Source organism: Bordetella muralis (genome assembly GCF_965139205.1).
In the GTDB taxonomy this organism is placed as follows: Bacteria; Pseudomonadota; Gammaproteobacteria; order Burkholderiales; family Burkholderiaceae_B; genus Bordetella_A; species Bordetella_A muralis.
Window position 1 is genome coordinate 25,801 of sequence record NZ_CBCSIU010000016.1, and the last position, 101,307, is coordinate 127,107.

The following is a 101,307-nucleotide window of genomic DNA, read 5'->3' on the forward strand; positions in this document are numbered from 1 at the left end:
TCGCTACGCTCCTTCGGTTTCCCTCGCTCGACGCCGAGGCGCCCCAACGCGGCCACTGCCCCACATCAACTCGCAGCAATTTCAAATCGTACGATCGCTGGGACGGCCTTCTTGCTTGGGCTTCGTGGGACGCCGTTTTTTAGAACGGAAGATCTTGTGGGGCTGCGATTTTTGGTCGCCTACGGGCGCGACCAAAAATCACTATCGCGGGATGTTTCGCGACGATCAACGATTTATGCCGTTGCGCCGGATTGATCCAGCAGGGTCTTCAACTCGCCGTTTTCGTTCATCTCGTTCATGATGTCCGAGCCACCGATGAATTCGCCGCTGACGTACAGCTGCGGGATGGTGGGCCAGTTGGAGTATTCCTTGATGCCCTGGCGGACTTCGTCGTCTTCGAGGACGTTGACGGTGATCAGCTTTTTGACACCACAGCCTTTCAGGATCTGAATGGCGCGGCCGGAAAAACCACATTGGGGAAACTGGGCCGTGCCCTTCATGAACAACACCACGGGGTGCTGGGTCACGGTGTCGCGGATGAATTCTTGTACGTCGCTCATGGTGATCTCACAAACATGTAAAACGGATGGATTGCCCCACGTCCTGAATAATGTGCCGCAAAACGATGTGGCGTGGGCTTTGGCCTCAGGGGACGGCAGGAAAGAAGTGGTACCTCGTCGCAGCCCCTGGTGCCAGCGCGGGGGTTCTCGAAAATTCGGATAAATCCATTATAGAGACCCGCCAGAAATTCGCTCGATTCCCGAAAGGTCGCGCAGACTGGTGACATTCTTGAAGCCGGCATCTATCAGTAATTGCCGCACGGCCTGCGCCTGATCCCAGCCGTGTTCCATCCACAGCTCTCCTCCCGAACGCAAACGGTCGACTGCGCCGTTCACAATGGTGGTCAAATCGCGCAGGCCATTGGCGCCGTCGGTCAATGCGCCACGAGGCTCGAACCGCAGATCGCCCTGCCCCAGATGTTCGTCATCACGTGAAATATAAGGCGGGTTGGATACGATCAGGTCGTAGCGTGCGCGGGGCGGCAAGGCCTCGTACCAACTACCCTGCGCGAAATCCACGCGCGCGTTCAGACGTGCCGCATTGCGTACGGCCATCTGCAACGCGGTCGCGCTGATGTCCGTCGCAGTCACTGTGGCTTGCGGTGCTCCCAGTGCAATGGACACGGCAATCACGCCACTGCCGGTACCTAAATCCAGCACGGCGGACTCGGGACGGTCTGCGAGCCAGGCCAAAGCCGTCTCAACCAGTAATTCCGTTTCCGGCCGCGGAATCAGCACGTCCGGCGTCACCGCGAAATCGTGTCCCATGAATTCGCGATGTCCCACCAGATACGCCATGGGCTCGCCAGCCAGCCGGCGCGTGACCAGGGCCTGGTATTGCTGCGCCTGCCAGGACTCGATCGGATCGGTGTCGTGCGCCAACATCCACGCGCGCGGTTTATGCAGCACGTGCTCGAGCAGCATGCGCACCTCCAGCCGCGGCAAGCGCGCGTCCCGCAACAGGGTTTGCAGGATGGGGCGGCTCACGCTAGACCTCGTCTCCCAGCGCCGCCAACAACTCGGCCTGGTGTTCGGCGATGAGTGTGCCGGTCAATTCTTCCAAATCGCCTTCCATGATTTGCTGCAGCTTGTACAACGTCAGGTTGATGCGGTGATCGGTCACGCGACCTTGTGGGAAATTGTACGTGCGAATGCGCTCGGACCGGTCTCCCGAGCCCACCAGGCTCTTGCGCTCCGCAGCCTCTTTGCTTTGGCGTTCGCGCAATTCGCGGTCTTTCAGGCGCGCGGCCAGTACCTGCATCGCCTTGTCCTTGTTGCGGTGCTGCGAACGGTCGTCCTGGCATTCCACCACCAGGCCCGTCGGCAAGTGCGTGATGCGTACTGCGGAATCGGTCTTGTTGATGTGCTGGCCGCCCGCGCCGCTGGCACGGAATGTGTCGATGCGCAGATCAGAGGGGTTGATGATGATCTCGCCCATCTCGTCGGCCTCCGGCATCACGGCCACGGTGCACGCCGAGGTATGAATGCGGCCCTGGGCCTCGGTGGCGGGCACCCGCTGCACGCGATGCGCTCCCGACTCGAATTTCAGTCGTCCGTAGGCGCCATCGCCGTCGATGCGCGCGATCACTTCCTTGTAGCCGCCCAGCTCCGAGGGACTTTCCGACATCAGTTCGACACGCCAGCCGCGTTGTTCGGCATAGCGTGAATACATGCGCAGCAGATCGCCGGAAAACAGCGCGCTCTCGTCGCCGCCCGTGCCCGCGCGGATTTCCAGGAACAAACTGCGGCCGTCGTTGGGGTCACGCGGCAGCAACAGCAACTGCAGCTCGCCTTCCAGGGCCTCCAGACGATCCTTGGCCGTTTTGATTTCTTCCTCGGCCATGGACTTCAGGTCGGGATCGCTCAGCATGTCCTGCGCGGTCGCCAGATCGTCTTCAGTCCGCGCAAACTGCCCGAATGCCGATGCGACAGGCTCGAGCTCTGCGCGCTCACGCGATAGTTTGCGAAAGCGTTCCATATCGGCAGCGGTTTCGGGTTCGGCCAACAGCGCGTCCACCTCGATGAGGCGGTGAGACAACTGTTCCAGCCGACTGCGCATGGAAGATTTCATATACGGATACCAAAGAGACAAAAGGGGATTAGCGAAACGCGGGCGCCCGAAATGCGAACGCCCGCCGAGCGGCGGGCATTGCGGCAGCAGCGCTAACGGCGCGTATCACGACCCGGGAACAGGCGCGGCATCCAGGCGAGCAATTGCTTGCGCTCGTCGCCTTCGCTGCGGTTCAGTGCCGCCAGCGGGCCGTGCAGGTATTTCTGAGTGAGGCCATGCGCCAATTGCTCCAGCACTGCCTCGGGCGACTCGCCACGCGCCAGCATGCGGCGGGCACGGTCGAGTTCTGCGGCGCGCACGTCCTCGGCGGCCTGATGCAGGTCGCGGATCACGGGCACGACTTCGCGCGACTGCATCCAGTGCATGAAGCCCTGGACACGCGTTTCGATGATGGCCTCGGCTTGTACCACTGCGGCACGGCGTGCATCGGTGCCGCTTTGTACCAGGCGGCCCAGGTCATCAACGGAATACAGATATACGTCATCGAGCCGGCCGACTTCAGGCTCGATATCACGCGGTACTGCCAGATCGATCATCACCATCGGATGGTGGCGACGTTGGCGCGTCGCGCGCTCGACGAGCCCCAGGCCCAATATGGGCAGGGAACTGGCCGTACAGGAAACAATGACGTCGAATTCGGCCAGATGATCCGGCAGATCGGCGAGCTTCATCGTGCTGGCCGAGAATTTTCCGGCCAACGTCTCGGCGCGCTCTGCCGTGCGATTGGCCACCGTCATGCTGCGTGGGCGCTGCGCCGCAAAGTGCGTCGCACAGAGATCGATCATCTCGCCTGCGCCGATAAACAGCGTGCGCGCCTGATCCAGATTGCCGAACACGCGTTCGGCCAATCTCACCGCGGCAGCGGCCATCGATACCGAATGCGCGCCGATCTCGGTCTGTGACCGGACCTCTTTGGCGACGGAGAACGTCCGCTGGAATAGCTGATGCAGCAGCGTACCCAACGAACCAGCCTCGCCGGCGGCACGCACCGCGTCTTTCATCTGCCCCAGGATTTGCGGCTCGCCCAGCACCATGGAATCGAGTCCGCTGGCCACGCGGAACGCATGGCGCACGGCGTCGTCCTGCTGGTGGCGATACAAGTGAGGACTGAGCGCCCCCGCCTCGAGGCGGTTATGGTCAGCCAGCCACACGGGCAAGTGCTCGGCCACGTGCGCATCCGCCGCACAGTAGACCTCGGTGCGATTACAGGTGGACAGAATCGCCGCCTCGCGCACTGCCCCGCCAAATGCTGACCGCAGCCCCTCTAATGCCGGCCGCACCAAATCGACGGGCATAGACACCCGTTCGCGCACCGATACGGGCGCAGACGTGTGATTCAGACCGAACGCAAGAACAGCTACGGACATGGGATACAGAAATAGGCACCGTCAGGCGGAGCACGACGCATTTGTAACATGAGGCAGATGAAAATTATACAGCCAAGGGTTATCCCGTAGTAAAGCTGATTTACATATGTTTTTTTTGCTCGCTTGGGACTTTTTCCCGGCATTCGCCTGCACAAGGTCAAAAAATTGTGTATAGTTGCGGACTTCGTTGGCCTGGTAGCTCAGTCGGTAGAGCAGCGGATTGAAAATCCGCGTGTCGGTGGTTCGATTCCGCCCCAGGCCACCACGAATTCGATGCCCAGCTCTTGTAGCTGGGCATTTTCTTTTGTACGGCCTCTTGCAGAGCCGAAATCAAAGTAGCTTTGACATCTCCAGGATGGGGCAACAACGGCCTACCTGTAGCCTTACCTCAAGGACGTGCTGACCCGGCTGCCGCGTCGATGACTGGGCTCAGAGGGACTCTTGATCCGATGAATCACTCCCGACCGATTCGGTCGCCTGCCCATCCTCTGCGGCCAGACGTTTGCGTATTTTGCGGGCGTCGCTTGAGTCGATCTCGGCAGCCTTTTCCATGCTCTTGGGGGGCCAAGGCTCCCCGGACGCGCGCTGCTTGTTGTGTTCGAGCACGCGGCGGTAGCGCGCGGTGGCGGGGTCCTTCTTACCGTCCTTCGGGGCGGTATCGGCAATGAACTGGCGCACGGCGGTCGTGCGCGGCGTGTCCGGTGCCAGCCGATCGCGTATCCTGCTGGCACTGCCCTGGTCGATCCCGGCGGCCTTTATCATGCTATCGTCGGGCCAGGGCTCCCCGGACGCGCGCTGCTTGTTGTGTTCGAGCAGGCGGCGGTAGCGCTCGCTGGCGGGGTCCTTCTGATCGTCCTTCGGGGCGGTATCGGCAATGAACTGGCGCGCGGCGATCGTGCGCGGCGTGTCCGGCTCTTGCCGCTCGCGTATCCAGATGGCTTGGGACGAGTCGATCCCGGCGGCCTTTATCATGCTCTTGTCGGGCCAGGGCTCCCCGGACGCGCGCTGCTTGTTGTGTTCGAGCAGGCGGCGGTAGCGCTCGCTGGCGGGGTCCTTCTGATCGTCCTTCGGGGCGGTATCGGCAATGAACTCGCGTGCGGCGATCGTGCGCGGCGTGTCCGGTGCCAGCCGATCGCGTATCCTGCTGGCTTGGCCCGAGTCGATCCCCGCGGCCTTTATCATGCTCTTGTTGGGCCAGGGATCCCCGGCCGGGCGACGCTCGTTGGCATCCAGGATTGCCTTGTAGTGCTGAGTCTTGTTGAGGCTCCCTTTGGGGACGGCAGCAGCGATCGCCTGCACCAGCGCCGCATTGCCTGTCACCCCCGAGGCCGCCGGCTCGCTCGACAACGCTTGGCTGCCAACCGAAGCCCCCGACGGCAGTGACGCGCCAGTGAAGTCCTGCGGGTTGTGCCGCTGTATGACCGCGCCAATCAACTCCGCCTGACTGAACTCGGCCGCCAAACGTTGGACCGTGGACGGAGCAGGCGGACCGTTCGAGGACGCAGCCGCATCGCTACCCACCTGCGAACCGCTGCTGGCCTCGCCATACTTGATGTTGGCTCCTGCGTGCGCATGCGTCAATATGCCGGGTACGGGCCCGAATAGTACGGTGAAGGGCACCTCGAAACTCGGCTCCACATCAATGCGCAGCGCACGCCCGTCACGCATGTGCACCATCGCTTCGTACAAATGCGAGCTCTCTTGGCCCATCCCCGCCGCTACGCCATCCTTGACCGCCTCAGCCAGATACTCAGGCGGAGAAATGCCGTACCGCCTACTGACCGAACCGTCCGGATGAGACAGCGACTCCCTCAATACGCAATGCCCCGCAGCAATCGCCGATTGCACGTCTGCCACCATATCTCGTTGCTCGGTCTCCAGCACTGCGTGCTCCTCACCCTCCAGCGTTTTTAGCAGGACAGCCAGTGCCTGTTGCTCAGCATGCACTTCCTCATCGGACCACTGGGACGGCGGCACCTGGCCGCCTCGCGCCAACCCCGCAGGGCTTGCTCGCCGCGGCGCCATCGACGCGGCACCCACCGCAGCCCTGCGGTGCGGCTGTTGCACAGGCAACGACAACGATGACGATGACCCCTGCGTCGAGCCACCAGGCGTCCTTGACGGGCCCGTCGGCTGCGACTGCTGCCTGGCCCCTGGGGCCATATGCCCCGTTCTTCTGATCCGATCCATCGGTCAACAATAACAACCCGTCAGCTCCTGACCTGCGCTACACATGCAGTCATGTCGCAAAATCCGAACTCCCCCGCCCGAGCCACTCAAACGGCTCTATCTTTCCGAGATGGAACGACTAGACGATCACGGTTGGATGAACCCACGACCTCCCCTGACCGTCCTACCCGCTGCCGATCCGGAAACGCCTGCGAAGGTGCTGCAATCTCTCGCCACCTCGGCGATACGGTGCCCCAGGGCAGCATTCGGGTGCTTCAAAAAGCAGCAGGAGTAGCTTACTGATGGCGCTGGCGTCGAGGTCTTGACCAAGTCGAGGGAGCCTGCTTTTATCTCGCTCTTAAAAAGAGCAATCGGAAGGCAGCTGACACCTACGCCGGCAGAGATCAAACCCGCCAGGGCTTGCACGCTGTTTCCGCCATAGATGCGTTCCGGACGCACCCCGGCACTTTCCCAGAGCCGGCTGCACGCGACCGTAATGATCGAATTCTCCGACTGTTCGATCACCGGCTGCGTCGCCAACTCGTGCATGGTGTGCACATTGCCGGACCCAAAGACGCCAGGCGCGGCGAACCAACCGAACTGGACTTCGCCGACACCCACCCTGACCATGGAGTCCGACGTACGGAAATCGGGAAGAATGGCCAAATCCAGCTGCCCCCCTTCCACCTTATCTTCGAGCAAGAGCGACAGGTCGATCTCCGGCTGAACCGTGATGGACGGATAGCGCTGCTTCATATGACGCAGGAAGTCAGCAAACCATGTCAGCGCCACCATTTCGGTGAGGCCGATCCGCAGCAGCCGGACGGGCGGATGACTCAGGCTTTTTAACTGCTCCAGCCCCTGGAGCAAGCCGAGCAGCTTTACACACTCGGCTTCCAGCTCCCTTCCGAATGGGGTCAATTGGCTTTTACGGCCGTCTCTCTCGAACAGCGGCTGAACGGCAATGGCCTGCAGGTCTTGTATCCGTTTAGTGACGGCCGACTGCGTGACATGCAGTCTTTCCGCGGCGCAGCTGAGCGTCCCCAGACGGGCGAGCCAGTAGAACGCCTGCAGTTGTTTGATAGTCGGCATGTCCCGCCCTCAACGTCTGGCCGCGCGACGCTGAGTCGCCATCGCGCTGTCGAAGTTGCAATTGCGCTTCACCAGCTCGGCCACCGTCCGGTGAAAGTCGGTAATCGAGTCTATTCTTATCAGCAGGATGTACGCCATGCTGATTGCGCCAAGGGCAACTGTCACCTCCTGAAGCAGCCCTGACGCCACGGCATCCGAGGCAATTGCGTGTGGGAGGCCGGCTATCCCGAGGCCGGCGGCGCAGATCCCCGACAACGCGGCCAGGCTGTCGCTCTGGATCATGTTCGCGGGCCTTACCCCGCGATCGATCAGCCAGTTCACGATCTGGTTTCCCGAGCTGCCGCCGGTGCCTTGCAGCAGAAGCGTCTCCTGCTCGAATTGCGACAGCTTCAATGTCTTGGGTATGGACCGACTGGCTGCGCAGAACCACCCGAATGCCGCGGAGCCGACGGTAATCCTGGTCATGTTCGCCGAACGCGTGGATTCGGGCACAACCGCGATGTCCAGATGACCATCTCGCATCTGCTCGTACAAGCGGATGGATGAATCCACTTTCAAGTCCAGGCGAATGCGGGGATACCGAGCCCGCAAATCCACAACAAAAGATCCGAGCCATGTCACTGCCGCTAGCTCTGTCACGCCAAGGCGCAGTGTCGAAGCCACGATTTCCGGGCTGGCGAAACGCTCCATGAGGTTGACACGCTGGCGCAGAATTGCCCGCGCTTGCCGCAATACTTCCTGCCCTTCGATCGTGAGTTGCGCCGACCGATGGTTCCGATTGAACAAAGGGTACTTGAACTGCCCTTCTAACTCATTGATCAGGCGCGATATGGCGGACTGCGACGTATCCAGGCTGCGAGCCGCCTTCTCGAAGGACCCCATATCCACCACCGCGACAAAGGCCTCCAGCTCCCGGAAGGTCGTCATGGCACCCGTTCCTGTTCATACCAGTTTGGAATAAGTCTACACCTCCATGGCATGAATCCCTCACGCTGCACCCCGTCGCACGCGCCGAGTTACGGCACCCCTTCCCGGCGATCTGAAAAGCCGCCCTGACGGATCCTGAAGTCCGGTCAAACCCTGGCCCGTGAAATAGAGATCACCTCCGCCCGGACTCCGAAAACTAGCTGCCTGCCGTCTCGCCCACGCCGAGCAGATCGGCCGCCCAGGTCTTTGTCCTGTCGAACGACTCGCGCATGTACTTCACGGTTTCGTCGGGGTCGAGCGGCGCGGAAATGGCGCCGAGCTGCTCGCGCAGCCTGGCTTGCACATCGGGCATCTGAACCACTTCGGCGAGGTGCTTGCTGAGCGTCTGTGCGCGCTGCTTGTCCATCCCTTTCGGCGCGACGATGATGAAGAAGTCATCGACGACCATACCCGCCACTGACTCGTTCACCGTGGGAATATCCGGGAACAGCGGCGACCTCTCTGCGTTGGACACGCCCAGAATTCTGACTTTTCCGGAATCAAGCGTCGCACGGGTACCCGCGAGATTCTCGAACTTTGCGTCGATGAATCCCCCCATCAAGTCCTGGTTCGCGGGCGCCGAGCCCTTGTAATGCACGATGGTGACATCCAGGTTTGCTGCCTTGACCAAGTACGCGGCAGCAAGGTGGCTTGACGAGCCCTGCCCCACGGTTCCTATCGTTACTTTCTTGGGATTCGCGCGGCAATAGTCGATGAACTGGCGCACGTCGGAAACGGGCAGCTGATTGCGTGCCAGGAACAGGTAGGTGTTCACAGACAGCCTGGCCAACGGGGTGAAGTCGGCCACCGGGTCCAGTTTCTGTACCTCGGGATATACGGCGGGTGCTGTGACCAACATGGACGAGCTGAGGTAGAGCACCTTGCCGTCCGGCACCTGGCGTTTTACGTAGTTGCTCGCGATCAGGCCACCGGCCCCGGGACGGGCTTCAACGATGATCGTCTCGTTGATCCTCGCGCCGAGTTTCTCCGCCACAATACGGGCAATCGCATCCGCGCCGCCTCCCGGAGGCCCTGGGATGACGATGCTGACTGGCGCAGAACTGGCCTGTACGCGCCCCAACGAGGCCCCCGCCACGAGTACACCACCGTAGCCCAGTTTCAGAATGCTGCGACGTGAAATCATTGCGCCTTTCCCGGATTGCGTTCATAAGTAGCAGGGCAGTCTATCAGCGCTGCGAACGATAAAAAATTGAATTTTCCCCGCTGAAAATTATTCCGGATTGGTATTCATTTTTCGCGTTTACCCTTAGCCTCACCTCCGCAAAATCCCTCATCGGTATTGCGCTTGTCGTGAAGAGCAACTTTCACGTGTTCGTTGAGTGTCAAGTAACCTTCAACTGTTATCTCCTCAGTGTGAAGACACATACACAGAGGCCGCATGCGCGGGCGGAACGGCAAAGTCCGCCTTCATCCGCCTGACCTCTTCAACTGGGCTGCGCCCGAACAGGCGCTTGAATTCACGGCTGAACTGCGAAGGGCTGTCATAACCGACTTCTGCGCTTGCCGCCGCAGCCGTCATGCCATTGCGCACCATATGCAGGCGGGCCTGGTGCAAGCGTATCGACTTCACATACTGCACGGGCGAAGTCTCGGTTACCGCCTTGAAGTGAGTATGGAAGGTGGGCACGCTCATTCCCGCTTCCCGCGCCAGTTGCTCGACACTGAACTCGGCATTGAACGAGGCATGAATGCGGCGCAGCGCACGGGCGATTTTGCCAAACTGTCCATGCATGGCCAGCGCTGCCCGCATCGAGGCCCCCTGATCCCCAGTGAGCACATGAAAATAGATTTCCCGAACCAACGCCGGGCCGAGTATCGAGGCCTCAAGCGGGTGGTTCATGGCCTGCAGGAAACGTACCAGAGACTCGTATAACCGCGAGTCCATTGGCGTGGACATCAGGCCGCGCGGTTGCGCGGCTTCTATCCCGCCAAGCTGGTCGATCTGCAACATCAAATCCGCGGCCAGTTTGAAATCCAGATGCATGTAGATTGCCAGCAGCGGTTCTTCGGCGCTGGCGTCTGTCTCCATAGTGAACGGCACGGGCACCGAAACCGCCAGATAGTGCTGATCGTCGTACAGGTAGACCTGGTCGCCAAAATACCCGCGTTTCCTGCCTTGGCACACGAACACGATGCCAGGGTCGTAAAGCACCGGTACGGCGGACAAGGGACGATTGGACCGCAAGAACCTGACCTCGGGCAGGGCACTCAGGTTGTATCCCTCGTCAGGGGCCAGGCGTTCCAGCATGGCCGCCAAGCGCCTGTCCGAGGTGCGCTTCCCGTGTGTGACCGCATTGCTTGCTGCACTCATCGCCAAACCCTTCTCAGACCAGGACGGATAGTTTCTGGGCGTTGCATCGAAATTTCATTATTCATAGGATAAGGCAAGAATAACAGACTCAAAGCCATTCATATCCAGTTTACCCATGACTATTATTCAAGCTCTGGGTCGCCGCATTTCGCTCGACCCGAAATAGCAATCAACTGGAGCAGCAAACGTCATGATCAACGTCATCAATCCGGCCGATGGGTCCATCGTCGGGCAAGCCCCCGACATGGGCGTCGCCCAGGTCAAGGCCGCCATAGACCGAACTTGCAGCGCCTTCCCCGCCTGGTCGCGTACCTTGGCGAAGGAGCGCGGCGACATGCTTCGCCGCTGGTTCGAACTGGTACGCGCCGATAAGCAAGTCTTCGCCGAAATCATGGTCAATGAAAACGGCAAGTGCCTCACCGAAGCTCTGGGTGAAATCGACTACGGGCTCGGTTTCATCGAGTGGTATGCCGAAGAAGCGAAACGCGTGTATGGCGACACCATTCCGTCGCACGCCAGCAATGCAGCCATTCTGGTCACGAAAGAGCCTGTCGGCCCCACCGCAGCCATCACGCCCTGGAACTTTCCCTTCATGATGATTACCCGCAAGGTGGCTACGGCACTGGCGGCGGGCTGCACGATGGTGATCAAACCGTCCGAAGAAACGCCGCTGACGGCATACAAACTGCTGGAGTACGCCCGCAAGGCGGGCATTCCCGAGGGCGTATTCGAGATGGTCACGGGTAATCCGCAGGCCATCGGGGAGCTGCTCACGCAGGACGACCGCATCCGCAAGATTTCCTTCACAGGGTCCACCGCGGTAGGCAAGCTGCTGGCGACCGCCAGCGGACGCGCGCTGAAGAAGATGACTCTTGAGTTGGGTGGCAACGCGCCGTTCATTGTCTTCGATGATGCCGACCTGGAACAGGCCGTAGCGGGCCTGGTGGCCGCCAAGCTCAGGAATTCCGGGCAAGTTTGTATTTCGCCCAACCGCATCTATGTGCAAGAGGGCATACATGATCGCTTCGTTGCCGCCCTGGCCGAAAAAGTCGCTCACGTGCGTGTGGACAGCGGAATGCAGCAGGAGTTCGTCGTGGGCCCGCTCATTAACCAGGCGGGATTCGACAAGGTGGCTCGATTGGTAGAAGACACTCAGCAGCATGGTGCCTCGACACTACTGGGAGGCAAGCCTCATGCCAAAGGCGGGTTGTTCTACGAGCCTACTATCCTGACCGGCCTGAATGATGAAATGCCGATAGCCCGAACCGAAATCTTTGGGCCCGTCTTCCCTATCTACCGTTTTGGCCACGAGGATGAAGTGGCCGAAAGAGCCAACAACACCGAGTACGGTCTGGTGGCTTATGCCTATACACGGGATGTCGGAAGGGCATTTCGCGTGTCCCGAGATATCCAGGCGGGCATGGTGATCCTGAACTCCGGATCGGTGGGTACAGCGTCGGTTCCATTCGGCGGCGTCAAGCAATCCGGCTACGGGCGCGAAGGCAGCTTCTACGGGATTGAGGAGTATGTCGAAGTGAAGTATGTGCTGATGGGCGGTTTGGACGCATGACGTGAAGTACGGGACCTCGCTGCTTGCCTATCTCCTGATCAACCGCGCTACGGCCAGGCTTTTACAAAAAGTCAAAGCATAACGACGATAAAGTCGATTGCCCGTCTGGACACCGCTGCCTATCCTGCCTGCCATGACAAGCATGCACGGCCGCCAGTAGCGCCGTGCCGTCCAGGAGCCACTATATGTTCGAGCGCAGCTTGCGCGGTTTGCGGGTAGTCGACTTTTCGCATGTGCTGGCAGGTCCCGTATGCACCATGATGCTGGGCGACATGGGTGCCGATGTGGTCAAGATCGAACCTCCAGGCGGAGAACTGGGACGGCGCCTCGGCCCGCCCTGGATCGCGGGAGAAAGCGCGGTATATCTCAGCGTCAACCGCAACAAGCGCGGCGTGGCGCTCAACCTGAAATCTCCCGACGGCCGGGATGCCGCGCGCCGGCTGATACAGAGCGCGGACGTGGTGGTGGAGAACTTCCGGCCGGGTGTGATGCGCGCCTTCGGCCTGGATTACGCCGCGCTGGCCAGCAGCCACCGCCGACTAGTGTATTGCTCGATTTCCGCTTACGGCCAGGTGGGGTCACTGCGTGACCGCCCGGGCGTGGACGGCATCATCCAGGCCGCCAGCGGCTTGATGAGCACCTTGGGCAGCGCGGACAGCGAACCCATGAAGGTCGCGATTCCCGTCGCAGACATGGTCACTGGCTATCTGGCAACCATCGCCATCCTGGCGGCGCGCAACGCGGCACAGCAGACCGGACAAGGCCAGTATTTGGACATCAGTTTGTACAACGCAACGCTGATGCTGCAGCAGATCGGCTTTGCCTCGTACTTTGCCACCGGGGCGTTGCCGGCACGGACAGGCAGCGCGGCGCCATACGCCGCTCCCAACGAGACCTACCGCACCCGCGACGGCTGGATCATGGTGGCTGCCTACCATCCCCAGCGCTGGCAGGCTCTGTGCGCCGTGTTGGGCGTGCCCGCGCTGGAGCTCGACCCGCGCTACGCGAACAACGCCAGCCGCGTCGCGAACCGCGATGCGCTGCGCGCCACGCTGACGCCACTGTTCCAGCAGCGCACCACGCAGGCATGGATGGACCTACTGATACGGCACGACATTCTGTGCGCACCCGTTGCCAGCTACGAAGACGTCGTCCACTCGCCGGAGTACGCAGCCAGTGGCATCGACAGCTGGATGCAGCATCCAGTGGCCGGAAAGGTCCGCATGCCTGGTTTCGCACCCGGCCCGACTGGCGCACTGACCGGCCAAGGTGCCGCCATGGCCGCACCCACGTTGGGACAGCACAACCGCCAGGTTCTTCGAGAGTGCGGCTACAGCGTGGCCGAGATCGATGCCATGGTCGAAAGCGGCGCGCTGGCCACGGCACCACAACCCACGACATGAAAAAAGGAGACCGCAATGCGTTCTGATGAATCCGAAGCGCCCGAGTTGGTCCGGCAGGACATTGCCGATGGCGTGCTTGTACTAAGCATGAACGACCCCGGCACCGGCAATGCCATGTCGGTGGGCATGGCGCAAGCATTGGCTGACGCGCTGGAGAAGGCGAATACGCTGCCCGATGTGCATTGTGTACTGCTGAGGTCCACTGGCAACCACTTCTGCACGGGTGGCAATGTGAAGGACATGGAGCGCGGGTCCGACTTGATGCAGGGATCGGCGATAGAGGTGCGCGCCCGGCTGAAATCCACGCTGCATCGCATCACCCTGGCCCTGCAGGCATTGCAGGTGCCATCCATCGCGGCAGTCAACGGCGCCGCGGTCGGTGCGGGTTGCGACCTGGCGCTGATGTGCGACCTGCGCGTGGCCAGTCATCGCGCCACCTTCGCTGAGAGCTTTCTACGACTGGGGCTGGTGTCCGGTATCGGCGGCGCCTGGTTCCTGACGCGGCTGGTGGGCAGGGCCAAGGCGCTGGAACTGACGCTGACTAGCGAGTTCATCGATGCCGCGACGGCGTTGCAGCTGGGCATCGTGTCTCGCGTGGTGGAGCCCGATGCTCTGGATGCGACGAGTACCGCGTTGGCAAGCCGGATCGCATCCAACCCGCCCCAGGCTCTGCGCATGGCCAAGCGCCTCGTTCTAGATGCCGCCGAATCGACATTGCCGGTGGCGCTAGAGGCGGCCGCGGCCATGCAGGCCATTCTGCTGTGCGGAGAGGAGCACAAAAACACCGTGCGCGAATTTCTGGCGCGGCGCGCACGTGCCTGAGGAGACAACCATCATGATCCAGACGTTAATACGAAAGGTCCGCCAAGCGACGGCTTTGCTGCTTATCGCCTTCGCTGCCGTCGGGCCGGCGCACGCCGCCGATTATCCGAACAAGCCGATCACGTTCGTGGTGCCGTTCGGCGCTGGCAGCGCCACCGATCTGTTGGCGCGCGCTCTGTCGGCGTCCGTCACCGAACAGGCCGGGCAGGCCGGGCAGGCCGTCGTAGTAGAAAATCGGCCGGGGGCAAGCGGCATGATCGCCGCGCAGCATGTCGCGCGTGCCCGTGGCGATGGCTATACCGTGCTGATTACCACCAACACGACTCAGGCCGCCAACCCCCACCTTTTCAAGAAACTTCCGTACGACCCGGTGGCGGACTTCATACCTCTGACCGGCCTCGGACGCGGCGGCCAGGTACTCGTGGTGCGCGCGGACGCGCCATTCAAAACGGTGCACGACGTGATCCGCGCCGCGAGGCAGGATCCGGGCAAACTGAGCTTCGGCAGCGGCAATTCGTCCAGCCGCATGGCGGGGGAAATGCTCAAGCAACTGACCGGCGCCGATATCGTCTGGGTGGGCTACAACAGCAACCCCAATGCTCTTAATGATTTGCTGGGCGGCCATATCGACATGATGGTCATCGATACCGTCACCGGTTTGTCGCAGATCGAAGCCGGCAAATTGCGCCCTTTGGGTGCATCTACTCACGAACGCCTGCCGCAACTCCCCCAGGTGCCAACCCTGGATGAGGCTGGCATCAAAGGTTACGACATGGGTTATTGGTTTGCCGCCTATGTGCCGCGCGGCACGCCCGCCGCAGTAGCCGATGCCTTGCGACAGTGGCTTGTGACGGCCGTGGACAGCAAGGGCGTCCAGGACTTCTTCCGGCATTCCGCGACACAGGCCTGGACAACGACCGCTGCAGAGCTGGACGACTTCCAGAAGGCTGAATTGCGAAAGTGGGGCGGAGTGGTCAAGGCGGCCGGGATCAAGCCGGAGTAAAGGAGCGATGCCGACAGCACAGGCGCCCGCACGGCAAAGCCATGCGCCGCGCCGAGCGACAATTCGGCCAGCGAGAGAATACCCGCCGCTATCGACGCGAGCCCCGTGACGCCGAATGCCTGCTGGGTGTTGAGCTGGAATAGTTCGATCGCCGGAATACTCGAGACAGCCCTGCGTCGTTTTGTCTTTCGGGATACGGGTCGGCCCAGTTCGAACACACCGTGGCTGTCACCGGAAACGGCGTGAGGGTTCTGACCCTGCGCCCAGGCGAAAGAAAGCCGTCTTGACCTAGCTAGGGATCGCCCTGCGTTCCAGGGACGGGTCAGACAATGAGCCATCCAGTGAACTTCGCCTCACGCGTACGCACTCAAGCGCTTCTCCGCCTTTGCCGCTCGCTGACGCTCTCGGCAGCGAGTGGTCTGGTGTTGCTGCGCGGCAAACAGTCAACTCCCCTCAACATCAGAGCCAAACTGCGGCGCATCCGCAATATGCGCCAACAACCCAGTCAAACCAGGTGCCACATGATCAGCCAGCACATGGCAATCGGGATAGTCGCCGCCATTCTGGGGGCGAAAAGGGATCGGCTCATCATCGAATAGTCGTTCCAGTCGACGCTTCCAGGCGGCTGTTGCCTCTGCCATGCGGCCAGGCTCAATACCGGCACTACCGTACACCGCAAAGGTCGGCAACACCTGCATGCCGGGGAAAAACAAAGTGCCATGCGTGATGGGAAAAAGCAGTTGCTCCAACGGCCCGTTGATTCCACGCGGCGAGTAGTCTTTCTCCGGTCCGCCAACAGATACGGCCAATAGCGCACGCTTGCCTGCGAAGCCGCCCTCTCCATAGCGATAAGCATTCCCCGCACCTCGGTAACCATAGGCCAATCCAAATGCCCACACCCGATCAATCCATCCTTTCATGATCGCTGGCATGCTGTACCACCACAACGGAAACACCAGTATCACAGCATCCGCAGCCTGAAGTTTTCGTTGCTCGCCCTCGACGTCGGTGGTTTGGCAACCGTTTGCAAACGCATGTCCTGATTCCTCGATAAACGACAGACGATCCTCATTAGTGCGTTCGGGAAAATCCTGGCCGTCAAACACGGCTTTCCACCCCATACCGTATAAATCTGACTCCATGACATGGTGGCCCTGAGCCGCCAACACCTCAGACGCAGTATCAACCAGATGACGGGTCACAGAGGTCGGTTCCGGATGTGCATGAACAAGTAAAACATTCATCGCATGAAGCTCCATAAATCATTCAATGCGACAAGGTAAACTTGCTCCAGGTATTCTTGAAATGAATTTTTAGAATAATAGGTATTGCCTTGAATAATTCCTTGCGCCGCGTCGACCTCAATCTGCTGGTGACGCTCGATACGCTACTGGACGAGCGCAATGTGACGCGCGCAGCGCAACGCCTGCATCTATCGCAGCCCACCGTGAGCGTGCAGCTTGGCAAACTGCGCGACATCTTTAACGACCCGCTGCTGCTGCCCGGTCCGCGCGGTATGCGTCCTACGGCACGCGCCGATGAATTACGAGAGCCGTTGCGTCAAGCACTGGAATCGCTGGAATATGCTGTCGCCCCGTCCAGTCCTTTCGATCCCGCCCAGGCTCGACAGATCTGGCGTATCGCGGCGTCAGACTATGGTGAGTCCACGATCGTATTACCGGCGTTGCCCGGGTTGCGCATGGCAGCACCGGGCACGCGATTGGCGATTCTGAGCCTTTCCCCGACGACGCTGGCGCGCCAGGCGGAGCAAGGCGATATTGATCTCGCCTTTCACATCAGCGAAGAAGCGCCGCCGGGCTTGCGGCGCCGCTCGATGTTCACAGAGCGCTATGTGCTGGCCGGCCGCAGAGGCCACCCGCGTTTGAAACGCCGCCCTACCCTCGCTCAGTTCTGCAAACTGGATCATGTGATCGTGTCGCCGGTTGGCGGAGGGTTTCAGGGACCAACGGACGCGGTACTCGCGCAGCGCGGCATGACGCGCAATGTGGCGCTGTCAGTGCCGCATTTTTTGTTTCTCGACTCCGTGCTGGCGAACACGGATCTTGTGGCGATGGTGCCGTCTCGTCTGGTGCGTAATAGCCGGACGCTGCAGACGGTCGAACCGCCGTTCGAGGCACCCGGTTTCGAGATGTTGATGCTATGGCACGAGCGCGTACATCGAAACCCCGCTCACCAGTGGTTGCGAGAGCACATGGCCAAGTCGATATGAATCGTCTGGGGACTATCAGGGACGTGACTGACCAAAACGATCAACGATGCCCCGTAAGGTGTGCCGATTGGATCCCGTCGGCATCGCAAGGCGGCCGGACTCTCAGAGCATCCGATGCGATTGACCAGTTTGCATGAGAGACCCTGGCGCGGCTGATTCGCTGCACAAGATCCGAAACCAATTCAAAAAATCGGGTTGACACCCTCGGCGATACGAGGACGCTCTCGAGCAGCGTCCTCAAATCAACGGGCAGCCGTAGCACTGAGTGTTGTTCACCATCGACAGTGTGATCACGCGACCACAATGTCACCATCAGCGAGCCCCCGTCCAATATCGGCACGACAGTAGAACGCATGGGCCGCCGCTGCACCTGAACACCAGCGAAGCGGGAAGTCTGATTGACAGACGCTTGCATGCCTTCGCTGAGAAATAATGATTCTGATAGTGCACGAATAGTCGAAACGATATAGATAGGTGGCGCAGGCTCTTCGTCACTGCCCCAGTTTATAGAGAACTCGTGCTCAAGCAGGTCCCATGGCTGATATCCAATGGCGCTCGAGGCAGGGAATGCCTGGATAGACATTCCATTCTGCAGACTCGACGTGCTCGTTGCAGCCATGTCAGCCATCACTGTCTCATTCACGATGGGAGGGCGTAATGAAGCGAACCGAATACTGACCGATGGGTTGAAAGAAAGTCTTCCATACGTCATGAGCTCCACCAGATCGTAGAAACTTATAGGCTTACAAATGCGTTGGTCTTGATCGAGACTGGGGCTGACATGAATACTCACTAGGCAACCTTCCTAAGGCAAAGGAATAACTTCGGGTATGCTGAATGATCTTAGTCAAAACCAGCCTGAAGCGTATTACGCTTGCCTTACCATTTAGTCATGGAAGAAGGCTGATATCGGGTGCCAACGTCGTTGCTGGCCCAATCAGTACGGATCGCGGTGACAGACGAAGGCAGTCGGAAAATAGCATGGGGAACAACTATGTGGCAGTGTCTTATTATTGAGGACGATCGAGAAAACGCTCGTTATCTCGCCAATGGCCTGACGGAACTCGGGCACATGGTCAGCGTCAGCAGAGACGGCGTGAGTGGCCTTGAAAATGCCATGAAGGAAAAATGGGACATCATCATTTTGGACCGCATTTTGCCCAATCATGTCGATGGCCTTTCCATATTATCCACCCTGAGGTCGTTGGGGAAAAAGACGCCGGTGTTGGTGCTGAGCGCGCTGTCGGCGGTTGACGATCGGGTTGATGGTTTAAGAGCAGGAGGCGATGACTATCTGGTCAAGCCATTCTCCTTTTCTGAACTGGTCGCCCGAATGGATGCATTAGTCAGGCGAACGCGGCCCGACCATCTGGAAGTCAAACAACTTCGCGTTGCAGATTTGACGGTGAATGTCGCCACACAGAAAGTGCAACGTGCTGGCCAATCCATTTCCTTGCAACCGCAGGAATTCCGTTTGTTGGTCTATCTCATGCTTAATATGCACAGGATCGTGACACGAACGATGTTGCTTGAAACGATTTGGGGATACAGCTTTGATCCTCAGTCGAATGTCATTGATGTTCAGGTCAGCAGGCTGCGCCGCAAGATAGATTCCAATTCCGCCACCCCGCTGATTCACACCATACGCGGCGCGGGGTACACGATCTCTGACAAACAGAATCCCCACGATATAAAGCTCGCAGAAGAATGACGCATTTTTTTCGACGCCTGTGGAACTCCATTTCCTTTCGCCTGACGTTGAATTATGGGTTGCTGGCGATTTTGACGACGTTGATACTGATCGTATTCATATACGTTCAGTTTATTGGAGCATTGCGCACTGAATATGCGCGACAAATCACAGCGACCGCACAACGCCTGGTCGTGACTTATGAAGAGGGTGGCCGTGAGGATCTGATATCGGCTATTGAACTGACGCTGTCGGATCGGATCGACTCGCCCCGAGAAATCTATTTGCTGCTTGATAAAGATGGTCGAAAGCTCGCCGGAAATCTGGCGGATATCCCACCATCCAACGCAACATCTACCGAAGTCTTTGACGCAGAGGTGGTTCAAAATGGCGTTCCTGCGCGTGGCCACCTAAAAGTCCAAACCCTGGCCAACGGAGAAACGCTAGTCGTAGGGCAGGATCTGAGCGAGATTAGCGACATTACGGCATTGATTGGCCGGGCCACAGCGGCAGCCATTTTTTTGGCTGTACTGCTGGTGCTGCTGGGAACGTACCTATTCAGAAGAGAATTGGCGTATCGCGTTAGTCACATTCGCCGAACCACGCAGCAAATCGGTGCGGGCCAACTCTCAAAACGTATCTCCGCCCCCACAGGCGAAGACGAGTTCACGCTGCTGAATCGCGACATCAACACGATGCTGGACAGGATAGAACTCTTGATGAAGAGCGCCAGGCACATCTCGGACACCATTGCACATAATCTTCGCACTCCTCTGACTCGCATTGTTGGTCGATTGCGTGCAGCGCAACAGCCGGACGTGTCCATGGCTGAAGTCCTGGAGGCCAATCAACACGCCATAGAAGACATCGAGAGCCTAAATGTCTTGCTGGAAAAGCTCTTGCAAATTGCCGAGATGGAAGCAGGCATACAACGCCGTTCGTTTAAGCCTTGCCAGCTGGACGTCATTGTCACTGACGTGATGGAGATGCACGAGGCGTTAGCAGAAGAAAAAGGTATTGCATTACACCGCAGCAACCTGGATAACGTCACCCTTTCCGGCGATGTCAATTTGCTCGCCAGTGCGCTCGCGAATCTGCTCCACAATGCGATCAAGTATGGCACCAGCCGGGTAGAGATCAACGTAGTGAAGCAAGGGAATACTGGGCTCGTTACGATCGAGGACGATGGGCCTGGGCTGCCCGCTACCGAGTATGAGCACCTGGGCAAACACTTTTACCGAGCAGATCCCTCCTCGGAAGGCCATGGCCTGGGCCTGACCAGCGTGATGAATATTGTCGGTTTGCACGGTGGGCAACTCTCTTTTGCGGATGCCCAGCCAGGGCTGCGGGTCATCTTGTCATTGCCGCTGGATTCACGCACAGGACACCATGAAGGCCCCAAGAAAGCGCTGATCTTCGAATAGAGGCAGTGACTCACACAACTGCGGTTGCTCAGTGCTCGCCAGGTGCGCAACAGCACCTGGCGACGCTTACGTCAAGCGGCTTCCGGGCTTGAGCTGGAGATCGCCACGGTCGACCGCTGGCGCAGGCTGCTCCACACACCCCACACCAGCAAGGCTGCCGTCAAGATCAGCACCCACATGCTGATCGGGCGCTCGATAAAGGTCTGCATGCTGCCTCGTGAGAGCAGCATGGCGCGCCGGAAGTTTTCCTCCAGCATCGGACCCAATACGTAGCCCAGCAACAAAGGAGCAGGCTGAAAATCGAGCACGCGCAGTATGTAGCCGGCAATACCGAACACCAAAACCGCATAGACATCGAAGACGTTGTTGTTCACCGCGTAGGTGCCGATACAGATGAACATCACGATCGCTGGATACAGGATGTGATAGGGAATCGTCAACACGCGGACCCACAGACCAATCATCGGCACATTCAAGACCACCAGAACAATGTTGCCGATCCAGAAGCTCATCACCAGGCCCCAGAACATCGCGGGCTGCTCATTGAGCATATTGGGTCCGGGCTGGATGCCGTGGATCATCAACGCCCCGATGATCAACGCCATCGTCACACTGCCGGGGATGCCGAGCGTCAGCGTCGGAATGAAGGACGCCTGGTCTGACGCGTTGTTGGCTGACTCTGGGCCCATGATGCCTTCGATCGCCCCACGGCCGAAGCGCTCAGGCGTTTTCGAGGTCCGTTTCTCGAGCGCATAGGCCATGAAGGCGGCCACGGTGGGGCCCACGCCGGGTAACACACCGAAGAACGATCCCAAGCCCGACCCACGGGCCATGGGCCCCCAAGAGCGCTTGACCTCGTCACGCGTTGGCAGCATAGCCTTCATCGATACGTCGATCTTGCGGTCGGCCGCTTTCACATGGTTGATGCTGGCAATAATCTCGGTGATGCCAAACAAACCCATCGCCAACGCAACGATGGCCACGCCATCCTGTAACTCCGGAAAGCCGAGATCGAAGCGCGACACGCCGGAATTGACGTCAGTACCCACCAAGCCCAGCAGCACGCCACCTACAACCATGGTGATGCCTTTGATCGCCGAACCGGACGACACTACAGAAGCTGCCACCAAGCCCAGCACCATCATCGAAAAGTACTCGGCAGGACCGAACTTGAACGCGATATCGGCGACAAGCGGAGAGAACAGCATCATCATGAGAATGCCAACGCTGGCCCCAAAGAACGAAGCGACAGTCGTCATTAGCAGCGCAACGCCAGCCCTTCCCTGCTTGGCCATCGGAAACCCGTCCAGGCAAGTCACGGCGTTGGCGGGTGTCCCCGGCAGATTCAGCAGAATCGAGGCTGTAGACCCCCCATAGGTACTGCCATACCAGATGCCGGCCAGCATGATCAGCGCAGCAGTAGGCTCCAGGTGGTAAGTGACCGGAAACAATAGCGACATCGTCGCCAGGGTCCCGACACCCGGGATCACGCCGATCAACGTGCCGAGAGATACGCCAATGATGCACCAGAGAAGATTGTCCCAGGCGAGCGCGGTCGACAGACCGAGCGTGATGTTGTCAAACAATTCCATTTTTATGTTCTCCTACCAGGGCCATGCGAAGACCGGCAGGATTATCCCCAGACCTATTTTGAAAACCAGAACCGCTCCGACGGAGAGGCCGACAGCGAGGATCAGCGAGCCCTTCCAAGACAGTTTGCGATCGGAAATACCGGCGATGACGCTCTGCGCAATGATCGCGAGCACCAGACCGAACGGCCTGAGCAGCAACGCAAACGCAAGCACCGAAAGGCTGATCCAGAACAATGGTCTGAATTCGATGGTTGGCATGGGTCCCGCACGCAGCAATGCAGGGATCATGATCATGACCCCACACAGCATCAACAGGCCGCCGACGAGAGCGGGAAAGTACCCTGGCCCCATTCGGTCGAGCGTGCCGAGCGTGAATGTGGTCAAGGAATGGTACATCGCCCCGGCGCCGGCAAGCGTAATCAATACGCCGCCAATCAAGTCCCGGTAGTCGACTCGACGCATGCAGTTGTCTCCTTGGAATTTATCGAGATCAGCTCCGCTCCAGCGTGCGAAACCGCGACCTGAATTATCTGTTTGGGCAACCCCTACGCGTCAAATGAGCTTTTCCTTACTTTTTGGTCATGTATTGGTTCTTCTGGATGCCAAGGATCGATGAACGTTATGCACGATGAGCTTGCCGATGGACGCAACATCCACGGCAAAGAACATCCATATACGAAAATGACGCGCTTTTCGACAGCTGGCACACGTCTCAGATGAAGAATTGGGCGGTAGGTGACGATCAGTGAATTATTCGTGGTGATACGCTGCCCGGCATACTGCTCGCACGGCTGCTCACGTAGCGGCCGCCGACGGGTCGCTCAGCGCGTATCGCCGCCCAGGGCCTGGTACAGGTTCACCTGGTTAAGCAGCCGGTCCAGTGTGTTCTGGTCCAGTTCGATCTCGGCGGTACGGCGTTTTTCCTGCGCGTCGAGCCAGAAACGCAGCGACACTGCCCCGCTGCGGTAGCGCACTTCGTACAGGTCTTCCGCCTGGCGCGCTGCGGCAAGCGATTGCTGCAGCAGGTCGGCCCGCGCGGCGAGTTGGGTGCGGCCGGACAGGGCGTTTTCGACGTCCGCCATCGCCTGGTACAGGGCTTGCCGGAATTCCACCACGCGCAACTCGTATTCGGTTTCGGACACGCGGATATTGAGCCGCATCTGGTTCCAGTTCAGGAATGGCAGCGTCAGCCCTGCGCCCAACGTGCCCACTGGATTCTGCAACAGGTTGCTCAGTACCGTACTGCTGCTGCCCAGTGAGCCAGTAAGCACCAGCGGCGGATAGAAGCTGGCGCGCGTGGCGTCCGTCTGTGCCAGCGCTTCGCGCAAGCGCAGTTCGGCGGCGCGCAGGTCGGGGCGCCGCGCCAGCAGGTCGGCCGGCACGCCGGCCGGAACCGGCGGCAAGGTGGTGGGAGGCAGGCGCAACGGGTCGGCCATGATGCGATCGGGCGGGCCGTCGAACAAGATGGCCATCGCGTTGAGGTCTTCCACGCGTTGTTGCGCCAATTCTGTACGGGCCGCCTGCTGGCTGGCCAGGTTCTGGCGCGCTTCTGCCACTTCGAGCGCCGAGGCGCCTCCGGCGTCGTATTGCGACTGCACCAATTCCAGCGTGCGCTGCGCGTAGGCAATACTGTCGGCAGCGCTGGCCAGGCGCTGGTTGAGGAAGGCCGTTTGCCAATAGAGCGTGGCCGTGGTGCCGACTAGCGACAGCGCGGCGCTGGCGCGGTCCTGCTCGGTGGCAGCGGCTTCCCATTCGGCAGCGTCGCGCTGGGCCTGCAAGCGGTCCCACAGATCCAGCTCGTAGCTCACGGACAGGTTGGCGCGGTTGCTGCGCAGTATCTGGCGGTCACCGCGCAGGTTGCGCTGGCGGCTGAGGTCGATCTCGCCATCTAGCGTGGGAAATTGGTCCGAACGCGCCAAGCCCGCCTGCAGTCGAGCCTGCTGCACGCGCAGAGCGGCAGCGGCCAGGTCGTTGTTCCGCTCGAGCGCCTGGTCGATCAGGCGCTCGAGCGTGGGATCGTTGAAGTTGCGCCACCAGACGCCGCCTGCGGCCGCCACGTCCCGCGCAGTATCGTACGTCCAGGTAGCGGGGCTTTGTACGGCCGGACGCTCGTAGTCCGTGCGCATCAGGCCGCAGCCGCCGAGCGCCAACGGTACGGCTAACAGGCAGGCAAGCACGGGGCGGGGCACGCTCGGAAACAGGGGACTCATTCTCTGGCCAGGGATTCGACAGGGTTGAGCCGGGCGGCGTTGCGCGCCGGCAGGTAACCGAAGCCCACGCCGATCAGCGTGGAACACACGAAGGCGGCCACCATCGAGGCGCCGGAATAGATGAGGCGGAAGCTGCCGCCGGACACCTGCGCGACCAGCACGCCCAGGCCCAGCGACAGCAGGATGCCCAGCATCCCGCCGATCAGGCAGACCAGCACGGCTTCGATCAGGAACTGTTGCATGATGTCGCCGCGGCGCGCGCCCACGGCCATGCGCACACCGATCTCGCGCGTACGCTCGGTGACCGACACCAGCATGATGTTCATCACGCCGATGCCGCCCACCACCAGTGAGATGACGGCAATCGCCGACACCAGTAGTGTCATGGTGGTGGTGGTGCGCTCGATGGTCTGGCGGATGGTGTCGGTATTGAAGACGAAGAAATCCTTGGCGCCATGGCGCTGCATCATCAGCCGCGTGATGGCCTGTTCGGCGAGCTTGGTGGGCATGGCGTCGCTGACCCGTACGGTGATGCTGCGCAGGTGTTGCTGGCCTAACAAGCGGCTGAGCGCCGTGGTGTAGGGAATCCAGACGCTGAGCGTCTGGCTGTCGCCGAACAGGCTCTCCTTGCGGACGGTCACGCCGACGACGCGCGCCGGTACCGTGCCCAGGAAAATCACCTGCCCGATCGGGTCGGTATGGTTACCGAACAGCGCCTTGCGGGTGTTCTCGTCAATCACCACTTCCTGAGCGCGGCGCGTCACCGCCTCGGCATCGAAAAACTGCCCCTGGGCCAGTTTCAGGCCGCGCACGCGGAAGAACTGCTCGCCCACCCCCTGGATCGAGCCATTGACCGATACATTCCGGTAGCGCAACGAGGCCGTCGTCGCGGCCTCGGGCGTGACACTGTCGACGTACGTCTGGCGTGCCAGGGCGTCCGCGTCGGCAGGCACCAGGGTGCGGATGGTGCTGGCCTTTTCATCACCGAAGTCCTTGCCCGGATAAATGCCGACCGTGTTGGTGCCGATCTCGCTAATGTCGGCCAGGATTTTCTGTCGCGAGCCTTCGCCCAGCGCCACCACAGTGACCACCGCGGCAATGCCGATCACGATGCCCAGCATGGTCAGGAAAGTGCGCAGCCGGTGCGCATTCATGGCCAGCAGCGCCATGTGCAGTGACTCGTTGATGCGTTCCAGCGCCGCCTGCCAGGGGCGGGCGCGCTCACTCGGCGGCTCGGCGCGGACCGGGTCGCTGGGCGCCACAGCAGGTGCCGGCAGCGTCTCGGCATTACGGCGGTCGGCCACGATGCGGCCGTCGCTGATTTCAATGATGCGCCGCGCGTGCCGGGCCACGCTCATATCGTGCGTGACGATCACCACGGTATGTCCCGCCGCGTTCAACTCTTCGAGAATGCGCAGCACCTCCTGGCCCGTATGGGAGTCCAGCGCGCCCGTAGGTTCGTCGGCCAGGATGATGCGGCCGCCGTTCATCAAGGCGCGCGCGATGCTCACGCGTTGTTGCTGGCCGCCCGACAATTGCCCGGGCCGGTAGTCCAGGCGTTGGTCCAACCCCAGGCGGCGCAGCAGAGCCTGGGCACGCGTGTGCCGCGCTGCGCGCGGCGTGGCGGCATAGATGGCCGGCATTTCTACGTTGCCTTGCGCGGTCAGATCGGACAGCAGGTGATAGCGCTGGAAGATGAAGCCGAAGTGCTCGCGGCGCAACTCGGCCAATTCGTCGGGGTCCATGGTATCGGTGGCGCGGCCGTCGACCTGGTATACCCCGCGGCTGGGCTGGTCCAGGCAGCCCAGGATGTTCATCAGGGTGGACTTGCCCGACCCCGAGGCGCCCACAATAGCCACCATTTCGCCGGCTTCGATCCGCAGATTTACCTCGCGCAGCACGGCGACGGTCTGGTCGCCGGCGGCGAATTCGCGCCACACATCGCGCAGGCTGATCAGTGGATGTTCGCCTGAGAGCGGCGGCATGGCCTGCTCCGTCATAGCGGCGTCGCAGGAGCGGCAGCCTCAGCCGAAACTACCTTGTCGCCAGCCGCCAGGCCTTCCAGTACCTGGGCGTTGACATTGTTGTTCATGCCCACTTTGATCTGGCGTTCGACTGGTTTGTCGTCCGGACCGATCACCCGCACGGTATAGAGGCCGTCCTCGCCGCGCTTGCCCAATGCCGATGACGGTATGACCAGTGTCTGCTTCGCTTCGCCCAGCACGATGAAGACTTGCGCCGTCATCGAGATACGCAGCGTTTCGTCGGGATTGGGTACGTCGAACAAGCCGTTGTAGTACACCGCCGCGCTGGTGCCACTGGCGCTCGAGGCCGCGCCGGTGAGGGCACTGGTGCTTTCGTCGCGCTGGATCGAGTCGGGCGCCGGTTCGATGGCCCGCAGCGTGCCATAGTGGCGTTTGTCCGGCTCGCCCAGGATCGTGAAGTACACCTTCTGGCCCGGCCGCACGCGCGTGACGTCGGCTTCCGAGATCTGCGCCTTCACCGTCATGGTGTCGACCTGCGCCACCTTGATGATGGTGGGCGCGATCTGGATCGAGTTCACCGTCTGGCCTTCCTTAGTGACGATGGCGACCACCTTGCCGTCCATGGGCGAAGAGATACGAGTGTAGCCAAGGTTGACCCGCGCCGTGTCAACCTCGATCTCGGCCTGAGCGATTTGCGCGTCCAGGGCCGCGATGTCGGCGCGCGTCACTTTCAGAGTGGCTTCGGCCTGCTCGAAATCTTCGCGGGAACTGGCATCGCGGGCGAGCATCTGGCGCTGGCGTTTATAGGCGAGTTCAGCCTGTTTCAGGGTGGCGAGCTTGGCCTGGCGTTCGGCCTTGCGAGTTGCCAGCGCGGCCTGCGCGTTGCGCAGATCGTTCTGCTGAGTCATGTCGTCGATCTCGGCGACGAGCTGGCCCTGTTGGACTTCGTCGCCCAGTTGCACCTTGAGCGATTTGAGCTGGCCCGATACCTGGGCACCCACGCTGACTTGTCGCACTGCTTCCAGGGTGCCGGAAGCGAGCACGCTGTCTTCCATGTCGGCCACCTTGACTTCGGCGGTGGCGTAATCGGGCTTGGGCGGCGCGCCGAAGAACAAGATCTTGCCCAGCAACAGCATCACTGCCACGGCCACCGCGATCCATATATAACGTTTTCTCTTGCTTTTACCCAAAGGCTTCGTCGTCGAGTGGGGCATGCGATGCGGCAGTCTTGAGACAGATGGAAACAGGTAGCTCTGAGATGGGACGGCCGGAGATTGGCCACCAACGCGCTAATAGTACTCGATCAATGATTCAGGCCATCGCGCGAGTCGCCGCACTTGAGCAGATCGTTGAGTCCCTGCCTTCCCCGGACGTCAGCCGGGATCTGTCTTGTCATTTCCGGCTTTTAGCCAAAAAAAATGCGCTTCCGTCATTAAAGGCGAGCCCTTAGCGCAGCTCAAAACACACTGCGAATACTTGAAAAAAACGGTCTTGACAACAACTGCATCACTCGCTGAGAATGACAAAGGATCACAATGCATTTCCGTGTTGTGACCATTATTTACGGAGTCATTATGGATCTCGTCAACAACTTGTTGGGTACTGTTCTCGGCCTCGTCAACAATCTGCTGAACGGCCTGCTGGGCGGCGGCCTGCTAGGCTGATCTCGTCCCAGGTGTGAAGGACTGTGATCTCCCTTCACACGATTGCGGAACAGAACCAACCACCCGTGGAGCGTTCACGAGTGGCTGGTTCTTAGTCAATACTGAGGCTTCCCCACGTTTTTCATGGGAGCACCGTTCCTGTGACGCGGTCTGGGGCAGCGTTTGCAGATGGCGGCGCAAATGGCTCGCCCATCGGGCGCATGCGCATTCCCGGCGCCAAGCGCGTCCAGGGCAAGTCAGCACTGTCGGCCTTCATGGGGCCAGGCGCTTTCGCTACCAAGATATCCTGAGCGATAGGCTGGAAATCGGCGCGGAAATGCACCGAGCTTTTCACCACCAGAATTTTCATCTGTTCCGGTTGCACATTACCCGTACGGAATAGATTCCGGTCCAGCATTTGTGATTTGCCAGAACTGACCACCACGCGGATTCCACCCAGGCGCAAGCAGGCGACCGGCCCTACGTCGGCTTGGACGCCGTGCATCATGGGACCGTCGAAACGACATTTGCCGTCGCCAATGTATTCGACGTCGAACTCCGCATTCACCGGCTCGTCTCCAGGTATGCGCGACTTGCCGCCCAGAGACAGGGTGACCCGGTTGCCTACTCCTGCCTGCACTGCCTGCTGTACGGCTTGCGGATCCCACAGCAGGCCCAGCGCAGCACCTTGCGCATCGGCTTCGATCAGCGCGCGCAGCATGCCTGTGGTGTTCGAGTCGCCTCCTGCACCCGGATTGTCCTGCGTGTCGGCGATGACTACCGGCCGGTCCGCATCCCGCGCCAAGGCCTGGGCTTGGCGTACGGCCTCCGACGGCTCGAGAAACGGAACGGCCCATAGCGGTTCGGCCTGCAGCACGGCGTCATACAGTGCTTGCACGGCCTGCTCTACCGCCTCGGGATCTCGACCATGTCCCCACACGACTGGCCCGCATTCGGGAAAGTCCGCCGCTGGAAAACCTGGAGAGAATGACAGGGATGCCAGACCGAATCGGTCTTCCAGCGATGCCAACGTAGCGTAGATGGATTTTGCGGGCTCCAGCATGGAGCACATTCCGTTGATCGGGATCAAGAATGGCAAGCGCATTGAGCGCGTGTGCAACGCGCCGTCCGACTTCAGCAAGTCTTCGAGCAGTTGATAAGCGCGAGCGCCCGTGTCGGCCATGTCCACGTGCGGATAGGTGCGAAAGGCGGTCATGCCATTCGCGTGACGCAACATTGCCGTTGTCACGTTGGCGTGCAGGTCCAGGCTGGTCACGATCGGCACGTCCTTGCCGACGCGGGCGCGCAGCCGCGACAGAAGCTCTCCCTCGCCGTCATCGGCGTCTACCGTGACCATGGCGCCGTGCAGGTCCAGGTAGATCGCGTCATACTTGCGCTGCTCTGCGGCATCGATGATCTCGGCCGCGATGCGTTCAAAGGCTGCCCGCGTGACGTGGGCCGCGGGGCTGGCGCCGGCCCAGATGACTGGCTCGATCTGATGTCCAGCTGCCTGCGCTGCGCGGATGAAGCCTCCGGCTGGTATGTTGATATCGGCGAAGGCCAGCAGATCCACGCCCCGCGTCATGGCGGGAAAACCTTCGCCACGCTCGAAGTTTGCGTAGTCGGTCTGCGTGGGTGCAAAAGTATTGGTCTCATGTTGGAAACCGGCGACCAGAATTTTCATGGCAGTGCTCATCCTTGTATGCGAGCGTGGCGAGTAAACAGTATGGGTAGGACACCGACCACGAGTAGTGCGGCGATGACGTACAGGCCGGCGTTCAGTGACTGGGTCGACGTTTTGATCCAGCCTATCAATGAGGGACTGACAAAGCCGCCCAGCAGGCCTATGCTGTTGATCAGCGCAATGCCGCCGGCTGCGGCCGGGCCTTTCAAGTGTTGCGACGGGATAGCCCAGAATACGGTGTAGGCAGCCCACATCAAGGCTGTAGCCAACGCCAGCATCGCCATCGACAATAGAAAATAATCGGGTACGGACAGGGCGCCGACCAGAAGGACGCCGGCGAGAATGGCTGGTGCAGTCACGTGCCAACGCCGCTCGTGCCGCCGGTCCGAGTGGCGCGACAGGACGAACATCGCCACGATCGCGGCGATGTAGGGGATTGCCGACCAGATGCCAATCTGCATGGTGTCGCGCAGGCCCGATTGCTGCAACAAAGTCGGCAGCCAGAAACTGACAGCGTACAGACCGCTGATGAGGCAGAAATACGGGATAGCCAGCGCATAAATGCCGGGATCTTTCAGTACGTCCTTGAATGCATGGGTCGCGTGTGCGGCCTGCCGCGTCTGCAGATCGGCCGCCAGCAATTCACGTTCTTGCGGCGACAGCCAGCGGGCTTTTTCCGGTTTGTCAGCCAGGAATATGAAAGCCACGATACCCAACAGCACGCAGGGCAGCCCCTCCAGCAGGAACATCCATTGCCAGCCGTCCAGCCCGTGCGCGCCGCTAAAGCGGGTCATGATCCAGGCCGACACCGGTCCGCCCAGCATGCCGCCGATGGGGCCGGCACACATCACTACTGCCATGACGCCCGCCATACGGCGGGTGGAGTACCAGTAGGTCAGGAAAAAGATCATGCCGGGAGCAAAGCCCGCCTCGAATATGCCCAGCAGAAAGCGCAGCGCGTAAAAGCTGTACTCGCCCTGCACGAACAGCATGCTGGCCGAGGTCAGGCCCCACAGAATCATGATGCGGCAGATCGTCTTGCGTGCGCCGATACGTACCAGCAGCAGATTGCTGGGCACTTCAAACAGGACGTATCCCAGAAAGAAGATGCCTGCCCCCAATCCGTAGACCGCATCGGAAATGCCGACGTCGGCCTGCATCTGCAGCTTGGCAAAGCCGATATTGACGCGATCCAGATAGGCAAAGGTGTAGCAGAGAACGAGTAGTGGCAGCAGGCGCCAATTGATCTTGCGATAGATGGAGGACAGGTCCGCAGACGCGTATACGTCGCGGGTTCCTGGCAAGGTAGCGCCATGGTTCATGCGAGTTTCCCTATGTGTTGTGGTAGTGGTTATGCAAGTTCCAGGCGCGATCTTCGCAGACCGGAGTGTTGTGGACAATGCACGGGTTATCACTTATCGTTCGCTTTAAGGCAACACTCATGCTGTGCCGGAGGCTGGCAGCACACACACGCATCAGACGTCGACAGGCGAGCGCAATGAACGAATTGAATCAGGCGCGTTTGCGCTACATGCACGAAGTCATCGTCTGCGGATCAATACGCGGCGCCGCTGAGAAGCTGGACATGTCACCGTCCGTGATCAGCAGACAGATCCAATTGCTGGAGAAAGAAGTCGGCCTGCCGCTGTTCGAGCGCCGAGCGCGTGGATTGGCGCCAACCGAAGCTGCCGAGATGCTAGAAGAATTCCTGAGAGGCTATCGTGCCCAGCACGAGCACTTGGAAGACAGGCTGCATGCCCTGCGAGGCATGCGGCGCGGGCGTATCGAGATCAGCCTCAGTGAAGGCATGATAGAAGCGTTGATGACGCATGCGCTGGCCCCCTATTGTCAGGAGTTCCCGGATATACGCATCGGCATCAATACCGCATCGGTCGACGAGGTGGTGCAAGCCGTGCGCAGCGACCGTGTGCACATCGGCCTGGCGTTCAATCCCCCTCAGCATCCCGAAGTGCGAGTGCGCGCAAAGCAGCGTATCCCCGTGGGCGCGTTGGTACGTGCCGATCATCCGCTGGCGCGGCGTCGCAGGGCGATCTCGATCACGGAACTGCTGCAGCATCCCTTGGCGCTGATGACGGCGCCTTACGGGCTGCGGCGCATGGTCGACATGCTGGAGTTCACCGAGAAGATTCATATATCGCCCGCCTTGACGACGAACTCGCTAGGCGTGCTGCGGCACTATGCCTTGAGCGGCGCGGGCGTCGTGCTAATGGCCGACCTGGGCGTCACACATGACATGGCCAATGGGTCATTGGTATTGGTGCCCGTCGATCACCCCGTGCTGCATCAGGCTGAGATGCAACTGATGGTGCGATTGGGCCGGNCGCTGTCGACAGCGGCCGCCGAATTGCTGCGTCGTATCGAGTCACGACTGCCGCTCTTTACCGGGCAAATTTAAAAGCGCTATCGGACCTAAAAAGCGAAGGAAATACTATTTTTGCCAGTATCAAACTATCGGTTGGCTTTTCGCCTGACGCGCGGCGGCTTTTCATATCCCACAATGCCGCGTTCCCGTGCCCAGACGATCGCAGCACTGCGCCGGTGCACCTGGAGCTTGCTGTACAGCGACGCAACATGATTGCGCACCGTGTGACGAGACACGCTCAGATGCTGTGCAATATCGGGATCACTCAAACCTTGGCACATCAGGCCAAGTATCTCGCGTTCACGCGGCGTAAGGTCGGCCAGTTGGGCATCGGCCTTGGGGGCACCCTGCGGCTGGCGGATTTGGGCCAGTTTCTCGATCACCGTCTGACTGAACCAGGAAGTATCCTGCATGACAGCTTGGATAGCAGCCATCAGCTCGGTCTCGCTGCGCTTGCGCTCAGTAATATCCTGGATCACGCTCAGAATGCAGGGTTGGTCCTGGATAACAACAGGTTCGGCTGACACCAGACAATCCAGCACTTGTCCGTCTTGCGTGCTTAGTTTGAACTCCAGGTTTCGAATCCCTGCCCCCTCCTCTAATCTGGCCATTGTCTCGTCATAGGAAGCAGCTTCAGCACATAGATCGGCCAATGCCTTTTTTTCGCCCAGCGCGTTTAACGCGTAGCCTGTCGTCTCGACGAATGCGTCGTTGACCTCCAACACATCGCCTTCAGGCGTGCTCAACACCATAGGCACGGGTGCTAACCGGAATGCTTTCGAAAACCGCTCCTCGCTATAGCGCAGTGCATTTTCCGCTTTGCGCCGCGGCTCCAGATCGTTGAAAGTAAAGAGCATGCATTGAGCATCGCCGATCTCTATCGGTTGGCCGGCTACGATCACCAGTTTGTCGGTGCCGTCCGGCAACGGTATGCAGGTTTCCATTTGTGAGATGGTCCGCCCCTCCGTCAGCCGTTCCTCGGCGATCTTTCGCTGCGGCGAATTACCCAGTATGTCGATCTCATCAAAGTGATGATCCAGGACGTTATGACGCTCGTAACCCGTCATCTGCAGAAAGCCCTGGTTGACCTTGACGTAATGCATGTCCTCTAGTGAACAGATGACTGCCGGAGCGGGATTAGTGTTGAAGGTCTTCTCGAAGCGCTCTTCGGCGCTGTAGCGCTCGGTGACGTCCAGAAGGACCAGCACAATGCCCTCGGGCTTGCCTTGTGCATCGCTGAGCACCAAATTCCTGGCCTGATGGACTCGATAGAAATCCGAATCGCGCGTGCAGGTGACTTCCACGACGATATCGTTGAAAGACTCTCCGGCCAATGCGCGGTGCATGGGATATTGGCCGGCCAGCAATTTGCGCTGATTACGATATCGAAGCGTATAGCGCTTGCGATAACCGGAAGCCGTGCCGCCGAGATCGGAAAGATCGGCGACGCCATGCATAGACAAGGCGGTGTCATTGGCCCAGGCGATATGCCGGTTCATATCCATCAGGATGATGCCTTCTACCAATCCATCGATAATTTCCAGGAGATGACGGCGTTCGGTGGTGAAGACGGTGGACAACTGTTTCATCTCGCTCCTTTTATGCAATTGATAGTCGAATGCCGGCCGGACGAGTGAGCCAAAATTACTAGAAAAATCAGTATGACGCGATCTGTCGAGCTTGTTGTTTGATATTTAGGATGTTGATGCAGCGTCATGCTGCTTTCTACAATCCAACGGAGATATCCATGAATGTGAGTCAGCAAAGCGTAGATCAAAACGGCCAGCCCAGCGGCCCGGATTCAGACCGTCCGAATCAGGTCCCTGGCGATCTCCCAAGGAAAAATGCCCCCGGACGTCAGCAGCCTGCTCCCGGCGACGCTCCCGATCCATTTCGACACGAACCAAAGCGCCCTGTCCGTCCGAATGAGCCTGGCAAGGCGCCTCAACCCGAGGCTTGACTGGGTTAGGAACGATCCCAGTGGCAGCGGTAGTGCCTGATCGATTTCGATTAGGCACTACGAAAAGGCACCCGCTGGCCGATCCCGCTACAGATCAAACGCGGCCTGGATATCTTCCTTGCCCGTTTTTCCCTGCTGCAGCAGCAACATCAGCAGAATGCGCGATTTTTGTGGAGTCAGGTCGCCCGCCATGATGGCGCCTGCATCGGCCAGCGTCTTGCCGCCACCCTCGAAACCATAGTTCGCCATGACTCGGCCGTTATGTACCCGGGTCGAAATGACCACCGGCACCCCTTTGGATAGCGCATATTTGATCCCCTCGAACATGGGCATGTTGACGTTGCCCATGCCCAGGGCCTGCACCACGATCCCCTTGGCACCCTGATCGACTGCACTGCGTAGCATGCGGTCATCGGCGCCCCCGTACATGGCGACGATATCCACCCGAGGCATTTCCGTGGCAACAATCGGAATGTGCTGGCGACGTAGCGGTGCGCGGTCGATGACGACCTTGTCCGCATAGACTTCACCGATCAAGCCATAGCTGCCCGACTGAAAGGTCTCTACATTGGCCGTATGCGTCTTTGTGACATAACGCGCGGCGTTGATCTGGTTATTCATGGCCAGCATGGCGCCCTTGCCTTTCGCTTGTTCGTCGACCGCGATGCGTACCGCGTTGAGCAGGTTACGCGGGCCATCAAAGTCCGATGACGAAGCATTGCGCTGGGCGCCGATCAAGATCACGGGCTTGTCCGACTTGACGGTCGTATCCAGCCAGAAGGCGGTTTCCTCGAGCGTGTCCGTGCCGTGTGAGACCACTACACCTGCTACTTCGGGGCGTTTCAGCGTTTCTTCAACCGCCTTGGTCAAGGCCGTCCAGCGCACCGGGTCCATGTAGTCGGAGGGGACGTTGGATAGGTTATTGACTTCGACTTTGGCGTACTTTGCGACGTCGGGGACGGTGGCCATCAAATCATCGCCGGAGATCGCGGGCACCGGCGCCTTCTTGACCGGATCGATCTTCATCGCGATCGTGCCGCCTGTGGCGATCAACTGGACCGTGGGCTTGTCCTGCGCATACGCTTGTGCCGCCATCGCCATTACTCCCGCTATCAAGAATGGTAGTTTCTTCAAAACCGTCTCCCGGGTTGTTGCTATAGGAAGGACTACATATACCCGGGTGTCAGACAGATGGGATCGGGACATGACCTGATTGACAACCATTGCCCAAAGAGGCTTTAAGACCCGCATCAGGCGGATACAGACCTCCGAATATCTTGCTCAAGAACGGGTCGATAAAAATAAAAGCCGTTGATGGCCCACAACTGCGGGATGAACAAATCGCTGATCCGAGTCAGTGTGACCACTGGCAGTTGCGCCGAGTCGTGGACCTTAGGCCTAGCAGCCTGAACCGAAAGCGCCATCGCCTGGGGCTGTGAAGTTCGCAACACTGCGACCAACCCAGCAGCATCGCGTTGCGCCAACGCCCAATGACATAGAACGAGAAAATCGCTTGAATCGTCGTCTACGGGGTCGTCCTTCGGGTCAATCCGGCGCACCCGCTGCAATATACGGTGCAGTTGCTGGCGCGAAGCAACCTCGCTGCGCCCCGTCAGTGCGCCAAGTTCGGCGTGAGTGTAATCAAACACCTCATACAGAAGAACCATCGCGACCTCGCCTGCCGGCAAGACGCGAACCAGATGCCGCAAAGCCTGTTCTACACGCTGTGCCTGTTCGACTATTCGTTCGGGAGAGTCCACGCCAAACGCCTGTGAACCATCCTCCACAAGCCGATCCTTGATGACCCGTAGCCGCTCCTGACGCCGCCAGGCATCGATGCAAAGGTTGCGCAGCACGGTGATCATCCAGGCTTCGCGGCTCTTGGCGTCGGACGGCGGCGTGCCATTCAGGGCGCGCTCCCATGTGTCCTGCGCCAGTTCCTCTGCCTCCTCGCCGACGGACAACCAATGGCGAGCCAGCCGGACTAGGCGGCGGTGCAGTGCTTCATCATCGGTTGAAAAAGCAGAGTCGTCTGGATATGTCACGCAAACACCTGTTCGTTCGTCTACTAAATGAATCAACACCAAGGAACAATAGTATATGTTTGCACAACAGATAGATACGCAACCGGGACCTTCGTCACCGCGCGACAGCACCTTTCTGGAAGAAAAGGCATTTCGCTCCAGGATGGTCCTGGTATTCGGTACCGTTACGGACACACTTGCGTCCGAAACGGTGCGCAAACTGCTGGCGTTGGATGCCGACTCGGACGCACCAATTACCGTTATCGTCTCATCCCCGGGAGGACATCTAGAATCAGGGGATGCGATCCATGATGTGGTGCGCTTTATTTCGGCGCCGGTCAACATGGTCGGCACCGGATGGGTTGGCAGCGCGGCTACTCACCTTTTTTTAGGAGCACCCCGCGAGCGCCGCTACTGCCTGCCGCAAACCCGCTTTCTCATTCACCAACCCAGTGGCGGAGCAGGCGGTTCTGCCAGCGACATGGCGCTACAGGCGAAAGAGATTATCAAGGCGCGCGAACGTATCGCGCAGGTCATCGCGCGCGAAACCGGCCAACCTATCGAACGGGTGCGCGTGGACATCGAACGCGACCTGTGGATGCCCGCTGAAGACGCCGTCGCCTATGGCCTGGTGTCGAGCATCATCCAACACAAACGTGAGCTGGACCTAAGATAAAACGCTCAGTTTATATATAGGTATATTAACTATACTAATGAAAATCTATGCACGGACTCGTTGAACGCCTATGGTACGTCGCAAGCTCGATCCATACCGATGCGCTGTGGAGATCACAGTCGACATCGCAGGCGGTAAATGGAAGCCATTAATCATTCACACCTACTAAGCGGGACCAAGCGTTTCAGGTGACGCTGTTGAACCAACAGACTGCCCCACAGGAATGCTCTACCTAACCCTGCCAAGCCAGTCCGACCTGCCTGCCCTGCATAATGAAACTTGATTCATCCTCATCGTCTTCCTCTATCGGCATGACCCGCGCAGCGCTCGAGCTGTGTGGTGCGCTCTGGCGCTATGCCGAAGGCAAGCGTCGGCACCTGATCGGCGCAATCACCCTGCTGTCCGGTGCGCAGTTGATCAAGCTGACCTTGCCCTGGTTGGCCGGCCATGCCATCAATGCCCTACAGCAAAACGATATGCCGACGGCCGGACTGTGGATCATGTTCCTGGTCAGTTGCTATGCGATGCATTGGGTATTTCATGGTCCCGGACGCGTACTGGAAGGTCAGGTAGGCGTGCGTGCACGCGAACAACTGGCCGACGAGCTCTACGCCCGTATCGCTGCCGCGCCGCTGACCTGGCGCGATGGCCGTCACTCCGGCGACTTGCAGCACCGCGTGCTGCAATCCAGCCGTGCCTTGTCGACATTCGCACGGGGCATGTATGGCTATTTGCACAGTGCCTTGAACTTCGTTGGCCCGCTGGTAGCGTTGTTCCTGCTGTCTCAGGCCAGCGGCAGCATTGCCGTTGGCGGCTACCTGGTGATTGCACTCATCACCTTGCGTTTCGACCTCGTGCTGATGCGGTTGGCGCGTTCCGAGAACGATGAGGAACGCCGTTATGTTGCGGCGCTGCTCGATTTTGTCAGCAATGCAGGGACGGTAATCGGTCTGCGGCTGCAAGCTGCTTCGCGCAAAATCCTGGGCCGTCGCCTGGAAACAGTGATGGTACCGCTGCGCCGGGCGCTCTGGGTCAACGAGGTCAAGTGGTGCGTGGTAGACCTGATGGGCATGGGCCTGACCTGGATACTCGTGGTCCACTACGTGCTGCAACATCGCGAACCCGGACAAGCCGTGCTGCTGGGCACGATCTTCATGATCTATCAGTATGCCCAGCAAGTCGCCTCGGTCGTCAGCGCCATTGCCTCGAATTTCCAGAGTTTCTCAAGAATCCACACTGACTTCAGCAGTGCCGAACCCATCTGGCAGGCGCCGGGCAATCCGCAGGCCGCCGTGCCCGCCATCGTGCCCGATGCGCCATGGCAAACCTTGGCACTGCGCGGCCTCACGTGGAGCTATTCCGCCGATGGGCGCGGCGGGTTGCATGACGTCGATCTGGTATTGCGTCGAGGGTCGCGCATCGCGCTGATCGGTCCCAGCGGCGGCGGCAAGAGCACTCTGCTGCGCACGCTGGCCGGTCTCTATCCGCCGCAGCAAGGCGACCTGTTGCGCGACGGCAAATCAGTAGACTGGAGTGAACTGCGCACATTGGCGACACTCATCCCGCAAGAAGCCGAGGTGTTCGAAGCCAGCGTGCAAGAGAACCTGACCTTTGGCGAACCCGCCACGTCAGCAGCATTGCAGTCCGCCGTACATACTGGCGTGTTCGACGAAGTGCTGCAGCGCATGCCCGACGGCCTGGCCAGCCCGGTCAACGAACGCGGCAGCAATCTGTCGGGCGGACAGCGGCAGCGCCTGGCCCTGTCACGGGGGGCATTGGCGGCGCAAGGCAGTTCCTTGCTGCTGCTGGATGAGCCCACCAGCGCGCTGGACCCGCAAGCCGAGGGGCAGGTATTCGATCGCATGTACGCGGCGTTTCCCTCGGCGTGTATCGTGGCATCCGTGCATCGGCCCAGCTTGCTCAGCCGTTTTGACACGATCGTCGTCATGGAAGCGGGACGCGTGGTGGATGCAGGCCCGCGTGATGAAGTATTGGCTCGGCGTGCGCATTGATCTATCGTGCTGACGGGCGGTCGAGGCCAATCCGCGTATCGGTCCTCACTCCAGCTTGATATTGGCCCTTTTGACCACCTGCCGCCACTTTTCGTTTTCAAGCCGAACCCGTTCTGCAAAAGTGGCCGGATCACTGGCGATGATCTGAAAGCCCGATTCATTGAAAATGCGGCGGCGCGCAGGTTCGGTCATTACTTTGCGACTATCTTCGGCAATTTTTTGAACGATTTCGGTCGGTGTATTTTGTGGTGCAAACAACGCAAACCAAACGTTCGTCTCGAACCCGGAATATCCCAGTTCGGCTACCGTGGGCACATCGGGCAAGAGAGGCTGTCGTTGTGCACTGGTCACCGCCAATGCGCGTAAACGCCCTGCCTGGATGTGTGGAAGACTGGTCATAATGACGTCGAACATCGAATCCAAACGGCCTGCCAGCAAGTCATTCATCGACAGAGCGGACCCCTTGTAAGGGATGCCTAGTAACTGTATACCGGCCTGGGACATGAACAGTTCCATTGCCATGTGAGTGGTGGCCCCCACGCCGCCGCCAAAGGTCAATTCGCCTGGATGGCCTTTCGCATACGTCACGAATTCTGCCAGGGAACGAAAGGGAGACGACGGAGGCACCGACAACACCTGCGCAATGGAGACCAGCTCTGTTATCGGAACAAAAGCGCGCTCCGCGTCGTAGGACATCTGCGACACAATGTGGGGCAACACGGATTGCGTGGTCTGTGTGCCGAACAGCAAGGTGTATCCATCGGGCTGGGACTCAGCGACCACCCGCGATCCGATCAAACCGCTCGCCCCGTCGCGATTTTCGATGACCACAGGTTGCTGCCAGAGTTTGCTCAAACCTTCGGCCAGGGAACGGGCGATCTGGTCAGTCGAGCCTCCGGCCGAGAACGGAACGACTATCCTGACCGGACGAGCCGGATAGTCCGTCTGAGCCATCGACGGGCTCGTTGTCATCAAGATAAACCCAATGCCTGCAACGAACCGTGCCGCACATCGCGAGACGACTGAACAGATCTTTTTCATTTTCATCCCCTTGAGACGTGATTATTGAAAAGCCAAAGCCTTGTTAGTCAGTTCCTCACCATACAGTTGGCGCGCGGCGTCTGTAGAGACCAAACCGTCCAATAGGTCCGCGGCCAGGGCTTGGTATGACCGTAATGCGGGATCGCCAAATCCGGCTCCCCCCGGGGTCTGAATGCGAACAGTCTCATCTTTTGCCAGGACGAGATGCCTCACCTTGGACGACAGGATTTCTTCCTTATCCCGCCCAGGGTTGCGCAGCAGTCTGCCACGTCCGCCCTCACCGCCGCCCTCTGCCCCTGCAGCCCCTTGAACATGACTGTCCGAGCGTGCCGAGAAAATCGTGTCATCCTGCAGTGCTCGAACTTCACGCACGATTCCCAAGCCACCGCGATGACGCCCTGCACCGCCAGAGTCAACGGCGAATCCGTAATATTCGACGCGCAGGGGAAATTCATGCTCGAGTATCTCCGTCGGCAAATTGCGGGAGTTGGTGATATGGACATGAATACCGTCCATGCCGTCGGCAATATCGCTGGCCCCCGATCCGCCGCCGAGGGTCTCACCGCAGAGATAAATGCCGCCGCTATCGGGATGAACGCCTGAGAACGAAATCGTCGGCATGGTATCCATGCTTGAAGCAATCGTTCTTTCGCGCGGCACAAGCCCTCGAAATGCGCCGATGATGGCGCCGGCGAGGCGTTGACACGTAATCGTGCGCGCACCGCACGCTGCGGGCGATCGGGGATTGACGATGGACCCTTCGGGTGCTCGGATGACGATGGCATCGGCCATTCCCCGGTTCGCCATGAGATCAGGATCCAGCATCGCCTTGACGCAGTAGTACACCGTCGCACGCAGCGCACTTTCCGATACATTGAGGCCTCCGCGCGATTGTGCGCCGCTGCCCGCCAGATCAACCACCAGCTGATTACCCTCTTTGTAGACCGTAGCGGTCAACGGCACACGGCCGCCTTGGCCAGTGCCGTCATCATCGAGCCAGGTGGTAAAGGCCATGCTGCCTTGTGGAAGCGCGGCGATGCGATACTCGGTCCGGCGCAAGGTGTAGAGCAGTAAATCATCCACGGCGCGCTGGAAACAGGCGGCGCCTCCCATACGGCCGATCAACGTCTGAGCGGCAATCGCGCCTTTCTCGTTGGTAGCGATCTGAACACGCAGATCGAGCGCACGCTCCTCGGGCAACCGGGAATTCAGCGCGATCATCCCGATAAGGTCATCGTCGATCTGATGAGCCCGCGCGGCACGAATAATGGGAATCCGCAGCCCTTCTTCGTAGATACTGCGTGCACTCGCGGACGTCGATCCAGGCACGACACCTCCCACATCGGAGTGGTGCCCGATATTGGCAGCAAAAGCCGCGAGCAAGCCATCGACAAAAACAGGCGTAATAATGGAAATATCGGGCAGATGTGTTCCCCCTGCGGCGTATGGGTCGTTGCACACATACACGTCGCCTTCGTGGATTTCGGTTACGGGCCACCTGGCCAGCACGGCCTCGACGGATCCCATCAGTGATCCCAGATGCACAGGAATATGCGTGCCCTGCGCGATCAAGCGCCCGAACTGGTCGAACATCCCGACGGAAAAATCTCTACGCTCCTTGATCTGTGGCGAGAACGAAGCCCGCATGATGTTGCTCGCCATCGACTCAGTGATGGCAAGAAGACGATTGGTGAATACCTCGACAGCAATGGGATCGAAGTCCCGCTCCGGCAAAGCATGTTGTTGGCTCATGAATATGCTCGCTATGACGTTTTAGATTCGAATGAGGATATTTCCAAGCAGGTCAATCACGGCAGACTGACCAGGGAGCACGATAGTGGTGGAGCTCATTTCCTCAATGATGACGGGGCCCGCCAATTCCATTCCCGCGGGCAACGAATCACGTCGATAAACAGTAGTCATCAACCAGCCCGTGTCGCGACCAAAATATACTCGCCGCTGATCCCATGAAGGCACCGTCGCCGTCTGTGTAGCAATCGATAGACTGTTCTTGGGAACCAGACCAACAGCTTGTACGCGACAGTTGACGATCTCGATAACTCGCCCCGGGTTGTCGTGACCGTGCTGAGCACGATGCGCCTGATGAAATGCCTCGACAAATCCTTGCATATCGCCGTCACGCTCGGCGTCCACCAAGACTCGGATATCGTGAGTTTGGCCGCGGTAACGGCCGTCTATATGGAAATGGAATCGACGATTGGCCTGCGGAACATCTTCCTGTGCCAACCACCTGTCGCCCTCCTGCTGCATGTCCTGCAGAACACGTCCCACAGTACGCCAGGTATCTTCGTTCAAAGGAAGCAACTGCGTACGCACAAAATCGCGGCTGACGTCAGCCAGCAGGATTCCACGCGCACACAGCGTACCCGGTTCTTTCGGTACTAGCACACGGCCGATCCCACACTCCTGTGCCACGTCCACAGCATGGAGGGGACCTGCACCGCCAAATGCGAACAACGTGAAATCTGCCGGATCGTAGCCGTGTTCCGTCGAAACGGCACGAATGGCCCGGCTCATATTCGCCGTCGCTATTTTCAAGATTCCATGAGCGGCTTCTTCTACACTCAAACCCAAGGGCCGTGCAATCCGCGCGTCAATAACGGCCACCGCCCGGTCTCGGTCTACCGTCATACGCCCATCAAGCAACTTCTCTGCGTTGAGCCGGCCCAGGACGATATTCGCATCCGTGAGCGTGACCTCCTCTCCGCCTTTCCCGAACGCGACGGGTCCGGGTACCGCACCGGCACTCGTTGGGCCGACTTTCAGTGCCCCCACATCGTCCAGCTTGGCAATGCTGCCGCCTCCGGCACCCACGACGTGAATATCCACCATGGGCATTTTTACGGGATGTCCTGCGACCAATCGATCCGAAGTGAAACTGGGATGGCCGCCCGTAATGAGCGACACATCAGTACTCGTGCCCCCCACGTCAAACGTAATGATCTCTGAGATTCCCGCTGCCGCTCCAATCACCGCCGAGCCGACGATGCCTGCTGCAGGGCCTGACAGGCACGTGAGAACCGGCAGATTTTCCACCGTTTTCAATGGCATCAAACCGCCGTTGGAATGGAATGTCAGAGGTTCAACGCCCACGCCGACGTCGTTAAGTCGAGTGCGTAAACGATCCAGGTAGGTTTGCATGCGAGGTGCGACGTAGGCGTTGAGCACCGTCGTCGAGGTGCGCTCAAATTCCCGGAATTCAGGCAACACTTCATAAGAGATGCTGACGTGCAGCTGCGGTGCCATTTGCTGGATTACGCGACGCGCCTGCTCTTCATGAGAGGGATTGCGGTAGGAATGAAGGAATGCCACCGCGATGGATTTCACACCATCGGCTACCAGCTTTTTGACCTGTTCAGCCAGTGATTCCTCATCCAGCTCTCGCAACACATCACCGCTGGCGACAAGGCGCTCGTCTACCTCCACACGATGACGCCGCTGAACGAGTGGTTCGGGTTTATGAATCGCATGATCGTATAGCGCGGGGCGAGTCTGGCGCCCGATTGCTAGGACATCGCGAAAGCCTTTGGTTGTCACCAACCCGGTTGTGACGCCCCGGCGTTCAATCACCATATTGGTCGCAACCGTAGTGCCATGCCCGAAGTACGCGACGTCGCGTGGTTCGACCGAGAAACGCTCCAGCATTTCGCGCGCCCCTTGCGCAATCGCTATCGACGGATCCGCAGGAGACGATGGCACTTTGAAATAACACAACGCCCCCGTCTCGCTATCGGCCATCACGAAATCCGTGAACGTGCCACCCACATCAATACCTATCCGAACCATGCCTTTTCCGATTCAATGAACGTCGATGTGTGCATCTTGGCGCGCCAGCCCCTCATAAACAACTACACAAATTATTGGACGCACATAATTGAATGTTATGCTTTCCAAGCAATCGCCTCGTTCGTGGCGTCCGTTCAAAGCGCTCTCCTCTCCTTTAGATACCGGTGGTCTATTCACCATGTCACTCAATCCAAGACAGCTCGAAGCCTTCCGTAAAGTCATGTCGACAGGCAGCATGACGCTGGCGGCGGAACTGCTGGAAATCAGCCAACCCGCTGTCAGCCGATTGATCAGGGACCTGGAAACAGCGCTATCTATCCGGCTATTCCGGCGCGAAGGCAACCGCCTCATCCCCGGAGCAGAAGCCAGGCGGCTTTTCCGAGAGGTAGAGCGTTTTTATCAGGGCATGGAGTCGATCGAACGCGTTGCGCTTGATCTCAAAGCGGCGCGGGTCGGCAACCTGCGCGTCGCCACCATCAGCGCATTGGGATTGGGATTTATGAGCGAGGGTATTCAGGCGTTTTCGCAAGCCCATCCCAAAGTGTCCGTCTCCATGGACGTCTGTCCATCACAGGACGTACTGGAATTAGTGACAGCGAATCAAGTCGACGTTGGCTATATCGGCTTCATGGGCACGGAGTACCCAGGCGTCGATGCATTCCAGCAAGCCTCGGTCGCAGCAGTCTGCGTACTTCCCCGAGGCCATGTGCTTGCTCGAAGAAAAGCCGTGCGCATCACGGATTTGCACGACCAGCCGTTGATCTCGCTGCATTCGAACAGCCCCCTTCGCCTACGTGTCGACATGGCGATGGCCTCGGCAGGGGTACGATGCCGGCACGTCATGGAAACGACGTTCGCGCACTCGGCCTGCAGTCTCGTCGCGTCAGGGCTAGGGATTACCATCTCAGATCCCTTCACCGCCACCCAGCTGCGGGATCCGCGTATCGTCTGTCGGCCACTCGTTCCGGATATTTACTATACGTTCTCGATGGTCTTGCCATCACATCAACCACGGTCCAAAGTGGTCAACGATTTCATCGGCGCGATGAAGGTGCTTTTCGACAAAAACTTTCCTGCCTCGGACAGTTGACTGCCGTTCATAGGGGGTTACGCGATACGGAGGCATCCATTGATTAACACCGGCGTAGTCAGGCCGTTGAAAGAAAATCTCTGTACTATTCGCTGCGGTGCAAAAAAGTCCGCGACTCGCATACTTTTCCGTCATCGTTGGCGCCGCCACATTCCGGCGTTTGCCTTGTAATCATTTATTCATAATGGTTTCCGCGATTTTGTCATTCGAAATCGCACAGGCATAGTTCGTTCTCGGTCGCGCCAATGAGGAGCATGTTGCTCCCCATTTTTGTGCAGCACACCAGGATACGTCCTTTAAATGTTTCCCACCCTGTCGTTGTTGATCTGGGTGCCCATCGTGGCCGGCGCGCTTGTCATGGCGTTTGGTAACGACCGGCACCCCAATGCTGTTCGCTGGTTGTCACTCATTGCCGCTTGCGTCAGCGCGCTCCCTGCCATCCCTCTCGTACTAGGTTTCCAGCGGTCGGCCGCCGGTTTGCAGTTCGTGGAATATGCGCGCTGGATCCCGTCATTCAACGCCGCGTGGCACGTGGGGGTAGACGGGATCTCGCTGTGGATGATCACACTCACGGCCCTGACGACGATCGTGGTAGTGCTGGCATCATGGCGCACGATCAACTCACGCATGGGTGCCTATTACGGCAGTTTCCTGGTGCTCTCGGGCCTGATGCAAGGCGTATTCTCGGCACAGGACGGGTTGCTGTTCTTCGTGTTCTTCGAGGCCACACTGCTGCCGCTATACCTGCTGATTGGCGTGTATGGACGTCAAAACCGCAATCACGCCGCGATCAAGTTTTTCTTTTTTTCGTTCACCGGCTCATTGATGATGCTGGTGTCGGTGCTTTATTTTTACTTCGAAGCAAAGAGCTTCGATCTGGCGAGTTGGCATGCATTGCAATTGCCGTTTGGCGTACAGATCGCGCTGTTCATCGGTTTTCTCGGTGCGTTTTCCGTAAAGGTGCCCATGTGGCCGGTGCATACCTGGCTGCCCAACGTTCACCTCGACGGTCCAACCGGCGCCGCCGTCATGCTCGGCATGCTCAAAATGGGCGGCTATGGCCTGATGCGTTTTAACCTGCCCCTGCTGCCCGATGCCAGCCATTATCTGGCGCCGATGATGATCGTGCTCTCGCTGATCGCCGTGGTCTACGCCAGCATCGTCGCGCTCATGCAGACCGATCTGCGCAGGCTGTTGGCCTATTCGACGGTATCCCACATGGGCCTGGTCACGCTGGGCCTGTTCATGTTCTCGGATATGGGCACGGCGGGCGCCGTCATGCAAATGATCTCGTACGGGATTGTCTCGGGCGCCATGTTGCTGTGCACGGGCATGCTCTACGATCGCACCCACAGCGCGACGATCGACGCCTATGGCGGTGTCGTGCAGACCATGCCGAAGTTCGCCGTGTTCGCAATGCTGTTCGCGATGGCCAACATCGGTATGCCGGGCACATCGGGTTTTGTCGGCGAGTTCCTGGTGCTGATGGCGGCGATTAAAGCCAATTTCTGGATCGGCGCCATCGCGGCCCTGACCCTGATCCTGAGCGCAGCCTATACGCTCTGGATGTACAAGCGCGTGATCTTCGGCATGGTGACCAATCCTCGCGTTGCAGCACTCAAGGACCTGAGCCGTCGCGAATTCGCATTGCTCAGCGTGATGGCCCTGCTCGTGCTCGGTATCGGCATCGATCCCAAGCCCATTACCGACGATATTGATGTTTCGACACAGTACCTTGTACAAAGTATGGAAGAACATCGCATCGCCCACGTCGAAGACACGTGGATTCATGGGCCGCATATTGTTCCCCGCAGTATTGCGAAGCGCCCTGGTGCGACGGGTTAAAGTTTGAACGACGACTCATAGAGCCACTACACTAACGCTCTATGACTCAGCCATCTACACCCCCTACACCGAACCGCAAAAAACGCATAGGCTTTGTCGCTTATGCATGCTTTGCGATCAGCCTCGTGTTCGTTGTCCTGGGCATAGGCATGATCCGGGATGGGGCCGAAGCGGGCATCCCTGTCACGCTGTTCTTCGGGATGTGCGCCGCGATTTTTGTCTTGCAGATGTGCCCAGGACTGCTGCAGCGTGACACGCGGACTGCCGCCTCGCTGCTGGCCCGCTATCCGGGCCCTGTCGTGCTCAGAACCACCACCATCAAGCTGCTCGTGTGCTCGCTGCTATCGGCGATCTTTGGTGGGGTGATCCTGTGGATGCTGCTGAACGACACGCTGGCTCTGATAAAACAATTGATCCTCTGGCCTGGCGCCGCATTTTTTCTGTTCGGTTCGGTCATGCTGCTCGTGCGTGCCGCCAGTGGTGGCACCACGTTGCATTTGAACCGTGACGGTTTCGAAATGAAGTCCATCTGGAACACCAAGAAAGTGCACTGGCAAGACAGCAGCGAGTTCACGGTGACCAGCATAAATCACAAACTGACCAAGCTTGTCGCGTTCGATGATACGGCGGTTGCCAGTACCGGCATGGCCCGGCTCAACCGGCACATCATCGGCCACCATGCCGGTCTGACCGAGACATATGGACTGACCCACGAGGACTTGGCCGAGCTGCTCAATGCGTGGCGCGCCCGAGCGTTAGCTCAAGACGCGATTTTTACGCGCTGGCCCGAGAACAAAATGCCTCGCGATCACGAGCCTTTTTAACCTCAGAACCGATACATCACCTTGAGTTGTCCGGCATGGCTAGTGGTCTTGCTGGACACTTCGCCGTCATACTGCAACCGGAAATCCAGCCCCGACTGGTTGTTGACCTGCAGCCCCACGCCAAAACGTCCGATCACATTGTCGCCAGGCAGTGAGGTCGTAAACCCGTCGCTGCCTGCCGGAGCGCCTTTGAAACGCGCCTGGGCATCCCATGAGTCATCGCTGAGGAATGACGCGCCTGCGTAGGCATAGGGCCGCATGGTGGCGCCCTGTGGCAGGTCCACTCGTCCGCCGATTTCCAGCATCGGCGACAGTCCCACGACAAACTGATCGCTGCTATCCACATGCAGACTCAAGGGCCCTCCCGATTCGGTGTAGCTGGGCATACGTGCGTAAAGCGCATCCAGGTCCACATAGGGCTTCAGATAAAAGCGCTCGGAAACGCCGATGTGGCGCGACACGCGCAGGCGCATGCCAGCACTGTAGACGTCGGGGCTGCTGCTGGCTTGGCGGTCGTAACCGTCGATGCCGATGGTGCGATCCAGATCGTACGACCCATAACCGCCGCTGATGGAGGCCGCATACACCCACGGTCCGTCCTGGTGCTTCAGCACGACGCCTGCATAACCCGCATCGCCGCTGCCGCCCATGCGGCCATTGTCTGCACGCAGGCTGTTGTTCTGATAGGCCACAGATCCGCCGATGAACCAGTCCGGGCGGAATTCATGTTGCCCGCCGACTTGGTAGGTATTGCTGTCGAACGAGTACCCCGATGTGCCGTCGGCCTCATCCTGGTCTGAGGTACGCCGTGAGACCTGACCCCAGAAACAATCCTGTTCGCGCCCGTCAGTGCCTGTGCGCTCCATATCGCGGCACGACATCATTGCACTGGCGAAGTTCGACATGCCCGCCATCATCTGCACAGCTGGCGCCAAGGCCACACCCGGCGACAAACCATCCAGTTGGTCCCGATAGGTCCCTGCCCCTTGACTCGATGCGGTGTTCAACGCAGCAAACAGTGGCGCCATCTCTACATTGCCGCCACGATCCCAGATGTCTTGCAGGTGACCGGCAACCGCACGCTGATTGCGTGCCAGCCCCTGGCTGGCAGCATTGAAGTCAGCGCCCTTGACCGAGACGCGCTGCTGCGAGCCCACTTGACGCATATCGAAATCAAAAATGGGCGTGTCACTGGCTTGCAACGTGCCGGCCGACGTGCCTTGCACATCAAGCAGTGTCAGCTCGCGTCCGGGCAGCAGACTGGCGGCACTGAGTTCTACCTTTCCATCCAATACTGCATTGCCTTGCACTGTCATGCTCGTGGCTCGCATGTTGGCAAAATCGACCGAGGACACCAACACACCCGAACTGGCTTGCGTGTAATTGCCCGCCACGATCAGGCGGCCGAACGAACCGGCTTGCGTGCCGTTGTCAGCCATGGCCAAGCGGGCAGACGATTCGGCAGGCGGGTTCACGATCAATTGACCTGCGTTCGTCACGTTGGCTTGATAGACCGCCGCAGCCGACATTTTGCCGGCCGGTGCGTTGGCGACATCACACGCGCCCGCCGAGCTGCAATACACGCTGCCCAACAACAGGCCGCTGTTCTGGATGGCCAGACCTGCCTCGCCGTCATAACGCACCGCCGTGCCTGATAGCGCGGACACCTGGCCCGCATTGTTGATGATCAGGGAGCTGCGGTCGGTGGCGTTGCTGCTGATCCAGACACCGGCGCCATTGCCCGAGCCGCCTGCGACGCTCCCGTCGACAGTGACCGCGACCGTACCGCCTTGCCGGTATGCACCTTGGCTCTGGGCAAAAACACCCGAGCTGCCATCACCACTCGCGCCGACCGTACCGCTGACGTTCACGGTCACTTCGCTGGCCCGATTATCGGCATTGTCCATCGCCGCGCTCACGCTGCCGGCAAAGCCGCCTTGCGCGGAACCGGCCAATCCGCCGCCGCCACCGATGGATTGGGCAACGACTCCATGGGCGTTGTTGCCGTTCGTAAAGATCCGGTTCTGCACCGACACGCCGACCTTGCCGCCGCTGCCTGTCACGTTGGCTCCGCTGCCTGCCCAGGCCGCACCGTCCAGCGGCGATATGGCCCGCCCCAGGTCTCCGCCGATGCCGCCGCCCCCGCCGACCGATTGCGCCACGACACCGTGTGCGCCCGTGCCATGGGTGTTGATTTCGCCACCGGACAACGTCACCGATATCTCGCCGCCGTCGCCCCAGGTGCCTTCGCCCCCACCCAGGCGTACCTGGCCTGGATCGGCAGCCTGGCTGACACTGGCAATGCCTCCACCTCCACCCACGGATTGCGCTATGACGCCGACCGAGCCACGGCCATACGTTTCGATAGTAGCGCCCGTGTCCAGCGTAACGTCGCCTCCACCGCCACCCGTAGGAGCGCCTGTGGCGCTGCCATCGGCGCCCAGTACGAGTGACCGTTCAATGAATAGATCGCTGGGTGGCAGCGTATCACTATTGATCACACTGCCCGCCATGCCACCGCCGCCACCGACCGACTGCGCCACCATGGCATGCGAGCCGTCTCCCCAGGTCTGGATCGTGCCATTGGCCGACAGATTCACAGTGCCGCCGTCCCCCCCTGCGCCATCAGCCAGACTGCCCAGCGAAGCCCGCACGCCGATTCCGGCTTCGCCTTCTTCATACGTGGACTGCAACGTGCCGAACGGGTCGGTCACCGCAGCCATGCCGCCCCCACCACCGATTGACTGCGCCGCGATACCGTGCGAGAAAGCGCCGCCGGTCACGATGTTGTAGTCACCCTGGATCGCGACGGCACCACCATTGCCACCGTCGCCCCCCGCACCACCCAGCGTCAGGCCGAGATCGAGCTTGAGAGAGTGAGGGTTCCCTGCATCTGGATCGCCCATCGAGCCAATGCCGCCACCGCCGCCCACCGACTGCGCCACCAGGCCAGTCGCCATGTCGCCGCCGGTCAGAATGTTGACAACGGAACAGTCGTTGCCCGTGCAGGCATTTACCGTTCCTCCATCGCCGCCGTTGCCGCCCATGCCACCGACCGACAACGTGAGGACGAGCGATTCGCGCAATGGCGTACCGCCGGAGCCCATGGTCAGCCCGCCCGCCCCGCCGCCACCGCCTATCGATTGCAAAGCCACACCATGTGCGGTGTCGCCGTAGGTCTGGATCCAGTTGCTGCTTGTCGAGCTAAAGCCCACATCGCCGCCGTTATTACCGTCGCCGCCACCGCCGCCCACACCGGCACCGATGATGATCCGCCCCTTTGTTGCCAGTGTGCCGGTGCCGCCCTGGCCGCCCCCACCACCGATCGACTGCGCCAGCACCCCATAGGCACCGTAGCCCTGCGTGCCGATGTCCGCATTGCCGCCCAACGCCACCAGGGCCTGGCCGCCCTGGCCGCCTATGCCACCCTGACCGCCCACGGAAATATTCACGTCCAGCCAGTTCTCGTAAGTCGAAGCAATGCTGGCCCCGCCGATACCGCCGCCCCCGCCTATGGATTGCACCACAAGGCCGTCCGCATAATCACCTGACGTATAGACGCCGCCATCTTGATACAGGCTGGATACCGCGCCATCGCCACCCTTGCCGCCCGTGCCGCCAACCTTCACGGCAAGCGTGCCATTGGCGACCACGATGTCGTGATCCTGGTGGGCCTTGTATACATTGAACAGGGCGTCCAGGATGTCGCCGTCATCGGCCCCCAGCGATCCGCCNACACCNCCNCCGCCGCCGATGGATTGCAGCAGCACGCCGTCACTGTCGCGGCCGTTCGTGTAAATATCGCCCATATTGCTCACGGTGACCGCCGCCCCCTGGCCGCCTTCGCCACCGCTCATGCCAACGCCCACATCGAGGGCCACGCCGCCGGGCAACTCTTCGGTCAATTGACCATCCACGCTCAGATAGACGTCGGTGCCCTGACCCGTACCGCCACCGCCGCCCACGCTCTGCGCGACGATGCCACGCGCGCCGGAGCCATCGGTGGCAATCAGCACGCTGTCATCCGTGTTCACGTAGACCGCGCCGGCGTCGCCGCCTGTTCCTCCTTTCCCTCCGACTGAGATCAACGAGTTGACGCTAAAGGCCACCCCCGTCTCCTTATCGAAGGAGTACGCATTGGCCGAGCCGCCATCACCGCCGCCGCCGCCGATCGACTGCGCCAGCACACCGTTCGAGTAGTCCCCGGCGGTCTGCACGACGGTTTGGCCAACGCCATCCCAATCCCCCAGATTGACGCTCACGTCCTTGCCTTCACCGCCCACGCACGTCTCGTTGGCATCGCGGCATTGGCCGCCAACAACCGCTTCTGCCTGGATATTGATGCTTTGCAGACCGATAACGGGATTGAATGAAAAAGCGTGCGCCGATCCGCCGTCGCCACCGCCCCCGCCGATCGATTGCGCCAGGATGGCGTTCGAAAATTCGCCCTGGGTGCTGACTGCGGAATCCCAGACGTCCACGGCAACGTCGCCGCCGTCGCCGCCCTTGCCACCGTGTCCTCCCACCATGATCAGGTTTTCCCAGCTCACGGCGGTGCCGATCTCTGTGAAAATGATGCCGATCACCACACTGTGATCCGTCACACTGCCGCCTGAGCCGCCACCGCCGCCGATCGATTGCACGGAGATCGCCGTGGAGTCGGCGACCTTGTTGCCATCTGCCTCATCGCCCGGGCCACGCGTTGTGATGGAAGAGTTGCCTATTCGAGCCGCGACTTTGCCGCCATCGCCACCGTCCCCACCATTGCCACCCACACCGATGACGAGTTGCCCCTCGATGGCGAAGTTGGCGCTGCGGATCCCACCGCCCGTGCCGCCACCGCCGCCGATGGACTGCAGCGCCACGCCGCGTGCAGCGCTGCCGGACGTATCCACGGCGAGGTTTTCCCAGGAAAAGCCGATATCGCCCGCGTCCCCGCCGTCACCCGCGCGCCCGCCTACCAAAAGAGAGAAGAAATCGAATCCTTCGTGCACGATGTCGCCGCCGGCGCCACCACCACCGCCGATGGACTGCGCGAGGATGCCGTGCGCATTCTCGCCCGACGTTGTGATCGACGCCGGACTTGTGCCGGAAAAATTGATCGTGCCGCCATCGCCGCCTGAATCGCCTGCGCCACCGACCCCCAGTGAACCGGTGACCCCGAAATTCAAGCTGCTGCCGCCGTTGCCGCCGCCGCCGCCGATCGACTGCGCGATCACGCCATAAGAAAAATTACCCTCTGTCCAGATCGTTCCCAACTGCCCTGTCGAACCCGATTCGCCGCCATCGACATGGACGTCACCGCCGTCGCCGCCCGCCTCGCCAACGCCACCGATGGTGATGATGCCAACCTCGCCGCTGGCATTGCCGCCACCGCCGCCTATCGATTGCCCGCTCATGCCTGGCGCAGCATCGCCCAGCGTAATGATCGACCCGGCGTTCGACAGGTACACCGTACCCCCATTTGCATCGTCGGAGCTCTCTCCGGGGCTGCCCCCGACCGACACCAATCCGAACGACACGCCGGCATTACCGCCGCCGCCCCCGATGGCTTGTGCGCTGACCCCAATGGAGCCATAACCCGTCGTGGTGATGCCACCGGCATTACTGGTCACAACTGTGCCCGCCTGACCGCCCACACCGCCATCGCCGCCGACACTGGCAATGATGCCTGTGCTGATGCCGCCCGCACCGCCGCCGCCTGCGTTCGATTGCGCATCGATACCAAAGGCCCAGTCACCGTCCGTGCGAATGTTCCCGGCGTTGTAGACGCCCACGTCTCCAGAAAGGCCGCCATCACCGCCCTTGCCGCCGGAGCCGCCCAGAATGGCGTAGAAATCGCCCCCCGTGCCGCCCCCGCCGCCAACAGACCAGGCCGCGACACCCGTGCCGTGGGTACCTGTCGTTTCGATCGAGGCCGCCGAGTCGATGTTCACCGTCACGCGGCCGGCATCGCCGCCGAACCCGGCGCCGCCAGGCTTGCCCGCCAATGCGAGAGAGTCTTCTCCATCGCCACCGAAGCCGCCTTTGGACTGGGCTTGTATGCCGACCATGCCGTCGGCCGTGGTACGCAAAACGTAAGGCGCCGCACCTGGCGCCAACGTCACCGTCACGTCGCCTGCATCGCCGCCCTCGCCACCGCTATGATCCTTCTTCGGCGCCTCGCCACCCTTGCCGCCCTCGGATACCGCCTGCACGATGGCGCCCGATGCGATGGGCACGTCGATGCCGATATCGCTGGCGACTGTGACATCGACCCGGCCACCGTCACCCCCCGAACCGCCCTGGTTCGAGTTGTCTTCCGAGCCATAGCCCTCGGCGCCTTCGGAGGTGGCACGGATGCCATATATCGACACGTTGTCGCCGGTCGTACCGTCAAGCGACAGCACACCAGCCTGGTGGTCAACGCTCACGTTGCCGCCATCGCCCGCCTTGCCGTTGCCATAGCCGCCGTCGCCGCCTTTTGATTCGGCGCGCAGGATCGCGACCTGGACACCATCGTGAACGGTCAGTTTCTCGCCGACACTGCCTGCCAGGGCTGCACCGGAAAAATAGAACGAGCCCCGGTTAGTGATGCTGACCTCTCCGCCATCGCCGCCGGTACCGCCATACTGGTCGCCGAACACCGACGAATTCTGGTCCCCGCCGTCGCCTCCCTCGCTAGTGGCGTAGATGCCGTACATATGGCTGCGAATCTCGCCCGCCACACTATATTCGCTCCCGTCGTACGTGTGCACTTCGGCGCGGCTTCCCATGCCGCCATCGCCGCCATAGGTGTTGTTATTGTTATTGCCGCCATCGTCATCGGTATCGTGCTTTTCGCCATCGCCGTGGCCGCCCAGGCTGGCGGCAAACAGCACGGCATCGACCTGGCCCAGCCCGTCGTTGCTGTCACCCACCACCATCTGCACTCTGCCGGCGCTTTCCAGCCGCACGGTATTACCATGCCCGCCATCGCCCTCGTCGTGCCCGTCGCCGCCTTGCGAGATGAGATACATGGCGCCCGGGACGTTGGACAGCGCGGTTCCGCCGACCACGGGATCCAGGTTGAAATTGGCGCCATGGTCCAGCAGTTCCAGCCTGGCTCCGTTCTTGCCGGATCTGTCGCCATCATGCGAGCCATCATCACCCCGATAGGCGAGACCCTCTTTGTCGTCATAAACGGCGCCCTGATCCAGTTCGAGGCATGCCGCATCGGGGCTGCACACCATATCGTCGGCACGCGCCGTCAACGGACCGAAGGCCATGCTCAGGCTCATGGTCAGTAACGTCTTGCGCATCAATCGATGACCTTTGCGGGCGTGTATGGACAACATGTCGGACTCCGGGCATAGTGGGTCCGGCAGAACCTAACAAGAAACCTCACGGTGAACCATTTTTTTTCGACGAAACCGCTGATTGGCTCGACGAATCCGCTTGCGGCCACCCACAGACGGCACGTCCCCACACCAATCAATGCGCATGCGTGACGTCCTGATAGCGGCGTACGGACGCAGCGCCTCGAGAGCCACAAGGTAGAATCGATACGTGTTCCACCTTGACGGGCCACCCTGCCCGTACCCTCATTAATGACCCTCGGCCAGAATCTCTTGCTGTTGTTGGGGCTGCTGATCGCGGCGGCATTTTTCTCTATTGCCGAAATCGCCATCGCCGCATCGCGCCGCCTGCGCCTGCGGCAGCTCGCCGAAGACGGCGATGCCCGGGCCGAAGAAGTCCTGCGCGTACAGCAGCAGCCTGGCCATTACTTCACGGCCATCCAGATTGGCGTCAATGCCCTGGCCATCCTGGGCGGTATCGTGGGCGAGGGCATTTTCAGCCCGACTTTCTCGCAATTTCTGAGCCAATGGCTGTCGCCCGACATGTCGGCATCGCTGGGCTTTGTCGGCTCGTTCGTATTGGTGACCTCACTGTTCATCATCCTGACGGACCTTATCCCGAAGCAGGCGGGCATGGCTGAGCCGGAACGGTTCGCCTTGCGCGTGATCGGGCCCATGCGCGTGCTGGTGCGCATTTTTTCGCCTCTGGTCTGGGTATATTCACGCAGTGCGGAATTGCTCATGCGCATGCTGCGATTGCCGACGCGCCGTGACGAACGCGTTACCTCGGACGACATTCTGGCCCTGGCCGAAGCAGGTACACGTTCGGGGGTCCTGGCGCGCGGAGAGCAACGCATCATCGAAAATATCTTCGAGCTCGATACGCGCACCGTCTCCAGCGCCATGACACAGCGTGACCGCATCGCCTGGTTCCCACAAGATGCCCCCGAAGACATCATCCGGGCGCGCATCGCCGAAGAGCCTTTTTCTACGTATCCCGTCTGCCGCGGCGATATCGATCATGTCGTGGGCTATGTGAATACCCGCGACCTGTACCAGCGGCTATTGAATAATCAATCGATCGCACTGACCGACAGCAAACTCATTCACAAAGCCCTGGTGGTGCCTGACAGGCTCACGCTGGCAGAAGTGCTGGAGCAGTTTCGTCAAGTGGGCGAAGATTTCGCCATGATCGTCAATGAATACAGTCTGGTGGTGGGTCTGGTCACGCTCAACGATGTCATGAGCACCGTCATGGGCGAACTCGTATCGCCGTGGGACGAAGACTTCATCATTCAACGCGATGACAATTCATGGCTGATCGACGGCGCTACGCCCATCCAGGACGTAGGCCGAGTGCTGGGTATCGAAGAGCACCTCAATGGCGACGAATACGAGACGCTGGCGGGCTTTCTGATGGATGTGCTGCGCCGCGTGCCACGCCGCACCGACGTGGTGTCCCTGGGAGGCTACAAGTTCGAGGTCATGGACGTGGACACTTACCGCGTGGATCAGGTGTTGGTGACCCGTGTCGCAGCACCAGCACAGTCCGGGGCAAGTGCCGCAGGGCAATTGCCTGACTGACCTTTGACTTAAAAGCGATGGCGGATACCCACGCTGGCCTGTCTCCGCTCGTTATCTTCGCTCGTATTCAAATTGCGTGTCTCGCTATGGTTATAAAAAACGTACAGGTCGGTGCGTTTGGACAAATCATACTGATAGCCCACCGCATAACCCTTGATCTTCGAGTTTGTCGTCTGCTGCCATGACGCCAATAGTGCCCCTGGCCCCACGGGCACACGCACACCCGCCGTCCAGGCGACATCTTTGTCCACGTTTCTGGCGGGGCCCTTATTGGCGTCACTGATACGGCCTGCTCCCGCGTAGATGCGTACGACCTCGAAATCGTAGGAAGCGCCCAATTGCCAGTTGCTGGCGTTGCGAGCGGATCGACGTTGATCCGCATACGAATGCTCATAGGTCAACGCGGCACGCAACGGTCCGCGGCCGTATCGCACACCTGCTGTGACCATGCGATCGTTGTTGCCGGTGCCGAACTCTTCGTCACCGTTGATCGCGAAGCTATACCCCACGGCAGCCTCGAATCCGCTCACTTTGGGCGAGCGCCACATCACCATGTTGTCGGCAATGCCACTAGCGCCAAAATCGCCATCGTTGTAGCCAAACGTGGTGCCCAATCCCGATCGCGACCAGGCGATCGAGAACGGCGTCGCCACGCCGCCCCATTCCCGGCCCAGCACCCATTGACGGCCCAAACGTATCTCGCCCAATGTGTTGCTTGCCAAACCAACGTAAGCCCAGCGACCAAACAAACGACCGGACTGCGCCGCCATACCGGTGTCGGCATCGAAACCGCTTTCCAGCTGAAAAATAGCCTTCAAGCCATTACCGAGATCCTCTTCTCCCTTGAGGCCCCAACGCGAGCCAGATTCATTACCGCTGTTGATGCTCTGCGCCGATCCCTTGCTCTCATCGTAGTCGTACATATACCCCAGGTCGATCAGGCCATATAGCGTCACACTGCTTTCGGCCTGTGCCGCAGCTGCCAAGCCGGCGGTGCCAAATACCATTGCTTGCACGATCTTTATCGCAGTTATTTTCATCGTCTTCTCCTCCGTTTAAAAATCTCGGGCCGTGCGCGTGCACAGCCCCGCCCCGGCCGGGCTGGCCAGGACAATATCTCCTATGAATACAGCGCTAGTGCTTGGTGCAGCCGGTCACGCGGGCGGCAGCGGCAGCTGCCATCTCATCATTGCTATGTCCCGCATCAGCGACATGCTCCAACCGCCAGGCAAACGTCGTATTGCGCTGCTTCGCCAGTTGCTGTGCGTGCGCGTAAAAGCGCTCGCCACGAACCTTGCGATTCTGGCCCTGTTCCTGCGCGCCGTCAGTCTTGCGCATCACCCCTGCCTTGTGCACGTCGGCATCACCCAGCATGAGCATCAACGGCGCGGCCAGATAGGCGTCGGTCTGCTTGTCGGCCACATCGGGAACGTCGCGCAGGCCATAGGGCCAATCGGCGGTGGTGTCGGGATACGTATACCAGCCGGAATTGGCAGCGATGATGCGACAGGCCAGGCTGTTCGGCCGGAACAAGGCATAACGGTGCGCAAACTGTGCACCGGCGCCATGACCATATAGTGTGTAGCCGTCTTGGGCCGTGGATTCGCGCCGCGCAAAATCAGTAAATACCGCATCGGGCAGGGAGAAACTCCATTTCGCCGGAAGATTACGTTCGACGGGTTTTGCCTTGCCAGTGATTTCCTGGTGCGATACCGCGTGAAACACGTTGCCCAGGTTGTAGCCATTGGCGCCCGGATAGGCCTCACGAGTAAAGAGCGGGGCCAGGACCATCAGGTTGTGCCGACGTGCGATGTCGACCCAACCGTCGCGATAAGTTTGCGCGTTGCGCTTGATACCATGCAGCAGCAACACCACCGGCGTGTTGGCGGTATAGCCGTCCGGCTTGAAGTAATACACCTGTACCGATTGTCCGGTATCGGCATTACGGAATTCATACTCACCCGCCCCTGCAGCGAGCTCAGCGCGCGCGACGCCTGCCGTGCATAGCGCAATCAATACCGCGATGATCGATCGTTTCAAGTTTGTCTCCTATAGCCACTGCGCAGCGCGGCTGCCGCACGTTTTTCTTATGGATGTCTCCGAGGTCTTCTGGCATCCTATCGCTGTTGAATAAACCGATTATTCGAATTAAGTGATGATGTCTTCGAAATAGTGAAACATCCATCCCCCTCCGACCTACGCCATGAATCTGAAATCGCTGCGTCTGTTTCGGCTGATCGTGCTGCACGGCTCTCTAGCCTCGGCAGCCGAGCGCCTGCACCTGAGCCAATCCGCCGCCAGCCGCCTGATTTCCTTGTTGGAGGACGAAATCCACCTGAAGCTGTTCACGCGCGCGCGCCGCCGCCTGCTCTTGACTCCGGAAGGCGAATTGTTCTTCCAAGAGGCCGAGCAAATCCTGATGGGAGTGGATGAAATACCTCGCATCGCAGAGGATATACGCAGCAAAAATCGCGAAAAATTCACGCTGGTCACCTCTGTTCCCCTGGGAACCTGCCTGGTATCGCCCGCGATCAGCGACATGCGGCGCCAGGATCCCGATTTTGATTGCCGTATTCACATCGAGGGCCGCTTCGAGATCGAAAACAAAGTGGCGCGGCGACGTTACAACCTTGGGCTGATCTCATTGCCCATCAGCAACGCCATCGTCGAACTGCACGTCGAACCCGTATTGCAAGTGCGGATGGAGGCCCTGTTGCCACGCCAGCACGCCTTGGCCTCGCGTGAAGCCATCCGCGCCGAAGACCTGCTCGACCAGCCTATCGTATCGCTGCAGCCCCACCAACTATGGCGCCGCCGGCTGGACGACATCTACGCCACGGCCGGCGCCAAACCGCGCATATCCATCGAGACGACCTCTACACTCATGGTGCAACAACTGGTGCGCGACAATAACGGCATATCGATCATGGACCGCACCTGCGCGCGTCTGTTGCCGACCGACAGTGTCGTATTCCGCCCCATTACGCCCGAACGCTGGGTCACGTACGCCTGCATATTTCCGCCGTCGGGCCGGCCACCATTGGTCGATCTCTTTCTCGATTGCCTGAGAGCCTATGTGCGCCGGCTCTGCCGCGAGGACGCCGAAGCGGCGCCCAGTTTTCGCTTGCTCAAACCCGAGGAATCAACCTAGCGACGCGATCTACGCTACGCGCGGTGCGATATCCGTGGCCAGGTTGCGCGCCAACGCTGCCGCCCGTAAAGCAATGTCCCGACTGTTGCCCGTGTAGCGCGCGGGATCGAGTGCCGCCGTGATCTGCTCCCGCGTATAGTGAGCGGCGATGTCAGGTTGGCCCATCAACACATCCGCCAGCGAACTGCCATCGCGCCTCGCCTCGCGAATCGCCGCATGCACGCGATCATGCGCATGCTGACGGCCCAATGTCGTCGCCAACACCATCATCAAATGCTCGGAAGCAATCACATCGGCCGAACGTGCCAGATTCTCACGCATACGGACAGCGTCGAAGCGAATCAACGCCAATAGATCGTCCAGCCTGACCGCCACGTCATAGGCCAATGGGCAAGCCTCGTCAATAAGGCCATACAACTGTTGATTGGTGGCAGAGTCGCCTTCGTGGCTGGGTTGACCCGCCTCAAGAGCCGGAGCAGCCAGGGCACGCAACTTCGCCGCCCGCGCAATCAGGCTGACCACATGCTTGGGGTTGTCTTTATGCGGCATGGTGCTGCTGCCCACCACACCTTCAGGCAAGGCCTCGGCGATCTCGCCGATCTCGTCAGTCATCAGCGTGTAAAGCTCGTTACCGATGCGCGAGCAAGTCATTGCAAACAGCGACAGCACCAGCACGTACTCGCAAAACGGATCCAACATGGCGCGCGAGTGCACCAATGGGCTGCCCAACTCGAGACGCTCGGCCATGGCGTTGGCCAATTGCACGCCATCGGGTCCGAACGTGTGCATCGCGCCGATGGCGCCGCCAAACACCAGCGAGAACGTGCGAGGTTCAACTTGACGCAGCCGTTGCACACAACGGACCAACTCCTCGATCCAGCTGGCGACCTTGAATCCGAAGGTGATGGGTAACGCGTGCTTGCGATTGGTGCGGCCCGCCATCACCACGTCGGCACCGGTCTCGGCCAGCGCCGCCAACGTTTCCAGGCTACGGCCTATGCGTGCCAGCAACAGGCGATGCACACGGCGCATCTGCAGCACTCGCCCACCCAGAATGATATTCTGCGTGGTTCCACCCCAATGCACGTAACCGCCGGCCTCATCACCGCAGGCATGCGCCAGGGCATGCACAACTGACAACACCGGTGCCATCGTACGCTGTATGTCGGCGCGCAGGGCGGGCAGGTCCAAGTGCGCCAACGTGGCGTGTGCGGCGATATGTTGCGCATGCTGCGCAGGAATCAACCCCAGACTGGCCTGCGACAGCGCCAACGCAGCCTCGATGTCCAGCCACGTTTGCCAGATCTGTTCGGTAGAGAACAGATCCATGACAGAGCTCGGCAACGTTTCGCCATGACTTACAGCGTGATTTTTTTGTTGTGGCGCGGCATCTGCTTCAGACGAAGCACCGCCATCGTAAGAACCCGCGGCAGGTATCGCGCTCATGCCACTGCCTCCGTGAATGCGCGTTCCAGCGATGGCACTGAGTCCAGCAGCAGCGCCGTGTACTCGTGCGCGGGCCGCGTCAATACAGTGCTCGCCAGCCCCTCTTCTACAATGCGGCCGCCGCGCATGACGACAACCCGGTCGGCGATCTGACGCACCACGCCAATATCATGAGTAATAAACAACATGGACAATCCAAACTCCTCTTGCAGATCCTGCAACAGATTGAGTATTTGCGCTTGAACAGACACATCCAGCGCCGACGTAGGCTCATCACATAGCAACAGTTGCGGCCGCAGAATAAGCGCGCGCGCAATTGCCACGCGCTGACGCTGGCCGCCCGACAGTTGTCCGGGAAAGCTGTTGATCACACGTTTCGGCAAACCTACCCGCTCCAGCATCCGTACGACCTGTGCGCGTCGTTCGGCGGCTGGCACGGCGCCATGCAATGCGAGCGGACGAGCGACGATGTCGCCTACCGGTCGGCGTGGATTCAACGAGGAATAGGGGTCCTGAAATACGGGTTGCACCAGCCTCGCACGCGACTGTGGCGACAGTGTCCCTATCTCCTGCCCTCCCAACCTGATGCGCCCTTGATCGGGCTCGTCCAGGCCAAGCAGAATGCGAGCCAGCGTGCTCTTGCCCGACCCGGACTCTCCCACCACAGCCAACGTCTCGCCCCGCCCTACCTCCAACGATGCATGATCGACGGCTCGTACGGTGAACGGCTGGCCGAACAGGCCTTTGCGTTGGGTAAACGTGCGCACGACATCGCGTGCCACCAACACTGAGTCTGATTGAACATCAGCCGCAACAGAGATACCAGCCTCCACAGGTGCCATATGCCCATCACGAGACATCACGTTCTTTTCGACCGGGTGCAAGCAGCGGTACCAATCGTCATCGATCCCGCGTTGTGTGGCCGCGATGTCTTCGCTGCGGCATTGCGCATCGGCCCACGCGCAACGCGGCGCAAAAATACACCCTCGCTGTGGCCCGATCAACGATGGAACGATACCCGGAATGGCGTTCAGACGGCTGCCGCGAGCACTTTTCCCGGGCGCGCAGCCCAACAAGCCATGTGTATAAGGATGACGCGGATCACTCAGCACAGTACGAGTCGCACCAGACTCCAGCGGCTGTCCGCCGTACATGACCATCACGCGATCCACGGCATTGGCCACCACCGCAAGATCGTGCGTAATCAGGATCATCGCCATGCCGAGGTCTTGACGTAATTCGGCCAACAGATCCAGTATCTGCGCCTGCACGGTCACGTCCAGTGCCGTCGTCGGCTCGTCGGCGATCAGCAACTGCGGCTCGGTCATCAGTGCCATGGCGATCATCACGCGCTGACGCTGCCCACCGGATAATTGATGTGGATAGCTGCGCAAGCGCTGCACAGGATCGGGTACCTTCACGCGGTCCAACAGATACAACGCACGCTCGCGAGCCTGCCGAGGACTGCTGCCATCGCGAATCATCAGCTCGGTCATCTGCCGTTCGATCGTATAAACCGGGTTGAGCGAGGTCATGGGTTCTTGGAAAATCATCGCAATACGGCGGCCCGCGATCTGCGCAGCAAAACCCGCATCAGACAATGCCCCAAGGTCTTCGCCCTGATAGCGAATGGCGCGGGCAGACAGTTCTGCGCCATCGGGCAACAGGCGCATCAACGCCAACGCCGTCATCGACTTGCCCGAACCGGATTCGCCCACGATGCCCAATGCCTCCCCGCGCTCCAGCGCGAGACTCATGCCGCGTACCGCATGCAGCGGCCCGCCAGACGTGGGCAGCGCGACATTGAGCCCCTCAATCTGCAATAACGAATTGGTAGACATATTTGGATAGTTCCCCAGAATGGCATTGCGCCTAGTTGCGCTTGTCCGGCGAGGTCACATCGCGCAACCCGTCGCCCAGCAGGTTGGCGCCTATTACCAGCAGAAACAGTGCCATGCCCGGCAATACCACCAACCAGGGACGATGAAAGATCGCCATCTTTCCCTCGGAGATCATCAATCCCCATGAAGACGTGGGTGGCTGGATGCCCACGCCCAGAAACGACAACGCTGCCTCGGCCAGCACCGCGATGCCAATCTCGAATGTGAACACCACGATGATCTGGTTGAGCAGATTGGGGAGAATCTCGTGGAACAGGATCTGCCGGCGATTACTGCCGACGGCCCGCGCGGCAGCCACGAAATCCAGTTGTCTCAAGCGCAGTGTGCTGGTACGCGTCACCACCAGGTAATAGGTCCAGTGCAGTCCACCGATGATGCCGATCACGACCCACAACGACGGCCCGATGATGAATACCAGCGCCATTGCCAGCAACAAGCCAGGCAGCGCCAATTGGCACGTCAGCAAGAAACTGACCAGAGAATCGACCCGGCCGCCGAAGTACCCTGCACACACGCCCAACGTCACACCGATCAGACAGCCGACGCTGGCTGCACCAAAGCCGACAATCAGCGAAATGCGCGTACCGTAGATCAAGCGGCTGAGATAATCGCGACCCACCTGATCCGTGCCAAGTACGTAGTCCCAGGAACCACCAGTCTGCCAGACTGGCGGCAGCAGACGATGTGCCAGCGATTGCGCGTAAGGGTCATGCGGCGCCAACCACGGCGCGCCGATCGCCACCACCATCAAGGCCAACAGAATCAAGGCCCCCATCTGCAAACCGCGATGCCCGCGCACACGCCTCCAGAATGCCTGACGACGTTGCGCGTCGAGATCATCGGCGTCAACTGCCTCAGTCGCCGGCATGTACACCGCATCTGCCAGTGAAATTTGTTCTCGATTCATGCTCGTTACCCCATACGTATACGCGGATCGAGCAGCGCGTTGAGCACATCCGCCAGAAAATTCATCACAATGAAGACGAGCGCGAAAATGAAGATCAACATCTGCACCGTCGGAATATCGCTGCCCAGAATCGATTGCAGCGTCAACCGGCCCAGGCCGTTGATGGCAAAGATGGATTCGACAATCACCGAGCCGCCGAACTTCTGACCCAACTGCACTGCCAGCACGCTGACGATGGGCAGCATGGCATTGCGCATGGCATGCCGCATCAATAGCGACACGCCGCGATAGCCTTTCGCGCGCGCAGTACGCACGTAATCGGAGCCCATGACTTCAATCAACCCCGCACGGGTCAACCTCATCACCGCAGGGACCGAGCTGGTCCCCAGCACAAAGGCCGGCAATACGTAATGCAACCAGGTCGAATCGCCCGAGACGGGAAATATCGGCACCATCACGCTCAACAAGATGACGAGGATCAGGCCCAACCAGAAATTCGGAATGGCCTGTGCCGACACGGCCACACCCAGCGAAAAACGATCAAGCGCGGAATTCGGTCGCAACGCCGCCGCGACCCCCAGAGGGATGGCCAAGAGCACTGTCACGATGATCGACATCAAAGCAAGGCGAATCGTCGGTGGCGCATGCTTGGCGACGAGTTGGCCTACCGAATCATGCCAGTAGTAACTACGGCCGAAATCGCCTTGCACGGCATCCGACAGCCAGTTCCCATAGCGTTCGAGAAAAGGTCTGTCAAAGCCGTACTCGTGGCGGATTTGCTCGACCAGCTCCGGCTCGGCATTCTCGCCCGCGATGGCTTGGGCGGGATCGGTCGCCAGGTTCAGCAAAAGGAACGTGGCAAACGATACGACCAGCGCGACCAGCACCGCCAACCCAAGGCGTTTTAGCGCAAAGCGCAACATGGATAATCTCCGTCGAGAAAAACAGGGCGCGCCCGGCGGTGCGGCGCGCAAAACGATTGCTTAGGATCGTTTCCAACGCGCTTCGTACAAACGCGGCAAACCGTCCGGTGGAATAGGAAAGTCCAGCGCCGGCGACATCAGATAATTCACGGAATAGGTGTACAGCGGAATCCAATACGCCTGATCGGCAATGATCTGCAATGCCTGATGGTAAAGATCAGCACGGCGCGTTTTGTCATTAGTGCGCTCGGCATCCGTGACCAACTGCGCCACCTGCGAATTACGCGACAGATTGCGGTCGGTATCGCCGAAATGAACGCGTGCGATCATGGCCGTGTCCGCCGTCCCGCCGTTAGCCCATGAACCGATATACGCACGAATCTTGCCGTCTGCCCGCGCACGATCCAATGACGCCAATTGCCCATAACGCAGCTTGACATTCACGCCGGCGGCGGAAAGATCTGCAGCCACTGCCTCCGCGACGGCACGGTCGCGATAAGCCCATAGTTCCAGAGAGTCCGTCTTCTTGTATCCGGCCTCGTCCAGCAATGCCTTGGCCTTTTTCAGGTCGTAGGCATAGTGGGGCACATCCTGCGAACATCCGAACTGCGTGGGATGGCATGCCGTAAACAATGGCTGCGCCACCCCGCCCACCAGAAACTCGGCAATCGCCTTGCGATTGACCGCGTAGTTCAGCGCGCGCCGCACTTTCACATCGGTCAACGGACTCGGCCCGCTCACCCCCGCCGCATCCAGCACAACGAAGCTGACACGCAGACTGGGACCAGCCTCCTGCACCGCACGCCCGGTGGCCGCCATACTCTGCGCGACGTCCAGCGGCATATCGTATGCCCAGTCCACCCCGCCACTCATCAACTCGGCCTGCTGCGTCCCCCAGTCGGGAATCGTGCGTGCGACGATGCGGCCGATTGCGGCCCGCCCCTTTGGACTGCCGGCATAATAATCATCGAATCGCACCAACACGGCGCGCTGTCCAGGTTCGAAGGACTCAACGCGATACGGTCCCAACCCATCGGGGTGCAGCGCCTGGGCACCGCGATCAGGCTTGCCATCGACCTCATAGACGCCATTGCGACGTATCGGTATGCGCCGCGCCATATCGCGCAACGCTAGCGGGTACACATCCTTCAGATGAAAACGCACTTGGTATGGGCCGAGCTTCTCGACGCTCTTGAGCCAACGGCTCACCGTGCCCGAAGCGCGCGTGCCGCTGTCTGGCGACAGTACCCAGTTGTACGTGTAGACCACGTCATCGGCCGAAAACGGCGCGCCGCTATGAAAATGCGCCCCCTCGCGCAATGTCACATCGATCGTGGTGTCGTCCACATATTGATACGAGGTCGCCAGCATGGGCGAGATCTCGTTGGTCTGTGTATCGACATCAAACAGACGGTCATCCGTGAGATCCGACAGAATCACGTGCTCTTGAGACGTGGTGTACAGATAATCCAGGTTCACCACTTCCCGCTGAAAAGCCACCACGAGCGTATCGTTATCAGGCCCGGCCCAGGCGGCCGTAGTCGCCATCGCACTACTCAAAGCAAGAGCGCCCGCCCAGCGCCGACAGTATCGCAACAGCATGTCGTCTCCCTAGAATTATCAGAATTTCAGGCATGCTACCGTGGCCGTTATCTGCGTAACTTCGAATTATCGGCACAAAACATCGAATTATTAGAATTATCGGGTCGATCAACGCCACGCATTTGGCAAAGCGGCCGGTCCCCGCCCCGGGCGCCCCATGGCAGGGCCGCATTTCCCCTCAGGATATGATGGCGCCTGTCATCCTATTGCGGCCAGATCTCCCTCCATGCCCCGGCGCCTCGCTCTGCTGATTTCCACGCTCATCGCTCTGCTATTGAGCGTCAATGCCTATGCGCAATATTCCGTCGAGTCGCTTCCGAATCCTAAAGACCGCGGACAGAGCCATTACGTCAGTGATCCGGATAGCAATCTGCAAACCGACACCGTGGTTGAACTCGATGCCATCAGCGCTGCCATCGAACAGCAGAACGGCAGCGAGTTCGCTATCGTGGTCGTCAATGACTACCTGGGCGACAGCGATTTTCAATTTGCCCTGGATCTGTTCAATCATTGGGGCATAGGCAAACAGGGCGCCAATAACGGCTTGCTGCTATTTCTGGCAATGGACCGGCACGAATATCGCTTCATCAGCGGTTACGGTGTCGAGGGCATATTCCCCGATGCGCTGTTAAAACAGATCGGGGAAAAATATCTCGTTCCCTATTTGAAATCCGGTAACACCGATATGGCGGTCTTGGCTGCCGCCAAGGCCGTGGAAACGGTGTTCCTCTCACCCGATCACGCCCTGGAGCTCGAGGGCTTGAAAGCCTATGAGCCCACGTTCTGGAACCGGCATGGCGAAGCGATCGATCAATCCGGATTTGCGGTCGCTCTGTTTGCCGTCGCTATGCTGTGGATGAGCTTGGCGCGCAAACACGTACTGACGAGATTTTCCATAAAGAGCACCAAGTACGAAGGCCACCCTTTCTGGTTTGGACTGTTCACCTTCGTGTTCCTGCTCTTTATGAGCCTGTTTGTTTTTCTTTTGACAGAAACGATCGAACAGGTCTATCAGTTCAAGAACCTGCCCTACTTTGTCGCGACGTTTTGTGCGTTGATATTGAGTTTTCATTACCACGCATGCTCCACCCTGCTTGCACGCAGCACCAAGGATAAAAAGACAGCCTTGGACATGCGCACCTCATTCACGCGCTGGAGTCTATTGCCGCTCGTACTCGCGCCATTTGCTTATCTGGCCTACGTCGGAGTCGTGAAAAACGGCAGACTGGCGCGCCTGCGGGCGACGCCACCCGACAACTCGGGAGACTGGTCGCGTCAGAGCCGGGACAAACTCACGCCCAAGGACTTGATGCGCTATCTCACCGGCGAACAGCAATGCGAAGAGAAAATTGAGTCCAAATCATATGAGATCTGGGTAAACCAGAAAACAGGTGCCAAGCAGCTCTGCGATTTTGCGGGAACACAGGCCAAGTCGTTCAGCGTCTGCCCGCAGTGCCATGCACAGACGCTGAAAAAGCCTGCGATCAAAGTCATAGAACCCTCGACCTATTCCGAGGAAGGAAAGGGCGAACGCATCCAGACGTGCGCGTACTGCGACTATAAAAAATCACTGGGCTTCATCGCGCTCGCTGTGCTGAGCGACAACGACTCTAGTTCCGGCGGCTCCAGCAGTAGTAGTGGCGGAGGCAGTAGCAGCTCATCAAGCGGGAGTTTTGGCGGTGGCTCCAGCGGCGGTGGCGGCGCTGGAGGACGGTGGTAGCCGATATTGCAGGCACATTAACCGTCGTGGCATTACTCCCGATAATTCACGTATTTGGACAGGAAGCCAATACCGGGGTTAAAGCAGTTGCACGGGTCCAGCTTCTTATAAAAAGCCTGCAACTGCAGCTTGGCCTGATATAGATGGCCCACATTGTGCTCGGCGGGATACTCGGCGCCCCTGGCATCCAGCAGCTCCAGCATCTGGTGCTCGATCGCCATGCAATCGTGCCCCTTGCGGATGATGTAGTCCTGATGAAAAACGTGGCACAAAAAATGCCCGTAGTACAGCTTCATCTCGATCGCATCATCGAACTTGGCCGGCAGACGCTCGAACCAATCGCGATCGTCCCGTCGCAAAGCAATATCCAATGCCACGATGTCCTCCACCGTCGAGCCATGCACGGCCCGATAGCGGACCGCTGCACTGGCTGCAGCAAAGCGATGCAGAAATGCCTTTTTTCCCTCTTCTTCGGTGCACTCGAAATAGCCGCCCCGGCCTTGCGCAAAATACTCGGATAAGAATGCCTGTGCTTCGGCAACGCCTTCGGCCGGGATCTTGAGCATCAAGTGATGCTCGTACTCATTGCGATAAGCCAACAGCCGGGCCGGCAGATGATTGGGCAGCAGCCGGCTGAAAAATTGCATCAGGCGATCACTGAGATTGGCCTGAAAAAACCCGAGCCGCTCAAAGAATGCGTCGCAGCGATTTTTCAGATTGAAGAACGCCGGCAACCGGTCTGTACCGAAGTGCTCGATGATCCAAAAGAGGTCTTTGCCATAACGCGCCGCCACATCAAAAGCATCGCGATGCACGTACTCGCCGGCAATGGGCAGATGCTCGAACGTGCCTAATGCATGACGGCGAATGTCGGTCAGCACATTGGTGTCGTTCGTACCGATATAGAACACCTTGGCGCCACGTGCGGCGGGAAAGGTATCGAGCCTGACCGCAAAGACCATGACCTTGCCTGCAGAGCCCGAGGCCTCGCGCAAACGCAGCGGGTCGGCGTTGTAGCGAGCGGGAGTGGAGGCATCGATATCACGGACGTGTTTGGCGTAGCCATGATCCGAGGCAGCGCCAGCGTCTCGCACTACATCCTGGTCCGTGAACCCGCGATTCTCCAGCGTCGCCAGGATCGTTTCCGGATCGGCTCCAAGCTCGATACCCAGGTGATTGACCAGATGCAGCTTTCCCTCTGCATCGACAGCACCGTATAGCGCCATCTCGGTATAGGCTGGCCCACGATTGACCAGGGAACCGCCCGAGTTATTGCACACGCCGCCGATGACTGACGCCCCGATGCATGATGATCCAATGACCGAGTGCGGCTCACGTCCCAACGGCTTGAGCAAACGCTCTAACTGATCCAGTGTCGAACCTGGCAGGCACACGACCTGGCGGCCATCTTCGATCACGTGCACTTTCTTGATGCGGCTGGTGCTGATGATGACGATATCGCGATCGTAGTCCTCGCCATGCGGCGTAGAACCGCCGGTCAGGCCTGTATTCGACGCCTGAGCGATGATGGCCACACCTGCCGCCACGCATTGCTCCAGGACTTTCCATTGTTCGACCAGCGAGCCTGGGCGCACGACCGCCAGGGCCTTGCCGCGGCCGAAACGAAAACCGGTGCAATAGCGGCGCATCGCCCGGTCGTCCGTAAGCACCTGCGAAGCGCCCACGATAGTGGACAGCGAGGTCAGCAATCGCTGGCGCATTTCAGGCGTTTGCGCCGAGGTAACCGTCGGCAGGATGACATCAGACATGAATCCTCTCTCTACATTTGGCACGTCGTTCTTTTTATGCACTGGACAGGGCCAGTTTGGCGTTGGATCGCTCACGCGCGAGAACGCCATCTATTTGACACCAAATGATAGGGGCGACGCCAACGTAGCGCCTATCCTGAAAATTGAGGGGCTTTGATGGGCAACAGTCAGGACTTATCCGCATAACGCGGACGAGACCAATGTACCGTCGCCTGCAATCCTATTTCTGCCCGGTTGCTCAACGTTACGGTAGCGCCATCGTTGGCAGCCAAGGTGCGGGCGATGGTCAGCCCCAGACCTACGCCACCCGTCTCGCGAGAACGCGAGGTCTCTAGCCTGACAAAGGGCTGGAACACTGCCTCGAACATATCTGCAGGCATACCTGGCCCGGCATCGCACACATCAACAGCCACCCCATTTTCGTTGGCGCGGGCAGAGACTCGAACCTGATGCCCATACTTCAGGGCATTGTCCACAAGATTCGAAAAAAGCCGCTGCATGGCCAACGGCCGCAGCATCAACACTGCGCCACAGCCCTGTTCGAAAACCGCGTCATGGCCTGTCTCTGCCGCATCCTCAATGATGCTTTCCAGCAGAGAGTCCAGGTCCAGCGCAACGGGCGCCTCTGACGTGGCGGCGCTGCGAGCAAGATCCAGGCCCTCTCGGACCAGCGCCCGCATCGCCCCTAAATCGGCAATCAAGCGCTCGCGCAACGCCTCATCGGCGACGTCCTCGAAACGCAGGCGCAAACGTGTCATGGGCGTTTGCAGATCGTGCGTGATAGCGGCCAACATATGCGTGCGTTCTTCCAGGTGTCGTTGCAGACGGCGCTGCATGGCATTGAACGCATCGGCTGCACGGCGGACTTCCAGCGGACCGCGCAATACCAACGGTGGCCGCTCCAGATTTTGACCCAGTTCGTCGGCCGCATCCGCGAGCTGACGCAGAGGCCGGCTGGCCAGACGCGCCACCGTAAATGCCAGCAATCCGATACATAGGGTGAGCAGCGAGATATAAACGGGGTCTGCCGCTAGCGCCTTGACGTGCATAATGGGCGGGCCGCCCATGGCCAACACGAGGGGTGTGCCGTCCTGCAGTTGGATGTGGACAATGCGGCACGTCGGCTCTGGCATGTCGGGATCGAAATTGTCATCTTGCTCGGACTGTGGCAAGAAATCACGCAGCCTGGGCCGGCATGCCTCCTCGTCGGCCGTCTGCACACGAGCCTGGGCAAAACGCGCGTACTGCGACGCCAATACGTGGGCGAACGTCGTGTCCAATTCCTCTGCCTGGACATCAGAGGGCGCCCGATGGATACCGGGTCCGCCCAACTCGATCAACCGCTGCCGCAGTTCCGCCGGGCTGTTGTCCAGCATGTTGACGTAACCATGCAAGCGATCGGCTGCCCGCACCATGTTCTGGTGCTCTTCGTCTTGTTGGCGGCGGGTTTCGGCCAGGACGGTCGCCAGCAATGCTGCGGCTGACATCCCCAACAGCAAGATCAGAAACAGCCGGCCGGCCATCGTGCCGAAGAACCGGCGCAGGCGTTTCATTCCAGGGTAACCGCTGCGGCCAGGACGTAGCCTTCGTTGCGCACGGTCTTGATCGGGCCGATACTGCCTCCAGCCGTGCCGAATTTATGGCGCAAGCGGCTGACCTGCAGATCGATGGCGCGCTCCTGCCCCTCGTATTCACGGCGCGCGGTCAGCGAAGCCAGTTGTTCGCGCGACAGGATCTTGTTGGCATGCCCGACAAATACGCGCAGCAAGCGGAATTCCGCCCCCGACAGCATGATCACGCGTCCACTGGGATCCACCAGGTGGCGGCGCTCCAGGTCGAACATCCAGCCCACGAAATGAGCTCGGCGGATTGCGAGCGGCTCGAGATTGACGGGCAGCGCCTCGGTGCGGCGCAACACGTTACGGATGCGCGCCAACAATTCACGCGGCTCGAAAGGTTTGGCCAGATAATCATCGGCCCCCATCTCCAGGCCCAGCACCCGGTCGATGGCTTCGCCGCGTGCCGTCAGCATGATGACGGGCGTTCTGGATTTGGCCCGCAGATCCCGGCATAGGGTCAACCCATCCTCGCCGGGCAGGCTCAAGTCCAACACAATCAGATCGATGTGTTCACGGTCCAGGATAGAGCGCATTTCAGTGCCCTGGCTGGCGGTAACCACCCGATAGCCCGCGCGGCCTAGTTGTTCGGCCAGCAGAGTTCGGATGTCCACATCGTCATCGACGATGAGTAAGCGGTGCACGCAGAGGTCCTCGTTCATAAGAAAGAGAGGATCCATTTTATGCTTCTGATTTGCACGCGGTTTTTTTTGTCGCAACATAGCGGGTCCGCTATGCGGTTGACATGTTATGACACCGTCTCGGGCCGCATTGACAAAGAACGACATATTTCGAGCGTTGCGGCGCCCCGTTGGCATCGCTGTGCTGTCGCGGAGGGAAATAAACGAAAAAAGGCAGCCGTGGCTGCCTTTTTTGCGATCCGGATTCGCATCTGACGCGATATGCGCCAGAGATGCGATCCGTCGTGCTTAGTGCGTACTGCGGGTCTGGCGCAATTTGCGTGCTGCCACGGCCTGGGCTGCCAGCATGGCCAGCTCGGCTTCGACAACGGCGATATCGGCCTTGTCCTTGGCGTTGCGCAGGGCTTCTTCGGCCTTGGCACGCGCCTCGACGGCGCGGGCCTCGTCCAGATCGGCAGCGCGGATGGCCGTATCGGCCAACACCGTCACCGAACCCGGCTGCACTTCCAAGATGCCCCCGGCGACGAAGATGTTTTCCTCGGCGCCATCGGGACGGACAATTTTGACCGTACCAGGGCGTATGCGCGAAATCAGCGGGGTGTGGCCGGGCAAGATGCCCAGTTCACCCGCCTCGCCAGGCAGGGCCACGAACTTTGCCTCACCGGCAAAGATCGCTTCTTCTGCGCTGACGACATCCACATGCAGGGTAGCCATATCAGATCCTTATTGCAGTTTCTTGGCCTTCTCGAAGGCCTCGTCGATGGTACCGACCATGTAGAAAGCCTGCTCGGGCAGCGAATCGCACTCGCCGTCGACGATCATCTTGAAACCACGGATGGTTTCGGCCAGCGGCACGTATTTACCAGGCGAACCGGTGAAGACTTCGGCCACGTGGAACGGCTGCGACAGGAAACGCTGGATCTTACGCGCACGGGCCACGGCTTGTTTGTCGTCGGGCGACAGTTCGTCCATACCCAGAATCGCGATGATGTCACGCAGTTCTTTGTAGCGTTGCAGGGTTTGCTGCACGCCACGGGCCACGGCGTAGTGCTCTTCGCCCACGACTTGCGGGTCGAGCTGGCGGCTGGACGAGTCCAGCGGATCCACGGCGGGGTAGATACCCAGCGCAGCGATGTCACGCGACAACACGACGGTGGAATCCAAATGCTGGAAGGTCGTGGCAGGCGACGGATCGGTCAAGTCATCCGCAGGCACGTACACGGCCTGGATCGAGGTGATCGAGCCGGTCTTGGTCGAGGTGATGCGCTCTTGCAGCACGCCCATTTCTTCGGCCAGCGTCGGTTGGTAACCCACGGCGGAAGGCATACGGCCCAGCAGTGCGGACACTTCGGTACCGGCCAGGGTGTAACGGTAGATGTTGTCAACGAAGAACAGGATGTCACGGCCTTCGTCGCGGAACTTCTCGGCCATGGTCAGGCCGGTCAGCGCCACGCGCAGACGGTTGCCCGGGGGCTCGTTCATCTGACCGAACACCATGGCGACCTTGTCCAACACGTTGGACTCTTCCATTTCGTGGTAGAAGTCGTTGCCTTCGCGGGTACGCTCGCCCACACCGGCAAACACCGACAAACCGCTGTGCTGCTTGGCGATGTTGTTGATCAGTTCCATCATGTTGACGGTCTTGCCCACACCGGCGCCGCCGAACAGACCGACCTTACCGCCCTTGGCGAACGGGCAGACCAAGTCAATCACCTTGATGCCGGTTTCGAGCAGTTCGACCGAAGGCGACAGCTCGTCGAAACGCGGCGCAGGCTGGTGAATGGCGCGTTTTTCTTCCGAAGCGATGGGGCCGGCTTCGTCGATGGGACGACCCAGCACGTCCATGATGCGACCCAGGGTGCCGTGACCCACGGGCACCGAGATCGGTGCGCCGGTGCCGACGACGGTCATGCCGCGGCGCAGGCCGTCGCTGGAGCCCAGGGCGATGGTACGTACCACGCCGTCGCCCAGCTGTTGTTGGACTTCCAGGGTGAGACCCTTTTCAGCGAACGGCGACGAGTCGTCGGTCAGCGTGAGGGCTTCGTAAATCTTGGGCATGTGATCGCGGGGGAACTGAATATCCACCACGGCGCCGATGCACTGAACGATGGTTCCGTTGCTCATGTCGATTCCTTGCTTGATAGCTTTTTGACGGGATGCAGCCTGCTTACACAGCGGCCGCGCCCCCTACGATTTCCGAAATTTCCTTGGTGATCGCCGCCTGACGGGTCTTGTTGTAGACCAGTTGCAGTTCGCCGATAACCTTCTTAGCGTTGTCCGATGCGGCCTTCATCGCGACCATCCGCGCCGACTGCTCCGAAGCCATGTTTTCCGCCACGGCTTGGTACAGCAGGCCTTCGACGTAACGCTGCAACAGATCGTCGATCACACCCTTGGCATCGGGTTCGTAGATGTAGTCCCAGCTGTAGTTCGATTTGACTTCGGAGATGCTGCTCAAAGTCTCGGCGCCCGTCTGGAAGGGATCATCCAAACCGCTAGATAGCGGCAGCAAACGCAGGAACACCGGCTCTTGCTTCATGGTGTTCACAAAGCGGGTGGCCGCGACATACAACGCGTCGATCTCGCCATTGAGGTAAGCATCGAGCTGAATCTTGATCGCGCCCAGCAAACGGTCGAGATCGGGCTTGTCACCCAGTTGAACTTCGTGCGAAACCAGTTTGGCGCCGATACGAGTCAACAGACCCAGGCCCTTGTTGCCGAAAGCCGTCGTCTGCACAGCAATGCCGCGCTGTTCGAATTCTCTCAGCTTGGCCAACGCGACTCGGCTGATGTTGGTGTTCAAGCCGCCGCACAGTCCCTTGTCGGTGGTGACCAGCACCACGCCTACCGCTTTGACTTCGCGCTCGATCAGGTACGGATGGCTGTATTCGGGGTTGGCCTGCATCAAGTGCGCAGCAATTTCGCGCACCTTGTTGGCGTACGGACGGCCCGCGCGCATCCGTTCCTGCGCCTTGCGCATTTTGGATGCAGCGACCATTTCCATGGCCTTGGTGATCTTGCGCGTGTTTTGCACGCTCTTGATCTTGGTTCGGATTTCCTTGATTCCGGGCATTGCGCTTTCCTGTTGTAACGGCTTGGCGGGATGCGGCCGGGGCTCGTCCCCGCCCTACCGTAGGGCGGGGACGAACCCCGCCGCTACGCCAGACATTGCCTTAAAAAGCACCGTGCTTCTTGAAATCCTGGATGGCGGCAGCCAATTCGGCTTCGTCGTCCTTGGACAGTTCCTTGGTGTCTTCGACACGCTGGATCAGGCCGGCATGCTTGGCCTTGAGCTGATCCTTGAGCGCTTTTTCGAAAGGCAGAACCTGTGCCACGTCCACGTCATCCAGGTAACCGTTGTTGACGGTGTACAACGTCACGGCCAATTCCCACACTTGCAGCGGCTGGTATTGCGGCTGCTTGAGCAGTTCGACCACGCGCTTGCCGCGTTCGAGCTGACGGCGGGTTGCGTCGTCGAGGTCGGAGGCGAATTGCGCGAAGGCGGCCAGTTCACGATACTGTGCCAAGTCGGTACGGATACCACCGGACAACTTCTTGACGACCTTGGTCTGAGCAGCACCACCCACACGCGACACCGAGATACCGGCGTTGATAGCGGGACGGACGCCGGCGTTGAACAGGTCGGTTTCCAGGAAGATCTGACCGTCGGTAATCGAGATCACGTTGGTCGGCACGAAAGCCGACACGTCGCCTGCCTGGGTTTCGATGATCGGCAGCGCGGTGAGCGAGCCGGTCTTGCCCTTGACGGCGCCGTTGGTGAATTTTTCGACGTACTCTTCGTTGACGCGAGCAGCACGCTCGAGCAGACGCGAGTGCAGGTAGAACACGTCACCGGGGTAGGCTTCACGGCCGGGAGGACGACGCAGCAGCAGCGAGACTTGGCGATAGGCCCAGGCTTGCTTGGTCAGGTCATCATAAATGATCAGGGCGTCTTCGCCACGATCACGGAAGTATTCGCCCATCGTGCAACCGGCGTAGGCAGCCAGGTATTGCATAGCGGCCGAATCCGAAGCGGTAGCGACCACAACGATGGTGTATTCCATGGCGCCGTGCTCTTCGAGCTTGCGCACCACGTTGTTGATGGTCGATGCCTTTTGGCCAATGGCGACGTACACGCAGGTAACGCCCTTGCCCTTTTGGCTGATGATGGTATCGACAGCAACAGCGGTCTTGCCGGTCTGACGGTCACCGATGATCAGTTCGCGCTGGCCGCGGCCGATAGGCACCATCGAATCGATAGCCTTGATACCGGTTTGCAGCGGTTGCGACACCGAGCGGCGGGCGATCACGCCCGGAGCCACTTTTTCGATGATGTCGGTTTCTTTGGTGTTGATCGGGCCTTTGCCGTCGATCGCGACGCCCAGCGTATTGACCACGCGGCCTTTGAGTTCGGGGCCCACGGGGACTTCGAGAATGCGGCCGGTCGTTTTGACCTGGTCGCCTTCGGACACACCGGTGTAGTCGCCCAGAATCACGGCGCCGACGGAATCACGCTCGAGGTTGAGCGCCACGCCGAAGACGTTGTTGGGAAACTCGAGCATTTCGCCCTGCATCACGTCGGACAGACCATGAATACGGGTAATACCGTCGGTTACGGACACGACGGTGCCCTGGGTACGAATGTCAGCCGAAGCGCCCAGGCCCTCGATGCGGCTCTTGAGCAGTTCGCTGATCTCGGAGGGATTGAGTTGCATATTGACTCCTGGAATCCTGTTTATCTGGCCGTGCGCGCGTCAAGCGGCCAGCGTATCCCGCAAGCGGGCCAATTGGGCTTGTACGGAAGTATCGAGCACCTGGTCACCGACCGCCACCCGCACGCCGCCGATGAGCGACTTGTCGACGGTGACGCTGGGACTGAGCTTGAGACCGAATTTGATTTCGAGCGCATCGACCAGTTCTTTGACCTGGGCATCGCTGAGTTCGAACGCGCTGGTGATTTCCGCCTGCGCCGTGCCTTCGTGGCGATTTTTCAGCGCGACGAATTGCTTGGCGATGATGGGCAGCAACAGCAGACGATCGTTCGCTACCAGCAGTTCGACGAAATTGCGAACCGCTTGAGGCAGCTGGGTTTTGATCAAGCCGGTAAACAGCTCGACGCGCTGCGCGTCTTCCAATCGAGGATCGGACATTGCTTCGCGCACGTCGGCGTTGTCGGCCACTTGGGCCAGCTCGCCGATGAGATCGGCCCAGGCCGGCAAGCCGGCCTTGTCGTCGCGTGCTGCGCTGAATAGCGCTTCGGCGTACGGCCTGGCGACAGTGGAAAGTTCAGCCATGGCGTTCCCGGATTAAAGCTGCGCCTTGAGCTGGGTCAGCAGCTCGGCGTGAGCGCGGGCGTCAACCTCGCGCTTGAGGATCTGTTCAGCACCTTTGACTGCCAGCGCGGCAACATCGTCGCGCAGCACATCACGAGCACGCTGGACTTCCTGCGCGGCATCCTGCGCCGCTTGGGCGATGATGCGGGCGCGTTCAGCTTCGGCTTCGCGGCGAGCTTGCTCGATCAACGCAGCAGCCTGCTTTTCAGCCTCGATGATGCGGGCATGGTTTTCGGACTTGGCAGAGGCCTCGATCAGACTGACGCGCGCTTGGGCTTGGGCCAGATCGGCCTTACCCTTCTCGGCGGCGGCCAGGCCGTCGGCGATTTTTTGGCGGCGCTCGTCCATCGCCTTCGTCAGGGGGGGCCACACGAATTTCATCGTGAACCAACCCAGAACGAAGAACACGAGCATCTGGAAAAAGATCGTCGCGTTCAGATTCACGGTCGTTCCCTTTAACACCTTACGGCCCCGGGCGCACTATAGGCGTCGCGGAGCACTCGATACTTTGCCGACCTGCAGCGGAGGATTCCGCATACCGCCGGCGTCATGCCCGTCACCGCAGCGACGGGCGTTGCCATGAGCCGTGGGGCTTAGCCTACGAACGGGTTGGCGAAAGCGAACAGCATGGCGATACCCACACCGATCAGGAACGCCGCGTCGATCAGGCCTGCCAACAGGAACATCTTGGTTTGCAGGGCGTTCATCAGTTCAGGCTGACGAGCCGAAGCTTCCAGGTATTTGCCGCCCATCAATGCGATGCCGATGCAAGCGCCGATAGCACCCAAACCGATGATAAGACCGCAAGCGAGAGCAACGAAAGCGACGTTGGTCATGACAACTCCTTGGTTAGAAATCTGAAGTCAAATTGTAAGAAAACGGATACTGCTTGGAATGCAAGAAAACCTTGCGCCCCGGCACGGACAAGGCTGCCCGTGCCGGGAAAAAGGGGTCAATGCCCTTCGTGAGCCTGGCCGAGGTAAACCAGCGTCAGCATCATGAAGATGAAAGCCTGCAACAGCACGATCATGATGTGGAAGATGGCCCACACCGAACCGGCCAGCACATGGCCAATACCGAAACCAACGCTGGCAGCGTTCAGGCCCGTCCAGGCACCGCCCAACAGAGCGATGAGCATGAACACGAGTTCGCCGGCGAACATGTTGCCGAACAACCGCATTCCCAGCGACACCGATTTCGCGGCGTATTCGATCAGGTTGAGCAGGAAGTTGGCAGGCGCCAGCAGCACCGCACCAATGCCATGCGCATGGAAAGGTGCAGTGAAGAGTTCTTTGAAGAAACCGCCCGGGTGCTTGATCTTGATGCCGTAGTAGAACATCAGCAGCAGCACGCCCAGCGCCATGCCCATGGGCACGTTCAGGTCGGCGGTAGGAAGAATACGGTGGTAGTAGATGGGATCGCCGTGATGCGCACCCAGCCCCGTCCAGCGCATGATGGAAGGCAGGAGGTCAACGGGGATCAAGTCGAGCGCGTTCATCAGGACGATCCAGATGAAGACGGTCAGCGCCAACGGGGCGATGAACAAACGGCTCTTGGCGTTATGGACGATGCCCTTGGCCTGCTCGTCGACCATGTCGACGATCATTTCGACAAAAGCCTGGAAACGGCCGGGTACACCGGAGGTCGCACGACGGGCAGCAGCCCAGAGGAACAGAACGGCAGCCAGCCCCATCAGCACGGACCAGAATATCGAGTCGTAGTTGATGACGTCGAACTGGGCGATAACGGATTGTTTTTCGCCAATATTGTTCAGATGCACCAGATGGTGCTGTATATACGCGGACTGAGGCGATACGTCGCTGGCGGCTGCCATTTGAACCCTACCCTGTTTGCTGTGTGGCCGATTCTCGCGAACCGACCGTTTGCATGATTTCTAAGCAACTACGACAACTTGCGGAACATCAACAGCAGAAGATAGCCCTTGAGCGTGAAAGCCAGACCCAGCAGCACCGACGGCCAAACCAGCCAGTCATGCGCAACTCGAGCCAGCAGCCACAACAGCAATGCCGTCATGAGCAGCTTGAGCATCTCACCGAGGAAAAAGGTAACAGGACTCGCCCGGCCCGATTTGAGCACGTTCACGAGCAACCGCAACGCAAATAATGCGTTGGGTACAAAATACGCCCCTGCTCCCGCCAGCGCTGACCAACCAGCCGCCGTCCCCGCAATGATCCCCGCAATTGCCGCTGCTGCGAGCCCCATGGCCCCCTGCGCCGCCAATACCCTCAAGAGCCCCCGGCAAGCCTGAGCATCAAGTGCCGCGCGATCGGCATCAGTAAGCACCGGATTTTGTTCTACCAGGCTTTGTTGCATCAGGATTCCCCGCTCTTGCGCTAAAGACGTGCGCGGTGGTTCACCACACGTGTTATCCCGCAAGCGTCAAACCCGTAAAGTATAGCGGGTTTTTCCCTAGTCGAGCAAATCAAAAGATAGCCGGCGGCCAAGGAATCGGTGTCGGACGCAACGATACAACACCCTTGCGTCCGCGGCGCTCAATCGCGCTCTACAGGCGGAGGCGCCCACTCGCCGTCCAAGGCCAGATCGTCAGGCCAGTACAGACGCATACTGAGACTGAAATGTCCCTGGGCCGGCGTCGGCAACCAGTTCGCCGTCTTGCCCGATCCCGGGTCATCTGGCGAAATGTAGATATCCAGCGATCCATCCGCGTTATATCTCAACGGATCCGTACTGCGTACCGTATATCGGCCCGCACGATTGGGCGCCAGGTTATTGCTCTCGTTATATAAGGTCAGCGACCACGAGGCGTTGACCGGCGGCAATTGTCCCTTGTCAAAGTGGAGAATGTAATCATCGTCGCTGCGCAGCCGCCTGCCGTCGTCATCGACGGCTGTGACCGGATACAGCGCCTCGCTCGGCGTGGTTGCGCCCAGCCCGGCATAGGCAATGGCCGCGCGGCGGACATAGTCGGTGCCATACGTACCGATACCTGACAACACGGTATTCCAGCCATTCAGAGGCGTGCCCAATCGGGTCACCGTATCGGCGATACGGCGGCCCGCCACGGCTCGAGCTTCCTCCAGCGCCTGCTTCACGGCGGGATCGAGCCGGTCGTAAGAAAAGGGCTGCGGCCCCACCAGGCCGATGCGTTGCATGCGGGTCAGAATGGCGTTGTCGTTATCGTGCGGCGGATTCGTGCGCAACAACTCGGCAAACAGAGTGAAGAACGTGGCAGGAGACATCGACGCGACTTGCTGCCCGGCAGACCCTTGGGGCTCCCATGTCACATAGGACGTGGATGTCATGGAGGGCGACGCGGAGCCCGTCAATGTATGGCCCGTGCCAGGGATTTGCTGTTGCGGCCATGTCGCGGGCTTGGCTGCGCCGCGCCTGTACGGCGTCACCAGGTTCGGGGTGGGCGCTGCAGCCGCTACAGGTGTCGCTGTCATGCTCGCCTGAAATTGATTCACTGCCCCGTACTCGGCTGGACCTCCGGTCTGGATGCGCGCGATCAGCCAACCGGTGCCGGTAGGACTGCGCACGACATCGGTGCCAAACGGCGCGTGGCCCTGCCAGTTCGGGCCGACGATCATGAAGGCCTGCTCGCCATTGCCGGTCACGCGGGTGCCCCGTGACGCATATTCATCCGACCACATGTCCAGCAGCGACAGCGCGTAGTAACGGCCGCCCGAGGCGGGCACTCGAATGAGCAGAGGTTGATAGCTGACGTCGTACCACAGGTTGGAATACAACATATCGGCGCTCGGCCAACCGACATCGGTGGCGCCGGGCTCCGGGAATGTGGTGCGATGGCCGAACTGGTTCATCGGCGCCCTGCCCGCCAGCGGATTCTGCACTTGCGTCGAGGCACGTCGCGTTGCCTCCATCAAAACCATCGGATAGGCGTAGAGATAGGCGTCAACGGCGATTTCATGCAGCTCTTGGGCCGACACGACGGGACTGACAACCGGAGTCTGAGACACCATTCGCATCGACGGCTGCGGCGACTGCGCCCATGCGGCGCAAGCAAAACCGGCGCTCAGTGCAACGGCGAGTATGGCTTTGGACCGGTGTGTAGACCGGGAGGCACGGCAGTAAGGCATGGAGGGCTCCTTGTTCGTTATAGGAAAACGAGCCGGCCATCCCGTCTCCAGGATGGCCTCTTCGGCATCACGCTTTAACAGAATAGGCCCGGACGCGATCATCCGGGGTAACACAAAGGTTACAGGCCGCAACTCCCGTGAGGCGCCATCAGCGATGCTTGAAGATGGGCGGACGCTTTTCCACGAAGGCAGCCATGCCTTCTTTTTGGTCTTCGGTACCAAACAGCGAATGGAATACACGGCGCTCGAACAAGAGACCCTCGTTCAGCGAGGATTCGAACGCACGATTGACGCATTCCTTGGCCATCATGACCGAGGGCAATGACATCGAGGCGATCACCGTCGCCGCCTCGATCGCCTCGTCCAGCAGTTTGTCCGCCGGCACAATGCGAGACACCAGCCCCGCGCGCTCGGCCTCCTCGGCACCCATCATGCGGGCCGTCAGCGCCAGATCCATGGCTTTGGCCTTGCCCACGGCGCGCGGCAGACGCTGCGTCCCGCCAGCTCCGGGAATGACGCCCAGCTTGATTTCCGGCTGGCCGAATTTCGCCGTATCGGAGGCAATAAGGATGTCGCACATCATGGCCAGCTCGCAACCGCCACCCAGGGCGTAGCCCGAGACTGCGGCAATGACGGGTTTGCGGATACGTTTGAGGGTTTCCCAATTGCGGGTAATGTATTCGCTGCCGTAGACATCCATGTACGACCAGTCTTTCATTGCGCCGATGTCCGCACCGGCGGCAAACGCCTTTTCGCTGCCGGTGATGACGATTGCACCTATGCCCTCGTCGGCCTCGAACGCCAGCAGGGCGGCGCCCAGCTCATTCATCAATTGGTCGTTGAGTGCGTTGAGCGCCTTGGGGCGGTTCAACGTCAACAAGCCCACCCGGCCACGGGTCTCTACCAACACAAACGACTCGCTCATCAACTGTCTCCTGAATAAGTGCAAGTAAGATAATGCAATGGACACATCCGTAATTTACCGCCTCGAGCCCCACGACCCCGCCGGCCATCGTTACCGGATTACCCTGACGATACCGGAGCCCGATCCGGCCGGCCAGCGCCTGGCCCTGCCGGCCTGGATCCCGGGCAGCTATCTGATCCGCGATTTTTCGCGCCAGATCGAAACCCTGCGCGCCCGCGCCGGCGGCCGGCCGGTCGCGGTGACCAAATCGGACAACCATACTTGGCAAGTCGCTCCGTGTACGGGGCCGCTGCAAGTGGACTACATTGTCTATGCCTGGGATTTGTCCGTGCGCGGCGCGCATCTGGATGAAACCCATGGCTTTTTCAATGGGACGAGTGTTTTTCTGCGCGTAGAAGGCCAGGATCACAAGCCCTGCCTGCTGGATCTGGCGCCGCCCCGCGGCATCGACGGCTGGAAGGTCTATACCAGCCTGCCTGAGGCGCGCGGCCATCGCGGTGCAGCGCGGCGACACGGATTCGGCCTGTACCATGCCCCCGATTACGATGCCCTGATTGACCATCCAGTGGAAATGGGCACACCCCAGGTTGCCCGCTTTACCGCCCACGGCGCCGAGCACGAATTGGTCTTTACGGGCGTGATCCCGAAGCTGGACTTGGCGCGCATCACCGAGGACGCCCGCCGCATCTGCGAAACGCAAATCGCGTTTTTCGAGCCCCGCACCAAGCGCGCGCCATTCCTGGACAGCAGCGATCGCTATGTATTCATGACCATGGTCGTCGGCGATGGCTACGGCGGCCTGGAACATCGCGCCAGCACGGCGTTGATGGCCTCGCGCAAGGATCTGCCCGTCATCGGCCAGCAAGGCCAGGGCGAGGGCTATCGTACGTTTCTAGGCTTGGTCAGCCACGAATATTTCCACACCTGGAATGTCAAACGGATCAAACCGGCCGCCTTTGTGCCATACGGTTTGCAGCAACCGGACCTGACCAGGCTGTTGTGGGTATTCGAAGGTTTTACCTCGTATTACGACGACCTGATGCTGCTGCGCTCGGGAACGATAGGTTTGCCCGATTATCTGCGCCTGCTGGGCAAGACCATCACCGGCGTGGCGCGCTCGCCAGGGCGGCACAAACAATCCGTGGCGGAGAGCTCGTTCGACGCCTGGACCCGCTATTACAAGCAGGACGAGAACTCGCCGAACGCGCTGGTCAGCTATTACACCAAGGGCTCTTTGGTCGCACTGGGCCTGGATCTGCTGATCCGCCGCGACAGCGCCGGGACGCACTCGCTGGATGATGTCATGCGGCTGTTGTGGCAACGTTACGGCCGGGCCTTTTATCAAGGCCAGGCTCAAGGTCTGGGCGAAGAAGACCTGCCCGCCCTGATCCGCGAAGCCACGGGCGTCGATACCCGCCGCTTTATCACGCGCTATGCCTACGGCACCGCCGACGTGCCGCTGGCCGAGCTGCTCGAACCTCACGGCATTGCCATGAATTGGAAAGCCACGCTCAACATTCCGTCGCTGGACGTGCGCACGCGCAAGCAAGGCGACACGTTGACGCTGGCAACGGTGCTGGAGGGCGGGGCTGGCCATAAAGGCGGCTTGTCCGCAGGCGATGTGCTGGTTGCGGTTGACGGCCTGCGTGTCGACGCACCTGCGGGACTGGATCAGTTGCTCGCCCAATACCGGCCCGGGGAACGCGTGACTGTTCACGTGTTCCGGCGCGACGAATTGCGCGCATTTCAGATCAGGCTGGCCGCGCCCGAACCGCTGGATTGTGTATTGACGACGGCGCAGTAAAGCCTCGCCAGAGGGCAGTAGAAACAGGCGCCGTGCAGACTTAGCCTGAACTCGGAACGGAGCGCTGCTCCTGCCCGATTTCTACTGCGGCACGTAAAAAGGGCGCCAGCGCCCGCCGCCCGCCCTGCCTGTGGGTCACGGCATAGACCATGCCGTTGACCACATTGGCGGGCAATACGCACGCCGCAATACGATCACCAAACTGCTGGCAGGCTGAACGCGGCACCAGGGCCACACCCAGGCCCGCTTCGACCAGCGCCAATTGCGCCGGCACCTCGGCAACCGTCTGGGCCACCCGACGCGCCACCCCTGCCTGGGCGCAAGCCTGCGCCAACGCACGAGCGAATCCCGAGGTCTCCTGGCGCAACATCACAAACGTCTCATCCGCCAGCTCCACGAGCTTCAGGCGGCGACGGTTTGACAAGGCATGCCCGCGCGGCAGTGCCGCCATCACCGGATCTGACCACAAGGGCACGGACTGCAACACCTCATCATCGACTTTGGTCCGAGAGATGCTGACGTCGATGCGATGGCCTCGCAAGGCCTCAAGCTGGGTGGCCGGATTCATCTCGTTCAGCAACACCGAAACCTGAGGATGCCTTTGCGTGTAACGCGCAATCAATGCCGGCACGGGCCCCATGAAATGGGAACCAGACAGGCCGATCTCGATGCGGCCTGCCAACCCCTGATCCACATCGCGCGCCCGCAGCGTCGCATCGGCAAGACGGCCTAGCGTGAGACGCACATCATTCAGGAAGGCAGCGCCCGCCTCGGTCAAAGCCACCCGCCGATTGTTCCGGTCAAACAGACGCACATCCAGCTCTCGTTCCAGCTGCGCAATCTGCAGGCTCAATGGCGGCTGCGAAATATGCAACCGCGCGGCGGCCCGGGTGAAGTTCAGCTCTTCTGCCAATACGGCGAAGTAACGGAGTTGGCGTAGTTCCATGAGATGAGCCGTCAAGGAAGTGATATCAAACAAGATGGCCGCGGCGAACGTACCATGCGATCACGCGGAATAATTTGCCAAAGATATCAAATAAGACAAAAACGATATTGGAAACTATTGTTCCACGGGTTCAAAATGAACCTGAACCTTTCCTGCAAGACGCAGAAAACTATTACGAGACACTCATGCAGAAGCTATTTGCGGGCACCATCCTCGTGGCGATGACCCTCACAGCCCAGGCGGCGGACGATTTCCCTGCCCGCTCTGTGACAATGGTCGTTCCCAACCCTCCCGGCGGGCTCGTCGATACTTCGGCACGCATTGTCGCGGAACCTCTGAGCACCGCGTTAGGCCAATCCGTGGTCGTGGAAAACAAGGATGGTGGCAGCGGCAATATCGCCTATCAAGCCGTGGCAAGATCCCAGCCCGATGGCTATACGCTGCTGGTCTCGTATTCCGCCTATCACGTGGGCAACCCTAACCTGAGCAACAACCTGCCCTGGGCGCCGAAAGATTTTGTGCCGGTGGGTCTCATCACGATTTCCAGCAACGTGATCGCGGTCAACCCTTCCAAAATCAAGGCCGCCACGCTGACGGACTTTATCAACGAGGTGAAACAGTCACCGGGGGCGATCAACTACGCCTCGCAGGGTGTAGGCTCGGTATCGCACCTGGGCACCGAGGTGTTCAAGCAACAGACCGGGGCCGACATGACGCACGTTCCCTATCGCGGCTCTGGCGCTGCGATCAAGGATGTATTGGCGGGCAATGTCCAGGTTTTCATCACAACGCCCCCCTCCGTCATGGGTCACGTGCAAACCGGCAAACTACGAGCACTGGCCGTCACCAGCGACAAGCGCCACCCCATGTTGCCCGACGTACCGACAACGGCCGAAGCCGGCTTGCCCGGCTATCAGTTGGAGTCGTGGGTCGCATTGTTCGCGCCAGCCGGCACGCCACAGCCGGTCATCGACAAGCTGGCGGCCAGCGTCGAGGCCGCGCTCAAACAAGCCTCTACTCAGCAGAACGCGCAAGCGGCCGGTATCGAGGCCCGTTTCGAAGGGCCGGCGATACTGCAAAAACGCGTCGATACCGAGCTGGCCTATTGGAAACGTACCGTGGCAGAGGCAGGCATTACCGCTGAATAACGCACTGGCGGCCTGCCCCTTTCCGCCGTTCTGACATCACAACTTCTATGTCCCGCCCTGCTGGGCGGCAGGGCGCCTTGCGCCTTTTTTCTGGAGATTTCATATGACCTCATCGCCCCGTACCATTCGGATCGGCCAAATCGTTCCGAGCTCCAATACAACCATGGAAACGGAAATCCCGGCAATGCTGCGGCGACGCGAAGCATTTGCCCCCGAGCGCTATACCTTTCATTCCAGCCGCATGCGGATGAAGCAAGTCACGGCCGCCGAACTGGCCTCGATGGACAAAGAGTCTGACCGCTGCGCACAAGAGCTGTCTGATGCGCGTGTCGATGTGCTGGGCTATGCCTGCCTGGTGGCCATCATGAGCCAAGGCCTGGGCTATCACCGGGTCTCCCAGGAACGTCTACACCAGGCGACCGTGGACAATGGTGGTCCTGCCCCGGTCATTTCCAGCGCAGGCGCGCTGGTCGAAGGCCTGCATGCCATCGGCGCGCGCAAGGTCGCGATTTTGACCCCCTATATGAAGCCCCTGACCAAATTGGTCGTGGACTACATCGAAAATGAAGGCATCGAGGTGCACGACAGCGTATCGCTGGAAATTCCCGACAATCTGCAGGTCGGCGCACAAAACCCGTTGGCGCCAGCCGAACACGTCAACCGTCTGAACACCCATGGCGTGGACGCTGTGGTCCTTTCAGCCTGCGTACAGATGCCCTCGCTGGCATCGATTCAGCCGGTGCAGGACCGGCTGGGCCTGCCCGTGATCACGGCTGCAGCCGCGACGGTCTATCGCATGCTGCAAGTACTGCAGCTGGAAACCCGCGTTCCGGACGCGGGTGAACTGCTGACAGGCAAATACTGAAACACGGAGCTGGCCTCCCCGGGGGCCAGACACATCGTCCCCGATGAACGAGTAGAGAGCCTCAGCGACCCGCCTCATCGCTGCGTATCGCGCTCCCAACGGCGTTGAATCGCCTTGGCGGCGACCACGCCGTCGGCCATCGAGGTCACGACGCAGGGATGCATGCGGTTGGCGACTTCTCCGATGGCGTAGGTGTCGGGCACGGTGGTCTCGGCCGTAGCACTGTGGGTCTGGATATAGCCACGCTCGCCGTATTGCAAAGCCAGCCCTTCGGCGAACGCCGCCTGCGGCTCCCAGCCGTAAAAGACGAGGATGAGATCATAGGCGCGCCCGTCGACCGTACGCGCTACGGGATCGACTTGATAGGGGCCCACGCGCACGCCGTCCTCGCCTGCGCGGGCCACCCACTGCTGCTGCGCGCGCACGCTGCGCGCATACAGATGCACGTCGCGCGCCCCCCGGTTGCGCACATAGACAAAGTTCTCGTAGGCGTTGTCGCCCCCGCCCAGCACAGCGACGGACAGGCCCGTGTAGTCTTGCGCCACGATGGATGAGCCCGGGCCGATAAATACGCCGGGCCAACGGGCGCCGGCCGGATGTCCGGGCAAGCCACGCGCACGCACGCCAGAGGCAATCACCAAGGATCGGCCGGACACGGTTTCCATGCCCCTGCCTGCCATACCAAAGTCCACCTCGAAACCGCTCTCGACGCGGCGAGCTTGCTGCGCACGAGCCGTCAAACGCACAGGCACCTGAGCTGCCCGCACGCTTTCGGCGATATTGGCCGCCGTCTGTTGGCCGGTCACCCCTGGCAATACCGCGATCCAATCGTCGGCAAAGGGGTTATCGTTACCCAAGCCTCCCAGGCGTGAACTCGCCTCGATCAGCATGGGGGACAAACCCAGGCGAGCCAGCCAAATCGCGCACGAGGCGCCGGCCGGACCGCCGCCCACGATGATCGCGTCATATTGCTGCATGGTTGTCGTATTCCGTGTGTGGCTATCCCGCACCCTCCCAAGGAAACCGAGGGGCGTATAGGCGGAATTGTAGCGATAGGCGCCGGTCGCCTTACAATTCCGATTCTCTCTACCAGGTAGACATCATGCCTACACGCCGCATTTTTCTTTCCGGGCTGGCCCTGGATGCCCGCATTGGCATTCTGGAACACGAACGCCGGGCCACACAGCCGCTGCACATCGATGCGGAATTCGACGTCGATATCACCCGTGATGTCGATGATCATGACATCCACAGCGTGCTGGATTACCGCCGCCTGCGCGAAGCCATCGTCGAGGAATGCACCCAGGCTCATGTCAACCTGATCGAAACCCTGTCCGAACAAGTCGCCCACCGGCTGCTGCGCGACTTTGCCGAGGTACGCGCCGTGAAACTGCGCATCAGCAAACCGATGGCGTTTTCGGACTGCGCCGCCGTCGGCGTAGAAATTCAGATCAATCGTTAAGCCGCTGTGACGGCGTAACTCTCATGCAAGCTATCAGCGATACCCCGGCGGCCTTCCGCACACGTGCAGAAGAAAAAATCCGCCACGAAGGCAACAAGCTCACCAAGCGCCTGGCGCGCGAAACGACGCGCGCGCTCAGTGACTACAACATGATCGAAGCGGGCGACCGCGTCATGGTGTGCCTGTCCGGTGGCAAAGACTCCTACGCACTGCTCGACATTCTGATCAGCCTGCGTAAACGCGCGCCTTTTCCGTTCGACATCGTCGCGGTCAACCTGGATCAGAAACAGCCGGGCTTTCCGCCCGACGTGCTGCCCACCTATTTGACCTCGCTCGGCGTGCCCTTTCATATCGAGACACAGGACACGTATTCGATCGTGACCCGGGTCATTCCCGAAGGCAAGACCATGTGTTCGCTGTGCTCGCGTCTGCGGCGCGGCATTCTGTATCGCGTAGCCGACGAACTGGGCGCGACCAAAATCGCGCTGGGCCACCATCGCGACGATATTCTCGCCACGTTCTTCCTGAATCTGTTCTACGGCGGCAAGGCCAAAGCCATGCCGCCGAAACTCGTCTCGGACGACGGCCGCCATACCGTCATCCGGCCGTTGGCCTATGTGCCCGAAAGCGATCTGATCGCGTACGCAAAGCTCAAGCAGTTCCCCATCATTCCGTGCAATCTCTGCGGCTCGCAGGAAAACCTGAAACGCCAGGAAGTTTCGCGCATGATCCGCGATTGGGATCGCCAGCATCCGGGCCGCTCGTGGAACGTGTTTAGCGCGCTGTCCAGCGTCGTGCCATCGCACTTGATGGATCGTGACTTGTTTGATTTCGTGGGACTGAAACCCACAGGCGTGCCGGACGTCAATGGCGATACCGCGTTTGACACAGTAGACCCCGCCAATGATGCCGCGTCGAACACGGATCAGGGCTGTCATGACGAGGCTGGCGATGGCGACACCACGCGCAACCATCGCTCGGCAGACGAGCCGATGGCCGAGCAAAAAATCGTGTTCACGCGCAGGTAAAAATGCTGGCAGGGGAACCGGGCACGAGCGGCACGCATCCACGTGCCCATGCTCGGCGATTCATAAGACATCGACGGCGTCCGGCGCGGCAGCCTGAGCCTCAGGAATTGGCCTCGCCGGGCCCTGCCCTGTCCCGTCCTGCCGAATCCAAGGACTGACCGACATCGGGCGTCGGGAACGCCTCACTCAAGCGTTCAACACGCGTACCGGCTTGCCTGCCAGCCACGCCTGCACCGACTCGGCCGCACTGCGATAGAACGCGGTGAAGTTTTCGGGACTGACATATCCCAGGTGCGGGGTCAGGATGACGTTATCCAACGCACGCAAGGCATCGGTGGGCGGCAACGGCTCTTCTTCGAAGACATCCAGGCCGGCACCTGCGATACGCCCTTTACGCAACGCATCCAGCAATGCCTCCTGGTCCACCAGCCCGGCACGAGAGGTGTTGACCAGGAATGCCGAAGGCTTCATTGCCGACAATGCGGCCGCGTCCACCACGTGGCGCGTACGATCGCTCAGGATCAAATGCAGACTGATCACGTCAGCTTCGGCAAACAAGGTTTGCTTGGACGCGTACTCGACACCCGCCTGCTCCGCCCGCTCAGGCGTGAGGTTCGGGCTCCAGGCTTGCACGCTCATTCCGAACGCTTTGCCCACCTGGGCCACTGCGGTACCGAGTTTGCCCAGGCCGACCACGCCGAGCCGCTTGCCCGCGATAGGCCTCGGCATCCCGGTTTGCCACAGGCCGCGGCGCATATTGGCGTCCTCGATAGTCAGGTTCTTGAACAAGGCGAGAATATGCGTCCAGGCCAGTTCCGAGGTCGCGGTATTGGCATCCGGACTGCCCGGCGCACCGCACACAACGATGCCACGACGCGTGCAGGCGTCGAGATCAATCGCCAGATTACGCATCCCGGTGGTGACCAAGAGCCGCAGCTTGGGCAACGATTCGATCAGCGCCGCCGGAAACGGCGTGCGCTCGCGCATTGCCACGATCACATCAAAAGACTGCAAGGCTGCGACGCGATCCCCCTCGGGCAAATAATCGCGAAACGCCTGGACGCGCACATTCGGTCCCAACGTCGTCCAGTCGGCGTAACGCTCGGCCACGCCATGATAGTCATCGAGTAACGCAATGCTGATCGTATCCGCACTCACGGTAAGTCTCCGGTTATTTGCCCAAATGGCTCCGAACCATCTCTAACGGCGCGGCGCCATTAACCCGGCTGCCGTCCTGGAAAAATATCGCGGGCGTGCCGCGCACCATCAGTTTCTGGCCCAAGGCCAGGACCTGCTGAATCGGAGCATCGCACTCGGCGGTCGGCGGCTTTTTGCCGTCGAGCATCCAATCCTGCCAAGTTTTGGCCGGGTCTTTGGCGCACCACACATCACGCGATTTGATGGTCGAATCCGGCGCCAGAATGGGATACAGGAACGTATAAATCGTGACGTTGTCTTCGTCTTTCAGCGTCTTGTGCAGTTGCTTGCAATAGCCGCAGTTCGGATCCTCGAAAATCGCCATTTTGCGAGCCCCGTTGCCGCGCACCTGCTTGACGGCCAAGTCCAGCGGCAATTGATCGAACGACACAGAGCCCAGCTTTTCCAGGCTCTCGCGCGTCACGTCACGACGCGTGGCGGCATCGATGAGCGGGCCTTCCATGACCCACGTGACCTTTTCGTCGGTGTAGATCAGATCGCTACCGACCTGCACCTCGTAAATCCCGTACGGCGTACGACGCACTGCAGTGACTTCCAAGTCGGTAAACAACTCGCCAAAACGTTTGGCGACCGCCTGGGCGGCGGGATCCGACGCGGAGGTGTCACTCTTGGCCGACTGTCCGGCCGGGGCCACATCTGCCGGTGCCGACGATCCAGCCTGTGCCCAGGCGCCCACTGACCATACGAGCCCGGCGGCACACAATACCTTGGCCAGGCAAGACGAAAAACGGAAACTCATTCATGCTCCTTCGGGCGTCTCAATTACGCGAGGCGCCATCGATCAAATAACGTTTCACCAGCGGCGCCGCATCCACCCAACGCATTCCCGCGTTGCGCAGCCATGCCAGCGGCGCATTGCGTGCGCCAAACAAACGATGCAGGCCGTCGGTGGCCACGCGCATCGCCAATACTGATTCCGCACGGGCACGCTGATAACGGCGCAACACGCGCTCATCGCCTGCCTGGCGATAAGGCTCGCGCTCGGCCACGACACGAGCCAATGCCTCGACGTCGCCCAAGCCCAGATTCAGGCCTTGTCCGGCCAGCGGATGCACACGATGCGCCGCGTCGCCCGCCAAGGCAATTCCGGGCGCCGTCATGCGCCCTTGATCCAGGGTCAGCGGGAACCCGTGCAGTTTGCTGCGCACCTGCAGCCGGCCCAGACGGCCATGGGTCGCATGCAAGAGCATTTGCTCCAACTGCGCTGCCTGCGCATCGGGGTCCAAGGCCTGCAGGGTTGCGGCCTGCGCGTCATGCATGGACCACACCATCGATACCTGAGGCCCATCGGCCGTATCGGGCAAGGGCAGCAACGCCAACACGCCGTCGTCGCGAAACCATTGAAATGCCGTGCCGTGATGCGGCCGCTCGGCATTCAGATGCACCACCAGACCCGTGTCGTTATACGGCACCGACGTGTGCTGCATGCCTGCAGCGGTACGCAGCGGCGACGAGGCGCCGTCGGCGCCCACGAACAACTCGGCTTTGATCCAATCGCCAGCGCTGGTTTGTACAGCCCCCTGGCGGTAATCGACGCAACGCTCTGTCAACCAGGCGATCCCGAACATGCGCACAGCCTGCAGCAACACACGCTCGATTTCACCAGACTCGACAATCCACGCCAACTGCGGCTGGGCCGCCTGCCACGCGTTCAACTCTACCCGCCCATCTGCGTCGCCATGAATTTCCATCGCCTCTACCGGCGTGATGCGCGAGGCAGGCATGGCGTCCCAGACGCCCAGCTCGGCCAGAAAGCGCTGGCTGGCCGGAGAAATCGCATAGACCCGCGGGTGGTAGACATCGGCGCTGGCAGCGGGCACCGTTGCGGGCGGCGCCAACAGCGTCACGCGCTGACCACGCCGGGCCAACGCCAAGGCGCTGGCCAGACCCACGATCCCCGCACCGCAAATCACAATCGGGCTAGTCATCGTGCGGAGGGCTCCCCGGCCTGCTTCGGCCACAGCACCCACATCTGGCCACGCTGTTTCATGCGGCCAGCCTGGGCGCCGGCCTCATCGCCGAACCCCCAGTAAAAGTCGGCGCGCGCTGCCCCCTTGATCGCAGCCCCCGTGTCCTGGGCAAATACCAGCCCCTGCAACGGGCGATCCGACGCCGGCCAGGTGGTCGCGAGATACACCGGCGTGCCCAGTGGCACGAAACTGGTATCCACCGCAATGGAACGATGCGCCGCGAGGGCGATGCCGTAAGCTCCCTTGGGCCCGAGCTCGGGGTCGACCACCGCCTCTTCGCGGAAAAACACCACGGCAGGGTTGGCGTTCAACATTTCCTGAACACGTGCGGGATTACGCTGCGCCCAGGCGCGGATATTCTGCATCGACGCCTCATTGGCGCGCAGCTCGCCCTTGTCGATCAGCCAACGGCCAATCGACGCATACGGTTGACCGTTGTGATCCGCATACGCGACACGTATCGTCGTCCCCGCGTCGGGGCCGTCTTTGAGCAGAACACGGCCGGAGCCCTGCACTTGCAAGAAGAAGTTATCGACCGGATCGTCCACCCAGACAATCACCGGAGGACGGTTGCCCGAGGATGCGATCGCCGCGCGCGTGTCATAAGGCACCACGCGCTTGCCCACCAGTTTGCCGCGCACCCGTTTGCCGGCCAGATCGGGATACACCGCCCCCAGATCAATGGTTAGCAAATCGTCTGGCACCGCGTACAACGGCCATTGATACGGACCGCCTTGCGTGCGCGAGCCAGTCACGAGAGGCTCGTAATATCCGGTCACTGTGTTGGACGCAGGCCGATTATCGGCGCCATTCAAGCGCCAGGGCTGCAACTGGGTCTGCAAGAACTGGCGCACCGTCACCGCATCCGGGGCCGTCTTGCCGAGACTGACGGCAGCCGCGCACACCGGCTGCCATGCACGCGGCGTCGCACGCGCCGGGGCAGCCAGATTGCCAGTCGTCTGCCGCATCAGGCCCTGGCAATTGCGCAGAAACAGCGGCCAGAAACGCGACAGATCGTCATTGCTCCATCCCGGCAGCTCGGCCCAGGCGGCGCGTTGAAAGCGGCCGGCCAACGTCCGCGCGGGCGTATCCCGCAAGGCGTTCAACGGCGGCACCACCAAGGGCCCCGTATCAGACACATTAACCGAGCCGGGCTGGCCAGGCTCGCCGCTTGCGGAAGGCGGTGGCGTAGTGCAGGACGCCAATGCCGCCAACAGGGGCGACAGGCACAACAATTTCAGAAGACGATTCATGGGCAATCTAGTGGGACGGTCAATCCGTCAATGCAAGGTACGCGGCATGGCCAGCAGGAATTCGGCAATCGGCACCTCAAACGGGATGCCGTTTTCGCCCACGCAGTGGTAAGTCCCTCGCATGGTACCGACAGGCGTAGGCAGCGGACAGCCGCTGGTGTATTCAAAAGTTTCGCCAGGAGCCAGCAAGGGCTGTTGGCCCACCACGCCCAACCCGCGGACTTCTTCGACGTGCTGGTTACCGTCGGTGATGATCCAGTGACGGCTGATGACCTGCGCGGGATGCTCGCCGGTGTTGGTGATACGGATGGTATAGGCGAACACATACTGCTGTTCGGCGGGATCAGATTGCTCGGGCACGAATCGCGGAGCAACGGAGACGGTCAGGTCGTACGGTTTCACGGGCCTTTTCCGAGGAGCACAAAGGCGGTTAGACAACGCGCCGAGCGACAAATTGCCCTGTCAGGCGACCGTCGCGCGCGGCAAATTACAATAATGGCACATTATGCCCGTGGAAACCTGATCATCATGCCCGCCTCATCCTCGGCCCTCACCCGTATCGCCCCCAGCATCCTGTCCGCAGACTTCGCCCGCCTGGGCGAGGAAGTCCGCAACGTCGTCGCCGCCGGCGCCGACTGGATCCATTTCGACGTGATGGACAACCATTACGTTCCCAACCTGACCATCGGGCCCATGGTGTGCGCCGCCATCCGGCCGCACGTCCAGGTGCCGATCGACGTGCACCTGATGGTCGAGCCCGTGGACGAACTGATCCCTCAGTTCGCCAAAGCCGGCGCCAACATCATCACCTTTCATCCCGAAGCCTCGCGCCATGTGCACCGGACCCTGTCATTGATCCGCGACCACGGCTGTCAGGCCGGCCTGGTGTTCAACCCGGCCAGCTCGCTCGACGCCATGGACCACGTGATGGACTTGCTGGACGTCGTCCTGCTGATGTCGGTCAATCCCGGTTTTGGGGGACAGAGCTTCATTCCCTCCACGCTGGACAAACTGCGCGACGCCCGCCAGCGCATCGACCGCTGGGTCCAGGACGGCGGACAGCCCATCCTGCTGGAGGTGGACGGCGGCGTCAAAGTCGACAACATCGCGCAAATCCGCGCCGCTGGCGCGGACACCTTTGTCGCCGGCTCGGCCATTTTTGGCAAACCGGATTACACCAAAGTCATCCAGGACCTGCGCGACGAAATCGCCAAAGCCGGAACACTGACGGTTTAAGCCCCGTACCTTTGAGCGAAAAAAAACCGTGCCACCCCATCAGCGTGCCTCTGACGCGAGTTTGTCCCAGCCGGTGAGCAGTGGCGGGCGGGCCTGTCGGAGGCTGCCGAGCCCGCATCCCATCGGCGGGGGAAGTCCGAGGACCATGTTTGAGCGAAGCGAGTTTGGCCCCCGGCCCGCCGATGAGATGCAGACGAAGGCCGAGTCCCCGTTGAGGGGACGAGTCAGCCGACCAGGCCCGCCCGCCACTGCTCACCGGCTGGGACAAACGCCTCAAGAACCCCGCCTGTGGCCTCTTTTGAACCGCTAAACCTCATTACGACGACGGACCCCTCTCATGACCACCTTCCAAGCCGTCCTGCTAGACCTAGATGGCACCCTGCTGGATTCCATCCCCGATCTAGCCCACGCCGCCAACGCCATGCGCATCGAGCTGGGCATGCCCGCCTTGCACGAAGACATCGTGGCGACCTTCGTCGGTAAAGGCGTCGACAACCTGGTGCGCCGCGCCCTGGCCGGATCCCTGCACGCAGCCGACCCCGAGCCCGCCGAATTCGAACGCGCCCGCGAATCGTTCTATCGCCACTATCACCTGGTCAACGGCGACAAGGCCACCATTTTCAACGGCGTCATCGAGGGCTTGAAAGCCATGCGCGAGCAGGGTCTCAAGCTGGCTGTTGTCACCAACAAGCCGACCGAATTCACCATCCCGCTACTGCAACGCACGGGCCTGGCCGGCTTTTTCCAGGAGATCGTCTGCGGCGACACCTGCGAGCGCCGCAAACCCGATCCTGACCAGATGTTCTACGCCTGCGAACGCCTGGGCGTCACCCCTGACCAGGCACTCGCCATCGGCGACTCGGTCAACGACGCCCAAGCCGGCCGTGCCGCCGGCATCCAGGTGCTGGCAGTACCGTACGGCTACAACGAAGGCCAGGACGTGCACGGATTGGATGTCGATGGTATAGTTGCCAGCATTGCTGAAGCGGCCGAGTGGATCGCCCGCAAAAACGCCGAACAGCAACAAGCTTGATTTTTACCTAGACCCGATTCATATGAACGCTCGTCTCTCGAACCAAATGCGCAACGCCTCGTGGCGTTGGTGGCGTTTGTCTTCCGGGTGGCGATAGTTCCTTCCCGGCCCTGGACGCGTCAGCATCCCAGCGCCGCAGCTGCATAAAAACAGCGCCAAAGCCCGGACCCACACACTGGACCGGGCTTTTTTGTTGATGTGCCCGGTCACCAACGAGAAATCTGAAATGACCGAAATCGAATTCAAAGCTCTGGCGGCCCAGGGATACAACCGAATCCCTCTCATCTCGGAAACCTACGCCGATCTGGACACCCCGCTGGCCATTTACCTGAAGCTCGCCCATAGCGGCCCGCAAAACGGCCACATGAGCTGCCTGATGGAATCCGTCGTAGGCGGCGAGCGTTTTGGGCGTTATTCATTCATCGGCCTGCCTGCCCATACGGTGATCCGCGCCAGCGGCACAACCACCGAGGTTTTGCACGACCGTCAGGTCGTCGAAACCCACGAGGGCGACCCGCTGGCCTTCATCGAACAGTACCAGGCACGTTTCAAAGTCGCCCTGCCCCCCGGCATGCCACGTTTCTGCGGCGGCCTGGCCGGCTATTTCGGCTACGACACCGTCCGTCACATCGAGCCGCGCCTCGGACCCGCCGTCAAGCCATTTCCCGACGGCATGGATGGTGGCACCCCCGACATCATGTTGATGCACGTCGACGAACTGGTCATCGTCGACAACCTGGCGGGTCGCACCTATCTGATGGTGTACGCCGACCCACGTCAGCCCGAAGCCTACAGCCGCGCCCAACGCCGCCTGCTCGATTTGCGCACCCGCCTGCGCCGCCCCGTCGACATTCCGTACAGTCACCCCAGCATGCTGACCGACGAGCAGCGTGATTTCAAAAAAGAAGACTATCTCGCCGCCGTACATCGCGCCAAGGAATACATCGCCGCTGGCGATCTCATGCAGGTACAGATCGGTCAGGTCATCTCCAAACCATTTCGCGACTCGCCGCTCTCGCTCTATCGCGCCCTGCGTTCGTTGAACCCGTCGCCCTACATGTACTACTGGAATTTCGGCGACTTTCAGGTGGTCGGGTCATCCCCCGAAATCCTGGTGCGCCAAGAGCAAATCCAGGACAACGGCGTCGCCAAATCCCAAGTCACCATCCGCCCGCTAGCCGGCACCCGCAAACGCGGCGCCACGCCCGAGCAGGATCTGGCACTGGCCGCCGAACTGCAGGCTGACCCCAAGGAAATTGCAGAACACGTCATGCTGATCGACCTGGCCCGCAATGACGTGGGCCGCGTCGCCGAAGTCGGCTCCGTCAAGCTCACCGACACCATGACCATCGAACGCTATTCGCATGTGATGCATCTCGTGTCGAACGTGACCGGCAATCTGAACCCCGGCATGAGCAGCATGGATGTGTTGCGCGCAGCGTTCCCCGCCGGCACCTTGACCGGCGCTCCCAAAGTCCGCGCCATGGAAATCATCGACGAGCTCGAACCGGTGCGCCGCGGCATTTATGGCGGCGCAGCCGGCTACTTGAGCTACGGCGGCGAAATGGACGTCGCCATCGCCATCCGCACCGGCGTCATCAAGAACGGCATGCTGTACGTCCAGGCTGCCGCCGGCATCGTCGCCGATTCCAACCCCGAACTGGAATGGGCCGAAACGGAAGCCAAGGCACGCGCGGTATTGCGGGCGGCTGAACAAGTGCAACACGGATTGGACGAACCGATCTAAGGACAGTCACTACCGATATCGGACCAAATACGCAGCGGCCGACGGCCACCCTTGAACAACACGTCCAAGGCCGCCTCTTAAAGAACAATGCACGGATTCCAAGCGACCGCGCCATTCATCCTCGCAGGTGCCCCATGCTGTTGATGCTAGACAACTACGATTCCTTTACCTACAACCTCGTGCAGTACTTCGGCGAACTCGGCGAAGACGTTCAGGTTGTCCGCAATGACCAGATCACGCTCGACGAAATCGCGGCCATGAAACCCGATCGCATCTGCGTATCGCCCGGCCCTTGCTCACCGGCCGAAGCCGGCGTCTCCGTCCCGCTCATCCAACGCTTTGCCGGACAAGTCCCGATCCTGGGCGTATGCCTGGGCCATCAAGCCATCGGCGCGGCCTACGGCGGCGATATTGTGCGAGCGCAGCAAATCATGCATGGCAAAACGATACAGGTCTCGCATACCGGCACCGACATATTCGCCGGCCTGCCGACGCCGTATACCGTGATCCGCTACAACTCGCTGACCATCGACCCCAAGACCCTGCCAGACTGCCTCGAAGTCACCGCCACCGCCCCCGACGGCGACATCATGGGAGTCCGCCACAAAACGCTGCCGCTGTACGGAGTACAGTTCCATCCTGAATCGGTATTGAGCGAGCACGGGCATGACATGCTGCGCAATTTTTTGAACATCTAATAACGAGGGGACAAATATCATGACCATCACCTGCACCGAAGCACTGACCCGATGCATCGAACACCGTGAGATTTTCCACGACGAAATGCTGCATCTGATGCGGATGCTGATGCGTGGCGACATGTCGCCCCAAATCGCCAGTGCGCTCATCATGGGCCTGCGCGTCAAGAAAGAAACCGTAGGAGAAATCACCGCAGCGGCGCAGGTCATGCGCGAATTCGCCACGCCGGTCGTCACCCCTAACCCGGAAGACCTGCTGGACATGTGCGGCACAGGCGGCGACGGCAGCCACACGTTCAACATTTCGACCACAGCCATGTTTGTCGCCGCTGCCGCTGGCGTACCCATCGCCAAGCACGGTGGCCGCAGTGCGTCATCGTCCTCGGGCAGCGCCGACGTGCTGGAGGCCCTGGGCGCCAATCTGGTCCTCAGCCCCGAACAAGTCGCCGAATGCCTGCAGGCGACCGGCATCGGTTTCATGTTCGCTCCCGCGCACCACAGCGCCATGAAAAACGTCGCCCCCATCCGCAAAGAGCTGGGCGTACGCACGATTTTCAACATCCTGGGGCCGCTGACCAACCCCGCCGGAGCCGCCAACCAACTGATGGGTGTATTCCACCCCGACCTGGTCGGCATCCAGGTACGCGTCTTGCAGCGCCTGGGCTCTCGGCATGTCCTGATCGTGCACGGCAGAGACGGCATGGACGAGGCCTCACTTGGCGGCGCCACACTGGTCGGCGAACTCAAAGACGGGCAAATCCGCGAATACGAGATCCATCCAGAAGACTATGGGCTGGCAATGGTGTCTAATCGAGGAATCAAAGTGACCAACCGCGAGGAATCTCGCGAGCTCGTCATCCAGGCCCTAGACAATGTCGAAGGCGTTGCCCGCGACATCGTCGCCCTGAACGCAGGGCTGGCGATCTACGCCGGCAACAAAGCCGATACCATCGGCCAGGCACTATCGATGGCCTTTGAAACACTTGCCAACGGCTCGGCCCGCGCCAAGCTGGAAGAATTCTGCGCCTATACCCGGAAATTTCAAAAATGAACGACATTCTTGCGAAGATCCTTGCCGTAAAGGCAGAGGAGATCGCCACGGCACGCCAGTTGCGCAGCGAAGCGGAGCTCTTGCGCGAAGCGCAGGCTCGCCAGGACGTACGCGGCTTTGCCCAGGCCATCGAAGACAAAATCGCACAAGGCCATGCCGGCGTCATTGCCGAGGTGAAAAAGGCGTCGCCCTCCAAAGGCGTCTTGCGCGAAAACTTCGACCCTGCCGCGATCGCCGCAACCTATGCCGTGCACGGCGCCGCCTGCCTGTCCGTACTGACAGACGTGCAATTTTTCCAGGGCTCGCACGACAACCTGCGCCGCGCCCGCGCGGCCTGCCCGCTGCCCGTGCTGCGCAAGGATTTCGTCATTGATCCCTATCAGATCATCTCGGCCCGCGCCATGGGCGCCGACTGCGTCCTGCTGATCGTAGCTGCCCTGGCACCGAACCAGCTACGCGATCTGGAAACATTGGCGATGGAGCTGGGCATGGACGTCCTGGTCGAAGTACACGATGCCAAAGAACTGGACATCGCCCTCAGCCTCAAAACCACCCTGCTGGGCATCAACAACCGCAACCTGCGCACCTTCGAAACCAGCCTGCAAAACACCTTGGATCTGCTGCCGCACATCCCGGCCGGCAAACGCGTCGTCACCGAGAGCGGCATCCTGACGCCCGACGACGTCAAGCTCATGCGCAGCCACAAAGTCGACGCCTTCCTCGTAGGCGAAGCCTTCATGCGCGCCGAAGACCCCGGCGCCGAATTGGCGCGCCTGATGCGCTAACCCCTAGATTTGCGGTGGCAGACCACTGTGCACCGCAACTCCCGGAGACCCGCCATGAAATCCTCTCGTGCCACCGTGCCAGCCCTGCGCACCACCCTCGCGCTGATCGCCCTCACCGCACTCCTCACCGGCTGCGCATCGCTCGACAACCCAGGTCCTCCACACCCCGGCGCAGTCAACCCTTACAGCAACGGCGGCTTCCATGACGCCGGCCCCAATTACCCCAATACCGGCATCTAAACGCCCGAGCACGAGGTATTGATCGGCTCTCGCCGTGGAACGCCAAAGTACGCCATCCGATACGGACGCCTGGTCACACGGTGCCCCAACCCAACATCGGTGTCTGATCGAAGCCACGACGGCCGTACTCAGCATCAGCCCGTGTCCACTCGAGACACACGGCCCCCCAAAACAAATCCGCACAACCTCGACATGCCGCCACTGTGAGTCCCTACCCTGAACAACCTCGGCATGCCGCCACTGTGAGTCCCTGCCCTGAACAACCTCGGCATGCCACCACTGTGAGTCCCTGCCCTGAACAACCTCGGCATGCCACCACTGTGAGTCCCTGCCGGGGGCGTGGGCGCCGTGCCGGCCCGTAGAGCCCGCCGAACCTGCCTTGTCAGGCGGGGGGCAGTCGGCTGGGCATGTTTGAGCGNAGCGAGTTTGGCC

General features: G+C 60.3%; 80 protein-coding genes, 1 tRNA gene and 2 pseudogenes. 31 read left to right on the forward strand and 52 right to left on the reverse strand.

The features are described 5' to 3' along the window. Positions 1-233 precede the first annotated feature (233 nt). The 4 genes from grxD to hemA all read right to left on the reverse strand — a co-directional run bounded on the left by grxD (position 234) and on the right by hemA (position 3,998). Positions 234-560, reverse strand: coding sequence for a Grx4 family monothiol glutaredoxin (grxD, locus tag ACNA0I_RS19785; RefSeq protein ID WP_415807751.1), 327 nt, complete (start codon positions 558-560; stop codon positions 234-236). A 168-nt stretch (positions 561-728) separates the two neighbouring features. Then, positions 729-1,547 carry a peptide chain release factor N(5)-glutamine methyltransferase gene (gene prmC, locus ACNA0I_RS19790; RefSeq protein WP_415807752.1) on the reverse strand — a complete coding sequence of 273 codons (819 nt, stop codon included), beginning with the start codon at positions 1,545-1,547 and terminating at the stop codon, positions 729-731. Between the two features lies 1 nt (position 1,548). After that, complete coding sequence (prfA, locus tag ACNA0I_RS19795; RefSeq protein WP_415807753.1) at positions 1,549-2,631, reverse strand: peptide chain release factor 1; 1,083 nt, start codon at positions 2,629-2,631, stop codon at positions 1,549-1,551. 92 nt (positions 2,632-2,723) lie between these two features. Then, positions 2,724-3,998, reverse strand: coding sequence for a glutamyl-tRNA reductase (gene hemA / locus ACNA0I_RS19800; protein ID WP_415807754.1), 1,275 nt, complete (start codon positions 3,996-3,998; stop codon positions 2,724-2,726). Positions 3,999-4,187: 189 nt separating this feature from the next. On the opposite strand from hemA, the gene ACNA0I_RS19805 reads away from it, so the two are divergent. Next, positions 4,188-4,263: transfer RNA gene (locus tag ACNA0I_RS19805), tRNA-Phe, on the forward strand. A 164-nt stretch (positions 4,264-4,427) separates the two neighbouring features. Here ACNA0I_RS19805 and ACNA0I_RS19810 read toward each other — a convergent pair. From ACNA0I_RS19810 to ACNA0I_RS19830, 5 genes are all read right to left on the reverse strand, one after another. Continuing rightward, the gene (locus ACNA0I_RS19810) at positions 4,428-6,065 is read right to left on the reverse strand and encodes a hypothetical protein (protein WP_415807755.1); all 1,638 of its coding nucleotides are present in this window, start codon (positions 6,063-6,065) and stop codon (positions 4,428-4,430) included. 249 nt (positions 6,066-6,314) lie between these two features. After that, entirely contained in the window at positions 6,315-7,259 is a 945-nt protein-coding gene (locus ACNA0I_RS19815) for a LysR family transcriptional regulator (protein ID WP_415807756.1), read from the reverse strand. 9 nt (positions 7,260-7,268) lie between these two features. Then, a complete protein-coding gene (locus tag ACNA0I_RS19820; protein ID WP_415807757.1) occupies positions 7,269-8,186 on the reverse strand; it encodes a LysR family transcriptional regulator in 918 nt (305 codons plus the stop codon). A gap of 196 nt (positions 8,187-8,382) precedes the next feature. Continuing rightward, positions 8,383-9,369, reverse strand: a complete 987-nt coding sequence (locus ACNA0I_RS19825; protein WP_415807758.1) for a Bug family tripartite tricarboxylate transporter substrate binding protein — start codon at positions 9,367-9,369, stop codon at positions 8,383-8,385. A 225-nt stretch (positions 9,370-9,594) separates the two neighbouring features. After that, positions 9,595-10,557, reverse strand: a complete 963-nt coding sequence (locus ACNA0I_RS19830; RefSeq protein WP_415807759.1) for an AraC family transcriptional regulator — start codon at positions 10,555-10,557, stop codon at positions 9,595-9,597. Positions 10,558-10,747: 190 nt separating this feature from the next. Between ACNA0I_RS19830 and ACNA0I_RS19835 the strand changes: the two genes are divergently transcribed. The 5 genes and pseudogenes from ACNA0I_RS19835 to ACNA0I_RS19855 all read left to right on the forward strand — a co-directional run. Continuing rightward, a complete protein-coding gene (locus ACNA0I_RS19835; protein WP_415807760.1) occupies positions 10,748-12,127 on the forward strand; it encodes an NAD-dependent succinate-semialdehyde dehydrogenase in 1,380 nt (459 codons plus the stop codon). 185 nt (positions 12,128-12,312) lie between these two features. Then, complete coding sequence (locus ACNA0I_RS19840) at positions 12,313-13,530, forward strand: CaiB/BaiF CoA transferase family protein (protein WP_415807761.1); 1,218 nt, start codon at positions 12,313-12,315, stop codon at positions 13,528-13,530. Between the two features lie 15 nt (positions 13,531-13,545). Continuing rightward, positions 13,546-14,352 carry an enoyl-CoA hydratase-related protein gene (locus ACNA0I_RS19845; RefSeq protein ID WP_415807762.1) on the forward strand — a complete coding sequence of 269 codons (807 nt, stop codon included), beginning with the start codon at positions 13,546-13,548 and terminating at the stop codon, positions 14,350-14,352. Between the two features lie 13 nt (positions 14,353-14,365). Next, on the forward strand, positions 14,366-15,355 hold the full coding sequence (locus tag ACNA0I_RS19850) for a Bug family tripartite tricarboxylate transporter substrate binding protein (RefSeq protein ID WP_415807763.1): 990 nt from the start codon (positions 14,366-14,368) through the stop codon (positions 15,353-15,355). Positions 15,356-15,546: 191 nt separating this feature from the next. Continuing rightward, positions 15,547-15,642: pseudogene (locus ACNA0I_RS19855) on the forward strand (type I methionyl aminopeptidase); the annotation flags it as partial. Positions 15,643-15,798: 156 nt separating this feature from the next. Here ACNA0I_RS19855 and ACNA0I_RS19860 read toward each other — a convergent pair. Continuing rightward, complete coding sequence (locus ACNA0I_RS19860) at positions 15,799-16,599, reverse strand: NAD(P)H-dependent oxidoreductase (protein ID WP_415807764.1); 801 nt, start codon at positions 16,597-16,599, stop codon at positions 15,799-15,801. Positions 16,600-16,673: 74 nt separating this feature from the next. On the opposite strand from ACNA0I_RS19860, the gene ACNA0I_RS19865 reads away from it, so the two are divergent. From ACNA0I_RS19865 to ACNA0I_RS19875, 3 genes are all read left to right on the forward strand, one after another. After that, positions 16,674-17,585 carry a LysR family transcriptional regulator gene (locus ACNA0I_RS19865; RefSeq protein ID WP_415807826.1) on the forward strand — a complete coding sequence of 304 codons (912 nt, stop codon included), beginning with the start codon at positions 16,674-16,676 and terminating at the stop codon, positions 17,583-17,585. 994 nt (positions 17,586-18,579) lie between these two features. After that, a complete protein-coding gene (locus tag ACNA0I_RS19870; RefSeq protein WP_415807765.1) occupies positions 18,580-19,296 on the forward strand; it encodes a response regulator transcription factor in 717 nt (238 codons plus the stop codon). A 59-nt stretch (positions 19,297-19,355) separates the two neighbouring features. Further along, the gene (locus tag ACNA0I_RS19875) at positions 19,356-20,699 is read left to right on the forward strand and encodes a sensor histidine kinase (protein WP_415807766.1); all 1,344 of its coding nucleotides are present in this window, start codon (positions 19,356-19,358) and stop codon (positions 20,697-20,699) included. Positions 20,700-20,770: 71 nt separating this feature from the next. Here the strand turns inward: ACNA0I_RS19875 and ACNA0I_RS19880 are convergent, their stop codons facing one another. The 7 genes from ACNA0I_RS19880 to ACNA0I_RS19910 form a co-directional block, all read right to left on the reverse strand. Next, positions 20,771-22,291, reverse strand: a complete 1,521-nt coding sequence (locus tag ACNA0I_RS19880) for a tripartite tricarboxylate transporter permease (protein ID WP_415807767.1) — start codon at positions 22,289-22,291, stop codon at positions 20,771-20,773. Between the two features lie 12 nt (positions 22,292-22,303). Then, positions 22,304-22,753 (reverse strand): tripartite tricarboxylate transporter TctB family protein, encoded by a 450-nt coding sequence (locus tag ACNA0I_RS19885; RefSeq protein WP_415807768.1) that lies wholly within the window; start codon positions 22,751-22,753, stop codon positions 22,304-22,306. 359 nt (positions 22,754-23,112) lie between these two features. Further along, complete coding sequence (locus tag ACNA0I_RS19890; protein ID WP_415807769.1) at positions 23,113-24,501, reverse strand: efflux transporter outer membrane subunit; 1,389 nt, start codon at positions 24,499-24,501, stop codon at positions 23,113-23,115. After that, positions 24,498-26,486 carry a MacB family efflux pump subunit gene (locus tag ACNA0I_RS19895; RefSeq protein ID WP_415807770.1) on the reverse strand — a complete coding sequence of 663 codons (1,989 nt, stop codon included), beginning with the start codon at positions 26,484-26,486 and terminating at the stop codon, positions 24,498-24,500. Before ACNA0I_RS19895 ends, ACNA0I_RS19890 begins: the two co-directional genes overlap by 4 nt. Positions 26,487-26,497: 11 nt before the next feature. Beyond that, on the reverse strand, positions 26,498-27,700 hold the full coding sequence (gene macA / locus ACNA0I_RS19900) for a macrolide transporter subunit MacA (RefSeq protein WP_415807771.1): 1,203 nt from the start codon (positions 27,698-27,700) through the stop codon (positions 26,498-26,500). A gap of 571 nt (positions 27,701-28,271) precedes the next feature. Beyond that, positions 28,272-29,813, reverse strand: coding sequence for a M81 family metallopeptidase (locus ACNA0I_RS19905; RefSeq protein ID WP_415807772.1), 1,542 nt, complete (start codon positions 29,811-29,813; stop codon positions 28,272-28,274). Between the two features lie 8 nt (positions 29,814-29,821). Continuing rightward, the gene (locus tag ACNA0I_RS19910) at positions 29,822-31,135 is read right to left on the reverse strand and encodes an MFS transporter (RefSeq protein ID WP_415807773.1); all 1,314 of its coding nucleotides are present in this window, start codon (positions 31,133-31,135) and stop codon (positions 29,822-29,824) included. A gap of 176 nt (positions 31,136-31,311) precedes the next feature. On the opposite strand from ACNA0I_RS19910, the gene ACNA0I_RS19915 reads away from it, so the two are divergent. Beyond that, positions 31,312-32,154, forward strand: an 843-nt coding sequence (locus tag ACNA0I_RS19915) for a LysR family transcriptional regulator (protein WP_415807774.1), incomplete at its 3' end; no start/stop codon positions are given. 1 nt (position 32,155) lies between these two features. Further along, positions 32,156-32,229: pseudogene (locus ACNA0I_RS19920) on the forward strand (hypothetical protein); the annotation flags it as partial. A gap of 53 nt (positions 32,230-32,282) precedes the next feature. Here ACNA0I_RS19920 and ACNA0I_RS19925 read toward each other — a convergent pair. The 3 genes from ACNA0I_RS19925 to ACNA0I_RS19935 form a co-directional block, all read right to left on the reverse strand. After that, on the reverse strand, positions 32,283-33,785 hold the full coding sequence (locus tag ACNA0I_RS19925; protein WP_415807775.1) for a PAS domain S-box protein: 1,503 nt from the start codon (positions 33,783-33,785) through the stop codon (positions 32,283-32,285). Between the two features lie 458 nt (positions 33,786-34,243). Beyond that, the gene (locus ACNA0I_RS19930) at positions 34,244-35,257 is read right to left on the reverse strand and encodes an asparaginase (protein ID WP_415807827.1); all 1,014 of its coding nucleotides are present in this window, start codon (positions 35,255-35,257) and stop codon (positions 34,244-34,246) included. Positions 35,258-35,406: 149 nt separating this feature from the next. After that, positions 35,407-36,201, reverse strand: a complete 795-nt coding sequence (locus tag ACNA0I_RS19935) for an RNA polymerase sigma factor (RefSeq protein ID WP_415807776.1) — start codon at positions 36,199-36,201, stop codon at positions 35,407-35,409. A 55-nt stretch (positions 36,202-36,256) separates the two neighbouring features. Here ACNA0I_RS19935 and ACNA0I_RS19940 point away from each other — a divergent pair, with 55 nt between their 5' ends. Continuing rightward, positions 36,257-36,856: an ATP-dependent Clp protease proteolytic subunit gene (locus ACNA0I_RS19940; protein ID WP_415807777.1), complete on the forward strand. Its 600-nt coding sequence runs from the start codon at positions 36,257-36,259 to the stop codon at positions 36,854-36,856. Between the two features lie 272 nt (positions 36,857-37,128). Further along, on the forward strand, positions 37,129-38,868 hold the full coding sequence (locus ACNA0I_RS19945; protein WP_415807778.1) for an ABC transporter ATP-binding protein: 1,740 nt from the start codon (positions 37,129-37,131) through the stop codon (positions 38,866-38,868). 45 nt (positions 38,869-38,913) lie between these two features. Here the strand turns inward: ACNA0I_RS19945 and ACNA0I_RS19950 are convergent, their stop codons facing one another. The 3 genes from ACNA0I_RS19950 to ACNA0I_RS19960 all read right to left on the reverse strand — a co-directional run bounded on the left by ACNA0I_RS19950 (position 38,914) and on the right by ACNA0I_RS19960 (position 43,716). Then, positions 38,914-39,822 carry a Bug family tripartite tricarboxylate transporter substrate binding protein gene (locus ACNA0I_RS19950; protein ID WP_415807779.1) on the reverse strand — a complete coding sequence of 303 codons (909 nt, stop codon included), beginning with the start codon at positions 39,820-39,822 and terminating at the stop codon, positions 38,914-38,916. Positions 39,823-39,930: 108 nt separating this feature from the next. Continuing rightward, entirely contained in the window at positions 39,931-41,661 is a 1,731-nt protein-coding gene (locus ACNA0I_RS19955; RefSeq protein ID WP_415807780.1) for a hydantoinase B/oxoprolinase family protein, read from the reverse strand. A 21-nt stretch (positions 41,662-41,682) separates the two neighbouring features. After that, positions 41,683-43,716, reverse strand: a complete 2,034-nt coding sequence (locus ACNA0I_RS19960) for a hydantoinase/oxoprolinase family protein (RefSeq protein WP_415807781.1) — start codon at positions 43,714-43,716, stop codon at positions 41,683-41,685. A 178-nt stretch (positions 43,717-43,894) separates the two neighbouring features. Between ACNA0I_RS19960 and ACNA0I_RS19965 the strand changes: the two genes are divergently transcribed. The 3 genes from ACNA0I_RS19965 to ACNA0I_RS19975 all read left to right on the forward strand — a co-directional run bounded on the left by ACNA0I_RS19965 (position 43,895) and on the right by ACNA0I_RS19975 (position 47,475). Continuing rightward, positions 43,895-44,806: a LysR substrate-binding domain-containing protein gene (locus tag ACNA0I_RS19965; protein ID WP_415807782.1), complete on the forward strand. Its 912-nt coding sequence runs from the start codon at positions 43,895-43,897 to the stop codon at positions 44,804-44,806. A 300-nt stretch (positions 44,807-45,106) separates the two neighbouring features. Beyond that, positions 45,107-46,651, forward strand: a complete 1,545-nt coding sequence (locus ACNA0I_RS19970) for a complex I subunit 4 family protein (RefSeq protein WP_415807783.1) — start codon at positions 45,107-45,109, stop codon at positions 46,649-46,651. 41 nt (positions 46,652-46,692) lie between these two features. Beyond that, complete coding sequence (locus ACNA0I_RS19975) at positions 46,693-47,475, forward strand: hypothetical protein (protein WP_415807784.1); 783 nt, start codon at positions 46,693-46,695, stop codon at positions 47,473-47,475. A 2-nt stretch (positions 47,476-47,477) separates the two neighbouring features. Here the strand turns inward: ACNA0I_RS19975 and ACNA0I_RS19980 are convergent. Next, the coding region (locus tag ACNA0I_RS19980; RefSeq protein WP_415807785.1) for an autotransporter outer membrane beta-barrel domain-containing protein at positions 47,478-51,209 on the reverse strand (3,732 nt) is incomplete at its 5' end. A 3,834-nt stretch (positions 51,210-55,043) separates the two neighbouring features. Here ACNA0I_RS19980 and paeA point away from each other — a divergent pair. Then, positions 55,044-56,375: a polyamine export protein PaeA gene (gene paeA, locus ACNA0I_RS19985; protein WP_415807786.1), complete on the forward strand. Its 1,332-nt coding sequence runs from the start codon at positions 55,044-55,046 to the stop codon at positions 56,373-56,375. Between the two features lie 8 nt (positions 56,376-56,383). Here the strand turns inward: paeA and ACNA0I_RS19990 are convergent, their stop codons facing one another. After that, a complete protein-coding gene (locus ACNA0I_RS19990; RefSeq protein WP_415807787.1) occupies positions 56,384-57,415 on the reverse strand; it encodes a porin in 1,032 nt (343 codons plus the stop codon). A 94-nt stretch (positions 57,416-57,509) separates the two neighbouring features. Next, positions 57,510-58,415: a hypothetical protein gene (locus ACNA0I_RS19995; RefSeq protein WP_415807788.1), complete on the reverse strand. Its 906-nt coding sequence runs from the start codon at positions 58,413-58,415 to the stop codon at positions 57,510-57,512. 163 nt (positions 58,416-58,578) lie between these two features. Between ACNA0I_RS19995 and ACNA0I_RS20000 the strand changes: the two genes are divergently transcribed. Beyond that, positions 58,579-59,526 carry a LysR family transcriptional regulator gene (locus ACNA0I_RS20000; protein WP_415807789.1) on the forward strand — a complete coding sequence of 316 codons (948 nt, stop codon included), beginning with the start codon at positions 58,579-58,581 and terminating at the stop codon, positions 59,524-59,526. A 9-nt stretch (positions 59,527-59,535) separates the two neighbouring features. On the opposite strand, the gene ACNA0I_RS20005 is transcribed toward ACNA0I_RS20000, so the two are convergent. From ACNA0I_RS20005 to ACNA0I_RS20025, 5 genes are all read right to left on the reverse strand, one after another. Next, positions 59,536-60,855, reverse strand: a complete 1,320-nt coding sequence (locus ACNA0I_RS20005) for a lyase family protein (RefSeq protein ID WP_415807790.1) — start codon at positions 60,853-60,855, stop codon at positions 59,536-59,538. 113 nt (positions 60,856-60,968) lie between these two features. Further along, positions 60,969-62,813 carry an ABC transporter ATP-binding protein gene (locus ACNA0I_RS20010; RefSeq protein ID WP_415807791.1) on the reverse strand — a complete coding sequence of 615 codons (1,845 nt, stop codon included), beginning with the start codon at positions 62,811-62,813 and terminating at the stop codon, positions 60,969-60,971. A gap of 31 nt (positions 62,814-62,844) precedes the next feature. Further along, positions 62,845-63,780, reverse strand: coding sequence for an ABC transporter permease (locus ACNA0I_RS20015; RefSeq protein ID WP_415807792.1), 936 nt, complete (start codon positions 63,778-63,780; stop codon positions 62,845-62,847). A gap of 5 nt (positions 63,781-63,785) precedes the next feature. Further along, entirely contained in the window at positions 63,786-64,703 is a 918-nt protein-coding gene (locus tag ACNA0I_RS20020) for an ABC transporter permease (RefSeq protein ID WP_415807793.1), read from the reverse strand. Between the two features lie 60 nt (positions 64,704-64,763). Further along, positions 64,764-66,251 carry an ABC transporter substrate-binding protein gene (locus ACNA0I_RS20025; RefSeq protein ID WP_415807794.1) on the reverse strand — a complete coding sequence of 496 codons (1,488 nt, stop codon included), beginning with the start codon at positions 66,249-66,251 and terminating at the stop codon, positions 64,764-64,766. Between the two features lie 280 nt (positions 66,252-66,531). On the opposite strand from ACNA0I_RS20025, the gene ACNA0I_RS20030 reads away from it, so the two are divergent. After that, positions 66,532-68,025, forward strand: a complete 1,494-nt coding sequence (locus ACNA0I_RS20030; protein ID WP_415807795.1) for a TPM domain-containing protein — start codon at positions 66,532-66,534, stop codon at positions 68,023-68,025. 32 nt (positions 68,026-68,057) lie between these two features. Here ACNA0I_RS20030 and dld read toward each other — a convergent pair whose 3' ends face one another. The 14 genes from dld to ACNA0I_RS20100 form a co-directional block, all read right to left on the reverse strand. Further along, entirely contained in the window at positions 68,058-69,794 is a 1,737-nt protein-coding gene (gene dld, locus ACNA0I_RS20035; RefSeq protein WP_415807796.1) for a D-lactate dehydrogenase, read from the reverse strand. A gap of 167 nt (positions 69,795-69,961) precedes the next feature. Next, positions 69,962-71,347 carry an ATP-binding protein gene (locus ACNA0I_RS20040; RefSeq protein WP_415807797.1) on the reverse strand — a complete coding sequence of 462 codons (1,386 nt, stop codon included), beginning with the start codon at positions 71,345-71,347 and terminating at the stop codon, positions 69,962-69,964. Next, positions 71,344-72,054, reverse strand: a complete 711-nt coding sequence (locus ACNA0I_RS20045) for a response regulator (RefSeq protein ID WP_415807798.1) — start codon at positions 72,052-72,054, stop codon at positions 71,344-71,346. Before ACNA0I_RS20045 ends, ACNA0I_RS20040 begins: the two co-directional genes overlap by 4 nt. Positions 72,055-72,339: 285 nt before the next feature. After that, entirely contained in the window at positions 72,340-72,765 is a 426-nt protein-coding gene (locus ACNA0I_RS20050; RefSeq protein ID WP_094824268.1) for a F0F1 ATP synthase subunit epsilon, read from the reverse strand. Positions 72,766-72,774: 9 nt separating this feature from the next. After that, positions 72,775-74,175, reverse strand: a complete 1,401-nt coding sequence (atpD, locus tag ACNA0I_RS20055; protein ID WP_415807799.1) for a F0F1 ATP synthase subunit beta — start codon at positions 74,173-74,175, stop codon at positions 72,775-72,777. 43 nt (positions 74,176-74,218) lie between these two features. Beyond that, on the reverse strand, positions 74,219-75,124 hold the full coding sequence (atpG, locus tag ACNA0I_RS20060) for a F0F1 ATP synthase subunit gamma (RefSeq protein ID WP_415807800.1): 906 nt from the start codon (positions 75,122-75,124) through the stop codon (positions 74,219-74,221). 100 nt (positions 75,125-75,224) lie between these two features. After that, positions 75,225-76,766 carry a F0F1 ATP synthase subunit alpha gene (gene atpA, locus ACNA0I_RS20065; RefSeq protein WP_415807801.1) on the reverse strand — a complete coding sequence of 514 codons (1,542 nt, stop codon included), beginning with the start codon at positions 76,764-76,766 and terminating at the stop codon, positions 75,225-75,227. A 39-nt stretch (positions 76,767-76,805) separates the two neighbouring features. Next, positions 76,806-77,345: a F0F1 ATP synthase subunit delta gene (locus ACNA0I_RS20070; protein ID WP_415807802.1), complete on the reverse strand. Its 540-nt coding sequence runs from the start codon at positions 77,343-77,345 to the stop codon at positions 76,806-76,808. Between the two features lie 12 nt (positions 77,346-77,357). Continuing rightward, positions 77,358-77,828 carry a F0F1 ATP synthase subunit B gene (locus ACNA0I_RS20075; RefSeq protein ID WP_415807803.1) on the reverse strand — a complete coding sequence of 157 codons (471 nt, stop codon included), beginning with the start codon at positions 77,826-77,828 and terminating at the stop codon, positions 77,358-77,360. A 149-nt stretch (positions 77,829-77,977) separates the two neighbouring features. Then, positions 77,978-78,220: a F0F1 ATP synthase subunit C gene (atpE, locus tag ACNA0I_RS20080; protein ID WP_003815363.1), complete on the reverse strand. Its 243-nt coding sequence runs from the start codon at positions 78,218-78,220 to the stop codon at positions 77,978-77,980. A gap of 116 nt (positions 78,221-78,336) precedes the next feature. After that, the gene (gene atpB / locus ACNA0I_RS20085) at positions 78,337-79,218 is read right to left on the reverse strand and encodes a F0F1 ATP synthase subunit A (protein WP_415807804.1); all 882 of its coding nucleotides are present in this window, start codon (positions 79,216-79,218) and stop codon (positions 78,337-78,339) included. A 68-nt stretch (positions 79,219-79,286) separates the two neighbouring features. After that, positions 79,287-79,718, reverse strand: coding sequence for an ATP synthase subunit I (locus ACNA0I_RS20090; protein ID WP_415807805.1), 432 nt, complete (start codon positions 79,716-79,718; stop codon positions 79,287-79,289). Positions 79,719-79,897: 179 nt separating this feature from the next. Next, complete coding sequence (locus ACNA0I_RS20095) at positions 79,898-81,466, reverse strand: DUF1254 domain-containing protein (RefSeq protein ID WP_415807806.1); 1,569 nt, start codon at positions 81,464-81,466, stop codon at positions 79,898-79,900. 148 nt (positions 81,467-81,614) lie between these two features. Further along, positions 81,615-82,391, reverse strand: a complete 777-nt coding sequence (locus ACNA0I_RS20100; protein WP_415807807.1) for an enoyl-CoA hydratase — start codon at positions 82,389-82,391, stop codon at positions 81,615-81,617. A gap of 37 nt (positions 82,392-82,428) precedes the next feature. On the opposite strand from ACNA0I_RS20100, the gene ACNA0I_RS20105 reads away from it, so the two are divergent. Continuing rightward, positions 82,429-84,195 carry a M61 family metallopeptidase gene (locus tag ACNA0I_RS20105; protein WP_415807808.1) on the forward strand — a complete coding sequence of 589 codons (1,767 nt, stop codon included), beginning with the start codon at positions 82,429-82,431 and terminating at the stop codon, positions 84,193-84,195. 40 nt (positions 84,196-84,235) lie between these two features. Here the strand turns inward: ACNA0I_RS20105 and ACNA0I_RS20110 are convergent, their stop codons facing one another. Continuing rightward, entirely contained in the window at positions 84,236-85,141 is a 906-nt protein-coding gene (locus ACNA0I_RS20110; RefSeq protein ID WP_415807809.1) for a LysR substrate-binding domain-containing protein, read from the reverse strand. Positions 85,142-85,326: 185 nt separating this feature from the next. On the opposite strand from ACNA0I_RS20110, the gene ACNA0I_RS20115 reads away from it, so the two are divergent. Next, positions 85,327-86,289, forward strand: a complete 963-nt coding sequence (locus ACNA0I_RS20115) for a Bug family tripartite tricarboxylate transporter substrate binding protein (protein WP_415807810.1) — start codon at positions 85,327-85,329, stop codon at positions 86,287-86,289. 103 nt (positions 86,290-86,392) lie between these two features. Further along, complete coding sequence (locus tag ACNA0I_RS20120) at positions 86,393-87,154, forward strand: maleate cis-trans isomerase family protein (RefSeq protein ID WP_415807811.1); 762 nt, start codon at positions 86,393-86,395, stop codon at positions 87,152-87,154. Between the two features lie 74 nt (positions 87,155-87,228). Here the strand turns inward: ACNA0I_RS20120 and ACNA0I_RS20125 are convergent, their stop codons facing one another. Continuing rightward, entirely contained in the window at positions 87,229-88,131 is a 903-nt protein-coding gene (locus ACNA0I_RS20125) for an NAD(P)/FAD-dependent oxidoreductase (RefSeq protein ID WP_415807812.1), read from the reverse strand. Positions 88,132-88,256: 125 nt separating this feature from the next. Here ACNA0I_RS20125 and folB point away from each other — a divergent pair, with 125 nt between their 5' ends. Both folB and ttcA read left to right on the forward strand, forming a co-directional pair. Beyond that, positions 88,257-88,616, forward strand: a complete 360-nt coding sequence (gene folB, locus ACNA0I_RS20130; protein ID WP_415807813.1) for a dihydroneopterin aldolase — start codon at positions 88,257-88,259, stop codon at positions 88,614-88,616. A 23-nt stretch (positions 88,617-88,639) separates the two neighbouring features. Continuing rightward, the gene (ttcA, locus tag ACNA0I_RS20135) at positions 88,640-89,644 is read left to right on the forward strand and encodes a tRNA 2-thiocytidine(32) synthetase TtcA (protein ID WP_415807814.1); all 1,005 of its coding nucleotides are present in this window, start codon (positions 88,640-88,642) and stop codon (positions 89,642-89,644) included. A gap of 186 nt (positions 89,645-89,830) precedes the next feature. Here the strand turns inward: ttcA and ACNA0I_RS20140 are convergent, their stop codons facing one another. From ACNA0I_RS20140 to apaG, 5 genes are read right to left on the reverse strand one after another with little or no spacing between them, the layout of a single operon-like run. Further along, positions 89,831-90,787 carry a D-2-hydroxyacid dehydrogenase family protein gene (locus tag ACNA0I_RS20140; RefSeq protein ID WP_415807828.1) on the reverse strand — a complete coding sequence of 319 codons (957 nt, stop codon included), beginning with the start codon at positions 90,785-90,787 and terminating at the stop codon, positions 89,831-89,833. A gap of 28 nt (positions 90,788-90,815) precedes the next feature. Then, positions 90,816-91,601, reverse strand: coding sequence for a DsbC family protein (locus ACNA0I_RS20145; RefSeq protein WP_415807815.1), 786 nt, complete (start codon positions 91,599-91,601; stop codon positions 90,816-90,818). 19 nt (positions 91,602-91,620) lie between these two features. Next, positions 91,621-92,790 carry a UbiH/UbiF family hydroxylase gene (locus ACNA0I_RS20150; RefSeq protein ID WP_415807816.1) on the reverse strand — a complete coding sequence of 390 codons (1,170 nt, stop codon included), beginning with the start codon at positions 92,788-92,790 and terminating at the stop codon, positions 91,621-91,623. Continuing rightward, positions 92,787-94,085, reverse strand: coding sequence for a murein transglycosylase A (gene mltA, locus ACNA0I_RS20155; protein WP_415807817.1), 1,299 nt, complete (start codon positions 94,083-94,085; stop codon positions 92,787-92,789). Before mltA ends, ACNA0I_RS20150 begins: the two co-directional genes overlap by 4 nt. Positions 94,086-94,112: 27 nt before the next feature. After that, positions 94,113-94,487 carry a Co2+/Mg2+ efflux protein ApaG gene (gene apaG, locus ACNA0I_RS20160; RefSeq protein WP_094824250.1) on the reverse strand — a complete coding sequence of 125 codons (375 nt, stop codon included), beginning with the start codon at positions 94,485-94,487 and terminating at the stop codon, positions 94,113-94,115. Positions 94,488-94,613: 126 nt separating this feature from the next. Between apaG and rpe the strand changes: the two genes are divergently transcribed. From rpe to ACNA0I_RS20195, 7 genes are all read left to right on the forward strand, one after another. Further along, complete coding sequence (gene rpe / locus ACNA0I_RS20165; RefSeq protein WP_415807818.1) at positions 94,614-95,321, forward strand: ribulose-phosphate 3-epimerase; 708 nt, start codon at positions 94,614-94,616, stop codon at positions 95,319-95,321. Positions 95,322-95,658: 337 nt separating this feature from the next. Continuing rightward, positions 95,659-96,354, forward strand: coding sequence for a phosphoglycolate phosphatase (locus ACNA0I_RS20170; RefSeq protein ID WP_415807819.1), 696 nt, complete (start codon positions 95,659-95,661; stop codon positions 96,352-96,354). A 226-nt stretch (positions 96,355-96,580) separates the two neighbouring features. Beyond that, positions 96,581-98,101 carry an anthranilate synthase component I gene (gene trpE / locus ACNA0I_RS20175; RefSeq protein ID WP_415807820.1) on the forward strand — a complete coding sequence of 507 codons (1,521 nt, stop codon included), beginning with the start codon at positions 96,581-96,583 and terminating at the stop codon, positions 98,099-98,101. A 134-nt stretch (positions 98,102-98,235) separates the two neighbouring features. Beyond that, complete coding sequence (locus tag ACNA0I_RS20180; RefSeq protein WP_415807821.1) at positions 98,236-98,799, forward strand: aminodeoxychorismate/anthranilate synthase component II; 564 nt, start codon at positions 98,236-98,238, stop codon at positions 98,797-98,799. Positions 98,800-98,818: 19 nt separating this feature from the next. Then, complete coding sequence (gene trpD / locus ACNA0I_RS20185; RefSeq protein WP_415807822.1) at positions 98,819-99,850, forward strand: anthranilate phosphoribosyltransferase; 1,032 nt, start codon at positions 98,819-98,821, stop codon at positions 99,848-99,850. Then, positions 99,847-100,635, forward strand: coding sequence for an indole-3-glycerol phosphate synthase TrpC (gene trpC / locus ACNA0I_RS20190; protein ID WP_415807823.1), 789 nt, complete (start codon positions 99,847-99,849; stop codon positions 100,633-100,635). The genes trpD and trpC overlap by 4 nt, the downstream gene beginning before the upstream one ends. Before the next feature lie 54 nt (positions 100,636-100,689). Further along, complete coding sequence (locus ACNA0I_RS20195; RefSeq protein ID WP_415807824.1) at positions 100,690-100,875, forward strand: hypothetical protein; 186 nt, start codon at positions 100,690-100,692, stop codon at positions 100,873-100,875. Positions 100,876-101,307 lie beyond the last annotated feature (432 nt).

Excerpts from the sequence above, each read along its gene's own strand:
- ACNA0I_RS19950 (WP_415807779.1), bottom strand. The coding sequence starts at position 39,822 with ATGGCTCAGACGGACTATCCGGCTCGTCCGGTCAGGATAGTCGTTCCG.
- ACNA0I_RS20110 (WP_415807809.1), bottom strand. The coding sequence starts at position 85,141 with ATGGAACTACGCCAACTCCGTTACTTCGCCGTATTGGCAGAAGAGCTG.
- ACNA0I_RS19975 (WP_415807784.1), top strand. The coding sequence starts at position 46,693 with ATGACTCAGCCATCTACACCCCCTACACCGAACCGCAAAAAACGCATA.
- ACNA0I_RS19885 (WP_415807768.1), bottom strand. The coding sequence starts at position 22,753 with ATGCGTCGAGTCGACTACCGGGACTTGATTGGCGGCGTATTGATTACG.
- ACNA0I_RS19925 (WP_415807775.1), bottom strand. The coding sequence starts at position 33,785 with ATGAAACAGTTGTCCACCGTCTTCACCACCGAACGCCGTCATCTCCTG.
- mltA (WP_415807817.1), bottom strand. The coding sequence starts at position 94,085 with ATGAATCGTCTTCTGAAATTGTTGTGCCTGTCGCCCCTGTTGGCGGCA.
- trpE (WP_415807820.1), top strand. The coding sequence starts at position 96,581 with ATGACCGAAATCGAATTCAAAGCTCTGGCGGCCCAGGGATACAACCGA.
- ACNA0I_RS19910 (WP_415807773.1), bottom strand. The coding sequence starts at position 31,135 with ATGAACCATGGCGCTACCTTGCCAGGAACCCGCGACGTATACGCGTCT.
- ACNA0I_RS20040 (WP_415807797.1), bottom strand. The coding sequence starts at position 71,347 with ATGAAACGCCTGCGCCGGTTCTTCGGCACGATGGCCGGCCGGCTGTTT.
- ACNA0I_RS19890 (WP_415807769.1), bottom strand. The coding sequence starts at position 24,501 with ATGAGTCCCCTGTTTCCGAGCGTGCCCCGCCCCGTGCTTGCCTGCCTG.
- ACNA0I_RS20105 (WP_415807808.1), top strand. The coding sequence starts at position 82,429 with ATGGACACATCCGTAATTTACCGCCTCGAGCCCCACGACCCCGCCGGC.
- folB (WP_415807813.1), top strand. The coding sequence starts at position 88,257 with ATGCCTACACGCCGCATTTTTCTTTCCGGGCTGGCCCTGGATGCCCGC.
- ACNA0I_RS20180 (WP_415807821.1), top strand. The coding sequence starts at position 98,236 with ATGCTGTTGATGCTAGACAACTACGATTCCTTTACCTACAACCTCGTG.
- grxD (WP_415807751.1), bottom strand. The coding sequence starts at position 560 with ATGAGCGACGTACAAGAATTCATCCGCGACACCGTGACCCAGCACCCC.
- ACNA0I_RS20020 (WP_415807793.1), bottom strand. The coding sequence starts at position 64,703 with ATGTTGCGCTTTGCGCTAAAACGCCTTGGGTTGGCGGTGCTGGTCGCG.
- ACNA0I_RS20090 (WP_415807805.1), bottom strand. The coding sequence starts at position 79,718 with ATGCAACAAAGCCTGGTAGAACAAAATCCGGTGCTTACTGATGCCGAT.
- atpG (WP_415807800.1), bottom strand. The coding sequence starts at position 75,124 with ATGCCCGGAATCAAGGAAATCCGAACCAAGATCAAGAGCGTGCAAAAC.
- prfA (WP_415807753.1), bottom strand. The coding sequence starts at position 2,631 with ATGAAATCTTCCATGCGCAGTCGGCTGGAACAGTTGTCTCACCGCCTC.
- ACNA0I_RS19835 (WP_415807760.1), top strand. The coding sequence starts at position 10,748 with ATGATCAACGTCATCAATCCGGCCGATGGGTCCATCGTCGGGCAAGCC.
- ACNA0I_RS19880 (WP_415807767.1), bottom strand. The coding sequence starts at position 22,291 with ATGGAATTGTTTGACAACATCACGCTCGGTCTGTCGACCGCGCTCGCC.
- ACNA0I_RS20000 (WP_415807789.1), top strand. The coding sequence starts at position 58,579 with ATGAATCTGAAATCGCTGCGTCTGTTTCGGCTGATCGTGCTGCACGGC.
- ACNA0I_RS19825 (WP_415807758.1), bottom strand. The coding sequence starts at position 9,369 with ATGATTTCACGTCGCAGCATTCTGAAACTGGGCTACGGTGGTGTACTC.
- atpB (WP_415807804.1), bottom strand. The coding sequence starts at position 79,218 with ATGGCAGCCGCCAGCGACGTATCGCCTCAGTCCGCGTATATACAGCAC.
- macA (WP_415807771.1), bottom strand. The coding sequence starts at position 27,700 with ATGCCCCACTCGACGACGAAGCCTTTGGGTAAAAGCAAGAGAAAACGT.
- ACNA0I_RS20120 (WP_415807811.1), top strand. The coding sequence starts at position 86,393 with ATGACCTCATCGCCCCGTACCATTCGGATCGGCCAAATCGTTCCGAGC.
- ACNA0I_RS19870 (WP_415807765.1), top strand. The coding sequence starts at position 18,580 with ATGTGGCAGTGTCTTATTATTGAGGACGATCGAGAAAACGCTCGTTAT.
- ACNA0I_RS19960 (WP_415807781.1), bottom strand. The coding sequence starts at position 43,716 with ATGGTTCGGATAGGTATTGATGTGGGTGGCACGTTCACGGATTTCGTG.
- rpe (WP_415807818.1), top strand. The coding sequence starts at position 94,614 with ATGCCCGCCTCATCCTCGGCCCTCACCCGTATCGCCCCCAGCATCCTG.
- ACNA0I_RS20095 (WP_415807806.1), bottom strand. The coding sequence starts at position 81,466 with ATGCCTTACTGCCGTGCCTCCCGGTCTACACACCGGTCCAAAGCCATA.
- ACNA0I_RS19840 (WP_415807761.1), top strand. The coding sequence starts at position 12,313 with ATGTTCGAGCGCAGCTTGCGCGGTTTGCGGGTAGTCGACTTTTCGCAT.
- ACNA0I_RS19895 (WP_415807770.1), bottom strand. The coding sequence starts at position 26,486 with ATGCCGCCGCTCTCAGGCGAACATCCACTGATCAGCCTGCGCGATGTG.
- ACNA0I_RS20050 (WP_094824268.1), bottom strand. The coding sequence starts at position 72,765 with ATGGCTACCCTGCATGTGGATGTCGTCAGCGCAGAAGAAGCGATCTTT.
- ACNA0I_RS20025 (WP_415807794.1), bottom strand. The coding sequence starts at position 66,251 with ATGGCGACTACGGCCGCCTGGGCCGGGCCTGATAACGATACGCTCGTG.
- ACNA0I_RS19830 (WP_415807759.1), bottom strand. The coding sequence starts at position 10,557 with ATGAGTGCAGCAAGCAATGCGGTCACACACGGGAAGCGCACCTCGGAC.
- ACNA0I_RS19940 (WP_415807777.1), top strand. The coding sequence starts at position 36,257 with ATGTTTGCACAACAGATAGATACGCAACCGGGACCTTCGTCACCGCGC.
- ACNA0I_RS20170 (WP_415807819.1), top strand. The coding sequence starts at position 95,659 with ATGACCACCTTCCAAGCCGTCCTGCTAGACCTAGATGGCACCCTGCTG.
- paeA (WP_415807786.1), top strand. The coding sequence starts at position 55,044 with ATGACCCTCGGCCAGAATCTCTTGCTGTTGTTGGGGCTGCTGATCGCG.
- ACNA0I_RS19930 (WP_415807827.1), bottom strand. The coding sequence starts at position 35,257 with ATGGCGATGGCGGCACAAGCGTATGCGCAGGACAAGCCCACGGTCCAG.
- atpD (WP_415807799.1), bottom strand. The coding sequence starts at position 74,175 with ATGAGCAACGGAACCATCGTTCAGTGCATCGGCGCCGTGGTGGATATT.
- dld (WP_415807796.1), bottom strand. The coding sequence starts at position 69,794 with ATGTCTGATGTCATCCTGCCGACGGTTACCTCGGCGCAAACGCCTGAA.
- ACNA0I_RS19850 (WP_415807763.1), top strand. The coding sequence starts at position 14,366 with ATGATCCAGACGTTAATACGAAAGGTCCGCCAAGCGACGGCTTTGCTG.
- ACNA0I_RS19905 (WP_415807772.1), bottom strand. The coding sequence starts at position 29,813 with ATGAAAATTCTGGTCGCCGGTTTCCAACATGAGACCAATACTTTTGCA.
- ACNA0I_RS20010 (WP_415807791.1), bottom strand. The coding sequence starts at position 62,813 with ATGTCTACCAATTCGTTATTGCAGATTGAGGGGCTCAATGTCGCGCTG.
- ACNA0I_RS19970 (WP_415807783.1), top strand. The coding sequence starts at position 45,107 with ATGTTTCCCACCCTGTCGTTGTTGATCTGGGTGCCCATCGTGGCCGGC.
- ACNA0I_RS19965 (WP_415807782.1), top strand. The coding sequence starts at position 43,895 with ATGTCACTCAATCCAAGACAGCTCGAAGCCTTCCGTAAAGTCATGTCG.
- ACNA0I_RS19820 (WP_415807757.1), bottom strand. The coding sequence starts at position 8,186 with ATGACGACCTTCCGGGAGCTGGAGGCCTTTGTCGCGGTGGTGGATATG.
- trpD (WP_415807822.1), top strand. The coding sequence starts at position 98,819 with ATGACCATCACCTGCACCGAAGCACTGACCCGATGCATCGAACACCGT.
- ttcA (WP_415807814.1), top strand. The coding sequence starts at position 88,640 with ATGCAAGCTATCAGCGATACCCCGGCGGCCTTCCGCACACGTGCAGAA.
- ACNA0I_RS20015 (WP_415807792.1), bottom strand. The coding sequence starts at position 63,780 with ATGAATCGAGAACAAATTTCACTGGCAGATGCGGTGTACATGCCGGCG.
- trpC (WP_415807823.1), top strand. The coding sequence starts at position 99,847 with ATGAACGACATTCTTGCGAAGATCCTTGCCGTAAAGGCAGAGGAGATC.
- ACNA0I_RS19860 (WP_415807764.1), bottom strand. The coding sequence starts at position 16,599 with ATGAATGTTTTACTTGTTCATGCACATCCGGAACCGACCTCTGTGACC.
- ACNA0I_RS20005 (WP_415807790.1), bottom strand. The coding sequence starts at position 60,855 with ATGGATCTGTTCTCTACCGAACAGATCTGGCAAACGTGGCTGGACATC.
- ACNA0I_RS20070 (WP_415807802.1), bottom strand. The coding sequence starts at position 77,345 with ATGGCTGAACTTTCCACTGTCGCCAGGCCGTACGCCGAAGCGCTATTC.
- atpA (WP_415807801.1), bottom strand. The coding sequence starts at position 76,766 with ATGCAACTCAATCCCTCCGAGATCAGCGAACTGCTCAAGAGCCGCATC.
- ACNA0I_RS20030 (WP_415807795.1), top strand. The coding sequence starts at position 66,532 with ATGCCCCGGCGCCTCGCTCTGCTGATTTCCACGCTCATCGCTCTGCTA.
- hemA (WP_415807754.1), bottom strand. The coding sequence starts at position 3,998 with ATGTCCGTAGCTGTTCTTGCGTTCGGTCTGAATCACACGTCTGCGCCC.
- ACNA0I_RS20145 (WP_415807815.1), bottom strand. The coding sequence starts at position 91,601 with ATGAGTTTCCGTTTTTCGTCTTGCCTGGCCAAGGTATTGTGTGCCGCC.
- ACNA0I_RS20195 (WP_415807824.1), top strand. The coding sequence starts at position 100,690 with ATGAAATCCTCTCGTGCCACCGTGCCAGCCCTGCGCACCACCCTCGCG.
- atpE (WP_003815363.1), bottom strand. The coding sequence starts at position 78,220 with ATGACCAACGTCGCTTTCGTTGCTCTCGCTTGCGGTCTTATCATCGGT.
- ACNA0I_RS19945 (WP_415807778.1), top strand. The coding sequence starts at position 37,129 with ATGAAACTTGATTCATCCTCATCGTCTTCCTCTATCGGCATGACCCGC.
- ACNA0I_RS20100 (WP_415807807.1), bottom strand. The coding sequence starts at position 82,391 with ATGAGCGAGTCGTTTGTGTTGGTAGAGACCCGTGGCCGGGTGGGCTTG.
- ACNA0I_RS19990 (WP_415807787.1), bottom strand. The coding sequence starts at position 57,415 with ATGAAAATAACTGCGATAAAGATCGTGCAAGCAATGGTATTTGGCACC.
- ACNA0I_RS20115 (WP_415807810.1), top strand. The coding sequence starts at position 85,327 with ATGCAGAAGCTATTTGCGGGCACCATCCTCGTGGCGATGACCCTCACA.
- ACNA0I_RS20150 (WP_415807816.1), bottom strand. The coding sequence starts at position 92,790 with ATGACTAGCCCGATTGTGATTTGCGGTGCGGGGATCGTGGGTCTGGCC.
- ACNA0I_RS19845 (WP_415807762.1), top strand. The coding sequence starts at position 13,546 with ATGCGTTCTGATGAATCCGAAGCGCCCGAGTTGGTCCGGCAGGACATT.
- ACNA0I_RS19955 (WP_415807780.1), bottom strand. The coding sequence starts at position 41,661 with ATGAGCCAACAACATGCTTTGCCGGAGCGGGACTTCGATCCCATTGCT.
- ACNA0I_RS20125 (WP_415807812.1), bottom strand. The coding sequence starts at position 88,131 with ATGCAGCAATATGACGCGATCATCGTGGGCGGCGGTCCGGCCGGCGCC.
- ACNA0I_RS19815 (WP_415807756.1), bottom strand. The coding sequence starts at position 7,259 with ATGCCGACTATCAAACAACTGCAGGCGTTCTACTGGCTCGCCCGTCTG.